The sequence below is a fragment of the Niabella yanshanensis genome, from assembly GCF_034424215.1.
Classification (GTDB): Bacteria; Bacteroidota; Bacteroidia; order Chitinophagales; family Chitinophagaceae; genus Niabella; species Niabella yanshanensis.
Map to the genome: position 1 here is coordinate 1268771 of NZ_CP139960.1, position 115343 is coordinate 1384113.

A 115343-nucleotide genomic window follows, 5' to 3' on the forward strand; every position below is an offset into this window, starting at 1 on the left:
GAAGCTGCATTCTCCAAAGCTACACGGCTAACTTTAGTTGGGTCGATAACACCAGCTTTGAACAGGTTTTCATAAGATTCTGTTCTTGCGTTGAAACCGAAATCACCGGTACCATCTTTAATTTTCTGAACAACTATAGAACCATCGATGCCCGCGTTGTCCGTTAAAGTGCGGATAGGCGCTTCCAAAGCACGTTTTACAATAGCCATACCTGTTTGTTCGTCTTCGATCTGTCCTTTTACTTTCACATCTAAAGATGCTACGGCACGGATGTAAGCAACACCACCACCAGGAACAATACCTTCTTCAACTGCAGCACGCGTTGCATGTAAAGCATCATCTACACGGTCTTTTTTCTCTTTCATTTCAACCTCTGTAGCAGCACCTACATATAATACAGCAACACCACCGCTTAATTTAGCTAAACGCTCCTGTAATTTTTCTTTATCGTAATCAGATGTAGTAGACTCGATCTGAGCTTTAATCTGGTTTACACGACCCACGATATCTGCTTTTTTGCCTTTACCGCCAACAACAATCGTGTTGTCTTTATCGATGGTAATTGAAGCTGCCTGACCCAGAGCTGAAATATCAGCACCTTCTAATTTGTGGCCCATGTCTTCAGAAATAACTGTACCACCTGTTAAGATGGCGATATCCTGTAACATTTCTTTTCTCCTGTCGCCAAAGCCGGGAGCTTTAACAGCAGCTACTTTCAAAGTACCACGTAATTTATTTACCACCAGGGTAGCCAATGCTTCACCTTCTAAATCTTCAGCAATAATTACCAAAGGACGGCCGCTTTGAGCTACTTTCTCGAGGATAGATAAAATATCTTTCATTGCGCTGATCTTTTTATCGTAGATCAGGATGTATGGGCTTTGTAATTCAGCTTCCATTTTTTCGCTGTTGGTAACGAAGTATGGAGAGATATAACCACGGTCGAACTGCATACCTTCTACTACGTCTACGGTAGTATCAGTACCTTTTGCTTCTTCTACAGTGATCACCCCTTCTTTACCTACTTTACCAAAAGCCTGAGCAATCAAATCACCGATCTGATCGTCGTTGTTAGCTGAAATAGAAGCAACCTGTTTGATCTTTTTGCTATCGCTCCCAACAGTCTGGCTTTGCGCTTTCAGGTTCTCTACTACTAAAGAAACCGCTTTATCAATACCACGTTTCAGGTCCATTGGGTTAGCGCCTGCAGCTACCATTTTCAAACCTTCGCTGATGATAGCCTGAGCTAATACAGTAGCAGTAGTAGTACCATCACCTGCAATATCAGCAGTTTTAGAAGCTACTTCTTTTACCATTTGAGCGCCCATGTTCTCAATTGCATCTTCCAGCTCAATTTCTTTTGCTACGGTAACACCGTCTTTAGTTACAGCAGGAGCACCAAATTTTTTCTCAATAACCACGTTACGGCCTTTAGGGCCCAGGGTTACTTTTACAGCGTTTGCTAAAGCATCAACGCCTTTTTTCATTTTATTTCTCGCTTCTATATTGAAGTGTAATTGTTTTGCCATTTCTATTTAGAATTTAAAGTATTGAATATTAAATATTAAATGCAGGATGATACGTAGTTTATATGCGTCATTTTACATTTATTATTTTACATTAAACGATAGCGAGAATATCGCTTTCACGCATAATTAAAAGATCCTGACCTTCGATCTGGATTTCAGTACCCGCGTATTTACCGTACAAAACAGTGTCTCCGGTTTTTACAGTCACCGGTTCGTCTTTTTTGCCAGGACCGGCTGCAACTACAGTACCGCGTTGTGGTTTTTCTTTTGCTGTATCAGGGATGATGATACCGCCTGCTGTTTTTTCTTCAGCTGCTGCTGGTTTTACGATTACCCTGTCATGTAAAGGGGTAACAGTCGATTTTTTAGCCATTGTTTATCTTTTTAAAAAATTTGATTATTTAAGATGATTCTTATGAATCACTTTATGGTTGGCAAATGTACCCTAAATAATATGCCACGGTTAGGAAACATGAAATTTTTTCAGTTTGATGACAGGTTACCGGCCTCCTTTTTATGCAAATGACAAGATGGCAATGTGAGTTGATTAACGAATGAGTTGACTAGTTGATGGGTTGACAGGATGGCAAGGGTTAGTTGGATAGGTAGACTGGGTTGTTGGTTGATAAGATTGCCAGTTGACTAGTTTAAAAGATTACCAAGGTTCGTTGCCATACAGGCCCCGTTTAACCTATCAATTCTCACCCCTCAACTAATCGACCGGTTAACCTTCCCCACCTCCTCAATCCTCCTCAGCTTATCAACCAGTCACCCGCTCAGCAAGCCCTACCAGTTAACCTATCAACTTATCAACCTGTAGACCATCTCCCTGTCAACTAACAACTTTTCAACCTGTCAACTAATAAAAACCTTATCTTCGCCGGTTCAAAATAGTTCTTGATTCAATGATTAGCAGAAGAAACATAAGGGTAAAAGTGATGCAAACCCTTTATTCGTACACCTCCAGTCTGGATACCGACAAACCCCTTGATCCGCAAAAAACGCTTAGACAACATTTCAGCCAAACACGCTCTTTAATGGTATATGTAGTGCACTTCTTAACTGAAATAGCCCGCTATGCCGAAAAAGATGCCTTCCGCAAATCGCATAAATATATACCAAGCGAAAAAGATCTGAATGTAAATACCAAGCTGGCAGGAAGTAATCTGCTTTGGCAGATCCTGGACCTGAACGAGGTTAAAATAGCTTTTAAGAATGAAAAAACCGAACACCTGATCGATGAAGAGCTGGTGAGAAAAATATATACCCAGCTTACTACTTCTCAACAATACCTACATTATATCAATATCCAGCAGCAAAGCCTGCAGGAAGACCGGAAAATATTTGAATATATTTTTAACGACCTGATGTTGGATAATGAAGAATTTGTAGCACATATCGAAGAAATTTTCAGCAATTGGGACGACGATGGCGAAATGATTGTACAAAGTGTTGCCGCATTTATACGGAAACCACAGGCAGCAGGTTTTCAACAAATTATTACTGCCGATAAGGAGCAGTTTGCCGTAAACCTGTTAAAAACGGCGATTGATAAGGAGGACTATCTGCTGACACTGATCACTCCCAAGCTAAAAAACTGGGACCCCGAACGTATTGCCCTTCTGGATATGGTGCTGATGAAACTGGGGGTAGCCGAGTTCTTATACTTCGAAACCATCCCGCCTAAGGTAACCATCAACGAATATATCGACCTGGCAAAGGATTACAGTACCGCTCAAAGTGGTCATTTCGTAAATGGTATTCTCGATAATATTCACAAAGAATTGGTAGAAGAAGGAAAATTAAAGAAAAAGGATTTTAGAAAATCCTGATTTTAAGGCAATATTTTTCGCTGGGTTTGAATATTGATCTACATTCGCACTGCAAAAATTAAATTAAAATCAATCTGGATCACATGAAACGTTTAGTACTGATTATTTCTGCTGCTGCTGCATTAGTTGCCTGCAATAGTAATGGTGAAAACAAAACAGCCACAGATACACCTTTAACTGACTCCCTGAAACAGGAAGCCTTAAAAGACTCATCCAATTTCACTACAATAAGCTGGGTTGACTCCACTTATAAAAACCTGGGCGATGTAAAAAAGGGACAGGTAGTAGAAATTCCTTTCTTGGTTAAGAATACAGGGGACAAACCGTTAATTATTTCGAGTGTTCAGCCAGGTTGCGGATGTACTGTAGCAGAAAAGCCTGAAAAGCCTGTTTTACCCGGAAAAGAAGAAAAAATTGTAGCGAAATTTAACAGCGAAGGTCAAAGCGAGGGTACACATACTAAAACAGTTGTGGTAACTGCTAACACCAAACCTTTCACACAGCACACATTGACGTTCCAGGTGAATGTTACCAAATAATTTTTTTACAGTTAATAAATAATGATGCATTACATTTTACAAGCACAGGGTCAGGGCGGCGGATCTTTCCAATTGATTTTCCTAGTAGGGATGGTTCTCGTATTCTGGCTGTTCTTTATCCGTCCTCAGGCTAAAAAAGCAAAAAATCAGAAAAAGTTCATCGAGGATCTACAGAAAGGTGATAAAATAGTTACCATAGCAGGTATACACGGAAAAATTCAACAGGTAAACGAAGATGGTACCTTGAACATCGAAATCAGCCCGGGTAATTATATTAAAATTGAAAAATCGGCGATCAGCATGGATTGGACAGCACAGATCAACAAGCCTGCTGCTGCTACGCCCGCAAAATAGTTTAAAAGTTTAAAGTTCAACGTTTGAGGTTTTCTAGTTTAAACATTGAACATTAAACCTGCGAACGTTAAACTTACAATATGTTACAAATCGGCCTTACAGGCGGTATTGGCAGTGGTAAAACAACCATTGCCAATATTTTTTCCACCCTGGGCATCGCCATTTACGATGCCGACAGCACTGCTAAAAACCTGATGAACACCAACCAGCAAATAATGCGGCAACTAACTGAACTATTTGGAGCCGATACTTATAAAGACGGCCAACTGAACCGGACCTATCTATCCTCAAAAGTCTTCAATAATGCGCCTTTGCTGGCCCAATTAAATGCCATTACACACCCCGCTACTATAAAGGATTCTATAGACTGGTTTGCCAGGCAACAGGGGCCTTATGCTATAAAAGAAGCCGCATTAATATTTGAAAGCGGGAGCGAAAAATACCTGGATTATACGATAGGTGTATGGGCAGAGAAAGAGCTGCGCATCAAAAGAGTACTTCAACGTGGCGGCGGCCTGGACCGTGCAGCTATTGAAGCACGCATGGAAAAGCAAATGGAGGAATCTGAAAAAATGAAACGTTGCAATTTCGTTATTGACAACAACGGCAGAACATCTGTGATCATGCAGGTGTACGAAATACATCAGACTTTACTAAATTTAGCGAATGGTTGATTACCAAAAGATTTTATCTTCGTAACATAATGCCTCTAACTTCAATAATAACGGTAAACTACAACCAACCAGCCGTTACTATAGATTTTTTAAAATCGGTGAAACGATTTACCAATAGTGACGAAGTTGAAGTGATACTCGTGGATAATGCTCCTGTTGAGAACAGGATGACTGATTTTGCGGCTGCATATCCGGGGCTTATTTATATCCATTCCTCCAAAAATCTGGGATATGCCGGCGGCAATAACCTGGGCATTAAAAATGCCAAAGGCTACTACCTTTTACTACTTAATAACGACACTGAAATAACGGCTGGTTTCCTGGAAGCCCTGGTCAAAGAAATGGAACAAAATCCTTCTATAGGGCTGCTGTCCCCGCTAATTAAATTCTATGAGAACAAGCAGCTCATACAATATGCCGGGTTTACAGCGATGAATTACATTACGGCACGTAATGGCGCTATCGGGGATAAAGAAACCGATACAGGTCAATATAGTAACGACAGCCGGGAGACAGGTTTTTGCCATGGCGCCGCTGTAATGTGCCGTAGAACCGACCTGGACCAGGCGGGGATGATGGATGAACGATATTTCTTATATTATGAAGAGCTGGATTGGTGCGAGAAATTTAAAAAGATCGGGAAAAAAATCTGGTTTACAGGCAAAGCCGTTATTTATCATAAAGAGTCGATCAGCGTAGGTAAAGCCAGTCCTATTAAAGCGTTTTTTATGACGCGCAATCGCATGTTGTATATCAGGAAAAATACCAACCTTACTAACACAGCCTTATTTTCGGCTTATTACATTTTTATAGCCACACCAAAACAGCTTTTGATACATTTGAGAAATGGCAGGACCGATCTGGCGGCCCAAACATTTAAAGGCATTTGGTGGAATTTAACCCATTCTGCAAACAGCAGTTCATTAGGATATTTTATACCATGATTATTCTGTTCTGGATCAGCCTTTTTATTGTTTTTTATGCATTTGCCGGTTATGGCATTTTTTTATACGCGCTAATAAAGCTGAAGCGAATTATCGGCAAGAAGAAGGAGTCCATTATTTTGAATGAACAACGGTTACCAACCGTAACTTTACTTATTGCAGCTTACAACGAAGAGGCCTATATCGACGAAAAAATTAAAAACTGCCTTGGGCTGGATTACCCTGCACATCTCTTCGATATAGTTTTTGTAACAGACGGCTCTAATGACCACACGCCGCAGAAAATACAAAACTATACCCGGGTGAGGCTATATCATAAAGACGAGCGGGGCGGTAAAATGGCAGCTATAAAAAGGGTAATGCCTGAGCTAACCAGCGATATTGTTGTGTTTACAGACGCCAATACTTATTTGAATAAGGACGCTATTAAAGAGTTGGTTAAACACTACCAGGATCCTAAAGTGGGGGCAGTAGCAGGTGAGAAAAAGATAATGGTTGCCGATAGTGCAGATGCCAGCTCGGCAGGTGAAGGATTCTACTGGAAATATGAATCTGCCTTAAAAAAATGGGATTATGAGCTGTACAGCAATGTAGGCGCGGCTGGAGAATTGTTCAGCATCAGGAGATCATTGTACCAGCCGGTTGAGACCGATACGATCATCGATGATCATATGATTGCGATGCGTATTGCCGAAAAAGGATTTGTGATTGCCTATGAACCGAAGGCCTACGCTATGGAAACGGCATCTGCCGATTCTAAAGAAGAGCTGAAAAGAAAGATCAGGATCGCTGCGGGTGGTATCCAGTCTATATTCCGGTTGAAAAAAGCTGCTAACCCCTTTCGTAACCCGATACTTACTTTTCAATATATCAGTCACCGCGTTTTGCGCTGGACGGTTACGCCGTTTTTAATGATACTCGTATTTGTACTTAATATTTTCATTGCTTTACAAACCCAACACCCGCTATACATTGCCTTACTGGTCGGGCAAATTCTCTTTTATGGCTTAAGCGTTGTGGGCTATTTTTTGGAAAAGAGAAACCTCAAAATAAAAGCCTTCTTTATTCCTTACTATTTCTGCCTGATGAATTATGCAGTGATTGCCGGTATTAACCGGTACTTTAAAAAATCGCAAAGTGCAGCCTGGGAAAAATCGAAAAGAAAATAAGCTATTATAATTGCCTTAATAATTCATTGGTTAATTCAATAAACCTGATTGGCTTGTTTTTAAGATAACAAAGACTGGCAAAGTAACGTGCATTATTGTCCTGCATCATAAAACTAAACAGCTCATACTCTTTTCGGGTAAATGTTTTTACAAAATCTGTGTCGATATTTCGACTAACGTCAATGGCTTTAAGACTGTCGATAAGCCCCACTCCAGCTGCCTTTAACAAGGCTTCTTTACGTGTCCAAAAACTATAAAAGGTTGTGATTGGGTCAGAACTGTTTGCAAATGCTGCAAGTTCCTGTTCTGAGAATACTGCATTAACCAGGTCTGCTAACGCTATGCCTGCAACCAACTCCACATCAATTCCCACCCAATCGCTACTCACGGCTACCAATACCTTATTACCCGAATGGCTGATATTAAAAGATGGAAGCCTTATTCCTGTCCTGGTTTGGGCAACCGGTTTCCCTTTTTCACCCTGGCTAATAACAATACTCGCCACATCTAAAGTACTATAATACGCCAGTAGCTTTTTAACTACAACCCTGCCGGTAACAAAACGGTCCGCATCTGCTTTTTGACGAAAGGCTACTGCTTTGGCTAACTCCTCCTGCGTTAATAACGACAAAAAAGGCATTATATCAAGTGCTTCTATATCACAGGCATATACGTGTACCTCATCATTTAACGAGCCCGGGCGATCCGTCCATTTTATTTCTGCGCTATACTCCACAGCTTTGATTAATTAATTATAGCTATTTGCGACCTGCAAAATACCATTTTGATGTGTCAAAGCAAAACCGCAGACAATGATCGCCAGGGGCTAGTGGCATTTTGTACCGGCCAAAGCCTATTTTTGTGTAAATGCTGAGGTTAAATTCCATATCATTATTCCAGTTTAAAAACTACACCAATAAGGTTTTTGAATTCAGTAAAAACGTAATTGGTATTTGCGGCAAGAACGGCGTGGGTAAGACGAATATACTGGATGCGATTCACTATCTCTGCTTTACCAGGAGTTATTTTAGTACCACTGATGCGGTTAATGTGCATCAGGGCTCGAAAGGCTTCAGGCTGGAAGGCCGGTTAACCAAAGATGATATTGAAGAAACCGCAACCTGTATCCTGAGAGAGAACAATAAAAAGGAATTTCTAATTAATGGTGCCGCCTACGAAAAGTTCTCCCAACATATCGGGCGTTACCCCTGTGTAGTCATTGCACCCGATGATGCTGTATTGATTACCGGTGGCAGTGAAGAGAGACGTAGTTTTCTGGATTCCCTGCTATCGCAGCTCAATCCTGAATATTTACAGAAGCTTATTCAGTATAACAGAGTTTTACAGCAACGCAACTCACTGCTTAAATCGGCGGCAGAAACGGGCCGGCTGGATGAAGCATTACTGCAGATACTGACAGAACAACTGATTGTGCCTGGTAATTATATATTTGAGCAGAGAAGTCAGTTCCTGGTATCTTTCTTACCCAAAGTAAAAAGGCTATATACCGAGATCGCTCAAAAAGAAGAGAACTTATCCATTCTTTACGATAGCCGTTTATTAGAGACTTCTTTTGAAGAGCTGTTATCAGCTACCCAAGGCAGGGATCGTATGTTGCAGCGCACCACCGCCGGTATACACCGCGATGATATTATTCTCCAGCTCAATCAGCAGCCGTTTAAGAACATAGCTTCCCAGGGCCAGCGTAAAAGCCTGCTTTTTGCCTTAAAACTAACAGAGCTACAAGTAATTACACAAGAGAAGAAAATTACCCCATTATTGTTGCTGGATGATGTTTTTGAAAAACTAGACGAAGATCGCATCGGCAACCTGCTACAAAAAGTGTGCATGGAAAATAACGGCCAGGTTTTTATTACCGATACCAATCGCGACCGCTTAACAAAACACCTTGAAACTTTAAAAGCCGACTTTGATTTGATATCTTTGTGAGCTGGCTGAGCGGTCGGTTAAAATCTATAGTATGGGAGAGTATTCCTTAGGCGAAGCATTAAAAGAGTTCTTAAATAAAAGTCGCATCCGTGGTGACATACAGGCATTGGAGATCGATGCGGTATGGGAGAATATTATGGGCAAAACAGTAGCGCGTTACACCGACAAACTGCATATCATCGGGGACAAATTGTTTGTTTACACTTCGGTAGCACCTTTAAAGCATGAGCTGGTGTACCAGCGGTCCAAGATCATAGAGCGGGTAAATGAAGCACTGGGAGGGAAAGTGATCAAGGAAGTGATTGTGAAGTAGGTTACGCGGTGCGGGATACTGGTCGCTGGATATTTAAAACCATACTGAGATCGCCTAGAGTAAAAAATATCTTGGTATGATACACCTTCACTAACAACGATGTTTACTTTAGCAGGTACTCTAAGGAAACAACATCCATTCCGCCCTCTCCGATTTAGTTTTGTTCAAACGCTGGTTCCTGAATATTAAACATTGATTACCGAACCTTGAATATCAACAGCTCCCCACTCCCTACTTTCTAAACACCTACTTGCTATCTACTCACCCTCGGATCAAACACCCCGTACAACAAATCGGCTATAATATTCATCAAGACAAAAAAAGTAGCCGATATTAATACCGATCCCATTACAACCGGGTAATCCAGTTTTTCCAAAGCATCTACGGTTACTTTACCTATACCCTGCCAGCCAAATATGTACTCAACAAAAAAGGCCCCGGCCAGTAGCTCAGCAAACCAACCGGTAATTGCGGTGATGACCGGGTTCAATGCATTCTTCAAAGCGTGCCGCCACACTACTATCCATTTGCTCAAACCTTTGGCGTATGCCGTTCTTATATAATCCTGATCCAGCACATCCAGCATGGCACTACGGGTAAGCTGTGTAATAATAGCCAGGGGACGGATGCCCAATGTAATAGCGGGGAGCAATAAATTTTTAAAGCTGAAAATGCGTTCACCGGTCACTTCGTCTATATCAAACCAGTTACCACTGATCTGCAGTCCTGTGTATTGGGTCCATACAAACCCGAAGAGGTAAGCAATCACGATTCCCATAAAAAAAGAGGGCGCAGAAATGCCTACGATGCTTGAAAAGATAGCGCTGGTATCGAGCCAGGTATTTTGTTTAACCGCCGCTACCACCCCCAACGGAATACCGATCACAACGGCAATAGCCATGGCAGCAATGGTGAGCATAATGGTGCCGGGTAAGGCCTGCATCAATATAGCACCCACCTCTCTTTTGCTTTGATAAGATCTTCGGAGGTAAGGAACTTTTATGCCCAGCTTTTGTTCACCGCCTATAAAAATACCTTTGAGCTGTTTGGTGCTGATCTCTTCTCCGGAATGAATGGCCAGCGGTGATACGTCATTTACATACAACAAAAACTGCTTCCATTTGGGTTGATCCAGGTACAGTTCTTTGCGAATATTCTCCTGTGTTTTGGCATCCCCCGTCTGTCCCATCACTAACCTTGCCGGATCTCCGAAACCCTGGAACAAAAAGAACACCAATACTACCACACCGGCTAAAACCAGTATACTGTAAAGGATTTTTTTAATAAGATATTGCGCCATGAATAATGTATGATGTACGATTCAAGATGGATAATGTACAATATACGATGTATGGTGTACGATAATATTTCATCGTCAAATCGCACATCAAATACCTGTCATCGTATTCTTACAAACTTACTTTATCAAAGTTCTTATAGCTCCATTTCCCTTCGATCGTTCCTTTGCTCAACACGTAAATAGTAGGATTGGTGCGCGCTGCCGTGCGGATCATGGTGTTATCACCACTAAGAATTTCTACTGCGCCAAAATTTGTTTTATTGATCGCCGGCTTTAAACGGGTTGCCGCACTGCTTACAATATACACGGGAACATTTTTTTGCTGCGCATCGGCTACAACCCGGGCAAATCCTTCCTGCCATTTTCCCAACGGTGTTTCGGCGCCTTCAACAAATAGCAATACTACTTTTCCGGTATTAAGCAGATCCTGTGTTATATCTTTTCCATCTGGTGCTGTGAGGCCAAAGGCCTTAATGGGCGGTTCGTTATTAACTCCGGGCCTGATCACCTTATCATAACGATCAACAAACTTATAAGTACTGTCATCAAAATCGTCGGGGAATGTTTCGGCTGTAAACTCAACCTTCTTACCGGCCTTTTCATATACAAATGTGATAATGGTGCTATCGGGTATTGCATTGGCAGGCATTTGCATTTGCTGAGGTATATTATTCCCTTTTTTAAAAGGCAAACAATCTGCCACCGGCAAATACTTTAGTGTATACCACTGTGCGGCAAAGCTGAATACCGTAGCCAGCAGCAATAAGATGGTAGTAGCGCCCCTGGCAAATACCGGTTTAATATACTTTGTATTAAAAAAGATCAGCAGTATCAGCACCAATAAAATAATATCCTTGATAAAAGAAGTTTGTGCTGTGATAGGGATACAATCGCCGAAGCAGCCGCAGTTTTTAAACTTGCCAGACAGATATGCATAGCCCGTTAAGAAGGTAAAGAAAACGATCAGCAATAACAACAGCCAGCTGATGGTTTTAATGCGCCAGCCTAACAGCAATGCAGCTCCGGCGATGATCTCAAAAGCGATCATAATAACCGAAAGCGCCAGCGAAATCCCGTCGAGGAAGCCGGTTCCCCAAACCAGGAAAAATTCCTGCATTTTGTAACTAAGCCCAATCGGGTCATTGGCCTTTACCAGTCCTGAGAAAATAAAAAGAATACCCACTATTATACGGGCCATATTTACAACTATCTTCATGGCATTTATTTATCTCCGGCTTCGCTGTCAAGTATTAATGCAAACACCGAATAGTTAATAATATCGTGATAATTGGCATCTATGCCCTCACTGATCAATGTCTTCCCGTCGTTATGAATAATCTGCCTGATACGAAACAGTTTCATCAGTATCAGGTCTGTAAGCCCCTCCTGGCTCATGCTACGCCAGGCTTCTCCATAGTCGTGATTCTTACTTTTCATCAGGTTCTTAGTAGCCTCCACATGTTTTCTATAAGCTTCCTCAACCTGGCTCGCAGGTAAATCCCATGGTGCATCTGCGGGCAACTCCAGCTGTATCAACCCAATAACCGAATAATTGATCATCCCCAGGAATTCGCCGGCTATATCATCGGCAATCAGCTGCTGTTTTTTTTCCTGTATGGTTCTGATCCGTTGCGCCTTAATATAGATCTGGTCAATGATGGAAATCGTGCGCAGCACCCGCCACGCAGTTCCGTAATCTTTATTTTTTTTGAAGAAAACGTTTTGACAGGATGCGATCACCGCATCGTATTGTTCGTTTGTTTTTGTCATGTAATTTGTTTGATGGAACGCAGGTGCCTGGTAAGTAAGTTAAAGCCTGTCGGTTCCGAAAGTGCCCAACCTGTTAACTTTTTCAACCGATAAACTTGTCAACTTTTCAACCAATCCCTACCTTAGCTTCCGGAGAAGCAATTCCGACAAAAATAGCAAAACAAATATTGATGTTCACACTTAATTGTAAAGGCAGGTTACTCAATATCAATCAACCCATTGTTATGGGTATACTGAACATCAACAAAGACTCCTTTTATAGTGGTAATCGCTATACTGCCGATGAAGCGCTCTTACTCAGGGCGCAGCAAATGATCGCTGATGGCGCCGCAATACTGGATATTGGCGGACAAAGTACCCGGCCGGGCAGTGCACTCATTTCTGCAGATGAAGAACTGGCCCGCGTAATACCGGCTGTAGAATCTATCCATAAAACTTTTCCTGAAACGATAATTTCGGTAGACACATTCTATGCAGAAGTGGCGAAGGAGGCGGTGAAAGCAGGCGCATCAATCATCAACGACATCAGTGCCGGCAGCCTTGATGAGGCACTGATTGATACAGTAGCTTCGCTGCAGGTACCTTATGTTTTGATGCACATGCAGGGCACGCCGCAAACCATGCAACACCATCCGCATTACGAAGATGTTTGCAGGGAAGTGCTTGATTTTTTAATCCGGAAAATCGCTTTGCTAAAAACTAAGGGAATTAAAGACATTATTGTTGATCCGGGCTTTGGATTTGGGAAAACCGCCACTCATAATTTCACACTGCTGAAAAACCTGGGGCTCTTCAAAATGACCGATCTGCCGCTCCTGTTGGGTGTGAGCAGGAAAGGATTTATTTATCGTACCCTGGGTACTGATGCAGAGCAGGCGCTAAACGGAACTACCGTTTTAAATACACTCGGGCTGATCAATGGCGCTGATATTTTAAGAGTACATGATGTAAAGCAGGCATCAGAGGCAATTCGACTTACAAGTGCTATAGGTCCTTGTTAACAATTTCTTCTATCGCTGTTTCACCTGTCATTTTACCAAGATCCCAAATGCGGGTGCTGAAGATCTTTTCCCATTTCTCAACCGGTTTAACTTTAGGTTCTTCGAACTCATTTATACCGGTAATCGTTTGTTTTTTACGCGTAGAAAAATTATAGCTGGTAATGGAAGACGCTCCCGATGCTCTATGGAAAGACGATACATCCAGACCAATCAGTTCAAATTTTTTGTTTTGGTAACGGAAAGTATACTCATAATCGGTTACATACCAACTGCCACAGCTTAACCAATAATGTAAACAGATCTTCAATACACCTTTGGATACCTCAATCCCGCCTTCTGAAAAGGGATCTTCCAAACAGGTGCTCTCCTCATCGTTTACAGAAGGAAGAAAAACATCAGAAGCAAGTACCTTTGTATAACCGGTTCCTGTTTTAAAAAGTATGAGCAGCCGGCGCGGGTTGAGATCCAGCTGATCCATACCCAAACCATCATTTTTTTTGAAATTAGCTGCATGGGTATTTCTCAAAACCAATACTACATCGGGTTGCTTATCTTTATTCAGGTCGCCGCTTAGCGCTGTATCCAGCACCCATCCTTTGGGAATATAAGTTTGAAATTCCTTTTTATACGAACTAAGCTGGGCTTCGGATGGTTTAGCCATATAACAGCAAAGCATAAAAAGAAAAAAGTGTTTCATAGCAATAATTAAAACATAGCCCTCTAATGACGATCAGCCGTCAATACCTCCGGCATGAATTTCTTACTTTGCTCAATCGCATCCATTAATTGCTCGGTTATTTCCTGCGCCGAAGCCTCATAATCAATCTGGAGCGGCTCTTTAAAAGTTACCGTAAGCAGGGTTCCTTTTTTGCGAAGAGTAACACCTGTTTTAGTAAACGCTTTAGAAAAGCCATTGATCACCACCGGTATTACGATGGGTTTATGATGTTTTATGATAAGCGCTGTACCTTTTCGCGCCGGCGCATAAGGCGTTGTCGTTCCCTGGGGAAAGGTAATGATCCAATTATTTTTTAAAGACCTTTCAATCTTACGGGTATCGCTGGGATCCAGGCCTGCCCGTTGCTCTTTGCTGTTCTCATTCCAGGTGCGGCGTACGGTAAGCCCGCCTGCCAGTAAAAACAAACGGCTCATCCAGCTGCTTTTCATCGTTTGTTCGGCCGCCACATAGTTGACCCTCGTAAACGGATTCAACACATAAAAAGGTATACCCAGGCGGTCCCTTTTACCCCACTTTATGGCGGAAAAGATATGGAACAGGGTAATCACATCCAGGAAATAAGTTTGGTGATTACAAACAAAGAGCACATTGGTTTTAGGTAAAGCCTTTACTTTGTCTGAACCGTGAATACGTAACTTATTTATAATAGCGATGCCGGGGTAAGTGCATATCCCTACCACCAGGTGTACCAGTTTTTTTACCAGGCTCGTACTTTTTAATCTATCTGTAAACTTTCCCATTAGCGCCGGCAAAATAACGGTTTAAACTAATTAATCATTCATTAACAGCATTTTTTTTATATATGGCTCTATAATAAAAATGAAGTTTTATCGTATTGCTTTCCTAATTTGTGGTTATGAATGATTTGGAGATACTTAATAACCGGCCGTCTAAAAAAAAGATCCTTTACCCGGTTAACAATGAACTGGCCAGCTACCTCGTGCGCCAGGGACGGGAAGTAAGCCTTCCTGTTTCACATACCGATTTACTGAATTTTACCTGGTCAATACCTATAAAGGATGAACAGGGCAACAGCACCTACTGGGAAAAAGCCATATATGACAAAAGGGATTGGGACTACCTGCGGGAGGGCCTGGTAAAGATCTACGCGATCCTGAGAACCGAGGGTGATATGAGCTTTGCCGACCAGCTGGATGTAGCCAGGATTGACTATTGTTCATTTGGCAATTCCCTACCCTTTCGCATCAGGATTGTTAATAAGTTCAACTCCAATTTCGACCACTATTATATCAAGATCACCGACGCTTCCCGGATTTACGGCCTGGAACTGGAGCATTTTTTATCTCCCAACCGGCTTACCTTTTATACCGACAGGGGTACGCTGGTAGAAGAGCATATTCCCGGATTGCCCGGGGACGTTTTCCTGGAGCAATACCTGGATAGAGGTGAAACGAACAAAACGCGTTTGGCAAAAGAGTTTGTAAAATTTAATGAGCGTTGCTTTGTGCGTTTACTAGGAGATATGCGGGCTTATAATTTTGTGGTAGTAGCTACGCCCGACATTGAAAGCTACCAATACCGGATCAGGGCAATCGATTTTGATCAGCAATCTTATGAAGGCCGGAAAAATCTCTATATGCCCCAGTTTTTTAAGGAGAACAATGCATTTGTGACAACGGTACTCAGCCAGCTAAATACCGAGTCCATTGAACAATACAAGGCAGAAGAGTGGTCGGCTATGGCTTACCGTGTGGCCGTAACCAGGTTCAGATTAATGGAATTGCTGAATATAATGTCTCGTGACACCGTTGCTCCGCCCGAAAAGCAGCAATTGCTGATCGACCAGTTAAACGCCCACTTTAAAACACCGGCTTTCAGCAGGTGCAAATCGATGGGGCAGATATTAAAGCTGCATTTAAAGTACATGCTTCGCGGCAACCTGAAGCTGATACAGGAAAAAACCAGGAGCCTGGTAAAGCGCATCAATTAAAGTAATCAAACTGCTATGTTAAAAAAACACATTCTCACACTAACCTTTATCAGTATTGCTGCCTTATCCTCATTTGCACAAAACTCAAACGAACTGGACACCGCAGCCCTGAGGAAAGCCGTTCAGGACACAATTTCCCCGGAAGGTTATAAAACGCTGTTGAGAAAATTTAATGAAGCGCCGCAATACCTGTATGCAAACGAGGGGGCTGTTCTTTACTATGGAAAACTTTTCCAGAAGGGTCCCGATCCGTTTCAACGAATTGCTGCAAAAAAGACATTTAATGAGCTAATGCTACAAAAAAGATTTAACGAAGCCATCATTGAAGGAGAACGACTGGCAAAAGCAGACCCGGTTGATCTGAAGCTATTGGTCATGCTCATGGCAGCCTATATTGAAATCAAAAAGGAGGCGGGCATTAACTTAACCAAAGCTAAATTACAATTATTATCGAATGCTATTCTGTCTAAGGGAAAGGGGGATACAGATTCAACAACCTTGAAAGTTACCAGCGTAGAGGACGAATACACCGTTATGGCTATGCTTAAATTAAATGGTAAATCAAGGAGATCGGAAAGCCGGATTAATTCGAATATCGACCATTGGACTATTATAACAAAAGACGACAGCAAAGGATGGGGGTTTGTGGAAGATAAAAACCGTCAACCAGAAGATAAAGAGAGCAGCTTATATGTAGAAGTGCTGCGGCCCTATTAGATCGTCTTTATTACAACATTATAAACAAGAATTCTACATAAAAACCACTATTATGAAAACGCTGTTACTACCTGCATTATCTTGCCTTATTATAGGATTAACCCTGATAATACAAGGCTATTCCCCATATTATAGCGCCAAAGATCCATCTTATTTAAAGACGTTGGAAAAGCAACAGGTATCTGTTCGCGGCTTCTTCGAGAGTCTCGCCTTTAAACCTGGTACAGCCCCATGTATTATAGCTGAATCAACATTTCCGGATGGATTGATTGTAGCGTCGGATCTTGACTATCTGTTTAGCCAGGTCAACTCCAAACAAAAATGTAAATGTATTGTAAGCTTTTTGTCATCCATTATACCAACAGATAGTGCAGAGCTCGGCGGATATGCCATCGAACTAATCACAGCTTATAGGGAGAAGAAGACCGCCAATTTTGGGCTCTATAAATGTCCTAAACAAGATAGTGCAGTAGCAAACAAACTGCTGAAGTGGCGCGCTGAAAGCAAGCAAAAAAGAATATCTGCATTCAACAAGTATTAAAGTCAGACGTTTGAAAAAGCGAATTGGATCAAAAGGCCTGGCCAGATAGGAATTGGAAACTTAGGGTTACAAAGAACATAACCAACTTTTACCGATACTTACCAATCAAATAATTAGTAACCCATGGATAAGGCAAAACCCGGGTTATTAGCCCCATAATTTATCCCCCTTCGTGTATGTATCACATATTATTATTATCTTAGCGAGCCTGCTTTAAGGCATATATTATTAATAAAAACAATAAGAACAAAATGGCCAAGTACACAGCCGGAGTATTACACGGCAAGGAGCTTGAAGCTCTTTACAACGATGCTAAAGACAATAATTTTGCCCTGCCTGCAGTAAACGTGGTAGGAACGGATAGCGTAAACGCCGTACTGGAAACCGCAGCGAAAGTAAACTCGCCGGTAATGATCCAGTTCAGTAATGGCGGCGCACAATTTTTTGCCGGAAAAGGCATGCCTAATAAAAATCTTGAAGCCAATATTTACGGTGCTGTAAGTGGTGCGCTCCACGTGCATACAGTAGCTAAATACTACGGGGTACCGGTAGTTTTGCATACAGACCATGCTGCTAAAAAATGGTTGCCGTGGATCAGTGCCTTAATTGACGAAGGAGAAAAATTCCATAAAGAGAAAGGACAGCCTCTGTTCAGCTCTCACATGCTGGATCTGAGCGAAGAGCCTATCGAAGAAAATATCGCCACTTCCCTGGAGTTCTTCAAACGTATGGATCCATTAGGTATGAGCATCGAGATTGAATTAGGGGTTACCGGTGGTGAAGAAGATGGTGTTGATAATACGGATGTTGACAACTCTAAATTATATACCCAGCCGGAAGAAGTAGCTTATGCTTACGAACAACTGAGCACCGTAAGCAATATGTTTACGGTAGCAGCAGCTTTTGGTAATGTACATGGTGTTTACAAACCAGGTAATGTACAGTTAACTCCTGTTATTCTGGACAACAGCCAGAAGTACATCGCAGAGAAATTTAAAACAAGCAGCAACAAACCAGTTTACTTTGTATTCCATGGCGGTAGCGGTTCTGAGCAAAGCCAGATTCGCGAAGCAATTGGTTATGGCGCTATCAAAATGAACCTGGATACTGATATGCAGTGGGCATTTGCTGAAGGCGTTTTTGATTATTACAAAAAGAACGAAGCCTACCTGCAAGGCCAGTTAGGTAACCCTGAAGGTGATGACAAGCCTAACAAAAAATATTACGATCCGCGCGTATGGTTACGCAAAGGTGAAGAGACTTTTGTTAAACGTCTTGAAGTTGCTTTTGAAGATTTGAATTGTATCGGTAAAAACGCATAGTAGTATAAAATACGCGAACACATTAACCACTCCTGAATTGGGGTGGTTTTTTTATATCCGACCTACGTCAATTGTAACTTTTAACTAATTTAGCAGCAGAAAATTGAACTTTCAAAACTTAAACCTTATGAAATATATACTGCTGTTCCTTATTCCTGCTTTATGTGCATTACCAGGTAAATCGCAGCCACTGGATTATAGTTGCGGTCCCAAAATTGATAATTATAGCAATATTTATTTCACTTTATTCCAACAGGACTCCAGTAATCTTTACGCTTTCAATTATAACAGATCTGCGTATTTTTTAGACATCTTTCTTAAAAGCGATTTGTCTCAAACAGCGCATATACCCATACCACTTCCCTCCAAAGACAGCATAAAGTTTGATTTCGAAAACCTGTTTGTGCTTAAAGACCGGTTCCTGGTTTTTTACTCGTACTTCAACAAATCGGATCAGGCTATAAAACTGGAAATGCTGGCTTTTGACGCAGCAGGAAAGCGGATGGGAACCATAAAACAACTGGATGAGCTGCCTGGGAAAAATGAGAAAAGAGCCGGTACTTTTATAATTACTAACCGTCCCCTGGAGAACAAGTTTTTATCTTATGGATATAAAAGAAATAAAGGATATTACTATCTTAATTTGGATCACTTCGATTACGAAGGCAATAAATTGGAATCACAGGATTTTGTAATTGACAACTCCCGGTTTCTCGAAGAATCTTTTAATAGCGGCGAAACCATTTGCCGGCTGGAGCGCGACAGGTTTAATGAAAAAACAGCTAGCTGGTTTCTTAGCTTCTACTCATCATCTTCCAGCAAAGTACAGAGCATCGACATCAACCCGGCGGCCGGAAGCAAAATTAATATTGCCGGAAAATTCGGTTCATATATGGAAAACGGTGTTTTGTATTTATTATCACCATACACTACCGGTATGTTCGCTCAAAAAGCCAGGGGTGTGTATCTGGTTACTGCCGATTTAAAAGAGCAGCGTGTGCTGAATAGAGCCGTTATTCCATTTAAAGAAGAAATTTCGGAAGGTGTAGATAGTGAAGATTTTTCCCTGGCTTCCTGCATCATAACCGATATTATTCCCATCAAAACCGGATTACGGGTCTTATTTGAAAGCAGGCTGATGACTTCCGCTTATGGTGTGCCTACCGGTTATAATTTGGGTAATATTGTTGCTCTGGATATCGACAGCAATTTTATGCTGAAAGATATAAACAGGATCTATAAAAAACAGGTAGCCAGGCCGGCAAGTGTCAGGTATATGGGCTTCATCCCACTTTCACATAATGATGCTACCTTTTGTATTTATAATGAGCTACCGCAGAACCTGGGCAGGGCCGACGACAAAATAAAAAATGTAAAGAGCGCGTCTACTGATGCAACAGTAGTCATATCTGCAGCACTAGGCAGTGCGGGTGGTCAAAAAGATATTTTAATCGAAAAAGCCGGAAAGAATGAAATAACGGCCATACTACCTAGAACAGGCCTAAAAGATGCTTTTAGAAAGGGTTGTATATACGCTTTGGTGCAGAAAGGTGGCGATGTGGTACTGACAAAAATATTTGCTCCATAAGAAAGCCCCGCAATGCGGGGCTTTCAATTAATTTCATTAATTCTTATAAAGAATTATTATCATCTTTTTTGCCTTCTAATATTTTAACTTCTACAGGAACCAAACCATTGTTTGCATGAGCAATTTTCTGAAAGGCAGATTTGCTTAAATCCACCCGGCCTTTTACATGTGGGGCCATCCTGTCATTCACTACAACCTGTACACTTTTTCCTGTTTTTTTATTAGTAACTAATAAACGTGTACCCAGTTTGTAGATATTAGAAGCGGCTGTTAAAAGATAGTCTCTGTATATATCACCCGTTGCGGTTTTACGGCCATTGAACTTACTGTGATAATACGATGCTTTTTGCGAAGTACTTTGAGCGAAGCCTTTGGCATAACTGAAAATAAAAGCAAAAAACAGAACTAACCATTTCTTCATGTGAGATATTTTAGTTAAACAATAAACGCTGAAAAACCAATTTTATTTTACTGCGTCTCTATAACGTTATTTTACTAACATGCAAAATACGGGTGCAAAGTTACGTTGAAACGGACTTACAGCTTGTCAATAAAGGTGACAATCTGGCTTAATTATATTCTAAAATATTGAAAATCAATATGACGATCTAACAAAACAGCATTTTTCTTTATTTTACAGATTTTTTTGCTCCAAAGCCTAGGAAACGGACGACACGGAAACCAGTTTCCTGATCAGCACTATTTGCCCCAAATGATAGTAGCTATGCTCTAAAACTCCTTGTATATTTCTTAGGTAGGTATCGTATTTTTCTTCTACAAATACCTCGTCGAACAGTTGATCATCCATTTGGGCCACCGCATCTGTAAATTTTTCTGCATTACCTAAGAGTGAACCAACCAAACTTTCCCAATCAGCCTCCGTTTCTATTGGGGGAAGATCAAAACTATATTGATCACTGATCTCCAGCTTTCCTCCGTTAAATACATTGAGAATTCCTTCCAGATAGTAGTTAATATGAAAGGTCAGAGCCGCAATGGTGTTTAAATCTCCTATTTGTTTAATGGCCAGCTCCAGGTTCACTGATAGCAACTGATCTTTATAATTGGTATTGGCAATCCAGCGACCGTCCAAATAAACTTCTCTGAGCCGGTTGGCGAGAAAAACATTCCTTTCCATGCTATATTATTTTATGCAAAGTACGCAAAGAAAAAAGACGTGATATACACGTCTGTCATTTATTGAATTCAAACTCCCGATTCCCCCTGTTTACTACTCCCTACTTGCCGCTTGCTGCTCCCTACTTGCTCCCCCCTACTTGCCACTTGCTACTCCCTACTTGCTTTAAGGCACCACCACTCCCTCCAGGTCATAATCATAGGCCTTTTCGATCCTTACGTTATAAAACGCACCGATCTTCAGTCTCTGATCACTGGTGATGATCACTTCATTATCTACTTCCACACTATCAAATTCGGTGCGGCCAATATAACGACCTGCTTCTTTTTTATCAATAATAGTTTTGAAAACTTTACCTATTTTTTCCTGGTTCAATTTGTAGGATATCTCCTGCTGATGCTCCATTACTTCCTGTGCCCGGCGCTCTTTTTCTTCCTGCGGTACATCATCTTCTAACTGGTATGCACCTGTATTTTCCTCATGTGAATAAGTAAATACCCCTACCCTGTCAAAACGGTGTTTATCAAGGAATGATTTTAATTCATTAATATCATCCTGTGTTTCACCCGGGAAGCCGGCTATCAAAGTAGTGCGCAAACAAATACCCGGAACTCTCTCTCTTATGGTAGCGATCAATTCGTCCATCTCCGCCTGTTTGATCTGTCTTTTCATTGCATCCAGCATACGGTCAGATGCATGTTGTAACGGGATATCCAGGTATTTACAAATATTATCGCGCTCCCTCATCACATCCAGTATCTCTAAGGGAAATTTGGTTGGATACGCATAGTGCAGCCTGATCCACTCTAATCCTTTCACATCTGCCAGGCGATGTAATAATTCTGACAGCATCCGCTTTTTATAAATATCGAGGCCATAATAAGTCAGCTCCTGCGCAATTAGCATTACTTCTTTCACACCCATACGCACCAGCTTTTCAGCCTCCATCACCAACTCGTCAATCGGCTTGCTGATATGTTTGCCACGCATCAGGGGAATGGCGCAAAATGTGCAGGTGCGGTTGCAGCCTTCAGAAATTTTCAGGTAAGCATAATGTTTGGGAGTAGCTAACAGGCGCTCTCCCACTAGCTCCGTTTTATAATCAGCTTCAAATTGCTTTAAGATAGAAGGTAATTCCATCGTACCGAAAAAAGCATCCACTTCAGGTATTTCCTCCTCCAGGTTATTCTTGTAACGCTCACTCAGGCAGCCGGTTACGTATACCTTATCCAGGCGGCCGCGTTTCTTCAACTCCACCTGCTCCAGAATCGTGTTAATACTCTCTTCCTTTGCTTTATCAATGAAACCGCAGGTATTGACAACCACTATATTATGATCCCGTTTCTTGTTTTCATGCACCACATCAATATCATTAGCCAGTAGCTGACCGCTCAACACTTCGCTATCCACCATGTTTTTGCTACAGCCTAATGTAATGATGTTAACCTTATCTTTTTTTAGCGTTCTTACTTTCAATCTCTGTTTTTTTAAGGACTGCAAAGGTACAGCATTTATCAGACTCCTCTAACAATAGCCTGATTAGCCCGTAGCGATGCCATTTCGCAAATAAACCAGTTACAATTGTATAGTTACAATAAAGTATTGAAATGCTGCTGCTGCGGTCTTTAATTAAATCCTGCGGCAATTACAAAACATTAAATATGGTGGTAAATCAACTACGGATTAACGACCAGGCTTCTCCCTTTCATGGAAACGGGCTGCCGGTTAACGAAGACTTAACAAAGGATCAGATCATTTCCCTGTCATCTATTAGAAATAATAGTATGGGAAACAGACTGTATAAAATATCCACTGAAACCAACCTGAAATATACCTTCGCTGCCGCGAAAGAAACACTACGCAGGAAATTAAACGTTTCAAAATTATGCAACGCCCATTGTGGTTTAAACAGTGAAGGGCATATTACGCTCAGGTACTCCGACAGTTATTTTGATGAAAGGCAATACTGCTCGCAGGGAGAACTGGATCTTGTTTCAGGAAAGATAGAGGCCGCTGTATCCGAATGCGTCATTAATTAGGAGGCTAAGCGGTAATTAATGTAGCCATATAATAGCTTTGTAGAATATCACTCCAAACAACTATCTTCGCAGTCATCTGATGATATGATGAATTAACAATGGAACCCATTTTACGAAAATCGCTGGCACAGGAAGTAGCAGATGCTATTAAGGAGAAGATTCAAAAAGGATTTTTCCCGGTTGACGCAAAGCTGCCGACAGAACCCGAACTGATGAAAAGCTTTTCAGTGGGGCGGTCCACTATTCGTGAGGCGACGCGATATCTGGCACAGTCGGGGTTTGTGCAGGTAAAACAAGGCGTCGGGAGTTTTGTAATCAGTACATCGGGCAACCATGGCCTTGACGATAAAATAGAGAAAGCAGGGTTTGCAGCTATCTTCGAAGTAAGGCAATTAATAGAAATGCAGATTATTGAAAAAGCTGTTAGCAACAGAACGCAACGGCATTTAGCAGCTATGCGTAAACACCTGAAAGAGCGGGCGTTTTTTGCAGCAGCGGGTGACCTGGAAGCCTGTATAAAAGCTGATATTGCTTTTCACACAACAGTAGCTGAAAGTTGTGGCAACTCCATATTAACCGAATTATACAAAACGCTGTCAACCCATGTATCCAGGTCTTTTTCAGAATCCTATGCTGACACCCAACCTTTCGCATACTCTCAGAACGAACATGAAACGCTCCTAAAGCATATAGAAGCGGGCAATAAAATCAAAGCACTTGAATCTGCAAAAAAAATAATCGGACATTTATAATTTTTTTCACCTAAGTCATCAGATGACCTGATGTTTAAAATCATGAAAGCAACAACTTCAACTACAGCAGCATTAACAGCAAGTCAAACAGTTTACCCTATCCTTTTTGCCATTAGCTTATCTCACTTATTGAACGATCTCATTCAATCGGTGATACCGGCCGTTTACCCGCTGCTTAAAACCAACTATGCCTTGAACTTTACACAAATTGGTATTATCACTTTAGTATTCCAGCTTACAGCTTCCATACTACAACCTTTTGTGGGCTCTTATACCGATAAAAAGCCTAATCCGAAATCGCTGGTGATTGGTATGACCTTTTCATTGATCGGATTATTGTTTATAGCTTTTGCCAGCAATTTCTACTATATTCTGGCATCGGTATGCCTTATCGGGATGGGGTCTTCTGTATTTCATCCGGAAGCCTCAAGAGTGGCGCACCTGGCGTCAGGTGGCAAAAAAGGACTGGCTCAATCTATTTTCCAGGTGGGCGGTAACGCAGGAAGTGCAGCAGGCCCCTTGCTAGCAGCGCTGATCGTTATTCCGTTCGGACAAAAATATATCGGATGGTTTGGTATACTGGCGTTGCTGGCAATTGCGGTACTAAGCTTTGTGGGCAAGTGGTACCAGCAAAATATACAACCCAGGGCTGAAAGAAAACCTGTTGTACATGATGCTGTCTCTAACCCGGGGATCACAAAAAAAAGAGTAATTATATCTATTGTTATTCTTCTGGTACTGATCTTTTCAAAATATTTTTACATGGCTTCCATGACGAGCTATTTCACATTCTACCTGATAGATAAGTTTCATGTAAGTGTACAACATTCGCAGATCTATCTCTTTATCTTTCTTGCATCGGTAGCTGCCGGAACTATTTTAGGTGGACCATTGGGAGACCGCTACGGTCGTAAGCTCATCATCTGGATATCCATATTGGGTGCGGCGCCTTTTACGTTGTTACTACCGCATGTAGGTCTTACCGCAACTGTCATTCTTTCTGTACTGATCGGGCTGATCATATCTTCTGCTTTTTCAGCAATACTGGTTTATGCAACAGAGCTGATCCCCGGAAAAGTAGGAATGGTAGCCGGCCTGTTCTTTGGTTTCGCCTTCGGAATGGGGGGTATTGGCTCGGCAGTATTGGGGTCCCTGGCAGACAAAACCAGCATCGAATATGTATTTTCTATTTGTGCTTATTTACCGCTGATCGGAATTATAACCGGCTTCCTGCCCAATATTGAAGGAAAAAAGTCTAAATAAGAAGGTCCATTAGCTTTCTATCATTATCATTTTTTTTTGCTCCTTAAAAAAAAGTGGCTGCCCGGTTTATACGAGGCAGCCACTTTAATATTGTACAGATAATTTATTACTGATCTTTCAGGCTAAATAAGCTATCCACAAATTCGTGTTTGTCAAATACCAGCAAATCCTCGGCTTTTTCACCTACCCCAATAAATTTCACGGGTATTTTAAACTGATCAGCTATGGCCAGTACCACGCCGCCTTTGGCGGTACCATCCAGTTTAGTGATCGCCATGGCAGTAACATCTGTGGCAGCAGTAAAATGTTTGGCCTGCTCTAATGCATTTTGGCCGGTAGATCCGTCTAATACCAGCAATACTTCATGAGGCGCTTCCGGAATAAACTTCTGTATCACTCTTTTGATCTTATTCAACTCATCCATTAAATGCGCTTTATTATGCAAGCGGCCGGCGGTATCGATCAGCACCACATCACTTTGGCGACTAACCGCGCTTTGCGCCGTATCGAAAGCAACAGCTGCCGGATCGCTCCCCATAGCTTGCTTTACAATAGGCACGTCCACCCGCTCGCTCCAGATGGTTAACTGATCTACCGCAGCAGCGCGAAACGTATCTGCTGCACCCAGCAATACCGATTTACCGGCTTTCTTAAAATTATAGGCCAGCTTACCAATAGTAGTGGTTTTCCCTACCCCATTTACACCCACCACTAAAACGATATAGGGCTTGGCAGGCATCGGGCTGTCGAATGTATAACTCTCTGAACCAGGCGCATCCACCAGTATATTTTCGATCTCCTCCTGCAGCATCTTATTCAATTCAGATGTACTCAGGTATTTATCGCGCGCTACTCGTTCTTCAATTTTCTTAATAATACGCACAGTTGTTTCCACTCCTACGTCTGCGCTCACCAGTGCCTCCTCCAGGTTATCCAGCACTTCTTCATCTACAGTACTCTTACCCGCAATAGCTTTGGTGATCTTACTAAAAAAGCCCTCCTTGGTTTTTTGCAAACCCTGGTCCAGCGATTCTTTTTCCTTTTTCCCAAACAGCTTTTTTAAGAAACTCATTCTAAAAGTTTAAATTTTCTATTTAAAGTTCAATATACAAATCCTGTTTGAGATATTAAACCCAATAACCTGCTACCCAAAACAACAAAAGCCATCCGCAGTTACGAATAGCCTTGCTAAATATTATTGTAAGCCAAAATTACTTTTGAGCTAAAAAATCTTTCACTTTCTCTTTGTGAACAATCTGCTCTTTAAAAGTATAAGCACCTGTTTTAGGGCTACGTACCGCACGAATCACTTTCGTCCAGTTCTTACTTTCTGCTGCTGCTTTGGCGTCTTTTACCTTCGAGTTTTTAGAAGCTGCTTTTGCCATGTCTATTTAGTTAAAAATTGATATGTTGATATGTTGAAAAGTTGTAACGTTAACCAGTTAACCTGTTAACTTATCAACTAAATTACTTGATCTCTTTATGAACAGTCACTTTCTTTAAAATCGGATTGAACTTTTTCAATTCCAATCTTTCAGGATTGTTCTTTTTATTTTTTACGGTAATATAACGGCTTGTACCAGGCTGACCGCTGGTTTTGTGCTCGGTGCACTCCAATATTACCTGAACTCTATTGCCTTTCGCTTTCTTTGCCATGGTATGTTGCTTTTAAAAAATTAGATTTTTTCGCCTTTCGCGCGCAGTTGTTTCACTACAGAGTAGAGGCCGTTCTTGTTGATGGTACGGATAGCATCAGTAGACAATTTCAATGTGATCCATTTATCTTCCTCAACCAGGTAAAACTTCTTAGTCTGTAAATTTGGTAAGAATCTACGCTTAGTTTTAATATTAGAGTGAGATACTTTATGACCACTCACTGGCGTCTTACCCGTAACCTGACATACTCTTGCCATAATAAAAAATTTTTGGATTGCAAAGGTAAGGTATTTCAAGGGGAAACAAATCTATTTTTATAGATTTTTTTTAATCATCATTCCTGAAGGGTTCTACAAATATAGCACCAGGCCTTCCAATGAAACGCATTGTATGTAAACTGATCAGCTATTTAACCCCGTATCTTTTTATATTTACCTAAAAAATGCGTCCTCAAAAAGCTGACTACCCCGTTTTTTACGATACTTATATCTGCCTGACAACCGGTGCTGATGTGCAATCTGTACTTTCTCAATCCTTAAACAACTTAGACAGTTTTTTGCACTCCATTCCGGAAAACCGATCTAACTTTGCCTATGCCGAAGGAAAATGGACGGTAAAAGAAGTTGTACAGCATTGCATTGACACTGAACGCATTTTTGCCTACCGGGCCCTATCGCATGCGCGCGGTGAACAACAATCGCTACCGGGCTTTGAGCAAAACGACTACGCTGCGACAGCTGATGTGGCTCAAAGAAGCCTTACAAGCCTGATTGAAGAATTTATATTGGTAAGACGAACTACCGTGCTTTTGTTTGAAGGCCTTTTACAAGCGGACCTCGAACGGATTGGCATCATAAACGGACAACCCATCAAAACCTTTTGCTGGGGATATATCATTGAAGGCCATTGGCTTCACCATCAACGCATTCTCAAAGAAAAATACAGCCTTTAAACAAACAACATGACAAAAAAGATTGCATGCTTTATTGCCAGCCTCCTGGCTTCCCCCCTTTGTATGTTCGCGCAGGATGTGCCCTTGCTGGGTGTATGCGCCAACCTGGATAAGGCTCCGGTTGTAAAAAAGTATAATTACGCTTTTTTACAGCCCACAGTAGGCGATGCTTTGCAACCTTTACAGGCAGATAGTGTTTTCAACAGCGGAGAAAAAATTAAAAAATCAGGTGCCAGGGTATTGGCGGCCAATGTTTTTATTCCCGGTTCTATTAAAACAACCGGGCCCGAGGTAAACGAAAAAAAAATACTGGCTTATGCTACTACCGTTTTCGAAAGAGCCCAAAGCCAGGGAATTCCCATTATCGTTTTCGGCAGCGGCGCCTCCCGTATGATCCCCGGAGGTTTTCCAAGAGATTCTGCATTTAAACAGTTCGTATCTATTGGTAAAAAGCTGGCCCCGCTGGCTGCCCGGTACAATATTGTACTGGCTCTTGAAAGTCAGAATAAAGAAGAATGCAATTTTCTGAATACCGTAAAAGAATGTATTGATGTGGCGAAGGCAGTCAATCACTCTAATTACAAAATATGCGTGGACATTTATCATATGATGCGTGAAAATGAGCCGGTATCTGTAATTACAGAAGGGGGTTCTTTGATTTATCATTGCGATATCGGCGAAAAAGCTACAAGATCAGCACCTGGCATTGCGGGTGATGATTTTACACCTTACTTTAAAGCCTTTCAGCAAATAGGCTATAAAGGAATGATCGCTCTGGAATGCCGCTTTACCGATCTGGACAAGGAGTTACCCATTGCGGCTAAAACGATCAGGGAACAATGGCAAAAAGCATTGAAGCAGATCCCGAAAAACCTCTAAGGTCATCAATAACACTATGCGTATTCATTATAGACCGCTGCCAATAGTCAGCAACCGGGGCGCGTGTCCGCACGCTATATATATACCCTCAATTTTATAAAAGATCTCCGTTTTTACAAATCAAGTACCATTTGAATATTACAACGCTTATACGGTGTAGGAAGTCCTGTTACTTTTTTGAATCCCATTTTATAATACAGGTTGATAGCCGGCTTGAGCATGGTGTTACTTTCCAGGTAAATATTTGAAGCGCCCAATTCACGGGCGGTGCCTATAACAGCCTGCCCCAGCAACCAACCTATATTTTTCCCCTGCGCCTTCGGCGAAACCGCCATTTTAGCCATTTCAAAATCATAATCCGAACCGCTCATTTTGATCAGGGCACATACGCCCACTGGTTCACCCTGGTAAAGCGCTACCAGTATTTGCCCACCTTTATCCAGTATATATTCTTTGGGATTATCCAAAGCCTTGTAATCAGCCGCCTCCATTTCAAAATACTGCGAAATCCACTCTTCGTTCAAATCTCTGAAAACCTTTGTATACTGAGGCACAAAGGGTACAATTTGCACGTCCTTGCTTTCCCTCAGCTTTTTTTGCTCCTGCACCCTTTTTAAAAGCGATTTTTGCATCAGCAGGTCTTCCCACTCCGCAATAGCCTCCCATAAGTTGTGCGTAGCTTCAGCTATAACGTTTTCAATAGCCCTTTCAATATCTTCTCCCTGGATCCTGATCTTTGCGGCCAGCTTTTTACCCTTTTCCGTAAGACCGGCTACATTCCTGCGCTTATCGTCTGACTTCAGGTTATCTTTAACCAGCCCGGCTTCCGCCATTTCCTTAATGATCTTTGTTACTGAAGGCTGGGAGTGACCTATTTCCGCTGCAATTTCTGTAATTGGCTTTGCCCCATCTGCTGCCAGAACAAAAAAAACCGGGAACCACTTCGGCACGAAATCCACCTCATAAAGCTTGTAAATGCCTTCTGCATCCTCGGTAACCTGCGCTGTTAATAATCGCAGGCGGCTTCCCAAAGCCATTTTACCCGTTCTTTCAAAAAAATCCATAATTCTATAATTAATTACATAATTAATTATGCAAATTTAGTTTATTTATTCCACTTCTGAATTTGCCGGCTCTTTTTCATCCTTGTGTCCGGGATAATGAAACAGCGATGTAGTTTACAATTTTCTGATGTTATTTATTGCTAACATTTCAACTCACATCAAGCATGCTTTGCCATTTACAGTAATTCAGCTAAATTCGCAGGGTTTAATACCCGTGGTTCAGCAGGCTCCTTATTCGAAATAAAGCCTCCAGTATCACCAGTTTGAACGGTATCGTTTGAGCGTTCTCAAACAAAAAGAACCGGTTTTAAACTACGGGGAATATAAAAATGTTCTTACTATCAAATTAAATATAAAAATTAATAACACATGGCATACGATGTAGTAGTGTTGGGAAGCGGTCCGGGCGGTTACGTAGCGGCTATCAGGGCGTCTCAACTGGGTTTAAAAACCGCAATTATTGAAAAGGAAAGCCTGGGAGGTATTTGCTTAAACTGGGGTTGTATTCCAACCAAAGCCTTATTAAAAAGCGCGCAGGTGTATAATGATATTAAGCATGCGCAGGAATTTGGTATTGAAGCAACAGGTAAGCCTAATTTCGAAGCTATTGTAAAACGTAGCCGTGGTGTAGCTGATAAAATGAGCAAAGGTGTTCAGTTTTTGATGCGCAAAAATAAAATTGATGTAGTAATGGGTTTTGGAGCTCTTAAAGCCAAAGGCCAGGTAGAGGTGAAAGGCGCTGACGGGAAGACACAGATCGTGGAAGGCAAACATATCATCGTTGCAACTGGTGGTCGCAGCCGTGAGTTGCCTGCTTTAAAACAGGATGGTAAGAAGATCATTGGTTATCGTGAAGCAATGGTATTGCCCCAACAGCCTAAAAGTATTATTGTAGTAGGCAGCGGCGCCATAGGTATTGAGTTTGGTTATTTTTATAACAGCATCGGTTCTAAAGTAACCGTAGTAGAATTTTTGCCGCGTATTGTACCAGTTGAAGATGAAGATATTTCAAAAGAACTGGAGAAAAACCTGAAAAAACAAGGCATTGATATATTAACCAGCAGCGAAGTTACTTCAGTTGACACCAGCGGAAGCGGCGTGAAAGCCAAAGTGAAAACAGCTAATGGTGAAGTGGTGCTGGAAGCAGATGTGGTATTAAGTGCTGTAGGTGTTGCAGCGAATATCGAAGGTATTGGCTTGGAAACCCTGGGTGTTAAAACTGAAAAGGGAAAAATCAACGTAGATAAGTTTTACAAAACAAATGTTGCAGGTGTATATGCTATCGGTGATTGTGTTCCTGGTCAGGCATTAGCACACGTGGCGAGCAAAGAAGCGATCATTTGCGTTGAAGCGATTGCACATGCTGAAGGCAAGTACAAGCATCAGCCCGAAGCTATTGATTATAACAACGTACCAGGTTGTACTTATTGCTACCCTGAAGTAGCCAGTGTTGGTTTTACAGAAGCAAAAGCGAAAGAAGCCGGTTACGAAGTTAAAGTGGGCAAATTCCCGTTAAGCGCCAGCGGTAAAGCAAGCGCTGCAGGTCATGCAGAAGGTTTTGTAAAAGTGATCTTTGATGCCAAATACGGCGAGTGGTTAGGTACACACATGATCGGTTACAATGTTACAGAGATCATTTCTGAAACAGTGGTAGGCCGTAAACTGGAGACTACTTACCATGAAGTGTTAAACGCGATTCACCCCCACCCCACTATCAGTGAGAGCGTGAAAGATGCTATTGAAGTAGCTTATGGTGAAGCAATACACTTATAATAGAATTGGGTTAATCAATAAGCCTCCCTCCGGGGAGGTTTTTTTATGCCCCTGTTCTTATCTTTAAGGAGTTCTGCGAGGTTGCCCGATCGTTCATAAGCCATCAAAAAAGCAATAATGAAAAAAGTATTGATCCTGCTCTTATTATCCGGTGTAGCATTATCTTCAAAAGCTGCCATTGTTGATACGGTTAATATATACAGCAATGCGATGAAGAAAAGCATAGCCTGTGTGGTGATCAAACCCCAAAGCTATGCGCAGACCGGTTATTTCCCTGTTGTATACCTGCTGCATGGAGCCGGAGGAAAATATGCCACATGGATTATGCGTGTGCCTGAATTACAGGCTTATGCAGACCAATACCAGCTGATGATTGTATGCCCGGATGGAAGCCCCGACAGCTGGTATTTTGACAGTAAAGTAAACCCTGCCGTACGATATGAAACCCACATCAGCACTGAGGTTCCGGCTTATATTGATACGCATTATAAAACGCAGCAAAACCGACATGGCAGGGCTATTACAGGTTTAAGCATGGGTGGCCATGGCGGCTTATTCCTGGGCTTTCGTCATGCGGATACTTTTGGAGCCTGTGGCAGCATGAGCGGCGGTGTGGATATAAGGCCGTTTGCTAATAAATGGAATATTCAGCATCTTATCGGCAATCCTGATTCCACGGGCTTTGACTGGAAAGATCACACGGTTGCGGAGGCCGTTGAACGATACCCGAAAGATTCAATTGCCATAATCTTTGATTGTGGTATTGATGATTTTTTTTATGCAACCAATAAAGCCCTACATCAAAAAATGCTGGAGCTAAAAATTCCACACGACTATACGGAACGGCCCGGCGGCCATGCCTGGCCTTATTGGAGAAACTCGATCCAATACCAGCTATTGTTTTTCAGAAACTACTTCGATGAAATGAAGACCCGGAACTAATAGAACAATTAAATCCCGACGACCGGTTGTTTACATCATCCCTGTTGCTTTAATAATCTCGCCCCTCAGAACAACCTATAAATAAACAGGTGGCTATGAAAAGGTTTTATTATATTAGTCTTCTATATATTAAAATCTTATGAGTAAAAAAACACCATTGTGTACTTCAATATTTTTATTGATGAGTTTGCTTTACTATACAAACCTAACCGCACAAGTTTCAAAGGCAGACACTACTATTTTTAAGGCTGACTCCACCATTTATGAGAAGGTAGACCAAAAAGCTGCTTACCGGGGCTCCTGGCTCAACCATGTGCAAAGGAACCTCAACATGCGGATACCCGTAAATAATGGAGCACCTTATGGGAGGTATACTGTGGTAATTGGTTTTGTTATCAATACTGACGGCTCTTTGACTGATTTCTCGAAACTTACTGATATGGGCTATGGTATGGAGGAAGAAACCATTCGGGTTATCAAAAAATCCGGCAGGTGGATCCCAGCTTTGCTTAATGAAAAAGCGGTTAGATCTTATAGAAAGCAATCGCTTACTTTTCTAATTAACCGAATGTAAACTCACTCAATGAGGAGAAAGATTCTCATTTCGGATAGTCGCTAACCATTACGAGAAACTCGATATACCTTATCAGTAATGTTAATTAAGCTGGTTCGCACTTCAATATCATTACTTTCCAATAAATTTGCCGCTAAAAATCTGGCCGATGCCTTTCAATCAATTATTAGTTGTATACCTGATTAGTTTACTGCTTGTTTTACTTCCGTCGTTTGGTTTGTCTAAATTATTCAAGAAAGCCGGTCACGAGTCCTGGAAAGCTTATGTACCTTTTTACAATACCTGGATTATGCAGGAAATTGCACAGCGCCCTAAACACTGGGTATTCTGGCAGTTCATACCTGTTGTGGGCTGGTTTATTACCCCTGGTATCTTTATAGAATTTGCAAAGGTGTTTTGCCGTTTTTCTTTTTTAGATCATGCGGCGGCGTCTTTGCTGGCCCCATTCTATTTTCCCTGGCTGGCCAATCATAAAGATGCGCGGTTTATTGGTGCAGAAGGCGTAAAGAAACATAAAAAGCCGGGCTGGCGAGAGTGGGTGGATGCCGCTATTTTTGCGGTGATCGCCGCTACCCTGATCCGCACATTTATTTTTGAAGCGTATACTATTCCGTCCAGCTCCATGGAGAAAACCCTTCTGGTAAGGGATTTTCTTTTTGTGAGCAAGTTTAGTTATGGACCCCGGATACCTAATACACCTCTATCTGTTCCCTTTGTACACAACTATCTTCCCAGTGTTAATACCAAGTCCTATTCTACCTTGATAGAATTACCTTATATCCGCTGGTTCGCAGCGCCTGTGAAAAGGAACGATTGCGTAGTATTTAATTTCCCTGCCGGTGATACGGTCATACACCGGCCAGAATTTGAGTCAGCCAACCCTTATTATGATATTAAAAGAAGAGCCGCAGCCGGCTCGGAAACAGATCAGTATATCCTGGCCAATCCCGATGAGTTCCCGGTAGTTGGCCACCCTTTAGATAAAACGGACAACTATATTAAACGTTGCGTGGGTATTGCCGGCGACTCGTTAAAGATTGTAGACGGCATTGTTTATATCAATAATAAACCCGGCTACGTATCTCCTACTGCAGCTACCTATTATACTTTCAAAACAAAGAACAACCTGCAGATTGATGAGGATTTTTTAAGAGAAGCAGGTATTGCCCTGAATATGGAAAGCGGCAGTCCTGATTTCAGTGCATGGCAGGATGGTATTTATCATATCAATCTTACGCTTCCTGAGCTGGAAATACTAAAAAAATTACCGGCGGTAGATGCGACCAGCATTATAAAGGAAGTAGCTCGTGGCGACGCGGGTTCTGAAAGTCTTTTCCCTTATTACGATGTTGCCCATGCGTGGACAGTAGACAATTACGGATCGATCTGGATTCCTAAAAAAGGTGGCACGGTCACTCTAAACGCCGAGACCTACCCCATGTATGAGCGCGCGATCCGCACATATGAAGGCAATACCCTCGAAAACAGGAATGGTGCCTACTTCATCAACGGGCAGCAAACCAATACTTACACTTTTAAAATGGACTATTACTGGATGATGGGTGACAACCGCCACAAAAGCCAGGATAGCCGTTTCTGGGGCTTTGTGCCGGAGAGTGCGGTAGTTGGCAAAGCCTGGATGATCTGGTTCAGCTATGATAATGGTCCGAGATGGAAAAGGCTGTTTAATATTATTAAGTAGTTAGTTCATAGTGGATAGATTATAGTTCATAGAGCAAGCCCTATTAGGTCATACTATGAACTATGATCCATGAACTATCTACTATTAACCATTCTCACCCTCCCTACTTTTCAACCATTTAACCAGTCAACTATCCGACTTTTCAACTAAAACAACTACCTTCGCACCGCTTTTAACAAAGCACAGCGTTTCCCGGGGTGCCTATCTGCCAGCAGGCGGAGAAGCTGAGATAATACCCGTAAACCTGATCAGGGTAATGCCTGCGCAGGGAAGGAAGAACTTTCTAATCCTTTCTCATTTCAGCATTTCCCTCTCATTAATTTTTTAACCCGCCTGCCTTGAGGTATGGCAAAAAAGAAAAAACAAATGAAGAGGATTCTCGTGTTCATTGGCTTGTCATGCACAGCCGGTTCATCTCTTTTCGCTCAAAGGGATAGTATCCCATCTGACAGTGTTCAACTCCTGACTCCCGTAGAAGTACGTTCTACCCGCCTCAACGAAAAATCGCCTTTTGCAGTAAGCAACATTGGTAAAAAAGAAATTGCCAAACAGAACCTGGGACAAAATTTTCCTTACCTGCTCAACCAGATTCCTTCTGTAGTAACCAGCTCTGATGATGGCGTGGGCATAGGCTATTCTTCTATGCGGATCAGGGGTTCCGATATTGCGCGTACCAATGTCACCTTCAATGGTATTCCGGTTAACGATCCTGAATCGCAGGGCGCGTTCTTTGTCAACTTTGGCGATATTGCCTCCTCTACCAGTTCGGTTCAGCTGCAACGCGGCGTAGGCTCTTCTACCAACGGGGCCGGAGCGTTTGGAGCCTCATTGAATATTTACAATATCGAACAAAACAAACAGGCTTCTGCCAGCATCAGCAATGCCTATGGCTCCTTTAATACCTGGAAACACACATTACAAGCCGGTACAGGCTTGTTGCGCGGCGGTTTCCAGTTTGATGTGCGTTTATCTAAAATCAACTCAAGCGGGTACATACAGCGCTCTAACAGCTATTTAAAATCATTGCAGTTTTTAGCCGGCTGGACCTCTAAGGATGAAATGACCAATATCAAATTCAACCTCTTATCAGGTAAAGAGAAAACCGGGCAGGCATGGAATGGTATAGGTACCATTTTCTTCGACGGCCAGGGCCCGGATGGTTTAAGCTATAGCGATCAACTGGACCTTGCCGGCCGGCGCACCAATACCCTGGGTAAAATGGCCGATGGAAACTATTACGACGACCAGACCGATAATTACCAGCAGGATTATTACCAGCTATTCCTGAATCATAAATTCAATCCCTACTGGTCAGCAAATCTTAGCTTCTTTTTAACCCGTGGTAAAGGATATTATAACGAATACAGAAAAGGCGATCCGTTCTCCGACTATGGGTTACAAAACCCTGTGATTGGAGATTCGGTAATTACATCTACGAACCTTACCCGCCAGCTTTGGCTGGACAATCATTATTACGGAACCGTATTTTCTGTAAACTATAGCAGGAATAATACGGATATCAATATCGGAGGTGCGTATACCCAATACGATGCCAAGCATTACGGATTTATAAGATGGGCGGATGTTGGCGTACCCGTCAATTACCGTTGGTACAACCTGCCCGCTTCTAAAAATGATTTTAATATTTATGCAAAGCTGCAGCAACAAATTATCACCAATTTGTATGGCTTTGTTGACCTGCAGCTGAGGTCGGTAGATTATGCGATCGAAGGGTTCAGGAAAAACCCAGGCTTACAATCCGGCGGAAAATACACATTCTTTAATCCTAAAGCAGGTGTGAGCTATATCATGAAACATGCTAATACCGCGCAAAGCAAAGTGTACGGATCGGTGGCAGTGGCCAATAAAGAGCCTAACCGGGATGACTTTGAGGCGAACACCACTGAAGCTCCTAAACATGAGCAACTAACCGATTTCGAACTTGGTTACCAATTTAATGCTAAAAAGTTTGAAGCCGGCATTAATGGTTATTATATGAAATATAATAACCAGCTGATCGCTACCGGGAAGATCAACGATGTAGGCGCCACTGCCCGCATTAACGTCGACAACAGTTACCGTGCGGGTATTGAGTTAACGGCCGCCTATCGCCCCACCTACTGGCTGCAAGCCAGTGCCAATGCCACTTTCAGCAGGAACAAATTAAAAAACCTGGTACAATATGATGTTGACTATGATAATGAAGGGCAGATCAGTGAATCCTTCAGCAATACCGACATTTCTTTTTCCCCTAATGCAGTTGCCGGAGCCGTGTTAACATTCGAGCCGTTTACCAAGCCGGAAAGTAAGCAGCATTTTTACTTTGATCTGTTGGAAAAATACGTGGGCAGGCAGTACCTGGATAATTCACAAAACCAACTCAGGAGCATTAATCCTTATGCATTAACCGATGCCAGGGTTCGTTACCAGTTTTCATCCAACGTCTTTAAGGACATCAGCATTATACTGATGGTTAATAATGTTTTCAACAAAAAATATGAAAACAACGGCTACACCTATACTTATTTATATGATGGTGTAATGACCACAGAAAATTATTACTTCACACAAGCCGGTACTAACTGGAATGTGGGATTAACATTTGGTTTCTAAACTACAAAGGCCTGCGGAGCATTCAGCTCCGCAGGCCTTCAATATCATCTTCCGGTAAGAAGAGCTTTACACCTTTTTTACTCTGCCTCAAAAGCATCTCTCCAGGCCAAAACGCCTCCCTCTACATTCACCGTTTTTTTGAACCCTTGCGAATCCAGGTAAAGACAGGCCGCAGCGCTTCTTTTTCCGCTTCGGCAGTGGATAACGATCTCCTCGTCCTGCTTTCCTTCCAGCGGGCCCAGGTCGCCGTTTTGTATATTACCCAGGGGAATCAATGTACCCCCGATATTGTACTCCTCGTACTCAGCCGGCTCCCGGCAGTCGATGAGATTTACTTTTTCACCATTGTCAATTTTTTCTTTCAATTGCTGAACGGTAATGGTTTCCATAATATTTAAAGTTTGCTTTTTTAATTATTCACTATCTGTGCTGTCGGGAACAGAAAGGTCATGATTACTTAAAGAATCAATTACCGGTGCGGTAGTGCTCACCCATACATCCATCACCTGTCCGGCCCTGATACTGATAATATGTCCCTCGTCATCAAAGCGCTCGGGGCTCTGCCTGTATACATAAGCATTTACGGTATCACGCACGCCCGGGTCGGGGATAATGGACGCCAGCTCAATACCTTTTTCCTTTAATAAAGCCCTGGCCTGCCCCAGCGTAAGACCAATCAGATTCGGAATAGCATACGCGGTATTACTCAGTTCCGAACCGATCACCAGGTCTACCTTACTTCCCATACGTATCTGGGCTCCGGGTTGAATCAGCACCCCGTTATATAATTGTTCTAACACAGAGTTCTTGGCAAAATCGGGTCTGAAGGTAGTATCGCCCAGCTTTAACCCTGCGGCCTCCAACTCCCTTAACGCATTCCGAAAACTCCTTCCTACGATGTTGGGCATTTGCGTGTAGGGCGGTTGTGACATATTATAAGTAATATAAACCGTGCGACTTGACTTTACTACTTCCAGTTCGTCGGGCACCTGCCTGATCACCCTCAGCGGTGCAATGGTATCATTATATACGCTATCCTGGATCTCTACTGTAAACCCTGCATCACTCAATATTTTTTGCGCTTCTGCCAGCGATTTACCCGTTACACTTGGAACTGTTTTGGCATCGTCGTGATTGGTAAACCACCCTAATGAGCTGATCAGCGCTACAAACAGGACCACCGCTAAAAGCAATCCAACCAATAGGTTCACCCAAAGCGGCTTACCTGTAATAAATCTAAACATTCGACAAATTTATATGGTAAACGTACATAATTTTTAGTAGACAGGTTTAAATTACCTCTTCCGGCAGAAAAATTTATGCCAGTTACTTCCAGCCAATCGCTTATACGAAACATTCCTCCACCAACAAGCTGTAAAATTCCTTCAGGTTACCACCGGCTGCAGCTACCTGTTGCGGAATCAGGCTAGCGGCGCTCTGACCGGGTATTGTATTCACTTCCAGCATAAAGGGTGCTCCGACAGCTTCACTATAAATAAAATCAATACGTATCACTCCCCTGCAGTTAAATATCGCATATACCTGCCGGGCTGCTGCTCTTATTTTATCGGCGATCAGCTCATCCACCTGCGCTGGTGTTACTTCGGTAGACTTACCTTCATATTTTGCTTCAAAGTCGAAAAAAACCTTGGAATCATCTGCTTTTACTTCTGTCATGGGCAGGGTAATGATTTCCCCCCTTGATTTATAAACGCCAATAGTAAATTCACGGCCCACGATCATTTCCTCCACCAGCACCTGGGTGTCTTCTTTGAAAGCCTTTTCTATCGCAGGTTGCAGCTCTTCCGGCTGTAATACTTTGCTCATACCAATGCTGGATCCGCCGCTATTGGGTTTCACAAACAGCGGCAATTGCAATTTTTGCAAAATGTCTGCGCCATCAACCGGCGAATGGTCAAATAATAAAACCGATTGCGCTACATTAATGCCCGATTTGCCAGCCACCCCGGTTGTATAGCTTTTATTCATAGCAAGGGCCGATGTAGCCGCGTTACAACCTGTGTAAGGTATCTTCAGCATATCAAAATACCCTTGCAATTTCCCGTCTTCGCCAGGCGTACCATGCAAAGCGATCAGTACCGCATCAAACCTGATTATTTGATCTTTATCCTGAACAGTGAAGTCGTTTTTGTCAACAGCCACCGGCTCTCCCTGTTCCGGTTCATAAAACCAACCCTCCCGGGTAATATTGATCCTGTAAACATCATATTGCTGCCGATCAAGATTATTTTGAATGGTAGTAGCGCTTTTATAGGATATTACGGCTTCGCCGGAATATCCCCCCGTAACCAATGCTATATTTTTTTTCATGCGGAATGAACTGTTTAGGATTTACCAATCTTTTTTTTATGAAAAACCTCACAGGATATCGCCCTGTGAGGTTCTAAAGCGTGGCTGATAAAAGGACACGCCACTGATTTTTTAAACGTGTAATTTATCTTTTTTCTCCATCAGCTGATCCACTGTTTCCTGGTACATCTCATCAGGTACACAGCAGTCCACCGGGCAAACGGACGCACATTGGGGTTCTTCATGAAATCCCTGGCATTCAGTACATTTATCGGGAGTGATATAATAGGTATCCACTGCTAAAGGTTCATTTTTAAAATGAGCATCTACTACGTTCCCGTTCATTAAGGTAAATGCTCCGTTTACTGAAGTACCGTCTGAAATAGCCCATTCTACCCCACCCTCATAAATAGCGTTATTCGGGCACTCCGGTTCACATGCTCCACAGTTTATACACTCATCTGTAATTTTTATTGCCATATCCTATTGTTTGTTTTATGAAACTATATTTGTTCGTATAATCTGCAAAATTACTGAATGGACATGAAATGCACGATATGAACCCTCAAACAAAATTCAGGTAAACAATTTAAGACCGTTAAATTCGCCTTTTGAAGAGTTGAGCAACAAAAAATAAACAAATGACTTTACAAAAACGTATTGAAATATTAGTGCAACTGGGACAATATATGCAGGAAAACAGCGAAGATTGGCAAGAGATCAAACAAAAGGCTTTTGTGCATAACGGCTGGTTTTTACCCGATTTTATAGACCTGAGCGTTAATAATATTACCCGGTATTTCCTGCAAACGGAAGTCCTGCAAAACTGGGTCAGCCAATATCCGGACCTGGCGCAGGAACCAGCTTCACCCCGGCTGGTTGGGATTGTTATGGCCGGTAATATACCTCTGGTAGGTTTTCACGACTTTCTTTGCGTATTTATCAGTGGGCACAGATGCCTGATTAAACCATCGTCGAAAGATGAAGTGTTGATTAAACACCTGGTTGCTAAAATAATTGAATGGGCACCGGAGTTGGATGAATTTATTGCTTTTGCGGAGCTGCTTAAAAATTGTGATGCCTATATCGCTACCGGTAGTAATAGCACAGCCGGCCACTTTGAATATTATTTTGGTCGTTTTCCTCATATCATCCGCCGTAACCGCACTTCTGTTGCTGTTATAACCGGCACTGAAACGAAGGAAGAGCTGGAGCAACTTGCTGATGACATTTACCTGTATTTCGGTATGGGCTGCCGCAACATCACTAAAATATATGTGCCGCAACATTACGATTTTGAGTCGCTGATCAATATCTTTAAGAAATATGATTACCTGGCAGATCATCATAAGTATAAAAACAACTATGATTACAACCTGGCGCTCCATATTCTCAATAACAAATTTTATATGAGCAATGCAGCACTTTTATTGGTGGAAGAAAAAAGCCTTTTTTCACCGGTCAGCCAGTTGAATTATGAAGTATATGAAAATATTGAAATGGTTAAAGCTGAACTGAATCAAAGCAATGATGTGCAATGTGTAGTGGGTAACGGATTTATACCTTTTGGCCACGCCCAGCACCCATCGCTGACAGACTATGCCGATGGAGTGGACACGATGCAATGGCTGGCAACCCTTAGGTAGGGTTGTTACTTTAACATATAATTGATGAAGCTGGCGAAATAAAAGCTTATCATTCAACGTCAAACAAAACAATTCACAAAGTACGAAGACTTTAGTAAAACTTTGTTAAACTCAAACCTGTCAAAAAAAAATACATCTGACAATTTGTTATTTTGTGAAAGAATAGGAATAGTTTTTGAATAACTCATTAAAAAAGTGAACAAGAGTATGAAAGTTAAACAGTTAGTACTGGTAGTAGTGGTTAGCGTACTATCAGCTTTTGCAGGAGTTTACATTTACGGAAAATTTTTCAGGAGTAGTTCGGCCGGGTTAGGACTTCCGGTAGATGGAAAGTTGCCTGTTAATTATGCCAGTTTTTTTGACAGTAAAGGAAATGCGGCAGAGCCTACCGATTTCACCAAAGCTTCGCAGTCAGCGGTTCCGGCCGTTGTGCATATCAAAACGAAAATACCGGCTAAGCAAGTGACCAATGATCTGCCCAACAGCCGGGGAGGTGGCCGCGATCCTTTTGAAGATTTCTTTGGAGATTTCTTCGGTGGCGGCATGGGTCCGCAAATCATTCCTGAACAAAGAGCTTCGGGTAGCGGCGTTATTATCAGCCAGGACGGTTATATTGTAACCAATAACCACGTTATTTCTGACAGGGATGGCAAAGGAATTGCCCCTGAGATCAAGGTAACCTTAAACGAAGGAAGAAAAACCTACACGGCCAAAGTGGTAGGTCGCGATCCAAGTACCGACCTGGCAGTTTTGAAAATAGAAGCTACCAGCCTGCCTTACCTGATTTATGGTAACTCAGACCATCTGCAATTAGGTCAGTGGGTGTTAGCTGTGGGTTATCCTTTTAACCTGGAAGCTACCGTGACAGCGGGTATCATTAGTGCAAAAGGAAGAAGCATTGGCATTAACAGCCAGCAAAGCCAGTCGCCTGTGGAGTCATTCATACAAACAGATGCGGCAGTAAACTCTGGTAACAGTGGTGGCGCCCTGATTAATACCAACGGAGAACTGATCGGCATTAATTCTGCGATCCTGGCTCCGGGTGGAACTTACGCCGGTTATTCGTTTGCTATACCTTCTACTATTGTTAGAAAGATAGTAAACGATATTGTTAAGTTTGGAGATGTGAAGCGTGGTTACCTGGGTGTAACTTATTCGCCGCAATCTGCCCAGAACGAAGAATACCTGAAAAGAGCAGGACTCCAGGATGGTGTGTATGTATTAGGCACAGATCCTGACGGAGGAGCCGGCAAAGCAGGTATTAAGAAAGGCGATATCATCACCAAAATCAACGGAAGGGATATTGTTTCAGGTTTGGAAATCAGCGGGGCTATTGCAAGTGCACAACCTGGCGACAAAGTAAAACTCACCTATGTTCGTGCCGGAAAAGAAAATACAGTGGATGTAACCTTGTCAGCGCAATCAAAAATGGTGCAGATCACTTCAGCGGAAGCTATCGGCGATCGTTTAGGTGTGGATCTGAAAAATGTGGAATCACAACGTGCTACCCAGTTAAGAATCAAGGGCGGTGTTGAAGTAACCAATATAAAATCAGATGGTCCGCTGAGAAGAACGCGTATGGAGAAAGGATTTATTATCACTTCTGTAAACGGAAGGGAAATTAAGAACGTAGATGAGTTTGCGCAGATGTTATCGCAGGCCAGGGGAAGTACGATCGAACTGGTGGGTATTTACCCCGGATATAGCGGAAGGTACAGCTACCAGATCAATTTGTCGGGAGATGAAGCAGATGGCGGAGCATTCTAGAAGAAACTTGTAACAACAATAACAAAACAGGCCGTGGTTTAAACCACGGCCTGTTTTATATAATAAATTGAATACACACTAAAGCTTTATTTTAGACACCCGGAAAGGTTTTTTAACGGCTTTATGTGCGGCTGTTTTAGCTATAGTGGCCTGCAAGTCAGAAAGCTTTTGCGGTTTGTAGGTATTCTTGCGAACATCGGTATTAAAAAGCTTTTCATACCAGGTACAGGCAGCAGTAAAACGGCCATAATCCAGGTTCAAATGGTACCCATCTCTTGTATAACGATCGCCAATGCTGGAAGTTCGTCCATTTTGAACAGCAGTGCCGGAAGGAACAATAAATTTAAACCATCCCGATTTACTAAGCCTCTTTGAAACATCTACTATCTGTTCGTACATTATTTTTTGCTGCCGGTTATAATTGGCAAACCCTGTATGTTTGGAGTCCTGCTGGTAAGCCCATGTCTGATGGTACACTAAAGCAGCACCAGGCGCTTTTGACTTTACATAATTGACCAGCAAGGGTAAATGCTTCATTATGACATCATATTTCCCGGAGAGCGGACTGGCCTGCTGTAAACTGATATAATCCCAGTCTTCATCGGCAATAGCTTCCTCGATACTAACGTTTTTCCTGCTTAGTTTTTCGCCATTTAATTGCGTCTTTCTATAATCGTAGGCTTTTTTGTTGCTATCCGCGTTTTTAACATGCAGGTCGATGGGCGCGCCACCTATATACATGTTACCAATAATAATCTTCTTATCATTGGCTTTTGCCAGGTCATATAAATAGTTCTCCAGCGCATCTTCTGAAAAACTGTTACCAATGGCTAAAATTTTTAAAACTTCAGGGTGTTTAGTCTTTTGGGCTGCTACCGCATATACCTGGAAGACGACGAGGGTAATTAAAACAATACATTTTTTCATAGGGATAAAAATATAACTTTTAAACAGTTTGCACGTGTTCATCGGATGCCTGCTTACAAGTGGGTTTATTGACACTGTCATTGCTGGTGCGATACAGCAATAAAAAAACCTGGCTGCACCAGGTTTTAATGCTGTTTAGATTCTTTATTATTTTTTTACATATACCAGGTATTCCCAAGGCTGCATGTCGAAGCTTTTAGACGAACTAAAGTCATTGGATGCCTGGGAAAAAGCGTTTTCAAATGAGCCATTGAGTGCGTTATCGATAATATCAAACCTGGCTATATCTCTGGAAAGGTTCAACACCACCACTACTTCATCGTCACCGTTTTTACGCAGGTAAGCAAATATTTTATCGTCTGCCGTGGTTGTTAATTTCAGCGTCTGTACTGCCGGATCGCCCCCTCTCAGTGCAGCATGAGTTGCATGCAGGTTCAACAGGGTTTTATAAAAATCATGTAATTCATATTTCCCCGTCCACGGAATGGGATCTTTGTCAAAAAATTTCAATCGCTTATCTTTTAATGGCAGCTCCTGGCCGCTGTAAATTAGCGGTACGCCATTCCAGGTGCAGCTAAACACCGCCAGCGCCTTAGCCATATCCCCGTATTTCTCATATTCGGTGCCATTCCAGCTATTCTCATCATGATTAGTGGTAAACCAGGCCCTCATACTGCTATCGCCAATATTGCTGTATTGCTGTAGCAGGTCTAACAATTCATGCAAGGGCTGGTGCTGCTGGTAAAAATCTTTGGTTTTGTGCATCCATTTCCAGGAGTAGCTGGCGTCAAAGACCTTACCATAGTCGGGGGTTTCCAGCTCGTCAAACTCTCCCAGCCAGAACAGGGGCTTTACTGCATCTACCTGCGGCCTGGCTTCCTGCCAGAAATCCACTTCTACCCATGAGGCTAGATCGCATCGGAAGCCATCAATATTACATTCGGTAATCCAAAACTTCATAGCATCGATCATAGCTTTGCGCAGTTCAGGGTTTTGAAAATTCAATTCAATAATATCATCCATACCACTGGCTACATGAAAAGTACCTGTAGCAGAATCATGCAGGTAGTAATCCGGGTTAGATTTTGTCCATACATGATCCCAGCCGGTATGATTTGCTACCCAGTCAATAATCACTTTAAAACCCTGGCTGTGGGCCGTGTCTACCAGTTTCTTAAAATCTTCCAGGGTACCAAATTCAGGGTTGATAGATGTATAATCAGAACAGGCATAATAGCTCCCCAGCGAACCCTTCATTTTCTCCTTAGCAATGGGCGTTATGGGCATGAACCATAAAACCTGTACGCCCATGTCTTTCAACCTGGAAAGCTCTTTTACAAATGCGTTAAAAGTGCCTTCCTGTGTGTATTGCCGCACATTTACCTCGTAAATATTGGTTGCATGCTTCCAGTCTGTGTTTGTTGTTGCCATTGTACCGGTTTTATTTTGTTGGTTATCTTTTTCTTCTTTAGGCATCAGCTTGCAAGAGCTTAACAACATCATACTTACTGCTAAAACTGCCAGTTTGCTCATAAAGAAATCTTTGAAATTGAAGATAGGGAAATATTTGTATTGAGTGGTATTGCTTTTACAACGGTTAGTTTATCGGGTTTTCCTGTTTATCTTTGCAGGTATGAAGCAGTTTGAAGTACCGGTTTTCTACAGGAGTTCTCTCATATCCACCATAAAAAAACTGAGGAAGGAAAAAGACAAATTAAAAAAAGATTTCAGTCCTACCCTATTAAATTTCGGACCGGTACAGATATACCTGGCCCGGCATTTTGGCTTTTGCTATGGTGTTGAGAATGCAATAGAAATTGCTTTTAAAACAGTGGAAGAAAATCCCGGGAAACGGATTTTCTTACTCAGCGAAATGATCCATAACCCGCAGGTAAACGCGGACCTTAGCCGGCACGGCGTTCAGTTTTTACAGGACACTTATGGTAAGGAGCTTATTCCGTTCGATGATCTCACTTCAGATGACATTGTGCTGATACCCGCTTTCGGTACCACCCTTGCCATCGAAAAGAAATTAAATGACATCGGCATTCCAACAGAAAAGTACAACACTACTTGTCCTTTTGTAGAAAAAGTGTGGAATCGCAGCGCGGCTATTGCCAAAAAAGATTATACCATCATTATACATGGCAAACCATCGCACGAGGAAACGAGGGCTACTTTTTCACATGCAGCTGCGGGTGCACCTTCAGTAGTAGTAAAAGACATGAAGGAAACACAGCGACTGGCCTTGTACATTACCGGCGAACTGGATGCAGCCCGTTTTTACGAAGAATTTAAAAACCAGTATAGCGAAGGCTTTGATGTAACCAAAGACTTTGCAAGAATTGGTGTAGTGAACCAAACCACTATGCTGGCCAGCGACACGCAGGCCATTGCCGATTATTTAAAACAGGTTATGGTAGAAAAGTACAACCTGTCAAAGGAAAACCTGGCAGAACGCTTTGCAGATACCAGGGATACCTTATGCTATGCTACCAACGACAATCAAACATCGGTTTCGTCAATGCTTCAAACAGATGCTGACCTCGCTATTGTTGTAGGGGGGTATAACTCCTCTAACACTTCACACCTGGTGGAACTTTGTGAAGAAAAACTCCCTACTTATTATATCAACAGTCCTGATAAGATCATCTCTCAAAAAGAGATCATCCATTTCAATTTTCACACCAGCCAGGAGTTGCTTACTGCAGACTACCTGCCTCAGCAGGAGCCGGTAAAAATATTAATCACCAGTGGCGCCTCCTGTCCGGATATACTGGTTGAGCAAGTGATTGAAAAAATAACGGGCTTTTATCCCAATGCGCTCCCGATGGAAGCTGTAGCGCAGCAATTAGTGTAACTGTTTCAATTAATAAGCTTAATAGGAAGTTTCCAGCAATTGTTCCAGCTGGGTTATTCCTTTCGACAGGATACTTTTGATGATCCGGTAACTCCTCAATGCATTATCAGGCAGCTCGTCTTTGATCGCTTTTTCTTCCAGCAACTCGAAGTGCGGCATCAGCTTTTTGCCGATCGTAACGGCAGTAGATGATTTAAGCTTATGAGCCAGCATCTTTATTTCTTTATAATTTCTTTCGTTAATAGCCTGATCCAGCTCCTCCATTTGCCCTGGCACCTGCGATAAAAACAATTCGATCACTTCTTTTTCGAATTCTTTATTATTATCAGAAAGCTCTCTCAGGTAACTCAGGTCCACCACGCTGTTATCGGTTGAAAAAAGCTTCTGTGACGGGCTGGATGCCACTTTTACAGCAGGTTCTATAGGCACACTGAAATCCCGGGCAACCAGGGCGCTTATTTTCTCAAACAGCTGCCGTGTATTCACCGGCTTGGTCAAATAGTCATTCATACCTGCTTCCAGGCACCTGTCTTTTTCTCCTGCCAGTACGTGGGCTGTCAATGCTATAATAGGCAGCTCCAAATGCAGTTCCTTCCTGATGATTTTGGTAGTATCATACCCGTTCATATCAGGCAGCTCAATATCCATTAAAACAATGTCGTAGAAATTTTCCTTTACTTTTTCTACGGCCTGGAAACCATTTTCTGCTACATCTATTTTCACATTGGTTCCCAGGAAAATGCCATTAATCAGTTTTATATTAAGCGAGTTATCTTCTACCAGCAATATTCTTAAATCATCCAGGAAAGAAAGATCTGTTACCGTTTCGATAGGTGTAGCATTGCTCAGCTCTGCTTCATTAAAATTGGCAAATTCCATGGTAAAGCTGAATATGGAACCCACCCCTAACTCGCTGGTCACCGTAATTTCGCCGCCCTGGCTTTGAACAATATGTTTGGCAATACTCAGGCCCAACCCTGTACCACCATACAACCTCGTTGTTTCCACCCCCGCCTGCTCAAAACGCTTAAATACCCTCGACAGTTTATCTTTTGAAATACCAATACCCGAATCTTTGATCCTGAACTCAATAATCGAAGTCTTTTCGTTAGAGGAAATCATTTTGGCAAAAATCAACACGCTACCCTTGGGTGTAAATTTAATAGCATTTCCTACGATATTGGTAATCACCTGGGTCAGTCTCACCGGATCACCTATCACCACTTCGGGCACATTGTTATCGCACTCATAGCTCAGGGTAATGCCCTTACTTTTGGCTTTGGGCAGGTATAAAACGCATATAGAATTCAGGATACCGTCAATACTTACAGGATGCTCTTCAAAAACCATCATATTCGATTCCAGCTTCGAAAAGTCCAGGATATCATTTAATAATCTCAGGAGGTTCTCTCCTGCGGACCGGATAATCCGGACATACTCATTTTCTTCCGTACCAATATCCCTTTTGCCCAGCAGCTCGGCAAAGCCCAGGATGGCATTGATCGGCGTCCTGATCTCGTGGCTCATGTTGCTAAGGAAGGATTCCTTTAATTTAAGCGATTCTTCCACCAGCTTTTTAGCTTCGATCAACTCATTCTCAAACTGTTTTATATTGCTGATATCATCAAAAACAGAGATCGCATACTCCAGCTGGTTCTTTTCATTGTAAAGCGGGATAGCGCTTACCCTTAAGGGAATCTGATTACCGTTTACGTCTACGGTAGTTTCGTTAAAGCCAATATTTTCCTCTCCATGAATAGCATGGGTAATAAATAGCTTATCCCTGAGATCGTCTTTTAGAGCGCCGCTGAAGGTATAGGTATGATCCAGGGCTTCAAATACTTTGCCATCTGAAAGCAACTGCTGATCCAGTAAGGTAACTGCTTTTTGATTAGCATGATACTCGTTGCTTTTGGTATTTACAATAATAACACCCACGGGTAACTTATCCAGGATACTTTCAAGCCTTATCTGCGATTTCAACAGCAGCTTCTCCGTGTCCACCAATCGCTGGTAAATCTTACGAATGTAAACGAGCGTAAGCATAATGATCAGCACGGCTACCACCACACTGGTGATCACAACGTAGATCACCATATTAAAGCTATCATTTTCCTTCCTAAGCTTATCAGACTGTAAAGCTTTTTCGGTATTAATAAAGTTTAATACATTATACCGGAGCTTGTTAACCAGCCTTGTTTCGTCTCCTCCGTTTAAGAAATTCCATGCCTCCAAAAAAGACACGTACTTGCGTTTAACAATGATGCTATAGGCTACTTCCTTCTGATCGCTGACCAGGCCTGCAATACTATCCAGCAACAAACGCTGCCGGTATATCATAGGCAGGCTTTTTAAAGAATTAATACGGGTATGCAGTATGCGGCTGGAAATACCAAAAGACTTCAGAAAGGAGGAGTCATTGGTGATGATATAACCGCGATAAGCAGATTGTACGTCCTGGATGTCGTTAAGGATATCCTGTGAGCGGGTAATGATAATGCCGGACAAATTAACATCCCTCATAGATTGCTTATACCTGATGGTTCTTGAATTGGCAAAAATTCCCAGCCCTATCAGGATAAGCGCACTAACACTCAGGGCGATAGTAATTTTTACCTTTTCAGATAATGCTATGGGTTTTCCTGAACTCACTTTTATTAAGTTATTCCAATATTCTTCAGGTTTAGCCTTGCTACAACAGCTATAAGCCACGCTAGACTTGGTTAGAAGGTAACTGTAAATGTATGAATTAATTAAAACATCACCAATATTAGTTACAGCGGGTGAAAATTAATCTGTCTATATTTGACGGGAGAAATGCCCATAAAATAAAGTTCACGGTCATGAAAAACCCTTTAACATCGATGCTCGTATTTAGCCGGAAAATTTTGTTACCCGGTAATAAAAAAACAGCCAAAGCACCCCGCAGCCTATTAATAGAAAAAAAATGGTGGATGGGGGAAGATCTTTTTATTGATCAAAAGCCATTTATCAGCAATACTTTCAAAGATAAACGGGTTACCAGTTAGGCGCGGCTCATTATTTTACGCCCTTTAACAATGCATGCAAGCGATATGACGCATACAACAAAAAAGCAGCTACTTTATTGTAACTGCTTGATACTTTATTGTGACCGCGTTAGGATTCAAACCTAAAACCTTCTGATCCGTAGTCAGATGCTCTATTCAATTGAGCTACGCAGCCAATTCCCGTAAGGGAGAGCAAAAGTAAGGAAAATAATCATTCTAACAAAGCAATTTCTCAGAAAAAAGTAAAAATCTTTTGGCAACAGGGCATTAAAAAATGGCCCGCTTTGAGAGCGTTGACCACATCAGTTCTTTAATTCTGACCACGGTTTTAGATTCGGCCTGCCCTAAGTATTTATGTTCTTTCCGGGAGTTCCATGCATTTAAGTAGCCGATAAGCATTAACTTGTAGCATAGAAAGTATTTACCCATGCTGGTGTAGCAATTTCCATGTCTTTATGTTTTGCCGCTGTCTTTGATAATATGGAAGACGCTGTTATAGCGCACGATGCCAATGGAGTGATTTTTTTAGCAAATCCTGCAGTAAAAAACACTTTCGGATATGATCCGGAAACACTTATCGGTAAAGATGTACGGATACTGATACCTGCCAGGCTTCGGCCAGGATATGAGCAGCTGATAAAAGAGGTTTACCAGGGAAGAAAGATAACCGGGAAGACCAGTTCCTGGCTTAATTCTGAAGGTGTGTTAGTTCCGGTTTCTCTAATATTAGCTCCCATCAATGATCAACAAGGCGCCTCTATTGGTGTCTCGGCAATATTCCGCACGATTTACAGGGAAATAGACGCCGAGGTAGAACGTAATCATCTCAGGGCCATAATTGAATGATCGGAGGATGCCATCATTACTAAAACGCTCCATGGCATCATTGCAAGCTGGTACGGAGCGGCGGAAAGAATGTTTGGGTATACTTCGGATGAAGCGGTCGGCAGGCCCATTACAATGCTGATTCCCCGGGAGCGCTTAGCTGAAGAGAGTATGATATTAGACCAGATCCATCGTGGTCTTAAGATAGAACATTTTGAAACTGTACGCAGCAATAAGGATGGCGAGCTCATTCCTGTATCGCTTTCAATTTCCCCCATCAGGAACCACCTGGGAGAAATATCTCCCAGGCGAAGGCTGCGCAGGCAGTACGGCTTCCTGTTGCTTTTTCATCATTGTAAAATTTTTAAAGGAAAATAGGGTACAGAAACAAATCCTTTGATACCGATGAGGAAAGAGCAATTGATCGCTGAATTGGTAACCTAGACCTTATATAAAAAAGCCCTTCCCTCCTATTAAGGAAAAAGCTTTTTGCCTTGAACCGAATGGCAATATTGCCTGCCGTTTTAAACAACCTGTCTCGTTCTTACACTCGTAAGTCATTGTAAACGCAGGAGGCAAAAACATCAAATCAATAACCGCTTATTTTTTATGGGATAGAAGATAGGCTTCTATCTTTTCACGGTGGTTGCCAACCGCCTTAATGGCTGCTAATACCTCTTCTTTCGTAACACCATGTTTTTTTATCATATACTGTACTTCATAATCCTCACCTCCGGCTACCTGGTTACGGTCCCTTGCGTCGTTTTTTGTTTTATCGTCTGCCATAACATAAAAATTTAGATGATTAGTAATACATTTAAATCAAACAAAGACTATGCAAAAACCTCCGCCAATTGTGAAAGTTTTGCAGAAATGCCGCTTTTCAAAACAAAAATGCGTTGCTCCCCACTATCTCAACTGTTTTGGATATTTAGCTAAAGCTGCCTGCAGGTTGATGCCTTTGCCCAGAACGGGTTTAAATAAATCGCCTGTTTCGCGTAAGCGGGCAGGTGCATTCTTAATAGTAAAATCTGACATCTTCAAACCAGGCTTCACTTCATCCCAATGCAGCGGCATCGAAACAGTGGCGCCCGGCTTTGGCCGCAGTGAATAGGGGCAGGCCAATGTTGCGCCGGGCCTGTTTTGTAAAAAATCAAGATACATTTTACCTTTTCTATTTTTCACCAGCCTTTCAACACTTGTGAAAGAGGAATATTGACGCTGAATATCTTCAACAATAAGCCGCCCGAACATTTGCGACTGATCGTAAGTGTATTTAGCCGCAAGAGGTATATAGATATGCATGCCTGTAGACCCTGAGGTTTTACAGTAGCAAGGCACTCCCATTGCATCCAACAGGTCTTTTATTGCGTTGGCAATTTTAATTACCTGGTTAAAGGTATTTTTATCCGGATCAAGATCCAGCACACAATAGTCCGGGTGATCGGGCGACTGGATCCTGCTAAACCAGGGGTTCATTTCTATGCAGCCTAAAGAAGCCATCCACAATAGCGTATCTTCATTATCGCCCACCAGAAACTCCTTTTTTACGCCATCGCTGGTGGTATATGGAAAGGTGCTGACCCAACCGGGAGATTTACCCTTTACGTCTTTCTGATAAAAGCCCGGTTTGGTGATACCGTTAGGAAAGCGGTTGAGCGATTGCGGCCGGTCTTTTAAATAAGGCAATATATACTCCGCCACCTGGTAATAATAATTAAACATATCCCGTTTAGTATACCCTTCCTTAGGCCAATACACTTTGCTTAAGTTGGTAAACTTTAAATCATGTCCCTTTATATTCCGGGTCTGTGTTTCATCTGTTGGGTTTAGCAGTGTTTTCCTTCCCTTATCTTTTGGTGCTTTTGTTAATATTGCGGCAGGCTTATCTTTTTTGTTCACTTCCATCACCACTTTTTTAGTATCCGATTCGGTTTCCCTCACCACCTCGCCTGCCTTCTTATCTTCCCGCATTCCCTCAAAAGACGGGTGGCGAAAAACACCCTCGTCCGTAATCTCAGCATAGGCTACTTCGCATACCAGTTGGGGCTTTAGCCAGGTAGGCTTTGCCCCCATGCGCTTTCTGAACCGCGAAGGCTTGTCAACATCTATTGCTTCAGCAAAAGGAGATTTTTTAACGATGAGCGGTTTAAATAACTCCATCATTTCCTGCTGCCGCTTATCCGAAAATCCCGTACCCACTTTGCCCACGTACTTTAGCTTGCCTTTTTCATGAACGGCTAATAACAGCGCACTAAAGGTTTTGGAACTCCCTTCGTTTTTAGTAAACCCTGCTATTATAACTTCCTGCCGTTTATTAACCTTTATTTTCAGCCACTCCTTGCTACGCAGGTCAGATGTATAAACGCTGTCGGCCCGCTTTGCCATAATACCTTCCAGCCCCATTTTTTCAGCAGCAGTAAACATTTCGGTACCCGGCACATCAAAAACATTGCTGATCCTTATACGGTCATCCTCCTGGGGCAATACCTGTTTCAATATTGCTTGCCGCTCAGTAAGCGGCAGTCCCATTACATTTTTGCCATTGTACCATAAAATATCAAATGCGTAAAATGCCAGTTCTCCATCAGCCTCACTACGCCAATTCTGCAGCTGGTTAAAGTTGGAGTTGCCTTGTTCATCAAGCGCTACAATTTCGCCATCTATCAACATATCGGCCTTCCAGGTGGTCAGCATATCGTGTATCGGGTAAAATTTTTTATCGAATGATTTATTGTTACGGGATAGTAGTTGAACCCTGCCCTTCTTCACAAAACCCAAAGCCCTGTAACCATCCCATTTCACTTCATACACCCAATCGGGGTCATCAAAAGGTTTGTCAACCAATGTTGCCAACATAGGTTTAATATTTTTGGGCATCAATCCCGTTTTTGCCTTCGCTAATAATGCCGGCAAACTATCGTCTAATGTTTTTTGAAGGCTTTTCACTTCGGTATTCGCTACTGCTTTCTTCTTTTTTGTGGGCGCTTGCCTGGCAGGGGTAGCCGTACCGCCAACACTATTATTTTTTTTCCTGGTAGGTGGCATGTCTTTTTATATTTTTTTCAGCACTTGTTAAATAGGTTGCAACAAGCATACCAGTTGATCTACAATATGTATAACTACTTTTTCATTTTTTTTAAATATTAAAGGCCGATAGTGTGGAGCTTTTTGCCCAAAACATATTCATTACTAAATAATTCAGCAATGAATATTCGGGATAACTATGACTGCGATCCTATTATCACCCATTTTAGCTGGCGGGATATCATTTACCCATGGAAGAAATGGGCCGCCTCTTCTAAGTAGTATCCGTACTGGAAAATATGTAAGCCATGACTCCCACGGGTATTTTTGTGAAGCTGTTTGTAAAGCCGGTAAGGCGTATCATTACATTTGAGCTAAAAAATCTTTTCAGGGAGGAAACCGATACCATAGTTACACCCCATCCTGAAAAGGATATTTTTAAGCCCCCGCCTAAGAAATAATTTCTTACGGGGTACTAAGGACCAGGTTGAAAGTTGGAAATATCGAATCAGTCATAATTTTGGGCCATCGAAAAAGAAAGAAGTTAATATCTCTAATTCTTCTTTAAAGAAGCAATCCCTCTTATTTGAATACAATATCTACAATACCTCAAAAGTTTGACTTGCTCCCTAATATTTTTTCAGATTCATTGCAGGTAAGGTTACCTTATTTTTAGTAATGTTAAAAATAGTGGTAGTGTCCCTGTAAGCACTGTTGCCCGCACCATACTTTATACTATAACGCCCCAGTTCCAGCCCCCGTATTTTGAAGTATCCCCTCCCGTCTGGTAAAGCAGTAGCAGTATCCGTATCGTTATACACACTTACTATTAACGAAGCAGCCGCCGGAAAAGCGTAGCCCTCCAGCTCTAAAGACCTGTCTGCCGGCAAAGTCCTCAAATAAGGATTAAGCACATACCCATCCCGCTGCTCATAGATGGAGCGTCCCAGATCAAAATCAAGATAAACAGCAGCACTGCCATCGTTGTTTTTTATGCGGCTTTCTTTTAATACATCAATATAAATATGGTGATTCAATGAATCGTCTGCCAGCTGCAAAGGAAGCTGAATACCATTTTTTACCACATGATTATTACTCCCTAATGCTATACGTATTTTTCTTACAACGCCTGTAATTTGTACCGATCCCAACAACATATCAATGCCGTTTCTTAACTTCAGAATATCATATATACCAGGTGCAAAATCCAGTGATACCCATTTACCAAACTCATTGCCATTGCCAACTGGTATGCCGCCATGCCACAAAGTGCCGCCCGGCGCACCCAGGCTGTCATTACTCCGGTGGTGATCGTGTTGAGCGATTTGCTGTTCATCTCCACCACCACTTTCATCTACCTTCACTTCTACCGAATGGATGTCAATATTCACCTGTTCCAGGTTAGCAGGATTGTCCGTTAAATAAACAGAGAACATTTGAGGAATAGCCCCGGTTTCGTTGTTTTTTTTGCAGCTTATGATTACAAGCAGCAGCATAGCCATTGATGACAGAAATAGTTTTTGCATACAATTACAATTTTGTGTTAATAGAAAATCGTAATGTAGCCGGCATTTGTCCCCTCAAAAAAAAGAAGCGATTATTTTGGTGCCAGCAGACTTTAATACTTCCCTGATCTTAGCCATTGCCAACGAGTATTTGTTTCTTACCGTTTTTTCACTGATCGATAGCAGCCTGGCCGTTTCTCCTACAGAATGGCCCTGGCGCCTAAGCCAGGCTATTCGTTTTACTGCGCCGGGAAGTTCATCAATTACCTTTTGAATGAGGATGTTCATATCCTTTAAGCTGATATCTTCCAGAATATGCGAGTAACCTATTTGCTCTATGGTGTTGCGTTTTTCATTGTCCAGCGAGATTATTTCATGATGCAGCGAGCGATAATAATCCAGTACTCTGAAGTTTAAAAATTTACAAAAAAAACCCTTAGCCATACCTTCCTCATTGGTTAATACAAAAGAAGGATCTTTCCAGATCTTTATCCAAAACTCCTGCAATATATCCTGTGTCACTTCATGTTCTTTTATCTTACCAAACACATGCATATACAGGCTCTGCCAGTACCGGTCGTACAAGGCATTATAGGCCTCCCTGTTTTTGAACCCAATTAATATTATCAGCTCTTTGTCAGTCAATTCAGGATTAATTTCAAGTCGTTATCCGTAAAATTGCAGTATATCAGCCCAAAAATCAAGCAGGTTTCAGTATTTTTCTTTTTTTGTAAAAAACCGGGGACACCTGACCGGTTTGCTGCGATTACTATGTACATATTGATGTTATGAACCGGAAAGAATATTTAGAAAAATACCTCTATGGCACTGCTTCACAAGAGGAAAAAGAACAGGTAACTGTTTGGATTACCGGCCTGATGGAGCGTGTGGCAACCGGACAGGCTAATGAAGAAGAGGAAAAAATTATAACTCATTGGCTCAACCATGAGCGTGAGGTTTCAATTAACGCCGAAGAAGTAGAGAAACGAGGAAAGGCAACCAAAATGATACTGGGCGCACAACAACTGACTGACTTGCGCAAAAATAATCGATTCACTTTTTACCGGTATGCAGCCGCCATCACCGTCCTGTTTGTTATTGGCATTGGCTCCTACTATATTTATCAACCCCATGAAAAAAAGAGGGAAGCCACCTTGTATTTCCCCGCGGCCGGTCGCGTGGAGGCCAATATTATTACCTACAAGGTTCGCCCGGCAGATACTATAAAAAAGGTACAACTACCAGACAGCAGTTTCGTGTACCTGAATACTAACGCCTCCTTGTCAATAGATTCAGGCAGGTTCAATCTGCGCAACCGGGATGTAGTACTCGATCACGGAGAGGCCTTTTTCGAGGTAGCCAAAAATGCAGAAAAGAAATTTACCGTTCAGTTGGGAAATTTGGTACTGGAAGTGGTCGGTACTTCTTTCAATATTGAAAATAATGAGATAAAGGCTGAAAAAAGAGTCTTTGTTAAAACAGGTAAAGTATTAATTAAAGACAAAGAAAAGCTGATCGCCAGCTTAACACCCCATGAAGTGTTTACTTATAATAATATAACAAAAGAATATGCCATCAAAAAAAATGCTACTATCGATCTTTCTGAATGGACCTCGGGAAGATTAGTATTTGAAGGCGCTGATTGGAACGAAATAAAACAAAAGATAAAAAACCGCTTTAATGTTGACCTGGCTATAGAAAACAATGCGCTTCCGGCCCATATAGAACTTAATGCTATTTTTAACAGAGAAGACAACTATTCAGAAATAGCTAAAATAATTGCGGGTATCTATGGTGCCCGGTTTAGAACAGAAGCTCATAAAATTATATTTTTCAAATAACCTGATTGCAATAAAATAAATTTGCTATACCGGATACTGATAGGGCTTATGTTGTTGACGGCAACCTGTGTGCGATTGTCTGCGCAGCCATTGGTGACATATGCCGGCGAGCCGCTACACCAGCGGCTGGAGCGGATTGTAAAAGATTTTAATGTACATATTGCTTACGATCAAATGCAGATCAGGAACATAGTAACTGCCGAAATTAATATGCAGGTAAAGAAACCAGAGGAGGCACTAACGATCTCATTGCAAGGAACAGGATTTACTTATCAAAAACGAAATACTACTCATTTCTACATCTTACCCGTAAAAAGAGGGGTTATCAGCGGACATATTATTGATGCAGACGATGCAACCGCACTACCTGGTGTTTCCGTTAAAATCGGTGATCACTTATTTGCAGCTTCAGCCGATGGAACATTTTACCTGGAACTTCCGGCAGGCTCCTACCCTGTTTTATTGAGCGCAGTAGGCTATCAAACCATGAAGCTTCCTTTTGTTGAATTAGAAGCGGGGCAAAATTTATCTTTAAACCTGGCTCTTCAAAAAAAGCCATTCAATCTTCCCCAGGTAAACATAACCTCATCTATTGCAGAAGAACAGGTACTTGCCTACTATATAAAACGAAGGCAGCAGGTGGTAGTTGCTGATGGGCTTGTAAAGCCACAAATAACAAGTTTGCCGGATGAACAGATTTCAAAGATCATCAAAAGGATCAACGGTGTAAATTACACCGGCACAACGGTGGGTATCAGAGGACTTAGCGAAAGATACAGCCAGGTTTTGCTGGACGGCATTCCCCTGCCGTCTTCCGGCTTCAATAAAAGGGCACTTATGGCGGATATAATTCCCAAAGAACTCTCAGGAGAAATTACGCTTATCAAAACGGCAGCACCAGATGTCAACAGTGATTTCACAGGCGGGCAAATACAAATTCAGTCGCTAGCTATCCCTGACCAAAGCTTTACTTCTTTCTCTTTAGGTACGGGTGGCAACAGCCAGTCCGTTTTTAAGAACGCTGAAAGACTCGGTAATAAAGGGAAACTTGACTGGCTGGGTATAGATGATGGCGGCCGTAAAAAACCAGCCTGGATACGCTCCTGGCAGTGGTACAATAACCTGCCTCAGCCACCGCCTGTTGATCCCACGGGTACACAAAGGCTTATTCCGGGTGAACTCAACCTTTATACTTCGCTCAATGCCATACAACAAAGCAAAGGCATCAGTGCGGAGGGGCTGGTGCCTCAGAACAGCACTATACTGCCCGACTTTCACGTGAGTTTTTCACTGGGACGCGCTTATGCCTTAAAAGGCCAATCCACACTGGGCCTGGTATGGGGAACGTCTGTCTATCAACAGCAGTCTTCAGCATCCTTCTACAACCTGCGCAGATCTTCCCATATTGCCAGGCAGGACTCATTGCGTCCCGATCCGGCAGGCGGGGGCACACAATATGAGCAGCGTTACGGTGCTGCTACAGTGCTCAACCTCGGGCTTAAAAAACCAACATTCCGCCTAACATTAAACAATATACTGAGCACGCAGTTACAGGACAATTTCAGTATAGCGACCCGCAGCTATTTCAATAAGGGACAAACGCGACAGTTTAACGAACTTTTTCAACAGCCCGAACCATCATTTTTTCACCAACACAAACTGGAGTTAGAAAAACAGTTTTCCGCTTCCACATCAGTTAACTACTTTATTGCATTCACTAATGCTTTGCAAAGACTTTCTGACAGAAGGCACCTGCAATATTTTTTAACCGCTTCTGGTCCGGAAGGCATGGTTTATAATACACCCAATATACTTTATAACTGGCGTCAGAATAACGATTCGAATATTGTAGATAATCGCACCTGGATAGATGCCATAGAAAAAAATTACTTGTCCGGATTATCATTTACACAACGATTGTTGAAGCTGGGCCTGTTTTCGGGAAGTATAAAAGCCGGATGGTCAGGATCCGTAAGGCATAAAATCTTCTCTGTAATGCGCCTGCTTCCTTACGCCCACGAAAACGCCGGGATTACCGGTCGGTATCATGAGTTGCTTCACCCTTCGGCTAACAATAACGTTTACTATTGGGCCGAAAACACCAACGGTACTCTATTTACGGGGCGTGCTCAGAACCAGACTCTTTACCTGCTGACAGATCAGTCGTTAGGCGGCCATCTCAGGTTTTGTTACGGGGTAAGAGCTGAATATTACCACATGCAAAACAATCAGCAGGTATTTTTGAAACGGCTGCATAACGGCATTATCCCCCCTCAATATTACCAGGGCATAACCGGCGAAAAAAACTGGAACCTGTTACCATCGGCTCATGCAATCGTAAGCATCCGTAAAAATATCAACATCCGTATTGCCTATTCCCAAACCCTTCTAAGGCCCGATTTCAGGGAGCTTTCCTATTTTGGGTTATATGACTACGAGCTGGATGCGAATATCAATGGGCGGCAGTTATTAAGTACCCAGGTTGGCAACTACGATGCCCGCTGGGAATGGTATCCCACTCCGGCTGAAATTATTTCAATATCATTGTTTCATAAGCAATTGAACAATCCTGTAGAGTTGGCCCAATCCGCGCCGTTTCCCAATGCCTACGGTTATATAAATCAGCATAGTGCTCAAACAACAGGTATTGAAATAGAACTTCGTAAATCAATGGCATTTATATCGCCCGGAGTCTTTTTAAAGAACCTGCATATCCATGCAGCTTACACCGCCAACTGGTCGAAAGTAGCAATTATGAGTTATCCATTGTTGGCTAACGGGGCTTTTACACAAAGAAGAATGTTCAACCAGGACAGGGCACTATTTAACCAGGCGCCATGGACGCTAAATGCAGCTTTACTCTACAACGCTTCTCAAATAGGAATTTCAGTATTCTATAACCAAATCGGACCTAAAACTTATATTACCCATACCAATCCCAATCTGATTGAATATGAAAACAGCGTTGATGAACTGGATATAGGAGGTTATATAAAATGCCGGAAAGGCAGGGGCCGCATTACCCTCAGTGCTTTAAACCTATTGAACCAGTGGCGCATTTATTATAGAAACAATAATGCTTACCGGCAGGTAAATGGCGATCATTGGGAATTAGCAAACGGCACAGTGGCTTATAACCCCTTAGACGGAGACACCATAACTTACAGGATCAGACAGGGAATCAGGGGTACTATTGAACTTATATGGAAATTTTAGAAGATCCGGGGACATTTTCGTTTTTGACTGCGATTTATAATAAACCAGGAACTACATATGACAAAATCATTCATCCAGATCTTTCTCCTGCTGGCTATCACAGCCCGGTTAACCGCCTGCAGCAAACAGGCTGCAGAGGTTGATAAAGAAGAAATAATAGAAACTGAAAACCTGGAGAAGGTATACGGCTGCACACATACAACATCATTGCTATCCTACCGTACCTGGCCGGCAACAGGCATGCCCCGCTTATTTAAGATAACAAGCCAGAAAGATTTTGATCAGATAGTTAAAGGAGCCACCTGCTCGCCTGATATAGACTTTGGCCGGCACACACTGCTGATAGGTGTGGAGACACTCAACACAGGATACAGTGGTATTACCTATCGGCTCAGGAAAATAACAAAAGGCGGGCAGGATAGCCTGGAGCTTACCATAAGCTTTCAGTTAAATGCAGCTACTGTAATGTCTGAACCTACCTGGCATATATTAATACCCAAGCACCTTGAGCATATTCCTGTAAAGATCCATATTGAAAAGGAATAAAGTACCTAAAGCAATATTTTAAATATCACCCCCGTTATTCCTATGCCCTGGTAGTCTGATTTCTCTCAGGCTGCATCTTTTGTATTTTTTACCAACCCGATACCCGAGAAGAAAAAGATAAGCCCTATAATGCCCACAACTATTAATGTTGTATAATTAGCGCTCTTGTTGATGAGTTCGTAGCCCGTATAAATAAGGCCGATGATTCCTAAGATAGTCAATACGGTACCGAAAATGCGTTTTACATTCATAATCCTGGTTTTTAGGATAGCTACGCAATATCTGTGCCTTAATAAGTATATCCTGGTAAGCCTAAGACAAACAGCATTACCGCCATAAGCTATTTAGCAAAAAAAGAATATCTTACAACCGATTGCAACAATACCATCGATTATGATTTGTAAGCTGTTTTATAGTGCCGTTTTTCTGTTGATTACAATTACCGTATGCGCGCAACAACCTACCCCCCTGAAGCCGCGTATACTGATCAGCTCAGATATAGGAGGAACCGACCCCGATGACAACCAATCGCTGATCCATTTACTGATGTATAGCGAAAAATTCAGGCTGGAAGGATTGATTTCTTCCCCGTCCTTTGGCGAAGGCAATAAGGAAGAAATTTTAAAAACCATCGACCTCTACGAAAAAGACAGACCCAAACTGATCGCGCATGAAAAAGGAATGGCCTCACCTGAGTTCCTGAGATCGATCACCAAACAAGGCCGTAAAGGCGCTGCACCATTTAAAGGTTATGATAAAGCAACCGAAGGATCTGACTGGATCATTCAATGTGCTATGAAGCAAGACAAAGAACCCTTATGGGTATTGGTATGGGGCGGACTGGAAGATGTGGCGCAGGCCCTGCATGATGCGCCGGGTATACAGGATAAGATCCGCATTTACTGGATCGGCGGCCCTAATAAAAAATGGAGCGCCAATGCTTACGCTTATATAGTAGCCCACTTCCCCAACCTCTGGTTTATTGAAAACAACTCCAGCTACTATGGCTTCTTTTCTCATAGCGATGAGCCGGATAGTGTAACTACTTCTAATTACTACAATCAATACATACAAGGCAAAAGTTTCCTGGGCAAAGACTTTATCAATTATTACAAGGGCGAGATCAAGATGGGCGATACCCCTTCTTTACTTTATATGATGGATGGCAACCCCAAAGACCCCACCCGGGAGAGCTGGGGAGGCAGCTTTGAAAAGATCAGCTATAGCCCCAGAACAATACTAGAACACACCACCACTGACAAAGACACGGTAGCCTACTGTTCTGTTTTAGAGTTCAGGTTTACCATCCCCGGCACAAAAGCAGTTAAAGATTCTGTTTACTTTTGGATGGAAGTACCTTATGGTAATACCGTGCAAAAATGGCCGGGCTATTATATCGGCAACGGTGTTTTCTCCTTGAGATATATTCCTAAAAAGGCTGAAACACTCCATTACACTTTTACTTCTGACATTAAAGCGCTCGATGGCAAAAAAGGGACAATAGTGGTGGATAATCTCTGGCCCGGAAAGAAGGGGGTTGCCGACTATCAACTCGGTACCAACTGGTACTCCGACAAACCCGACCCTGGTCTTTACTTTGGCAAGCTACAGGGCGGCAAAACCACTGCCAAATGGAAAAGTGCCATATTAATGGATTGGGCCGGGCGATGGAAATGGCTCAACAATTAACAGCTTAAAATATCCGGGGCAATCGTTCTAAAATTTAACCTGTTTTTACAACAGTAATACTTTAGTAACACTATATTTGAAAATTGTGCAAAAAGCAATCCTTTATATCAGAAAATACAAACAACTTATCCTGGTTGGTTTACTGGTGTTTGGATTGGCGCCCTGCACCGTTAAAGAGGCCTGGTTATCCATCGCTGGTTTGGATTATACTAAACCACTCAATGGATCTAAAACCACCACCTCGGGTCAGCAATGCCAGTATAGTTATATAAGTGCGCGAAAGATGGACGTTCAGCAAAAGATACGCGTCAACAAAAAACTCCTTTCCAACTATCTACCGGGCAAAACTTACACGACAACAGCAGCAGAAATCCGCTCCCGGGATTCCTTCTATTTCAGGGCCAATAGCCCCCCTATCTATATTTTATATAAACGTTTAAAGCTGGGTATGGTATTGCATGGGTGCAATACACATCTTCGCTAAAGTCATGCCCGCCCGTGCCGGTACGCCTGCCTGACCGGACGGGCTGGGACGGGGTGGCCTCTCCTAAATAGCAGAGACTTACCCGCGGCGAGCGCATCAGTCATTAATATATCGCTGCCCTGCAGTTTTACCGCATTTATGTCTATTCTTTTACTAATATATCGCAGCTACGCTGCTTTTATTATGGTGATCGTTGCCGCATAGCGGCATCGTATTAATGGAGGCCATAATAATTTGTTAGTTACCGGAGCTGCATAGCAGTGATATATGCTGAGAGGAATTGATACGGTCGCCCCGGAGACAGCCCCACAGGCTCAAAAGAACCTACAAAAGGAAGTATAGCATAAAGCGAGAATCTGAATGACACCCCGTAGTATTTACCAACGGCAATTTATCTCTTTTTACGTTTATTAAAATATCAGTTACATGAATTTGACTTATAAAGCAATGCCGGCTAACCCCGCCGGGCTTTTTACATTGGCCCTGCGCTGGGTGATCGGCTGGACCTATTTCTCAGCATTCTGGAGGCGGCTCATCCTGGAAAACAAACTCGTCCCTAATGAAGCCGGGTATATCGGCGAAAAGTTCAACCATTTTCTTCCTAATGCATTAGGCATCCGATCCCTTATCGAATACCTGGTTTCGCACCCGGAAGCCCTGCAGGGTGCTATGATCGCTTTTACCATTATAGAAGTCATTGTCGGATTACTGCTGATGCTGGGCCTGTTTACCAGGCTCATGAGCATCGGTGTGATGCTGCTTGCTCTTGGCATACTGCTGGGTTCGGGCTGGCTGGGCACTACCTGCCTGGATGAATGGCAAATAGGTGTGCTGGGCATTGCGGGGGGCTTTACTATATTTCTGAGCGGCAGCAGCGCTTTTTCGCTGGACCACTACCTGGCCCAAAAGAAGCACCCTATAAGCCAAAAGAAATGGTTTACCTGGGCCGGCTCAGGTGCATTGCCGGTTGGCCGCCTGCGTCCCCTGGTTTTAATAATATCCCTGCTGATAGCCGCCTTAACACTGTTCACCAATCAATATTTCCATGGCGGCGTTTGGGGAAAGCTCCATAACAAATCTGTTAAACCCAAAGTAGAGATCTCCAACATCCGCTATACTGAGGGGGAGCTGAGCTTGCAGCTTTTCAGAACGGAAGGCGCCGACGTATATGGTTCTTTTTTGATTGGCATAGCCCTGCTCAATGACCGGGGAGATACCATCCGATCACTAGGGCAAAAGGAGTTATCACAGTTTCCACCGAAAAAGATCAGGAATCATTTTGTTGCCAAAATCAAACCGGGAAAGCATAGTTTAATTTTACCCCTGGGCGCCAAAGCAAACCTGTTCATTCCGGCAAAGGGTTTGAATGCTTATCAGAAATATATCATCCGGCTGACCGACATCAGCGGGATAAGCTGGGAAGAAGGTTTTAAGATCGATTGAATATTATTTCAAAAACAGTCCCGTCATTCATCATAAAACAGTCCCCGGGTTAGAAACCCCGGGGCTTATCTACATTGCTTGCCAAAACAGCCACTCCACCTAAAAACCGGCTTATGAATAAAAAAAGATGCTGCTGGTCGCTCGTTGCAATCATCACTACCTCAACATACCTTTTCCTGCAGTGCAATAAAGCGAAGAGCCGGGGCATAACAATCAGTAAACAATAAGTATGCCTAGTCCCATTTGCTTATTCTCGTCCATGTGTCAGTGGCTTCTCCAGGCTTATTGCATTACAATCAGACACAGGCGTTCTTTCTTCAGCATCATCGGTAATAGCTCTCTATAGTTGACCGAAGAAAGCAGCTGGGGAAATCAATGGCACAATATATAAAAGCGGCTTTGCTGATTTTAAATCAACAGCCAGCTTTAACTTTTGTAGCTATCCCGACAAAAAGAAGTGAGATGAGAGATACGCTGTCACAGCTGCAAATCAATCTATAGCATCCTTTGATTCAACACTACAATGACTCTTCAATAACCGGAGTAGTCCTGCTTGCATAAAAGTCAACCCGGTCGCGAATATAATCAATACTAAAAGGCTTATTAATAAACTCGTCGGCCCCGGCGTCCATAGCGGCCCGGGCAATATCTGCCGTCGCTGAAGTTATCAGTACCGGTACCTGGTTGAACTGCGTATGATTTTTAATATACTTACACAATTCTAACCCGTTATAACCCGGTAGCCGGTAGTCAACAATGAACAGATCGGGAATAGCGTTGAGGCCGGTAAGAATGACGTCTCCGTGTTCCAAACTGGTCACCCGATAATTTTCTTTAAAAAGGATATCAAAAATTTCCAGAATGCCAGCATCGTCTTCTACTACAATTATTTGCTTCATAACACAACATTTTAAAGCATTTTCATCATCCCGGTGACCGGTGAAAATGCAGGTGCCAATACACACTAAGAGCATGCATTACCACAGTTAATAAAAAGAAGCTCTGGATTAATAGAAGGTGTGCAAAATCGGTTTGGGCGGGAATCTGGTTCCTAAGAATGAAGAGCGACCCATGTCTTTGATCTTATCGCGATACAAATCCCTATGCATTGCGGTTACATAAAGGTACTCTTATTATATGACAGTGAAGAATAACCTTACACACTGTGATTTGCTTTAGAGCACTTATGATCTGCGACATTAAACCACTGGAAATAAGCAACGTCACAAAGGGCGAATACTCAGTGTATTAGCAAAGCAGCAGCCTGCTTCGTGCCCATCAATGTTGCAAACCCGCCTGCGTATTCATTAGGCCTTGCTAAACTTAAGATAGTATCCAGACCCTGAGCCCCTAACTTTGCCGTATGGATATGAGGCATTTTTTTATTCGCAACCCACTCCTTTAATTTATATATTGATATGAAAATCTTTTTCTGGTCTATTGGAAAAAATCATGACACTTATGTAAAATCGGGTATCGAAGACTTTTCCAAAAGAATTAACAACTATTTCAAGCTGGATTGGGAAATTATTGCTCCGCTAAAAAATGCCGCCAAAATGAGCATAGACGATATCAAAAAAAACGAAGGCGAATTGATCTTATCCAAAGTTCAAAAGGAGGATTTCCTGGTTGCCCTGGATGAAAGAGGCACGCAACTCAGTTCGGAAGGACTGGCTCAGCAAATACAGCTATGTGCTAACAACTCCAGTAAAAGAGTTATCTTTTTAATAGGTGGCGCTTTTGGTATACATGACGCTGTGCTAAACAGAGCCAACTTTAAATGGAGCTTATCAAAACTGGTATTCCCCCACCAGCTGGTAAGGCTGATATTAGCTGAACAAGTATATAGAGCCTGCACCATTTTAAAAAACGAGAAATATCATCATCAATAAGTACCCGTTGAAATACCGCATCATTATTTTATTAAGCTTTTTTGCAGGTAGTTTGATCTCGCTGGCAAGCCTTATCATCATCAGGGAGCAACAGCCCCATCCTCTGCACACCCACCCCGGTAATGATATGGTAGGCTTAGCTTATGGCCTGGCTGTTGGCTTTAATATAGTGCTGGCGCTTTGTTCTTTACCTTCCTTGCTGGCGCCGGCACGGGTAACAAATAAAGCATGGCTACCAGCTTTGTTACTGCTCGGTCTGCCCTTAGCTTTCACCCTATATAGCGCCATTGGACTGGATGCTTATGCGCTACTCTACTGCTTACCTTACCTGCTGGTAAGTTCTGTTTTATTCATCTTTCGTGTCAGAAAAGAGAGGCGCTTATAATCGCCCTTCATCATTACCTTGTGCTTTAAAAAAGAAGCTCCGATATGCGTTATGATACCTATAATACCGACGTAAAGGAGGGAACCATTTATAGCTACCCATTTAATAAATACTACAAAATTATATCACTAAACAGCTTCGCTGAATTTCGCGCAAAATACTCAAATCTCCTACCTATATTTCGCATACCGGTCCGTGACCAAAGCAAATAATGGCTGGCTTCAGGTTTGCTAACTTTTGGAGCAATTGTATTGCGTTGACGATAGGAAGTGAACAATCCCCCAATTTGAATTGATCCCCAAATATTCAACTTGATCCATGTAAATACATAGTGAGGCATCAGGAGGGGTGTCTTTAAGAGTTATAAAGCAAAAGGCTCCGATTACTCAGAGCCTTTTTGCGGACCGGACGGGACTCGAACCCGTCCCGGCTCAGCCGGGACCGTGACAGGCCCTTAGCCTAAAAGATTGGTAGGCTGCGTAACCAGCCATTCGAAATACTCTTTCTTGCATTTCTTTAATTCCTTTTCTCTTATAAGAGCAGATTTTTTGTCCGAATGCAATTCAACATAAATCAACACCCATGGACATTTTGACGATGTAAATGTTGATAGTCCTTCATTGTGCTCGCTAATCCTGCGCTCATAATCCGCTGTATATCCCTTATAATAAGTGCCGTCTTTCAAACTTTTGATAATATAAACATAGTGAGGCATCAGGAGGGGTGTCTTTAAGGGTTATAAAGCAAAAGGCTCCGATTACTCAGAGCCTTTTTGCGGACCGGACGGGACTCGAACCCGCGACCTCCGCCGTGACAGGGCGGCATTCTAACCAACTGAACTACCGATCCTTTCAAATTGGGAGTGCAAATATAGGAGCGTAAAAATTAATAGCCAAACAATTTTAAAAAAATTTTTCTACTTTTTTTTTATTTTGGCGCTATGAACCTGAATATACTATTACAAAGAGGCTACTCAAAAGAACAAGCAGATGAAGTGGTAAACTGGGTAAGCGATAACCAAAAACACTTCGATGAACTGCTAAGCGTCTTTCTTACACATCAGGACTACCGTATTGTTCAAAGAGCTGCGTGGCCTTTAAGTTATGCAGCCATTAATCAACCGCAGTTGATTAAAAAACATTATAAGAAAATTATAAAGCAACTTAATGCTCCGGGGCAACCTGCTGCAGTAAGAAGAAATATACTACGCATATTCGATCAGCTTCCCGAAATACCTGAAGATTATCATGGCGTGCTCATGGATAGTTGTTTCCAATATATAGCCGATCCGGATGAAACCATCGCAGCGCAGGCTTACGCATTAGGTATACTCGAAAAGCTCACTAAACTGTACCCGGAAATATTATTCGAGCTAAAGACAATAGTAGAAGTAAGAATGCCCAATGCCGCACCTGCTTTCCGATCAAGGGCCAAAAAGATTTTAAAGAAAAAATCGTAACACATAAAGAAACTTCAATGAAGTTAAGCCATTCGTCGGCAATTTTACAAGCTCAACCTAATCATTTTCCATCATCTCTTAATGCACATAGCCCGTTTGAACAACTGCTTGACTCGTTTTTCCGGCGCTAATTCAGACTCCGTATGAGGCGCACAAACCCAGTTTCTTTTCTTTGATCCCGGCAGAGGCGCAGGCACATTTCATGGGCGGATTCTTTTCATCGCAACCGGAGCTAATTTCTGCCAGGTAAGGGATTATGGTACTATTGGCTAAGGCACGTCCTACCTATCTCATTAATAATGCATCAGCCGATCGGGGTCAGATGCATATAACTTCTTTGTACATATTCCCACCCATTTACCAAACGCCTCTTTACCACTGTCTTTCTTTACGGCCAGTTTACTAACGAACAAAGATGTTATTTCGTATTCCTTTCGATAATCCAACCGGGGTCTTTTCCTTTTATAGCTTGTTAAAATCGCGAAATATTTATTCAGATAGGAGAATTAAAAAACCGATACAATTACATTTGCAGGCTTAAAAGGAAATATATTGAGAAGATTTATTGTTTTCGTTGGCCTGGCTTTTATATTGATTGCCTGTAAATCAGGCTCTTCCAGCCCTACACTCAGTAAGGAAGATTCTACAGCCCTGGGCATTGCACTCCCAGCTCCCGAAAAATTAAAAGAAGGTGAGCTCGTCCTGTACCAAACAAAACTGAATGAGCTCTTCGACAAGCAGCTGATCAACCGTAATTTCAACGGTGCGATATTGGTTGCCAAAGGTGGGAACATTCTGTATGAAAAATATGTGGGATTTACAGATCCCAAAGCAAAGATCACTCCAATCACCGACAGCTCCTCTTTCCACCTGGCTTCGACCAGCAAACCCTTTACCGGTGTTACTATTTTAAAATTAGTACAACAGGGAAAAGTGCATCTTACTGACGACCTCGCGCAATACTTCCCAGGCTTTCCTTACCCCGGTGTAACAGTAAAAGACCTGCTCAGCCATAGAAGCGGCCTGCCCAATTATTTATATATCATGGAGGACAAGGAGAAGTGGCCTGCTCAAAAAATGGTTACTAATAATGACGTGCTTAATTTCCTGATACAATATAAGCCGGCCCTTAGTTATCGTACCGGCGCCCGTTTTAGCTACTGTAACACCAACTATGTATTGCTGGCTTTGATCATTGAAAAAGTAACCGGTACACCCTACCCACAATACCTCAGCGAAAATATCTTCAGTCCCCTTGGCATGAAACACACTTTCGTTTACACACCCACCGATAGCGGACGGGTGATGATGTCTTATAAACCATCGGGCGTCATATGGGACCAGGATATTTTTGATCATACTTACGGCGACAAAAATATTTATAGTACACCCCGCGATATGATGAAATGGGATGCCGCTTTATACAATGATGCATTCATCAGGCAAAGCCTGCTGGACTCTGCCTACCAACCGCTTAGTAACGAAACGCCGTCTACACACAACTATGGCCTGGGCTGGCGTTTATTAAACCTGCCCAATGGCAAAAAAGTGATTTATCACAATGGTAAATGGCATGGATTCAGCCCGGCTTTTGCCAGGCTAACTGACGAAAAAGCCGTGATCATTATTCTGGGCAACCAGTATAATACTAATATTTATAAAGCAGCCAAACTGGCTTATAATGTATTTGGAGATTACATGCAAAATGATACACAGGCGGAAGAAGAGCCCACTATTACACCTCAGCCGGTAGCCGTGCAAAAGAAAAAGCCTGTATCACCACCGCCGGCTAAAATTGTAAAAGAGGCTCCCCAAAAAAACAACAAGATAAAAGCAGCCACCAGACCTAAAGTTGTAGCAAAGCCAAAAACAACACCCAAAGCAAAAGCGCCCGCTACGAAACCTGCAGCTAAAACTACTAAAGTTGTGAAGCCAGCCACTAAAAAACAAACGACTACCACATTAAAAAAGACCGAACCGGTCAAAAAGAAAAAAAGCTAGTTAAGCAGGATGGTCTCATAAGCATTAGAGCGCTTTATTTATCTTTAATGCTCAACTATAGGCCATGAAATTACTCAATGCATCTCAAATAAGGGAATGGGACCAGTATACTATCCAAGACGAGCCCATCAGCTCCATTGATCTTATGGAAAGAGCCGCAAGGGCTTGCCGGGATTGGATTAGAAGGCAGTTTCCGACACATTCCTTTGACATCTTCTGCTGCACGGGCAATAATGGCGGAGACGGCCTGGCTATTGCGAGACTATTGATGCTGATGCGGATTCCTGTGAAAGTATTTATAGTAAACGCGGCCGGCAAAGCAAGCCGGGATTTTACCACCAATCTTGAAAGACTAAAAGCAATTCCCGGGGCCAATATCATCGAATTGACTTCCGGAACCTTCCCCCCTCCGCCTGATCCGTCAGCGATCATAATCGATGCCTTACTGGGGACGGGCATCAACAGACCCATAGAAGGATTTACGGGAGAGATCGTTAGCTTTATCAATGCTCAGTCTAACAAAGTAATTGCCATTGACATGCCTTCGGGATTGCAAAGCGACACCTATTCAGGCACTACCCCTATTATTCAGGCCAACCACACTTTGACCTTTCAAATCTTTAAGCTGGGCTTGCTGATGCCCTGCAATGCGGGGCATTTCGGACAGGTTCACGTACTCGATATCGGTCTGGCCCCCGCATATCTTACAACAGTAGAGTCCAAGTATGAATTAACAGAAAAGACGCTATTTGCTTCTTTTTATAAAACCAGGGAAAACTATGCGCATAAGGGTAATTTTGGGCACGCTCTTATAATAGCAGGAAGCTACGGTAAAATGGGTGCGGCCGTTTTAAGCACTAAAGCCTGCCTGCGAAGCGGTGCAGGACTGGTAACCGCACATGTTCCGGGCAAAGGCGTCAACATTATCCAAACCAGTGCTCCTGAGGCAATGTGCCAGACAGATCCCGATGGAGAAATGATTACCACGATCCAGTATCCGCTTAAAAGTTATTCAGCCATCGGTATCGGGCCAGGCACAGGCACTCACCCATCCACACAAAAGCTACTACAACACATTTTTAACAGCTATTCCCAGCCCCTGGTACTGGACGCAGATGCGCTGAATATATTGTCTGAGAATAAACCCTGGTTAAACCTCCTCCCCGAGAATAGTATCATCACGCCTCACCCCAAAGAATTCAGCCGCCTTTTTGGCGAGCAATCCAACGACTTTGAAAGAATAGAAACAGCGCTTGAGCAGGCAAGCCACCTGAAGATCATTATTATATTAAAAGGTCATCGCACATTTATTGCAACGCCCGCCGGTAAAGGCTATTTTAATACAACGGGTAATGCAGGTATGGCCACCGGTGGCAGCGGCGATGTATTAACAGGCCTTATTACAGGTTTGCTTGCACAAGGTTATACGGCGGCTGAAGCAGCTATCATGGGCGTTTACCTGCACGGCCTGGCAGGTGATAAAGCTGCTGCAGTTTATGGTATGGAGGCTATGATTGCCGGTGACCTGGTAAAAAAATTAAGGTTTCCAGCTTTTGAATAAACAGCATCATTAATAAATTTATTGCAACTATGTTGCATTTTTTAATTTTATCAGCTATCTTTGCTTAAAGACAGTTATGGAAAATTTTGACGTTATTATAATCGGGGGCAGCTATGCCGGCTTATCTGCAGCTATGACCCTGGGCCGCTCTCTTCGCAATGTTTTAGTAATAGACAGCGGGTTACCCTGCAACCGGCAAACACCGCATTCCCATAATTTTTTAACAAGGGATGGTGAAACGCCGAAAGCAATAGCTACCATAGCCAAAGAGCAGGTACTGCAATATCCTACGGTCCAATTTATAGAGGGTATTGCCACCAACGCCCAACGACTCGAAAACGGTTTTGAAATTACTACGAAAACACAACAATCGTTTACAGCAAAAAAGCTGATTATCGCTTCAGGGATTCATGATATTCATCCGGATATTAAGGGTTTCTCTGAAAGCTGGGGTATTTCTGTTATTCATTGCCCCTATTGCCACGGGTATGAGTTTCGTCATCAGCAAACAGCTATTATGGCTAATGGAGAAAGAGCCGCTCACCTGGCCATGCTGGTGCGCAATCTTACGAACCAATTAACTATTTTAAGCAACGGCCCTGCCGCTTTTGAAACAGACCAGCTAGAGAAATTCGGGAAACATAATATATCCATTATTGAAAATAAGATCACAACCATACAACATGTAAACGGCCAGGTGCAACACCTGGTTTTTGAAGATGGAAGCATACAACCATTTGATGCGGTATATGCCGCCATCCCATTTGTTCAGCATTCTGATATTCCATCGCAGCTGGAATGTGAGCTAACGGAGCAAGGGCATATCAAAACAGATAGCTTTCAAAAAACCAGTGTACCGGATGTTTTTGCCTGCGGCGATAGCGCTTCTCCTATGCGATCTGTTGCTAATGCCGTATATACCGGCAATATGGCCGGGAGTATGATCAATGCGGAGCTTTGCAGGGAGCTGTTTTAAAATCAAATTATTATTAAACCATTTAGGAATTAAGGACATTAAGTGTTCAATGATGAACGTTATACCCAATCTTAACGATCCTTAACTTGTTATTTTTTTTAACTCAAATAAAAAACTGAGAATAGTTTAAAATGTTAGGGCTTCAACTCCTGCATACCCATTGCCAAAAGCTATAATAAATTAAATAAAAATAGATTTTATCTATACCATTATTAATAATTCCAATAGAGATTTTGATGGAAAATGTTTGATGCAACCGGCGATTGAGATACTTTTGCGCCGTCAACGATTTGCCGCCATAGTGAGAAGATCATTATTGATTTTTAATTTATAAAACTTATACAAATGGCATTAACAGGCAAAAAAGCGCCTCACTTTATCTCGGGCGCAGTGATCAATGGCGAAGAGATCGTAGATAACTTTTCACTAGACCAATACCTGGGCAAAAAACACGTCATCCTGTTTTTCTATCCAAAAGATTTTACTTTCGTATGCCCTACCGAAATTCATGCATTCCAGGAAAAACTGGCTGAATTTGAAAAAAGAAATGCAGTGGTAATCGGTTGCTCAACCGACACCGAGGAAACCCACCTGGCCTGGTTAACTACTCCAAAGGAAAACGGTGGCATTGAAGGGGTAACCTACCCTATCATAGCAGATGCCGCTAAAACCATTGCGATGAATTACGGTGTGTTAGCCGGTGAATATTTCTTTAATAATGATACAAGGCAGTGGTCTTTCAACGGTGCTCCCGTAGCCTTCCGTGGTACTTTCCTGATTGACAAAGAAGGCATCGTGCGTCATGAGTCTATTAACGATTTGCCGCTGGGCCGTAATATAGACGAATATCTTCGCCTGCTGGATGCCCAATTACACGTGGAGCAATATGGCGAGGTTTGCCCTGCCAACTGGGAAGAAGGTGAAGCTGCAATGAAAGCGACTAATGAAGGCGTTACTGAATATTTTTCAAGAAACTAAAAGAATATTGATGTTAATAGAACTGGAACAGGATAACCTGGAAGCAATTGTTGCACAGCATCCTAAAGTGGTAGTGCAATACTCGGCCGGCTGGTGCGGTAACTGCCGTTTAATGAAACCGAAATTTAAAAGACTTTCGGGTGAGCATGAATCTACCGTGTTCGTGATTGCCGACGCTGAAAAGTTCCCTTTAAGCCGGAAGCTGGCTGCGGTTAACAACCTGCCTACCTTTGCCGGCTTCAATAACGGTACGTTGGTAAACCAGGTACAAACAAATAAAGAAGACCAATTAAAAAACCTGATCAATGAAGTTACCGGTAATTAGACAGATACAAAGGAACTGCTCTGCAGAGCAAATAGAAAATGCAATAGCAGTGCTGGAAAGCATTAGTGAAGCATCTTCTATTAAAGAAGATGAATTAGATGTGATAGGCGAACTGATCTCTAATTGCTGTGGTGCATTGGAAGTACATGAAATGGTAGCAGCAGGGGAAACAGAGAAGGACGCTTTGAACGGTTTTATGAAAAAAGTGATGGGGTCGATCGACCAATAAATATCCGGGATATTTTTACAGCCTGCACTTTGATGCAGGCTGTTTTGTTTTATACATTTATGCGAGATAAGCTCCCGTAATATGATCACCAGTGGCTTCTACAATAATATGCTCCTGCAAAGTAGTAGCCAGCGATAAGCCCTTATAGTTGGCGCTGATCGGATATTGGGTATGAGAACGCTCTACCAATACAAGGGTCTGTATTTTTTTGGGATGAAACGCTAAAAAAGGTTTAATCGCATATAACAAAGTTCTCCCGCTATTGGTCACATCATCCATAATGATGATTACTTTATCATCAAAACCGCCTTTCGCGCTCAGTTCAATTTCCTCAGGCTTGGATTTGTCCAATTGTATAGTCAGCAATTCAACTTTTACCTCAGCGAATTTCTTTACGATCTTTTGTAATTTTTTTGCCAGCAATACACCTTTCTCCTCTATACCTGCAAACACCAGCTCTTTTTCTTCGATATTATTTTCAATAATCTCCAGTGCCAGGCGGTTTAATTTCTTTTCTATAATATCGCTCTGTAAAATATATCTTTTCTCCTTTGCCATTTTTCTGTTTTAAATATTCAATTAACAGCCCTGCTATTCTATTTCGATATAAAGCGCTCTTAATCTTCGTCAACAAAAATATAAATACTCATCAACATGGCGTAAATTAGCAATAAAGTTGTTTAAACATTCTTATTTCATCAGAAAAAGCTGTTAGTCAGAGCCCGACCAGTTGGTTATATCTGGAAAAGCTACCTACAGTGTTTTTATGCAGGAGGTTGAATGAATCGATAACTAATTGATCTGCCATGGAAATAATACAACAAGTTTTATTCGCGTTACTGTTGGGGGTTGCCTTGTTTCTCTTTTCAAGAAAAGCATTTCAGATACGCCGCAACATCCATATTGGCCTGGACGAAGAAATAACAGATAACCCCGCGCAGCGCTGGAATAATGTATTGCTGCTGGCATTGGGACAAAAAAAGATGTTTCGCAATCCCCTTGTAGGCATATTACATTTTTTTGTATATGCGGGATTTATTATTATCAATATTGAAGTGCTGGAAATTGTACTGGATGGCATACTCGGCACGCACCGGTTGTTTGCCGGCTTCCTGGGTGGTTTGTATACCTTCCTGATCAATGCATTCGAAATATTGGCTTTCTTGGTGATCGTGGCTTGTGCCGTATTCCTGGTTCGGAGAAATATTGTACGGATCAGACGGTTTACCAGTAAAGACCTCGATGGATGGCCCAGGAGCGACGCCAACTATATTTTAATCACAGAGATAGTTTTGATGAGCCTGTTTTTGACCATGAATGCATCAGACACGCTATTACAGGATCGCGGTGTAGAACACTACGCGGCAGCTAATACAGGTAATTTTGTTATTTCGCAGTACCTGCAACCCTGGCTGGACCCCTTAAACAATGCAACATTAGGGTTTATTGAAAGACTCTGTTGGTGGTTGCACATAGCCGGCATTTTAACTTTCTTAAACTATCTGCCTTACTCCAAACACCTGCACATTATCCTTGCCTTCCCTAATGCCTATTACAACCGGTTAGAGCCCATGGGTAAAATGGAAAATATGCCCGCTGTTCAAAACGAAGTATTGTACGCCATGCAACCGGAGCTGGCTCCCGCCGATGCTGCCCCTCCTGCTAAATTTGGTGCAAAAGATGTGATGGACCTGAGCTGGAAAAACCTGCTGGATGCCTATTCATGCACCGAATGCGGCCGGTGCTCGGCAGCCTGCCCTGCTAATATGACGGGTAAGAAATTGTCTCCCCGAAAAATAATGATGGATACCCGCGACCGGGCCGAAGAAGTAGGAAACAATATCAGCATAAACAAAGAGTTTAAGGACGACGGCAAAAGCTTGCTGCACGATTATATAACAACAGAAGAGCTAAGAGCCTGCACTACCTGTAATGCCTGCGTGCAGGAATGCCCCGTAAGTATTAACCCGCTGGATATTATTTTACAATTGCGCCGCCAGCTGGTAATGGAAGAAAGCAATGCACCACAGGAATGGAACGTCATGTTCAGCAATGTTGAAAATAATTTTGCGCCCTGGAAATTCAGTCCCGATGACCGGGATAAGTGGACAGAAGCCGTTTAGCAGCTTTAAGATACATATACAAATCGATATGGAAAACGGCTGCTGATGGCATCTAAACTGTATGACAAAATGGAAAATACTGAACGGGATAGCCTTTATAGTATTGTGGTCAGCAATAGTAACCAGCTACTATGGTTTTCTTTATCCCGCACCCTTCGCCCCGGCTTCCCTCGTACAGCAGGTTGAGTGGAAATCATTTTTGCTCTTGTACTTTGCGTTACTTTTACTAGCTTTTACGTTCAGCCTTATCGGCTCCGGATTATACGCTTTTCAAAAAAGCTTTTTAAAGATATTATTGACTTTACATATTGTTGCTATAATGAGTATAGGCATAGTAGCAGGTATTACACTGTACAATAAAAGAAGCGGCTTAAAGGAGCTTTTATCGGATACAAAACAACAGGCCGCGCGCGATATTCGGGCTGATGCCATCTATTATATTTCGTATGGACTTCCTCATCCTGACAGCAACTACTTCAAAAGGGATAGCATTATGGCCAAATATGGCATACACCATACTTCCACCTGTATCATAGACTAGTTTAATGCCGAAAGAGATGCTTATTATGAACAGTTAACACAGGACTACCTTGATCAGAGAAATGGTAAAAACTGGAAGGCCAAAATGCAAAAGGAATTAGCGCAATACCCCGCTCATTGAAAACAATAACATTCTTAATGATGTGCCGGGTCTTCTCTCTTTTCCTCCTCGTCATGTATCTTTTCGACGACATTTTTCTTTTTGATAAACATCCGCCACATTTGAACCAATGCGGTGACGACGAAAATACCCGCAATTACATAGTTCATTACGGACTGGTTATTCTGAATTTTTGAGGCAATCAGCCGTCCGCCAAAAATAAAGAGGCTATTCCCAATCAGCGTTCCAATACCAATACCTATCGTGTAAAAATTAAAATGATGCTTATTGGGCAGTAATATCTTTTTTGTAAAGAGAACGGTGCTCCAGCCGAACCAGAAAGGGATCTGCATGGGGTTTACTGCGCCCATTGTTATTCCCAACAAGTAAGAAGGTAAGTTATTATTGAGGATGATGTTCTTATTTTCATGAGGGTGTGCCGCTGCTATAAAGCTGGTAACAGCCAGGGCAACGACTATCAACAGGGTTAACCATTCAAGTAGTTTAAAGATCTTTTCCTGCTTTCTTACCCAATCCATCGCAAGCAGTGATATTCTAACGTAAATCATCTCCGCTGTAAGCGCTCCTAACGAAAACAACATGGCACTGCGCACTGACTCTGTTATAGCAATCTGCATAGCTGCTATATTGAGCGTACCTAGCGGTAAAGTGCCCAGGAAGCTCACTAACATTCCGGTAAAAAAGATGCGAACCGTTCCTTTCATCAGCAAGTATTAAGCATTTTTACCTTGTAACATAGGAACAAAAGAGAAATTATCAAAATATTCTACTTCTATTCCCTGTTCCAGTTTGGTAACTCTTCGCATCTGTTGCGCGGCTCCGTTATTTACAGGGATCACCATTTTCCCCCCCACCTTCATCTGCTCGATAAGCCGGGGTGGTATCTCAGGCGCTGCGGCCGTAACAATTACCTTATCAAAGGGACCATAAGTGGGAAGTCCCTGGAATCCATCTCCGTAAAAAAACTTAATGTTAGGGTACTGTTTCAGATAAACAAATAATTTATTTTCATCAAACAGTTTTTTCTGGCGTTCAATGGTAAATACTTTGGCCCCCAACGCAGCCAGTACAACCGCCTGGTAAGCACTACCCGTGCCTATCTCCAGCACTTTGTCATTCTTTTGAATTTGCAGCAATTCGGTTTGATAGGCCACTGTGTAAGGCTGGGAAATCGTCTGGCCTTCGCCTATCGGAAAAGCCTTATCGACATAAGCGACATCTAAAAACGCAGAATCGAGGAAAAAATGCCGGGGCACATTGTTAATGGCTTCGAGTACATTTTCATCCTTTATCCCCTTTTCCCTAACGGTATCTACGAGCTTCTTTCTAAGCCCTTTGTGCCTGTAGCTATCTTCTAAACTGCGCCTCATGCCGCAAATGTAACTGATAGTTGATAAGATTACAAGTTGGAAGATTGAAAAGAAAACGTTACTAATAACATAAAATATTGACAATTAAATCTCCCTGGGTTCTGTTTTTACCCGCCTTTTCGGCTTAACTCATTCAAATACTATATTTGCTACCGATATGGCTAAAGTAATTATTCTGGGTCCGGCACATCCGCTTCGCGGCGGCGGCATGACAACATTCAACCATCGCCTTGCTAAAGAATTTATTGCTATGGGCCATAGCTGCGTTATATATTCCTTTAGCCTGCAATATCCTGATTTCCTTTTTCCGGGGAAATCCCAGTATACCGATGAGCCGGCTCCTGAAAATATAAACATATATAGCGTCGTTAATTCCATTAACCCCCTGAACTGGCTTAAAGTAGGACAGCGTTTGAAAAAAGAACGCGCAGATATTATTGTAGTTCGCTATTGGTTGCCATTAATGGGTCCGGCATTAGGCACCATTCTCAGACAGGTTAAAAAGAATAAATATACAAAGGTCATCTGTATTGCCGACAATGTTATCCCACATGAAAAAAGACCCGGAGATAAACCCTTCACCCGTTACTTTCTCAAAGCCTGTGACGGCTTTATTACCCTGAGTGAAAAAGTACTAAGGGATTTAAGAACTTTTACAACCTCGAAGCAAGCAGTATTAGTGCAGCATCCGTTATATGATAATTTCGGGCCCATTGTTTCCAAACAATCTGCCAGGGAACACCTGGGCATACCGCCAACCGGTAAGATTATCCTGTTTTTTGGATTTATAAGGAAATACAAAGGCCTGGATATTTTGCTGCAGGCAGTGCAGCAACTAAAACCGGCAATACCTGATTTCAAACTACTGGTTGCCGGGGAGTTTTACGAAGATGAAAAGGGGTACCAGGAATTAATTGACCGGCTGGACATCAGGAACCAATTGATCCTGAAAACCAACTTCATTGCGGACAGTGAAGTAAAGTATTATCTCTGCGCGGCCGATGTGCTGGTACAGCCTTATAAAAACGCTACTCAAAGCGGAGTCACCCCCCTGGCCTATCATTTTGAAAGGCCCATGATTGTAACGAATGTGGGTGGTTTGCCGGCGTTGGTGCCGCATGGAAAATCAGGGCTGGTTTGCGAACCTGATCCTGCATCAATAGCACATGCTATAAAAGAATTTTACGAATTAGGAGAAGATCATTTTATTCCACATCTTCGCAGCGAAAAAGTAAAATACAGCTGGAAAAATATTGTGGAAGCGATCTTCACCTTATCTGAACAGTAACCTATTGTTTTTTTAATTTACTATGATTGAAGTTGCAAATAACTATTGGGGTTCACATTTTACAACTGTCTATTCAGCGATAGAAATGCTTTTAACTTATAACAGCAATTTCTGGAACGTAAATTATCGTGCGTTAGTAACCAGCTCGCAGAGAGAAATACGGGAAAGACCTGTTGCAAAATTGTCCCAACACCCGTCTTAATCGCAGGTTACCGGTCAGCAAGTTTCTCCGAGAACTATTTGAACAGAAAAAAATCACCATTAAAAAAAAAATGATACATAGAAGTAAAGCACCGCTTAGAATAGGTTTAGCAGGAGGAGGAACAGACGTAAGCCCCTATTGTGATGAATTTGGGGGAGCGATATTAAATGCGACCATTTCGTTGAATGCTAATGCCACTATAGAGTTACTGGAAAGTGACCAGATCGTTCTGGAGGCTTTTGACCGGAATGAAACAGCTACTTTTAGCTGGGACCCAACCTTGCCGATAGATGGACATCTTGATCTTTTAAAAGGTGTATACAACCGTATACAAAAGGATTACCCTTTTGAAAAAAGAGGCTTTAAACTCAGCACATTCGTAGACGCTCCGGCAGGATCAGGGTTAGGCACTTCATCTACACTGGTAGTTGCTATAGTAGGCGCTTTTACAGAAATGTTGCAACTTCCCTTAGGAGAATATGACATTGCCCACTACGCTTACGAGATAGAAAGAACGGATCTTAAACTGGCAGGTGGCCGTCAGGATCAGTACGCTGCTACTTTTGGGGGGGTTAATTTTATGGAATTTTACAGCGGCGATAAAGTAATCGTTAATCCCCTCCGGATCAGGCAGCGTTACCTCGATGAACTGGAAAATAACCTGCTCTTATACTATACATCTACCAGCAGGGAATCAGCCAAGATCATTGAAGAGCAAAGCAAAAATGTAACAGAAAAAAAGCAGACTTCTATTGAGGCGATGCACCAGTTAAAACAGCAGGCCCAAATGATGAAAGAAGCCTTACTTAAAGGTCAGTTGCATGAAATAGGCCATATACTGGATATTGGATTCGAGCAAAAGCGTAAAATGGCCCAGGGCATTAACAATCAATTGATAGACGATATTTATTACGCCGCAAAAGAAGCAGGCGCTACCGGCGGGAAGATCAGCGGCGCGGGGGGCGGCGGATTTATGATTTTTTACTGCCCTGGTAACACCAAATATAAAGTGCAACAAACCCTTGATCAATTTGGTGGTGTTAACCGCAACTACCAATTTACTAAACACGGATTAAAAACCTGGAGTGTATAAACCATGAGTAATCAAATAAAAGAACTAATACAATCGTCCATTACCACCAAACAACTGGTATTGGAAAATGAAGAACTGATCCAAACAGTTAACCGGGTAACAGATATTATTGTTACTGCCTTCAAAAATGGAAACAGCGTCTATTTCTGCGGCAATGGAGGCAGTGCGGCTGATGCGCAACATCTCGCTGCCGAATTCAGCGGCCGTTTCTATAAAGACCGTAAAGCCTTACCTGCAGAAGCGCTGCACTGCAACACCTCATATCTTACTGCAGTGGCTAATGATTACAGCTTCGATGTGATATATGCACGCCTGATACAGGGCCTGGGCAAACCTGGCGATATCCTGATTGGTCTGAGTACATCCGGGAATTCAAAAAACATTGTACAGGCATTTGAAACGGCACGCGAAAAACAAATGACCACGATAGGCTTTACAGGTTTAAGCGGTGGATCGATGAAAGCATTCAGTGACCACCTGGTTAATATACCTTCTACAGATACCCCGCGTATACAGGAATGCCATATGTTACTGGGTCATATTATTTGCCAACTGGTAGAGGAAAAATACTTTGCTGAATAGCCTCTGAGGCACTCATTCCACCTCACAGTCCCTCATAATTTAACTTCAATACCATAACAACACAAGCCTATATGAAAAAAATTTCTATGCGATTACTCCAGGCAGGATTACTGCTTGGTATTAATGCAGCGGCTTATGCAGCCGATACAACCATTACAATTACTAAAACTTACCTGAACCTGCCTGTATCACAAAAAGCCGATAGAAAACAAATGCGGTTTGAAACAGGCGGCAAACAGGAGCGGTTTTTTAAGATCCGCCTGGCGGATACAGAGCCGGAATATTGGGTCTTTTGCGATGTAACCCATCTCAAAGGGAAAACGATCACGATCAAATATGAGGGTAATTCTGCCGGCATTAAACAGATCTACCAGGATGATAAAATAGCCGGGCAGGATTCTTTATACAAGGAACGGAATCGTCCGCAATTTCATTTTACGACACGCAGAGGCTGGATCAATGATCCGAATGGTCTTATTTACTTCGACGGGGAATATCATTTATTTTATCAACATAATCCGTACGAAAAAGAATGGGAAAACATGCATTGGGCACATGCCGTGAGTACCGACCTGGTACACTGGAAAGAACTGCCGCTGGCATTAAGTCCGGATAGCCTGGGTACTATGTTCTCCGGCTCAACAGTAATGGATTATAAAAACAGTGCAGGATTCAATAAAGGAAGCCAGCCAGCTATGATTGCTGCTTATACTGCTGCGTCGGATCATAAGCAAACGCAATGTATTGCTTACAGCCTTGACAAAGGACGAACCTGGACCAAATACAAGGGCAACCCGGTTATTGACTCCAAAGAGAAATGGAATAGTGTTGACACCCGTGACCCAAGAGTTTCCTGGTATGAACCCGGTAAGCACTGGGTGATGGTTTTAAATGAAAGAGATGGCCATTCCATTTATACTTCTATCAATTTAAAAGATTGGACCTACCAAAGCCATACGACCGGTTTTTGGGAATGCCCTGACCTTTTTGAGCTGCCTGTTGATAATAAGCCCGGCCGAAAGAAATGGGTAATGCTGGGCGCCTCTAATTCTTATATGATTGGCAGCTTTGACGGTAAAAAATTTACGCCTGAATCAGGCAAACACTATTTCTCTACCGGATCTATTTATGCTGCTCAAACCATTACCAATATGCCTGATGCTGATGGCAGACGCATACAGATTGGCTGGGGACGTATCTCTCACCAGGGTATGCCTTTTAACGGCCAGATGCTGATGCCTACCGAACTGACCTTGAAAACCACAAAAAATGGTGTGCGGGTTTTCAGCAATCCTATAAAAGAATATAACCAGCTTTTTACTCCGCAGAATAAATGGACCAATATCAGCGCCCGGCAAGCTAACAATTATTTGAAGACTTATAACGATAAAGATCGTCTTCGCATTAAAACTACCATTCGCTTGTCACATGCTACCAGCGCGGGTCTTAGCCTGTTTGGCCAGCGGATACTGGATTATGACATGAACCACAACCTGGTAAACGGTGTCTTTTATTCCCCGGAAGATATGACCAGCATGGAGATATCTGCAGATATCTATATTGACAGAACCTCCATTGAAGTGTTCATTGACGGCGGTGCCTACTCCTACTCTATGGAACGCAGAAGCACAAAAGATAATAACGAAGGACTTCATTTTTGGGGAACGAATATAGAAGTCAAAAACCTGGAAGTGTTCGGGGTACAATCGATCTGGAATTAACTATTAAAACAATTAGTCGTGTCATCAGATATCAACCGGAATGTGATCGCATCAGGACCCATACAGGAGGCTATTATTTTAGCCGGCGGCCTCGGTACCCGCCTTCGATCTGCGGTTCCTGACCTGCCCAAATGTATGGCTCCGGTTGCAGGTCAGCCTTTCTTGTTCTATGTAGTGAACTACCTCCGCATGCAGGATATCAAAAAAATTATTTTCAGCCTGGGGTATATGCATGAGGTGATACTAAACTGGCTGCAACATGAATTCCCTACGCTCAGTTATGAATACGTAATAGAAGATGAGCCATTGGGAACCGGCGGCGCTATCCAACTGGCACTAGAGAAAGCTGAAACAGATAATGTATTTGTGGCAAATGGCGACACCCTATTTAAGTTTGATGCATCGGCGATGCTGGATCAACATCTTAACAAGAAGGCCGAATGCACGCTGGCCTTAAAACCAATGCAACAATTTGAGCGCTATGGCGTGGTTGAACTGAATGAGCAGGATACGATCATTTCTTTTAAAGAAAAACAGTACTATGAGTCGGGCCTGATTAATGCGGGGCTGTACCTGATCAATAAGCAAAAGTTCTTTGCAAGGAATTTCCCGGTTAAATTTTCTTTTGAAAAAGATTACCTGGAAAAATTTGTCGGAGAACATGTCTTCTCAGGGCTCAGCACGAATGCCTATTTCATTGACATCGGTATCCCGGAAGACTATAACCGGGCTCAATCAGAATTCAGCAAACCTGACCTGGATCTTGCTGCTATTGACAAAAGCTGGACCTTGTTCCTGGACAGAGACGGTGTGATCAATCACGACAACCCCGGAGGATATATTACCACAGCCGATGAGTTTCGCTTTACGGATGGTTCGCCTGAGCTTTTTAAAAAGCTGTCGGGTATATTTGGTCGAATTGTCGTGGTAACTAATCAGCGTGGTGTGGGTCGGGGTATTATTCAATACGATGACCTGATGGCAATGAACACCAAAATGCTGCAGGGAATTCAGGAAGCAGGAGGAACTATTGAAAAAATTTATTTCTGCACTGATACAGACAACCGTTCTTTTGGAAGGAAGCCCAATCCCGGTATGGCTGTACAGGCAATAAAAGATTTCCCGGATATTGACGTCAATAAATCTGTTATTGTTGGGAACAGCCTGAGCGATATGAAGTTTGGATGCTATACAGGAATGTATACAGTCTTTGTAACAACCACTAACAAAGCAGTATCTTTTCCTCACCCTGACATCAACCTGATATTTGAAGATTTAAGTAGCTTTGCCGCATCTTTGAAATAAAACTCAATCATCACTAATGGTAATATTATTGCAGTGTAGCGATCGTGTGGGCCTGGTGGCCGATATATCATCAGTAATGGCAACAGCCGGACTGAACATCATTTCTATGAAGGAGTTTGTAAACGTGGATGAAAACCGCTTTTACATCCGCCTGGAAATACAGGGCGATACTGATACGGCGCAACTACAGCAACAACTCAAAGCCCGCCTTCCTGATGACACCGAGATCAGCATCAGACCCTATGAAAAAAAGAAGATAGCTATTTTGGTAACTAAAGAACATCATTGCCTGGGAGATATACTACTAAGAAATTATTTTAATACCCTGGGTGCAGAAGTGCAGTGCGTTATCGGCAACTACAATAACCTGGAAGCCTTAACGACAAAGTTTGATATCCCTTTTCATTGCATCAGCCACGAAGGAAAGGAAAAACATGCTTTTGAACAGGAGATACAGGAAGCATTGGCTGCCTACGAATTCGACTACATTATACTGGCTAAATTCATGCGCATCCTTTCCCCGGAATTCAATTCAAAATATGCGTCAAGGATTGTAAACATCCATCACTCATTCCTGCCGGCATTTATAGGCGCACATCCTTACAAACAGGCATATGAGCGTGGTGTCAAACTGATCGGTGCCACAGCCCATTTTGTTACTAATGTTTTGGATGACGGCCCTATTATTGCACAACAAACCATATATGTCAATCATACCCATTCTGTAAAAGATATGATACGCCTGGGCAGGGAAATAGAAAAATCTGTGCTGGCGAATGCACTGCAATTGGTATTACAGGATAAAGTGCTGGTATATCATAATAAAACGATCGTATTTGAAAACTAATGAACGGCACCACGTCTCTACCTGTTTAAAAGCGCATACAGGTCCAGGCTGATAAATCGGCCATTTTTCACTTCAGCATCCTGCTGGGTTCCTTCCAGCACGAAGCACAGCTTCTGCATTACCCGCTTACTATTATGATTAGCCGTTTCTACCACGGCTTCGATGCGGTGTATTCCCACTTTAGTGAAGGCATGGTCACAGATAAGCCGGGCAGATGACACCATAATTCCACGTCCCCAATATTCCGGCAACAACCAGAAACCGATCTCGGCTTTACGATGCACTTCTGAATAATTGTTGAACCCGCAGGCGCCATAAAACCCATTGCCGTCTTTAGATACAATGGCCCACCAAACGCCACTGCCCTCTTCCCGGATTTGTTGATACCATTCCATCTGAGCTTTGGTTTCCGAGCGTGTTTTATAGCTGATACCATAGTACCTGATCACATCTGGATGAGAAAGTCCCTGGTAAATTTGATCCAGGTCTGATGATACAATAGGTCTTAGGAGGATATCTTTGGCAGACAATTCAGGGCAGCTGATTTTCATGTTCCTTTCTTTAATCGTGTTTAAAGGTATCACCATTTATTACAATTCTGAAAAAGTTTATCCAAAAGAAATGCCGCATCTTTTTACAGATACGGCATTACTCCATCAAAACCTAACCATCAAAACTTATAAATGCGTGGGTGTAAAACCGTCTTCACTCAACGCTCTGTGTTCATAATTGGCTACCATCAGTTCTTCAATAGATTCCTGTTTTTTATTTTTATTGAATCGCGCGATCAGCTTGTCAAAAATGGCGTACATCACGGGAACTACGATCAGCGTCAGGAACAACGAACTCAATAAACCTCCGATAATAACCCAGGCCAACCCGTTCTTCCATTCCGCACCCGCACCACTGGCCAATGCAATTGGTAACATACCAATCACCATGGCAATCGTGGTCATCAGGATGGGTCTTAACCTGGCATGGTTCGCCTGTATCAGCGCGTTGTAGGTAGTTTCACCTTCTGCTTTTCGCTGATTGGTAAAGTCTACCAGGATAATCGCATTCTTGGCCACCAAACCAATCAACATGATCAAACCCAATATGGTAAATATATTTAAAGAGTTATTGGTGAGCGCCAGCGCCAGCAATGCACCTATAATGGATAAAGGGATAGAGAACAATACCACAAACGGGTATACAAAACTATCATACAAAGCCACCATGATTAAGTACACCAATACAATGGCAATCAACAATGCGATACCCAGGGTACCAAAACCTTCACTTTGATTTTCCATATCGCCACCCCAGATATAGTTGACTCCCGTAGGTTTTTGGATATCTTCTATAGCAACACCCCACTCCGCGGCAATAGTACCGGTAGGACGGCCAACAGATTGCGCCTGCACAGTAACTGAAGTACTTTTATCTCTTCTTTCCAGCATACTCGGTCCTGAACTTTCTCTTACTGTAGCGAATTGAGATAACCGTATCTGCTCTCCCCTTTCATTCATAAACAAAAGGTTGTTAACATCGGTAATGCTCTTACGATTGAAAGCACCATAGCGCATATTAATATCATATTCATATTCACCCGCACGGTACTTTCCATCGGTATTTCCGCTAAAAGCCGTTTGCATAGTAGCACCTACGGTTTGAAGACTCAGGCCTAATGCAGCCATTTTATCCCTATCCACCTGCACATTGATCTCGGGGTTCCCGGTCTCTACCGATAATTTAATTTCAGTAGCACCTTTGATACCGGCCAGTTTATCCTTGGCCGCATTGGCGAAACGCATCACACTATCCAGGTTAGGGCCTGTTACCACGAGGCCTAAAGGCGCGTTTTCCGCAGAGCCCAAAATACTTACGGGTACTGTTTTTACTTTGGCTCCTACCAGTATCTTTTCGAGCTCCCTCTTTGTTTTAGCAGCGTATACATTAGCGTCATCCTCCCTGTCTTTTTTCTCCACCAAACGCACGCTGATCTCCGACTTATAAGCCGTAGCCTGTGATGCCCCCATACCATCACTACTCTGACCAACTGTTGTAATCAGGTTGGTTACTTCAGGTTTGGTTTTCAGAAATGCTTCTGCTCTTTGGGTCATCTGGTTGGTTTGTTCGATTGAAACATCTTTCGGCATTTCTATCTGCACCAGGAACTCGCCCCTGTCACTTTTAGGAAAGAAATCCGTACCCACAAAACCTGCTCCGATCATGGAGAAAGATGTGATCAGCAGTACAAATACTGCAACCAATGTGGTTTTCTTGTATTTCAAACTCCATTTCAAAATACCGGTGATAGCATCGGTGAATTTGTTCAAGCCTCTTTCAAAGCTCAGTATTATTTTACCAAACCAGCTTTTCCCCGTGATGTGCTCCAGCTTACCAAAACGGGAGCTTAACAAGGGTACAATGGTGAAGGAAGATAATAAGGACAGTACTGTAGCCAAAGCTACCGTTACACAAAACTCTCTCAAAATATCCGACACCAATCCTGTACTTATGGCTATAGGAATAAACACCACCACAATTACTAATGTAATGGCAGTAACCGTAAAACCAATTTCTTTGGTGGCGTCAAATGCAGCCCTCACTTTGTTTTTCCCCATCTCCATGTGGCGGTAAATATTCTCTAATACCACAATGGCATCATCAACCAATATACCTACCACTAATGAAAGACCGAGTAATGACATCAGGTTTAAAGAATAGCCCAGCAGGCTCATACCTATAAATGTTGCAATTAAAGAGGCAGGTATGGCCACCATCACAATCAGTGCGTTTCTGATACTATGCAGGAAAAACAACATTACCACGGCTACCAGGATGATCGCCAGGATCAGGTCATGTATTACCGCATCGGCAGATTCTAACGTATAAACAGAAGCATCATTGGCGATGGTTAACTGCAAACCCGAAGAGGCATATTCTGATTGCAGCCGGTTTACAATGGCCTGCACCCCTTCGCTCACACTAACACCATTGGCATCCGATTGCTTCAACACCTGTAACGCGATTGATGATTCATTATTTACCCTCGCCAGCTTTTCTACATCTTTCTGGGCATCCTGAACATCAGCCACATCAGCTAAACGTACCTGTCCGCCGGTAGCAGAAGTTTTTACCACCAGGTTTCTTAATTCATCAATTGTTTTAAATTTACCGGCTAGGCGGATCAGGATATCCTGATCTCTTGTTTGTACGCTACCCGTCGGGAAATCAAGATTAGCTGCCAGTACCGCCTGCTGCACCTGCAATACGGAAAGACCATTAGCTTCCAGTTTTGCGGCATTAAAGCTTACCTGTATCTCCCGCTCCTGCCCACCAATAAGGTTTACCTGAGCTACACCGGGCACACGGGAAATAACCGGCCCGATCCGCTTATCCATCAGGTCGAAGAAACTCGCCTCATCGAGTTTCGCAGTAGCTGATAGAGTAACCACCGGCAGATCATCTAATGAAAACTTGTTCAGAGACGGAGGATCTACATCATCAGGAAGATCTTTTAATATCGCGTTTACTTTTCTTTGCGCATCATTTAAGGCATAGTCCACATCGGTACCACTATTTAAAGTAATAATAACTGTAGACAAACTTTCATAAGACTTTACATCTATCTTTTTAATGTTTTCCATAGAAGATACCGCATCTTCTATTTTTCTCGACACCGTATTCTCCACTTCGCTCGGCGATGCGCCGGGGTAGATCGTAGTAACAGAAACTACCGATGGACTAAACTTGGGCAGTAGTTCGTAATTAAGCGTTGTGTAACTGAGAATACCTCCCAGGGTGAGTATTGTAAACAATACTATGACCAGTGAGGGCCGTTTAATGGATAATTCAGCAATTTTCATTTATAGTATTTTATAGGATTTAATATCCTTTGTTCTTAGTAAATCATTGGACTATAACATCCGGAACCAGCTGTATAGTGAACCATTTATCCTATCGCATAAATAGCCTCTGGCCCCTTATTTGATGATTGATACAGGACTTCCATTCACCAAATTGATTTGGCCTGTAACAATTACCTGCTCATTAACTGCCAGTCCTTCCAGCACTTCTACTTTATCTCCGAAGATCCTGCCCGCTACTACTTTACGTAATACAGCTTTTCCTTCTTTTACTGTAAATATTTCGTTGCTGCTAACACTGCCTACAAATGCAGCTCTCGGTATCAGTATGGCAGGCGCCTGTTGTGCAAATACAAAATGAGCCGATCCATACATACCAGCCTTTAAAGATTGACCTGCATTATTAGCGATCGCAATCTTTACCGGGAAATTCAGGTTGGCATCTGCTTTAGGCGCAATAAATTCTATTTTACCTACAAATTTTTTATCGGGGAATACGCTTGCCGCAATGTCCACCACATCACCAATATGCAGATTAGCTACCTGTTGTTCAGAAACAGCTACGTCCAATGTCAGTTTAGATACATCAACAATTTCAAATAACTGTGTTCCCGGAGACAAAACGGAGCCTGGTTCAATCATACGTTTGTTCACAATACCATTAATAGAGGCCCTGATGTTGGCATCCGTTACTTTTATACGGGCCTGTCTTACTCTTGCTGCTGCGTTCTTTAAAGACAGTTCAGCCTGGTCTACCTGCTGCTGCGTAACCCCACCTGTTTTCAAAGCGCTCTCATAACGTTCTTTATCTTTCAATGCATTCTGATACACTTCATTGGCGTTCTGTACATCTACATCCAGGTTATCCGTTTTAATAACGGCCAGGGTTTGCCCCTTTCTTACATAACTACCTTCATCTACCAGCACGCTGATCACACGACCTGCAGTCTCAGCAGCAAAATTGATCTCCTGACCGGCTGCGAATATGCCGTTGGCATTAAAATCGATATTCAGGTCTGCTGTTTTCACCGTGTCGATCTTTACAGCTATTGCACTGTTCGCTTCCGCTACCACAGCAGTTTTGGCTTCATTTTTCTTTTTATTATTGGTTAATACATAAGCAATCAATGCCAGTATACCCACAACAGCCAGGATGGTAATAATGATTCTTGTACTCTTTTTCATCTGTTCGTTTATTTTATATTTTGTTTGATGGTTAATTCATGAGGGTCTTTAACATCCCTTTCGATTTGATCAGTTGTATCTCAGCTACGCGGTAGTTCAACATAGCCGCTACATGATTATTCTGGGCTTCAGACAAAGCATTTTGAGCGTCCAGCAAATCGGTAAGTGGAGCAAGCCCTAACTGATAATTACTTCTGGTGTTATCAAGCACTTTCTGAGCAAGCTCTACATTTATTTTTTGGTTGTTCAGTATAATGATATTATTCTTTATCTGCGTTTTGGCATTTTCGTAAGACAGGTCAATACTATTTTTTGTCTTAGTCCTGTCCTCCCTTAATCTTTTCAGCTCTACATTAGCCTGGTTGATCCTGGCTTTGGTGGCATGCCCGTTAAAGATGGGTATTTTCAGGTTTAACCCGATGGCCGCCACATCAAACGAATTGCCATTGCGACCCGCGCCTATAGGGAAGCGATTCGATAAGCTCTGATAACTATAGTTACTGGTTAAAGAAAGTGTAGGATAATACTCGGCTACAATAGATTTCTTCTGATACTCCAGGAGCTCTTCCTGCTTGTTCAACACCCTGATCTCTGTGCGATTGTTAGCATTCAAGCTATCGGGCAGGTCCAGTTGAAATACTGCTATATCCAGTTGTTCAGGATCCTCAATCACAACGGGCTGCGTAACCGGCATACCGATATAAAACTTCAACTGGTTTTCGTATTGAGTAACCGCATTGAGCAACTGTTGCCGTTGACTTTGCAGATTCGATAACTGAACGGTTACACGATCTACATCTATCTGTTTACCCAGTCCGCTCTCAAACTGACCTTTTATAATATTATAGGCTTTTTGAGTAGTGCTGATATTGCTGTCGACATTGGCGATCTGCTGGCGCTGCACAAATACCTGGTAATAGCTGGTAGCCACCTGTTCTAATACCTGCTCTTCGGTGAGCTGGTTATTTAAGGTGTAAAATTCCTTGGTAGTTTTAGCAGCCTTCAACCCTGTAAATACCGATTGGTCAAAAAGATTTTGGGTAAGATTCACGCCCACGTTGGCGTTCCATTTTTGCCCAAAAGCGATCAGCATATCCTGTCCCGGGTTGGATGGGTTCAATGCCCCTGGCAACACACTTTGCTGTAGTAACGGGTTATAATTCAATTGCCCTGATCCACTGATCTGGGGCAGCGCCCTTGATCGAACCTCATCTATTTTGTACTGGGCATTCTCCAGATCGAGCCGAGCTTTGCGCGCATCCGTATAATGCTGAACGGCGTAATTTAAAGCCTCTTTAAGAGTTAATGCCTCTCCGGTCTGAGCCATGACGCTGCCTGTAACAATGCTCATAACCAGTGAAAGCCATAACGGTTTTAGATTTTTCTTGAACATATTTGATGATTAAACTTGTACGGTTGTTGAATATTGATTTAAATGTTGGGTGGCCAGGTCTTCTCCCTGGTGCGTGGTTATCCCATACAGCAGGCAGGCCACCAGTTGTTGCTGCACATCTTTACCGGAATGCTGATGCCCCAGCAGCGTAATATCTTTATTATAAGCCATTAACTGGTTTAAAGACAGGTGTGCGATGATATTACTGTTTACATCTTCTTTATACAAACCACAGCCTTTTCCTCTTTCGATATTGTAGGAAAGGATCACCGGCAGAAACTGGGTTCTGAAAAGGCGTAGCTCGCTGTAGACTTCTACATTGTCCTGTTTGAGTTGACGTATTACGGCCGGCGGGAAGAATGCAGAAAACTTTAATATCAACTTCGACACGTTCAAAAATTCTGCTACCGCATCATTTGCCTGGTCTAATACCTGCCGGATCTTTACCTCTACATGATTGATTAAGCGGTGGTATAAAGTCTCGATCAGATCCGCTTTGTTTTCAAAATATTTATACAATGTTTTTTTAGAAACACCGGAAGAAGCAGCCACATCATCCATCGTAGTGGTTCTGGGCCCATACTCCGAAAAAAGAAACAAAGCCTTTTTTAATATTTTATTTCTGCTTGCTGACATATTTGTTTGACTTTTTTGTCAATTACTAAACATAAAAAAATGATTAGGGCTGAAGAACGATCCAAATACTAACATAAATGTTTGACAATATTGTTAATAACGGGTCAAAAAAAATTACTTCAGGAAAAGCGTTTTTAAAATTGCAGCTTCCCGGTCAGCCATGATTGCATCAAATTCCTTTTTGGTAACGGGTAAAGTACGCTCCAGAAGCGGACGCATAATAATAGGGTACGAAATAAGTGAAGCCATATTCAATAAAAAATGTACAGGATTCATGGTTACAATATTGCCTGCTTTCATTTCTTTTTTTATCTCCTTTAAAAAGCCTTCGATCTTTTCATACTCGGGGTTCTTGCCTTCTATTAATGAATCCAGTTCCTTGGGATCGATGATCTGGGATAACAAATAGCTGTCTAAAAAAGGATACTTCAGCCCCTGTTCCATCCAGATATTGATAAGGTGCTTCATTTTCTGTTTAAAAGAAAGCTCGGGGTGATCCATTTCCTCCATTTTTTTATGGAACTCGTTCCTGCCATCTTCCATCACCTTCTTAAAAAGCTGATCTTTTGAGCGAAAATAATAATGCACCAAAGTCCGGTTCACCCCTGCAGCATCTGCGATCTCCTGGGTAGTAGCATTAAACCTTCCTTCTGTAAAAAATATCTTTTTTGCAGTTTCCTTAATCAGATCTTCGGTGGCGCTATCTTTCTTAGACATAATGTTTGACAAAATTGTTAAACAAAGTTACAGCTATTCAATTCAAAAAAACAAGTTAAAAACTAAATTTCTTTTTCCTGAGCCATTTTAGATGCGATAACGCTTACTATAAAGATCTGTATGGCATGAAAAAGCATCAGTGGCAAAAGGATCAGCCCTGCAGGCATCGAAGCCGGAAACAACACTTTGGAGAAAACAGTGCCATGCACCAACGATTTTTTGGTACCACAAAACCGTGCGGTGATGGTATCTTCCCGGTTAAATCCCAACCGGCGTGCCATTAAACCGATGACCCAGTAAATGCCGTAAAAAAGTAATACTACCGCCAGCGCCATCAACAGCAGGTCCAATACATCAACCGAACTGAATATATTTTTCTCGAATGATTCGGCAAAGCTTTTATAAACGATCAGCAACACAATTGTTTTATCAAACAAGGTAAGGTATTTACCGTATCGTACGGTATAAGCATGTCCCAACCTCTGCAGAGCCAAACCCAGTACTACCGGCAATAATATTTCGGTTAATAGCTTCAGGTAAATATGGCCCAGGTCAAAATCAGCTGCGGTCTGCTCTAAGAATAATCCTACCCAAAGCGGCGTGATAGCAATACCTATCAAACCGGAGATACTGGCATTAAAGATAGCGGCCGGTATATTGCCCTTTGCTATGGAAACCATCACTACAGATGAAGAAACCGTGGACGGTAAGGCGGCCAGGAAAAGAAAAGCCAGCCAGACGGAAAAATGAGTTTCCTTGAAAAACGGGTAAGCAATAATAACAATAGCAGGAAATAAAAGATAGGTAGATGCCTGTATCAGCACATGAAGCTTCCAGTTCTTAAGACCCGATTTAATTTTTTCAGGGCTGAGCTTTAAACCATAGAAGAAAAAGATAAGCGATACCCCAATACTGCTGATGGCATCAAGAGGTATCTTACTCTGCCCGCTTCCGGGTTCCCGAAAAAAGTAAGCGATAATTACTACTGCAATTATCGCCAATACAAATTTATCTATTTTAAATTTCACGATACTTATTCATGGCCGCCTCAGCAGGCTATAAAAGAATAACTATATTCCGCTAATCGCCTCTTTTACTTTGCCCAGTACATTGGTGTTCAGCATACGCACAGCTACATCTATCATATTACCAAAGGCGGTGCCGTGCGAAATTCCATGACCGATAATTACCGGCTTCTCCACTCCCAGGACCGGGGTTCCGCCATAAATTTCAAAATTGAAGCGGTTCAAATAAGGATTGTCGATCTGTTGATTCTGGGCAATATCGTAAACAGATTCGGCCAGCTTTAAAATAACGTTACCGGTAAATCCTTCACAAACCATTACATCAGCCTTATCTCCAAACACATCACGTCCTTCTACATTACCAATAAAATGTATGGCTTTATTTTCTTTTAAAAGCGGGTAAGCTGCCTGTGCCAGTATATTACCTTTCCCTTCTTCTTCACCTACGTTGATCAGCCCCACTTTGGGTTGCTCCACACCATATATGTATTGGCTGAAAACGGACCCCATAACCGCGAACTGGTTGAGCTGCTCAGGTTTGCAGTCGGCATTCAACCCAACGTCCACCAACAAACCGGTTCCTCCATCCTGCTTGGGAATAACAGAAGAAATAGTGGGTCTTAATACACCTTCGACTGTTTTAATACTGAACATAGCCCCTACCAGCATAGCGCCCGTATTCCCTGCGCTGATAAAAGCATCAATTTTACCTGTAGCCAGGTATTTAAAACCCACGGAAATGGATGAATTTTGTTTTTCTTTCAAAGCCCTGGTGGGATGCTCATTCATCTCAATGATCTCAGTGGTAGGTATTACCTGGTATTTCTCCTGCGGAACGCCCTGTTCAGCCAGCAAGGCGCTCAGTTGCAACTCATCTCCAAACAGCACCAATGATAATCCGTCAAAATCATGCGCCAGCAAATATTGCTTTACGCCTTTTACTGCTTCCAAAGGTGCAAAATCACCTCCCATCATGTCTAATCCGATATTCATCCGCAGATTTTTTGCTTTTCAATTGGGGAAATCCCCTTTTACTTCAACCCTCAGTATACCAGCATCCTGTGTCGAAAGTACTGCATACACTCCGTATCGGCTAAAATAAAAAAATTCCAGATACATCAGCCAATGAATAGCCGGTATGTACATGGAATTCCGAAAAAAATAATATAGAACTAAAGATACTAAGCCTTTGAAGGTGCTGTTTCAGCTACCACTTTACCTTTGTAAATCAACTTTCCTTCGCTCACGTGCGCACGGTGACGTACATGGATCTCGCCAGTAGTTGCATCTGTAGTTAAAGTTTGTGCAGTAGCTTTATAGTGTGTTCTACGTTTTGCGCTTCTTTGCTGGCTGTGCCTGCGTTTAGGATTTGGCATAACTCTTTATTTATATGCGTTAAAAATTCTGTTTATCTAAAAATCAATCTTTTTTGTTTTTGAACTGGTCCAATCCTTTCCAGATCGGGTTTACGTCCGGTTTTGCAGGTTTGTCTCCCTCTAATTTATCCAACATTTTCAGCGCTTCCTGGTTGCATTGCGGTCCATCGGCATTATCATACCCACATGTTTTATGCATCGGGATGCTCAGGTTAATGAACTCGTATATCCAGTTTTCTACATTAAGGTGACTTTCGCCACGGCCGATGTAGAAAACATCCGGGTCCCCCTCTTCATCATTCATCAACTCCGGTTCTTCTACCATCTTTACGGTGATGTTGAATTCGTCCCAGAGGTCGAGTTTTAAATCATTGTTACAACGGTCGCAGGTTACCATTAAATCGCCACCAATTTCAAACTTCAACTGCATAAAACTGCTTTTTTTGTCCAAAAGCAATTTTACCTGTGCGTGGCAATTGGTAAAATCCTGTTGCTGAAATGTCTCAAAGAACTTGTCCAAGATTTCGTAGTTAAACTCATGAACACCAGGCTTTAACCCCACAAATGCAATATCGTATTCTCTCCTGTTCATCATAAAGACTACTTACCTCGAAATTAGAGCGTGCAAATGTACGAAGATTTTTGTAAAAAAGCAGGTTTCTTTTCAATATTATTTTAGGCTGTCAGCTTCAGTGCCCCTCTGAGCAACAGTTCCGGCTGCTCCAGGCTCCGCTTTGCTCCGGCCCTGCGGGCCATGCCTTTCACATCCGGCAGCTTCTCAACAATTTAACTATTCCAATCTTTTGCAGGCGCGTATAAAAAGACAGTTTTATACATTTCATTTTTTAACGTTTCACCCTGTCATCCTGTCATAAAGCTACTAAAATTCGCCTATCTTTGCACGCTTGAAACTAATAAAAAGAAATTAATGCTTGATTTGGTAGCGAATAAAACGCATGATGAACAACGGCAGGGAGAAAGTTATGCTCCTTTTTCGGTGGACCCTAATGAGTATCAAAAGAAATTCTATATCGAAAGCTATGGCTGCGCAATGAACTTTGCCGACAGTGAAGTAGTGGCATCTATTTTAAACAAAGAAGGTTTTGGCGCTACGCGAAATGTGGAAGAAGCCAACCTTATTTTTATTAATACCTGCTCTATACGCGAAAAAGCAGAGCAAACAGTTCGCAAGCGCCTGACAGAATTCAGGAAGCTGAAGGCCCGTAACCCCGGCACGCTGGTGGGCGTATTGGGTTGCATGGCAGAGCGTTTAAAATCCAAGTTTTTAGAAGAAGAAAAACTGGTAGATATTGTAGTAGGCCCTGATGCTTACCGCAGCCTGCCCAGGCTGGTAGATGAAGCGGCAGACGGGCACAGAAGCATTGACGTATTGCTCAGTCGCGAAGAAACTTATGCCGACATTGCACCTGTTCGTTTAAACACCAATGGGGTATCTGCTTTTGTGAGCATTATGCGCGGTTGTAACAATATGTGCTCTTTTTGTGTTGTGCCCTTTACAAGAGGCCGTGAACGCAGTCGCGATGCGGAAAGCATTATTAATGAGTGTAAGGACCTGTTTGAGAATGGCTACCGCGAGGTAACCCTGCTGGGACAAAATGTTGATAGCTATTATTACAATGCAGAAAGTAATAGCACCGAACATGCCGTAACTTTTGCACAATTATTGGAAAAAGTGGCACTGATCTCTCCTTTGCTCAGGGTTCGTTTTTCTACCTCCCACCCTAAAGATATTACCAGTGATGTGCTGCGTACCATGGCCGCTCACGAAAACATCTGTAAATGTATCCACCTTCCGGTGCAAAGTGGTTCTACACGCGTTTTACAGCTCATGAACCGTACTTATACACGTGAATGGTATATGATGAAGGTGGATGAGATCAGGGCTATTTTGCCTGACTGCAGTCTTACTTCGGACATGATTGCAGGCTTCTGTACGGAAACAGAGGAAGAGCACCAGGAAACCCTTTCTATCATGGATTATACCAGATACGACTATAGCTATATGTTCTTTTACAGCGAACGCCCGGGCACATTGGCACAACGCCGTTATAAAGACGATATTCCGGTGGAAGTGAAGAAGCGCAGGCTGCAGGAGATCATCGAAAAACAAAATGAATTATCACGCATTAATTTTGCGCAGGACCTTGGTAAAACGTTTAAAGTGCTGATTGATGGAGACAGCAAGCGCAGCGCTGATGATTGGGTAGGACGTACCTCGCAAAATAAGGTTGTGATCTTCCCTAAAAACAATATGGACTTGCAAAAAGGTGATTATGTGGAAGTAAAAGTGAACAATTGCACACAAGCTACCCTGTTTGGAGAGATTATATAGCTATTTCATAAAATTCTGAATTTATGATACCAGTTGTAAAAGAAAATATTAACGCGTTACGGGAAGTCTGCAGGAACTTATCGGTTAGTAAGTTATACCTTTTCGGCAGTGCTGCACGTGAAAGCGACTTCAATGAATTGAGTGATATCGATTTTCTTTTCCGATTCGAAAGCGACGCAGAACATATGAAAAGTGAAATAAAACCAGACTATCTAAATTTACTTTTTCAATTGGAAAGCGTGCTGAAAAGGAAAGTTGATCTGGTTTGGATAGATGGTATCACAAATCCATATTTTATTCAATCAGTAAAAAAGGATTTAACACCTATATATGGAGCTTGAAGTACTAAAATATCTACATGACATTTTAGAAAGCATTGAACGATTGCTTACCTACTCATCTCAAATAGACAAAGTAGAGCAGATTCAAAAAAGCGATATGCTAAAGGATGCTATTGAACGAAGATTAAGTGTTATAGGAGAAGCTCTCTATAAAGCTAATAAAATCAATAAAGACATTCCAATAACCAACAAAAATAAAATCATCTCATTACGACATATTATTGTGCATGATTATGACAGTGTGAATCCTGCCGGTTTGTTTATTATTTTAAAAGACCACCTGGCATTACTGCATGAAGAGGTTAAACATATATTAGAACAATTTCCTCCCGAAAAAAACATCAGCCTGGATATTTAAAAGACCTTAAAAATAAATGGATTTACAATCAATAAAAAACCGCTTTGGCATTATTGGCAACTCGCCTGAGCTCAACTATGCGTTGCAGGTGGCAGCACAGGTCTCCAATACCGACCTTACTGTTTTAATTATAGGAGACAGTGGCGTAGGTAAAGAAGCGTTTTCTTCTATCATACACTCCTTATCATCGCGTAAACACAACCCGTTTATTGCCGTTAACTGCGGCGCTATACCCGAGGGCACCATCGACTCTGAATTATTCGGCCACGAAAAAGGTTCTTTCACCGGAGCTGTGGATGCCCGGAAAGGCTATTTTGAAACCGTAAACGGCGGTACCATTTTCCTGGATGAAATTGGTGAAATGCCTTTAGGTACACAGGCCCGTTTATTACGGGTACTGGAAGCCGGAGAGTATATACGCGTAGGATCAAGCAAAGTGCAAAAAACGGATGTGCGGGTTATAGCAGCTACCAATAAAGACCTCCTGCAGCTGGTGCAACAAAATAAGTTCAGGGAAGACCTTTACTACCGTTTAAGCACAGTGCCTATCAGGGTGCCCTCACTTACTCATCGTAAAGAAGATATTGTGCTGCTGTTCAGGAAATTTGCAGCCGACTTTGCAGACAAGTACAAAACACAATCGGTACAGCTGGACGAAGAGGCAAAAAACCTGTTGCTTACTTATCCCTGGCCCGGTAATGTGCGTGAATTAAAGAATATTGCAGAGCAGATCTCCGTATTGTCGCCTGAAAAAAATATCAGCTCGAGGGAACTCAGCCGATACCTGCAGCCTTACTCAAATAACAGGTTGCCAGCCGTTGTGGTAGGCGGACAAAACCAGCAGGAATTTCAAAACGAGAGGGAGATACTCTACAAGCTTTTCTTCGATATGAAGAAGGACGTGAATGAGTTAAAGAAGATGTTCCTGGAAGTATTACAAAACCCTTCTATTGCTGAGCAAAACCCTTCGTTTATCAACGACCTTAAAGACCTGAAGACGGGTCCTGACAATTTCCAGCAATTACCAACGTCTTTGCAGATTGAGCTACCCAATAGTATTCCCGTATCAGCACAACAACCGATGCCCATTCATATTGGTATGGATAATGGCATTCATGATCATGAAGAAGTAGAGGAAAGTCTGAACATTATGGATAAGGAAAAGGAGCTGATCATTAAAGCCTTAAAGAAACATAAAAGCAAGAGAAAAGATGCTGCATTGGACCTGGGCATCAGTGAACGTACACTTTACAGAAAACTAAAAGAATATGACATTGAAGAGTTATAAAGGACTATTTGTTTTCCTTTCCGTTATTGCAGTTTTCTTCCTGGCCTTCACACAAAGCAGTTGCAAAGTGCGTTACGGGTTCCAGGATGCCAAGTCCATCCCGGATTCACTGCAATACGTGAAGATCAACCCCATGACAAACAGCGCTTCCTATGTTAACCCCAGGCTGGCGCCTGAACTTACCGACAGGCTGATACAAAAAGTGATGCGTCAAACCAAATTGCAGTTGACAAGAGGAGATGACGCTCAGTGGGTTATTGATAGCAAAATCACCAGCTACTCTTTTTCTACTTCGGGTGTTTCTAACCAACAGGTCAACTCTAACCGTTTAAATGTGGGTGTCAACATTATAATAAGAGACAACAAGACACAAAAAGTTATTGGTAAATATGATGTAAGCACACCTTTTGATTATGCGGGAACCCTGAGTTTACAACAGGCAGAACAGGGCTTACTGGACCAAATGCTGCGGGATATACCCGACGCCCTTTTTAATAGAATTTTCTCCAACTGGTAAGCAGCGCGTATGAACAGTTTTATTAACACTTTATCAGACACGGTTTTATCCAAAAAACTGGAGTACTGCGATCTTGCAGAGCTTCAAAGACTTTCGGAAACACATCCCTATTCGTCGGCGATTCAATTACTGTATGTTCAAAAGCTGCAGGCTACCGGTAACGCTGATTATCAGAAACAGTTGCAAAAAACTTTATTATACTATAACAACCCTCTTTTCATTAAATATTTAATAGAAACGGAGGAGCAACCTGCGGTTCAGCCGGTTTATATAGCAACTGTTTCAGGAGAGGATACTGCTCCGGCAGAAACGGATAGTGTCGACGGGGATATTCAGACAGAAGCCGCCGTCGAAACGCAACCGGCGGTGTCTGAAGAACCCGTAGCATTGGCAACAACGGCATCGGTACAGGAAGCAGAAGAGCACCTGCCCCTTTCGACACAACAACAGGCGACTACAGGTGGTGATGAGCCGGACCTGCCGGAAGAAGCAAATGCAGAACCCATAGAGCTGGAAGAAGACGCTACGCTCCCGCCCCTGCCGGAATTTAAGTTTGAACCCATTGATCCGGCTAAAGCAGAATTGTCATTCACGCCCTATCATACCATTGATTATTTCGCTGCCCAGGGTATTAAATTAGGAGAGGAACAAAACTCAGCAGACCGGTTTGGCACTCAATTAAAGAGTTTCACGGCCTGGCTCAAGCAAATGAAACGTTTACCGGGCGCCACAGCCAAGGGGAATATCAGCATTACCGAGGAAAAAAGTATTGAGCAAATGGCAGCGCAGTCGCTCCGCGGCGAAAACGCTGATACTGAAGCAATGGCACAGGTTTGGGCCCAACAGGGCAATCCAAAAAAAGCCATCGAGATCTATAAGAAATTAAGTTTGCAAATTCCCGCTAAAAGCGCTTATTTTGCAGCGAAAATAGACCATTTAAAAAAATAGACATGACCATTTTATTTGTAATACTCATTATACTTGTTGCCGTGATCCTGGGATTCTTCGTTTTGATACAGAATCCTAAAGGTGGTGGGTTATCGGGCAATTTTGCAGGTGTGAGCAGCCAGTTTATGGGTGTAAAACAAACCAATGATATTCTGGAAAGAGGCACCTGGATATTTGCCGTTCTGATCGGTGTATTGAGCCTGTTATCTACTTTCTTTATTTCCGGTTCTAATACCGGTACAGATGGCAGATTACAGGATATCGGAAATGCCCCCATTCAGCAACCCGCTACAAAACCAGTTACTCCGCTGAATACAGTGCCGGCAACAACAGCACCTGCTACTACAGCACCTGCTGCAGACTCTGGCAAATAATACAGACCGCCAATTTCTACATAAATAATTTCTAAAACCTGTAAAGATTATGAATCCTTACAGGTTTTTTCATTTTCGCCTCTACCCTTTTTGTGTTATTTTCACCCCGTTAAATCGCTATCCAACTCATACAGCTCTAATATTAATGAATAAACTCTTGAAAATAATCCTCGCGATCCTGCTATTGGCCGGCATCTTCGTTGCGTTTAAACTGTTGGGACCTGCGGCTCACCAACCGGAAGACGGATTTTTATATGTGAAGACGGGTACTACGATGGAACAGCTAAAACAACAGCTTGTTGAGGATGAAATTCTACCTGGTTTGACCTGGTTTAATATTACAGAAAAGTTTTTAAGCTTCGACCAGGTAAAACCCGGTAAATATAAAATCGAGGGCGGTATGAGTGTAGTAAGCCTGCTGCGGATGTTGCGTAACGGGAGTCAAACGCCGGTAAGCTTTGTTGTAACCAAACTACGCACCCGGGAACAACTGGCGGGAAAAATGGGGAAAGCATTTGAGTTCGATTCTACAGACGCCATCCGCTTCCTGAACAATAACGACTCATTGGCACCCTATGGCCTTGATACCAATACAGTAATGGGCGTTGTTCTTCCATTAACCTACGAAAATAGATGGAACACCACACCGGAGGCTGTTTTTAGCAAATTCAACGACGCTTATAAAAACTTCTGGACAGCCGAAAGAAAACAAAAAGCTGCCCAAAAGGGATTGACCATAACCCAGGTAACTACGCTTGCCTCCATTGTGGATGAAGAGACCAACGCATCAAAAGAGAAAGGTACTATAGCAAGTGTATACATGAACCGTATTGCCAAGGGAATGCCCCTACAGGCAGATCCAACGGTAAAGTTCGCACTTAAAGACTTTACTATTAAAAGAGTATTGTTTAAGCACCTGGCTACGCCGTCGCCGTTTAATACGTATCGCAATAAAGGACTTCCTCCCGGGCCGATATGTACCCCGCAGGAAGCCACGCTGGATGCTGTTTTAAACGCACCACAGACGGAATACATCTATTTTGTAGCCAGTCCGGCCTTTGACGGCACGCACGATTTTTCTACGAATTACGAGGACCATATGAAGCTGGCGAAAAAGTACCAGGAGGCATTGAACCAAAGGTTTGGAAAAATTAAGGACTCTACTGAAAAATAATGGGCGTAGGCAAAAAAATAAAAGAGAAAGTGGAAGACTCGGGAGTCTGGCGGCAAATGGTGGCGCGAAGCCGCTCTGAAAACCTGCCGGGCTTCAGAAGCGTGTCTCTTTTCAATACCGTAAAAAAGTTTAAAGAGCATGTGGTTTGGGATGACCTGATTGAGAGGGCGTCGGCTATTTCTTTTAACTCGGCAATGGCATTGCCGCCCCTTTTGCTTTTCCTTTGCACCTTGATACCAATTATTGCACGTTTTACGTTTGTTATACAGCTCGACCTCGATGAGCAGTTATATGATTTGATCAGGGATGTAATTCCCGCAAGTAATAACAACGAACCGATTGTTGCTTTCGTACACGGTATTATCAATGAACCGAGAAACGGGCTTTTGATATTCAGTATTTTTCTTTCTATCTTTTTTTCATCCAATGCGATGATGGGCGTCATGCGCTCTTTCGATAAGGATTACACCGGCTTCACCAAGCGAAAGGGAATCAGGAAAAGATTAACGGCTATACGAATAACGCTGGTGTTAGTTTTTCTTTTTATCCTATGCCTGGCCCTACTCATCGCACAGCAGTCTGTATTGGAATGGCTGGGTATTGAAAACGAGTGGTTAGCCGCTGCTTTAGGGAAAGTACGGTGGGTGCTTATTATCCTCCTGCTGTTTTTCATTATTTCATATATCTACCGACACGCGCCGTCAGTCCATAAGAAATGGAAAATTCTCACGCCAGGGTCTATTATCGCAACCTGCCTTGTGATAGTTTGCTCTTTAGCTTTCTCATGGTATGTAAGCAAATTCGGCACTTATAATAAATTATACGGCTCCATAGGAACGATTATCGTTTTACTGGCCCTGATGTTCTTAAACTCATTGATCCTTTTAATTGGATTTGAAATCAATGCCAGTATTTACGCATTGGCTAAAACCCGTGAAGACAAAGAAGCTCTGAAAGATTAGATCTTCACTTTACCGTTTCGTATATCAACACTCTTTTGTCATACCTCATCCGGCATTCGCCGGAAATTAACTGACATAAGCCAAACCCGCTCCAACCTATCCGGCATCAACCACCTGTCATCCAGCATCCAGCATCTAGCCTCTATCATCTATAATCTACCATCCAGCATCTATCCTCACGTATCCACGAACAGCCACTTATCCTATCCACCATTTGATTAACTTTATGCCAGGGTTTCATCCCGGTTAAACAAACAAACTATGAATTTTGAGATCCAGGCAATTGCTGCCACTGCTTTGGGAATTGCATTGGCCGCCTGCTGTGGCTTCCGGGTTTTTCTCCCCATGCTGGTAGCCGGCTTAGTAAGCAGATTTCAGTTGTTTCATTTTTCAGAGAGCTTTCAATGGCTTGCGACCACTCCCGCGCTGATTTGCCTGGGCGCGGCAACCGTACTTGAAATTTCAGCTTATTATGTTCCGTTTATTGACAACCTTTTAGATACTATTGCAGCCCCGGCAGCGGCTATTGCGGGCACTTTACTGGCAACCTCGGTGATACCTGTCGATAATGAATGGATGAAATGGATTATTGGCATTGTAGCAGGCGGCGGTGGTGCAGGACTGGTTTCTTCCGGTACCGGCCTGCTGAGATTATTAAGCAGTAAAACCACCCTGGGCACAGGTAATGCTGTTGTAGCAACCGGGGAAAATACTGCTGCCTTAGGTGGAGCCTTGCTGAGCTTTCTCATACCAATTGTAATGGCAGTACTCTTTTTGCTGTTTTTTATATGGATCGTTAAGAAAATAGTTAACCGGTTTCGTAAGCCTCCCCTTAAACACAACCCCGACTACTAGGATTTTATGGCCCGCACTATTTCTCTTTTACCCGGCGGGCCGGGTATTTTCTCTACCATAAATCCTGCTGACACCAGAGCCCTGCGTACAACACTTTTAGAGCAATAAGTAACCAGCACACCGCGGGATTCGAGTGCATCAAACATTTTTTTACAGATCGGTTCAGTCCACATTTCTTCCTGATCCTCGGGGGCAAAAGCATCGAAATAAATAATATGCTGCGGTTCTGTAAAAGTATATTGCTCCAGCCCTACCCTGATCTTTTGAAGCTTAAAGAAAGGATTGACGTATATTAGTTGCTCCCATCCTGTTTGCATAACAGCCCTGTACAGTTCAATCTCATCCAGTATTTGAGGATAATTAAGCAGGTTAAAGATATCGCCGCCCAAAGGATAGAGGTCTACCGCTTTATACACCACCTGTTTGTTCTTTTTGCGCGCGGCTTTAGCTGTCAGTAAAGCGTTGAGTCCCGTCCCAAGCCCCACTTCGAATATTTTCACCACTTTTTCCGTGGGATTTTCCCGGGCAAAATAATCAAAGCCACTTTGTATAAAAACATGCAAGGACTCCTGTATAGCCCCTTTTTTCGAATGAAAGGTTATATCGGTATCAACCAGCTTCAGGGTATGACTACCATCTGCTGTTTCAACTATTTCATATTTTCTAATCATTTGCTCTTCTTTGATTATTTGAATATATTGCGTTTCTTTTGAAATAACTCCATTTCAAAAAAAGCACAAATGATTAGATTGTTTTCAAATGAATAATTTAAACCCGATTGTATAATTAAAAACCACTGGGTAAACGAGGCCTTCCGTTTGAAGTAAAAAAGATTGCAGGTCATGCGTACCCGGACTATTAAAAACAAAACTTTATAATGAAAAAGTACTTTATTCTTTTCGCAGCTACTGCCTCAGTTGCTGTTTTTTCATGTAATAGCGAGCCTAAAAATGAGCCCGGTGCAGGAAGCGAAGCTACAGCCGACAGCAGCAAGGTGAAACTTGCTGACAATGATGCATTCAATGACACCCTGAACGGCAAAATGGTGAGCATCTTTTACCTGAGAAACAACGGTATTGAGGCATCGGTTACCAATTATGGCGGACGGGTGGTGAACCTGTTTGTTCCCGATAAGGACAACAATATGGTGGACGTGGTAATAGGCCCGGGTAACTATAAAGATATGTATGAAACCAAGGATTATTTTGGCGCTACTATCGGCCGCTATGGAAATCGCATTGGCAAAGGGAAATTTAAACTGGATGGTGTAGAATATATATTGCCCCAGAATAATGGAGCCAACACATTGCACGGCGGTCCTGATGGCTTTCATAATGTAGTGTTCGATCCAAAACAATTAAGTGACAGCTCGCTTCAGTTAACCTATTTATCAAAAGATGGAGAAATGGGTTTTCCCGGCAACCTGAATGTAAAAGTGGTATATACTTTAACTGCCAATAAAGAAGTGAAAATCGAGTATGAAGCAACAACAGATAAAACAACAGTTTGTAACCTTACCAACCATACTTATTTTAACCTGAACGGCGCCGGAACTATCAACAACCACGTACTGCAGGTAAATGCGGACGAGTATACGCCTGTTGATTCTACTTTGATACCGTTTGGTAAAAATGAAACGGTAAAAGGCACACCTTTCGATTTCACTGCACCTACTGCAATTGGCGCGAGGGTAGATGAAAAGAACACGCAACTGGAATACGGTAAAGGATACGATCATAATTTTGTGATCAAAGGAACCGGCTTTAGAAAAGCGGCTGAGATCAAAGGCGACCAAAGCGGTATTTTAATGGAAGTATGGTCTGAAGAGCCCGGGCTGCAGTTTTATGGCGGTAACTTTATGAAGAGTGAAAAGCCGATGAAAAATGGTACAAAGGATGATTACCGTACCGCATTTTGCCTGGAAACCCAGCACTATCCTGATTCGCCTAATATTCCTTCTTTCCCAACCACCACTTTAAAACCCGGAGCCGTTTACAAAACTTATACAATTTACAGGTTTAGTAAATAACTGAATCATCTAAAAATCTGATCAATCAAAAAAGCCCATGGTTTAATCCATGGGCTTTTTTGATTGGCTTCGCCATTCTATCTTGAGAACAGATTTCGTTTTATCGGTCATTTTAAACCGGTCATCGATCCGGTAGCCCACCACCCATACAATTTTACGGTTCATCTCAAGCACCCATACCTTCTCTTTATCGGCCAGCGACAGCTTTTGATCAACAAAAAATTTCGCCAGCTTCTTTTTCCCCTTCATACCTAACGGATAAAAATAATCTCCGGCCCTCCAAGGTCTCAATAACAATGGATATTGTATCAGCGCTTCGTCAAGCAAGGCCACATGCACTTCCTTTCCGGGTGTCGCCACACTTGTTTTGGTCAGCGTTATTGCGCCCTTTGCAAACTCCCAGGTACCCGTTCCCTTTTCTATAACAACTGCGGTATCGGCAACATTTTCTAATGGAGATATGATCAGGTGTTTCCGGTCTTTTAAAATACGATGCGATGGAGCCAATGTATATCTCCCCGACTCACTACCGAGCAGCTGTATCACTTCGTTTAATTGAGTTGCCTTAAAACCATAGGGCTTGATCAGCTCCAGCAATACCGTTTTCATTGCCGGCGTTTTTTGCAGCAACAATACGGGCAAATGTATCTGTTCGCCCCTGGTTATTAACAGTTTTTTAGAAAGTCGCTTTATCTCCTGCCGATAAAGAATAGCTACGTCGTTAAAGCGGCCAATATTATCCAACAGGTTGTCCTGAACTTCGGGGTAAGTTTTGGCAACCAGGGGCAATACGGTGTTTCTGAAATAATTACGCGTATAATCATCGTGTAAGTTAGACTCATCCTGTACAAATGATAACCCATGCCATTTCAGATAAGACTCCAGCTCATGTCTTTTAGCAAATAATAAGGGTCTGCGTACCTGCTGATGAACCGGCTGGATGCCGGTAAGTCCGTTGATGCCCGTACCCCGGAAAAAGTTCATCAACACCGTTTCAATGTTATCATCGGCATGATGAGCCGTCAGAATAAAATCATATTCGTGCTCAACACACACCTGCTCAAACCATTGATACCTGAGATTGCGGGCGGCTACCTGAGTAGATAGCTTTTGTTCTTCCGAATACTGTTGGGTAGCAAATTTTACTACGTGAAAAGGCACGTTCAATTGTTTACTCCATTCGCGCACAAATGCCTCATCCCGGTTGCTATCTTCCCCTCTCAGCGTAAAATTACAATGAGCAATACCAAAGTCAAAACCGGCTTCTTTACACAAGTGACACAATACCACCGAGTCCACTCCCCCACTAACCGCTACCAATAGCCGGTGTTTTTGGGTAAACAGGTGATGACGGCTAATAAACGCTGTAAACCGATCGTTTAAGTTCCGACTTGCTTTATTTTCTTGCATCAGTAAATAAGGTATTCGTAAGCACTTTTCAATTCACCGTAGGCATGTTGCTCGCCTAACTCTTTGGCAATGTCCATTCCACGCTCATACACCTTGATCGCTTCATCATCCTGGCCCAGCCTTTCAAACAATTTGGCCAGGTGGTAATAGCTGCCCACATAATAAGGATTATCTGCCAGCAATTTTTCAAAAACACTTTTAGCGTCAGGGTCATTCCCGCTTTTTACATACTCCAAAGCCAGGGCATGCTGCAAAAAACTATCGGATGGATTCTCCTTTAATAATTCGGTTATCTGTTCAATTCTGGACATGTTAATTTTTTATACGAATCTTTTTTTTATACCAATATCCTTTTATCTTTGTTTTAGTTGCATAAACAACCTTTTTGCTTTATTTGTCATATGAAACCAGGTCGTTATATTGCGCAGCAACAGGCCATTGAAGCAACCAGGTTCCGATCAATACTATTTATAAACCTAAATATCAACAGATGAAAATACTAGTATGTATCAGTAAAACGCCTGATACCACAGCAAAAATAGCTTTCACAGATAACAACACGAAATTTGATACGGGCAGTGTACAGTGGATCATCAATCCAAACGATGAATATTACGCTTTGGTTCGCGCTATTGAACTGAAAGAAGCAGATGCGTCAACTGTTATTCACCTGGTTACGGTAGGTGCGCCTGATGCCGATGCTATCATACGTAAAGCCCTGGCTTTGGGAGGCGATGAAGCCATACGGGTGAATACCGAAAGCCAGGACAGCTTCACCATTGCCTCGCAAATAGCTGAGGTCGCTAAACAGGGTAGTTATGACCTGGTTTTCCTGGGTAAAGAAACCATAGATTACAATGGAAGTTGTGTAGGCGGCATGGTAGCGGAACTACTCGATCTCCCGTATATTTCCCTGGCAACTAAATTTGAGCTTAACGGAACTACAGCTACGGTTACCCGTGAAATTGAAGGCGGTGAAGAGATTTGCGAAGTAAGCTTACCGGTAGTGGTGAGTTGTAATAAGGGTATGGCGGAGCAGCGTATTCCCAATATGAGAGGTATTATGGCGGCCAGAACCAAACCGTTGAAAGTAGTAGAGCCTGTTGCTACAGAAGCATTAACCAGCATCGCTGAATTTAGTCTTCCCCCGGCAAAAGCGGGTGTCAAGCTGGTAGATGCCGATAATGTGGCAGAACTGGTAAGACTTCTGAGAGAAGAAGCTAAAGTGATTTAAAGTTCAGCATCGCAGTAACTCAATTATCTAACTTCAAATTTTTACTTTATGGTTTTAATATTTATCGATATAGCTGAAGACGGCAACGTAAAAAAATCATCATTGGAAGCGCTTACTTATGGGGCACAGCTGGCAAAACAGCTAGGCGTGGAAGCGCAGGGTGTGGTATTGGCACCGGCCACGGAAGACTTAAGCGCGCTAGGGAAATACGGTGTAAGCAAGATCCACCAGGTAAAGAATGATTCTTTAAAGTACTTCGATGCACAGGTATATGCAAAAGTGCTTGCCCAGGCAGTGGAACAATCCGGTGCAACGGTTGTGGTATTTTCAAACAACACCGACGGTAAAGCAGTAGCGCCTCGTCTTTCAGCCCGCTTAAAAGCGGGGCTCGTTGCGGGAGCTGTCGCACTTCCTGAGACGTCTAACGGCTTTGCAGTTAAAAAAAGTGTATTTTCAGGCAAGGCTTTCGCCAATGTAAATATCACCACTCCTGTTAAGATCATTTCATTAAATCCCAATGCTTTTAAAATAGAAGAAGGAACCGGGACTGCGGAAGTGGTTGAATTAAATGCTACTGTAGATGCTCCCAAAGTGAAAGTAACTGCTGTTAAAAAACAGAGCGGTGAAGTTCCTTTAGCCGAAGCGGAAATTGTGGTGAGTGGTGGCCGCGGTTTAAAAGGCCCTGAGAACTGGGGCATATTAGAAGACCTGGCCAGAGAACTGCATGCCGGACTGGCCTGTAGCCGCCCTGTAGCGGATGCACACTGGCGGCCTCATAATGAGCATGTGGGTCAAACCGGTGGCGCTATTGCTCCCAACCTGTATATAGCAGTAGGTATTTCCGGCGCCATTCAGCACCTGGCGGGCGTTAACCGCAGCAAAGTGATTGTGGTGATCAATAAAGACGCCGAAGCACCTTTCTTTAAAGCTGCGGACTATGGCATTGTTGGTGATCTGTTTGAAGTGCTGCCTAAGTTTACTGAAGCGGTGAAACAATTAAAATAATTTTTGTAATAATTAATAAACGAAGGCCACGATTTAAATCGTGGCCTTCGTTGTCGTTTGATCAGGGCTTATACCACTTGCCAATGCTCCACAAAAAACAATAACCAGATAAAGGTGAGAAACAACCCAATCAGATTTAAAATCAGGATGGAAGGACTCTGCATAAATTGCCGGGCAAAAGAAAATACACTGACAACTGAAAATATACTCACGCAGATGCAAACCAAAAGTACTGCCATGTACTTCCCGCTATTACCGGTACTCAATACCCTGGTCAAAACAGGTATGTAATACACCATGTTAAAAAATACGATGAGCAGTGAACTCATCCAGTTAATATATTTTATCATATTGAGGGCTTTTTAGAGGGTGTGAAAGTTAACGCTGCAGCGCCTTATAAACGGCGCGGGTAACAAGGGCACCTACCAGGTAATAAGAAACAGTCAATAGCTTCCTTTGAGGTGTGGCCGCCACAGGTTCATCATTCAATCCCAAATGCTGTGGAAGTTTTACCGCACCGATGCCTGCCAAAGCGCCGGATATTACGGGGCTTGTTGTGGCAGTTACTCCGTAATAGAGGGCATTGGACACGATGTCAGAAGACAGGGTTGCCCAATAAAGTGACCGAGGATTGTCTACTGTCAGGTTAAAAGGCCGGAGTGATTTCTGAAGCGCTTCCTCTCCTAACTCGTTGATTCTCGGAGCCCCGGCGAAACGGTTCCTGACGGCTTCATGCAAAATATTTAGTACTAATGCGCCTGCGAGACCAGCTACTATTTTTTTATACATAGGATAAGTTTTATTTTTTTATACAAGAATTAAACCAATGGCTGTTTTTAGTTCGCCCGCTTTAACCTCAAATCTTATATTTGCGCGCCAGAAAGACGAATATGGCTATAGCGAATACAAAGACCTACTTACTATTTCAACCTGCATTGTTGTTCTCGAAAAAGAGTGTAATAGCAATAAAGCAGTTGATTAAAACCCCTGACGGTATTACCACGGGCGAACAGCCTTTAACCCGGGCACATATCAAGGCGCTTTTTAAAAGTTTCAGCGACGAGACCATTAAAGCATTAATGGCATTTAATACAGTTGACCTGGAGAAAATATCTATCGCGCTTTATCAGCAAACCAGCTATATAGTTAATAAGGAAGAACAAAAAGCTGCGGTACAGACCGCGTATGTTCGCCATATACAATCCATTACCGGAGCACTGAGAAGGCAACCTGTTCAGGACTGGTACCACCCCGTAATATCCGGTGATAAAAGAGTACAAAACATCAAATGCAGCTTCTATCATTATCCTGTAGAGGTAAGCTTTTATGCCGACAAAAAGAATACACATTATACTATTGATGCTTTTATTGAGATTGGGAAAGAAAGATTTCCGCTCAGTGATTTTCACCGGCATCATTTTTTGCTGGAGCGCGGTCACTGCTACTACCAGGTTTCCCCAAAGAGCTATGAGGCGCTTGAATGGATCTGCGCACAGGATGCTGCCCAATGGATCGTTGAACAAACCGATCAATTTGAAGCCGTGCTGCTGAAACTGGCGCAATGGGACGTGAAAATAGAAAAAGGAGATCTGGCCGAAGCTGAAATGATCGTTACCGAGCCTCAATCGCAGGTAATGGTAAGCGAGTTGAGCAATACTTTTTTAAAATTGGAGCCCCAGTTTGTATATGATGGTTTTACTATCGAGGGGCCGTTTGAACCGGTTACAAAAGTAGATACGCCTAAAAAAACAGTACTTGTACAACGCAATAAAGAAAAAGAAGAAGAACTGGTACACTTCCTCCAATCTCTTCATGAAAAATTTTCCAGCCAGCATAACGGTTTTTTCTACCTGAGTTTTTCGGAAGCACAAAAGAAAGGATGGTTTTTAAAAACTTATCACCTGTTACTGGATAAAAATATAGACCTGTTAGGCATCGATTTATTAAAGCATTTCCGGTATTCGCCTCATAAAGCCGTCACTACCATTCATCAGCAAAGCTGGGAGGGTGATTTTGCGTGTATTGAGATCAGTGTAAAATTCGGTAAAGAAGAAGTTTCCTTAACCACCCTGCAGAAGTCGCTCCTCAATAACCAAAAAGCCATTATGCTTAAGGATGGCAGCCTGGGAGTTTTAGGCGATGAGTGGTTACAACAATACGGGCTTTTATTTCGCCATGGAAAAGTTAGAAAAAATGAACTGGTTGTAGCCCGCTGGTTAACCTTAAGCGAGGGTACTGATAACGAAAATGATGGTGGCCTCATTAATACGGGAATCACTGCCGAGTGGTTTTCCCGCTGGAAACGCTGGGAAAAGCAAGAAGAAGAATTATATACTTTGCCGGCCGGCTTACAGGTGGAGGCGCTCCGTCCCTACCAGCGCACCGGTTATGAGTGGCTCAGGCTACTGTCTGAAATAGGCGCGAGTGGCTGCCTGGCCGACGATATGGGATTGGGTAAAACGCTTCAAACGATTAGCTTTCTGTTGTATAAAATAGAAGTAAATCCGCAAGGCAAACAGCTGGTAATTACTCCGGCGAGCCTGCTCTATAACTGGTTAAAAGAATTAGAAAAGTTTGGTCCGGATGTAAAAGCTGCGGTGCTACATGGCTCTAAAAGAGACAAGGCGGTATTGAACGACGACGAAAACAGGATCATTATTACCAGTTATGGCACAATGCGGCAAGACCTCTCACTACTGGAAAACATTGCATGGGAAACGATTGTTTTGGATGAAAGTCATCATATTAAAAATGCAGCTACACAAACAACGCGGGCCGTATGGCAGCTTACCGCAAAGACCAGGATAGCACTAAGTGGTACACCGATCATGAATAGCACCAGCGATCTGCATAGCCAGGTGCACTTCCTAATGCCAGGTTTGTTAGGCACCGCGGAATTCTTTAAAAAAGAATACGCCATACCTATTGAGCAGCAAGCCAACGAGGAAAAAGCCGCTGCTTTACAAAAGCTGATCCGCCCCTTCATTTTACGGCGAACCAAAGAACAGGTGGCGCAGGATCTTCCTGAAAAAACGGAGTCAATACTCTGGTGTGAAATGGACTCGGAGCAGCGTGCAGCCTATGAAACGATCAAAGAAAATATACGCACCAATATATTCACAGAAATAGAAAGCAATGGCTTAAATAAAGGTAAAATGAGTGTATTGGCGGGGTTAACCAAATTAAGGCAGCTTTGCAATAGTGCCGAACTGGTTACCGGCGAAGACCTGTTTACCTATGATAGTGTAAAGACCAAAGTATTGATTAACGAGCTAAAGTGTATCATTCCCCAGCATCGTGCCCTTGTTTTTAGCCAGTTCACGTCCATGCTGGATTTATTGGAACGCGATTTAAACACAGCAGGCATTTCTACCCTTCGGATAGATGGTCAAACCCAGGCCCAGAAAAGACAGGAACTGGTCAACGAGTTTCAATCAGATAATAGTAAGGCGGAAGTATTCCTGATTAGCTTAAAAGCAGGGAACACCGGCTTAACGCTTACCAAAGCCGATTACGTATTCTTATTCGATCCATGGTGGAATGCGGCTGTAGAAAGCCAGGCTATAGACCGTACGCATCGTATCGGCCAGCAGCAGCATGTATTTGCTTATCGTATGATCTGCAGGGATAGTATTGAGGAGAAAATCATCAAACTGGCGGGTGGCAAAAGAAAGCTTGCCGAAGACCTTATTACTACGGAAGAAAGCCTGATGAAAAGTCTTTCCATTGAAGATATACAATACTTATTTGAATAAAGTAGCGTTTTAGCTCCTGAAAGAAACTATGAAGCTATTTTCTTCGTCCTGGTTACTATAGCTTACCTCGGCATCATTGGCGGCGAGTATTTTTTGCGTCAACACCAGGCCCAGCCCATAACCCGTTTGCCCCCTGCTGTTCTCCCCTCTGAAAAAATGTTGAAATAACATCTTTTGCTCCTCTTCTGTAATAGTTGCGCCTTTATTACTGATGTATATCTTCAAAACGCCCGTTTGTGCTGCATCCATTTCAATACTACCCTTATTTTCAGAACTGTAAATAATGCAGTTGGACAGCAGGTTTTGAAAAGCCTGTTTCACTAAGAGTGGGTTAACGGATACTTCCATTCGTTTTTCATCAAACTCCTGTGGGGTATACTTGATATGGAAATTAAAATCAGGATAAATAATATTGAGCTCATCAATAATATCATAGATCATTTCGTCGATACGGGTAGTATACTTTTTCAGCTCCTGGCCGGCCTCTACTTTCGAGATCTCGAGTAATACAGTGATGATATTGCCCAGCGACTGCGCTTTTACTACCTGGCGATCCAGCTCCTGCTTTATTCCCGTGCGGTCCGCAGCCCTACTGATCCGTTCCAATTCGGACACTAAAACGGCAAGCGGTGTTTTTAACTGGTGTGAAATATGATCGATGGTACGCTTTTGAAAAAGAAACGCTTCATTAGTTCGCCTGACTAATTCATTAAACCGCTCAGTAAGATGCTCGATTTCATAAGTATTGGTCTTTATAGAGAGCGGCTCATTATTGCTGCTGAAATCGTACCGCTGTATATTATCAGCCAATAAAGCTATGGGTTTGGAGATTTTACCGGATATATACAATGACACCAGGAC

General features: G+C 42.5%; 118 protein-coding genes, 2 tRNA genes, 1 pseudogene and 1 riboswitch (2 of these 122 running past the window's edge). Of the genes and pseudogenes, 69 read left to right on the top strand and 52 right to left on the bottom strand.

Translation table 11 applies throughout. From position 1 onward, the window contains the following. Together groL and U0035_RS04840 are read right to left on the bottom strand one after the other, a co-directional pair. On the bottom strand, positions 1 to 1529 hold the 5' portion of the coding sequence (gene groL / locus U0035_RS04835; RefSeq protein ID WP_114788914.1) for a chaperonin GroEL. The gene continues 112 nt to the left of window position 1, outside the view; only the first 1529 of its 1641 coding nucleotides appear in the window; the start codon lies at positions 1527 to 1529; its stop codon lies beyond the left edge, outside the window. Between the two features lie 91 nt (positions 1530 to 1620). Further along, positions 1621 to 1902 (bottom strand): co-chaperone GroES, encoded by a 282-nt coding sequence (locus U0035_RS04840; RefSeq protein WP_114788915.1) that lies wholly within the window; start codon positions 1900 to 1902, stop codon positions 1621 to 1623. A gap of 532 nt (positions 1903 to 2434) precedes the next feature. Between U0035_RS04840 and nusB the strand changes: the two genes are divergently transcribed. From nusB to U0035_RS04870, 6 genes are all read left to right on the top strand, one after another. Next, positions 2435 to 3361: a transcription antitermination factor NusB gene (gene nusB, locus U0035_RS04845; protein WP_114788916.1), complete on the top strand. Its 927-nt coding sequence runs from the start codon at positions 2435 to 2437 to the stop codon at positions 3359 to 3361. Between the two features lie 83 nt (positions 3362 to 3444). After that, the gene (locus U0035_RS04850) at positions 3445 to 3900 is read left to right on the top strand and encodes a DUF1573 domain-containing protein (RefSeq protein WP_114788917.1); all 456 of its coding nucleotides are present in this window, start codon (positions 3445 to 3447) and stop codon (positions 3898 to 3900) included. 21 nt (positions 3901 to 3921) lie between these two features. Next, positions 3922 to 4254, top strand: a complete 333-nt coding sequence (gene yajC, locus U0035_RS04855) for a preprotein translocase subunit YajC (RefSeq protein ID WP_114788918.1) — start codon at positions 3922 to 3924, stop codon at positions 4252 to 4254. An 80-nt stretch (positions 4255 to 4334) separates the two neighbouring features. Then, positions 4335 to 4928 (top strand): dephospho-CoA kinase, encoded by a 594-nt coding sequence (gene coaE, locus U0035_RS04860; RefSeq protein WP_114788919.1) that lies wholly within the window; start codon positions 4335 to 4337, stop codon positions 4926 to 4928. 29 nt (positions 4929 to 4957) lie between these two features. Continuing rightward, a complete protein-coding gene (locus U0035_RS04865; protein WP_114789673.1) occupies positions 4958 to 5872 on the top strand; it encodes a glycosyltransferase family 2 protein in 915 nt (304 codons plus the stop codon). Further along, positions 5869 to 7041: a glycosyltransferase family 2 protein gene (locus tag U0035_RS04870; protein WP_114788920.1), complete on the top strand. Its 1173-nt coding sequence runs from the start codon at positions 5869 to 5871 to the stop codon at positions 7039 to 7041. Before U0035_RS04865 ends, U0035_RS04870 begins: the two co-directional genes overlap by 4 nt. A 4-nt stretch (positions 7042 to 7045) precedes the next feature. Here the strand turns inward: U0035_RS04870 and U0035_RS04875 are convergent, their stop codons facing one another. Beyond that, a complete protein-coding gene (locus U0035_RS04875) occupies positions 7046 to 7777 on the bottom strand; it encodes a 4'-phosphopantetheinyl transferase family protein (protein ID WP_114788921.1) in 732 nt (243 codons plus the stop codon). 131 nt (positions 7778 to 7908) lie between these two features. On the opposite strand from U0035_RS04875, the gene recF reads away from it, so the two are divergent. Together recF and U0035_RS04885 are read left to right on the top strand one after the other, a co-directional pair. Further along, a complete protein-coding gene (gene recF / locus U0035_RS04880; RefSeq protein ID WP_114788922.1) occupies positions 7909 to 8991 on the top strand; it encodes a DNA replication/repair protein RecF in 1083 nt (360 codons plus the stop codon). 31 nt (positions 8992 to 9022) lie between these two features. After that, positions 9023 to 9304, top strand: a complete 282-nt coding sequence (locus tag U0035_RS04885; protein WP_114788923.1) for a DciA family protein — start codon at positions 9023 to 9025, stop codon at positions 9302 to 9304. 253 nt (positions 9305 to 9557) lie between these two features. On the opposite strand, the gene U0035_RS04890 is transcribed toward U0035_RS04885, so the two are convergent. From U0035_RS04890 to U0035_RS04900, 3 genes are all read right to left on the bottom strand, one after another. Further along, the gene (locus tag U0035_RS04890; protein WP_114788924.1) at positions 9558 to 10604 is read right to left on the bottom strand and encodes an ABC transporter permease; all 1047 of its coding nucleotides are present in this window, start codon (positions 10602 to 10604) and stop codon (positions 9558 to 9560) included. Positions 10605 to 10713: 109 nt separating this feature from the next. Next, a complete protein-coding gene (locus tag U0035_RS04895) occupies positions 10714 to 11820 on the bottom strand; it encodes a BT_3928 family protein (protein WP_114788925.1) in 1107 nt (368 codons plus the stop codon). Between the two features lie 5 nt (positions 11821 to 11825). After that, positions 11826 to 12374, bottom strand: coding sequence for a DUF1599 domain-containing protein (locus U0035_RS04900; protein ID WP_114788926.1), 549 nt, complete (start codon positions 12372 to 12374; stop codon positions 11826 to 11828). A 170-nt stretch (positions 12375 to 12544) separates the two neighbouring features. Here U0035_RS04900 and folP point away from each other — a divergent pair, with 170 nt between their 5' ends. Continuing rightward, positions 12545 to 13375: a dihydropteroate synthase gene (gene folP / locus U0035_RS04905; protein ID WP_114788927.1), complete on the top strand. Its 831-nt coding sequence runs from the start codon at positions 12545 to 12547 to the stop codon at positions 13373 to 13375. Here folP and U0035_RS04910 read toward each other — a convergent pair. Both U0035_RS04910 and U0035_RS04915 read right to left on the bottom strand, forming a co-directional pair. Continuing rightward, the gene (locus tag U0035_RS04910; RefSeq protein ID WP_114788928.1) at positions 13359 to 14072 is read right to left on the bottom strand and encodes a hypothetical protein; all 714 of its coding nucleotides are present in this window, start codon (positions 14070 to 14072) and stop codon (positions 13359 to 13361) included. The two genes, folP and U0035_RS04910, sit on opposite strands and share 17 nt — an antisense overlap. A gap of 23 nt (positions 14073 to 14095) precedes the next feature. Then, complete coding sequence (locus U0035_RS04915) at positions 14096 to 14854, bottom strand: lysophospholipid acyltransferase family protein (protein ID WP_114788929.1); 759 nt, start codon at positions 14852 to 14854, stop codon at positions 14096 to 14098. 116 nt (positions 14855 to 14970) lie between these two features. Here U0035_RS04915 and U0035_RS04920 point away from each other — a divergent pair, with 116 nt between their 5' ends. The 5 genes from U0035_RS04920 to U0035_RS04940 all read left to right on the top strand — a co-directional run bounded on the left by U0035_RS04920 (position 14971) and on the right by U0035_RS04940 (position 20233). Then, positions 14971 to 16065, top strand: coding sequence for a hypothetical protein (locus U0035_RS04920; RefSeq protein ID WP_170138291.1), 1095 nt, complete (start codon positions 14971 to 14973; stop codon positions 16063 to 16065). A gap of 15 nt (positions 16066 to 16080) precedes the next feature. Then, positions 16081 to 16782, top strand: coding sequence for a DUF4919 domain-containing protein (locus U0035_RS04925; protein WP_114788931.1), 702 nt, complete (start codon positions 16081 to 16083; stop codon positions 16780 to 16782). A gap of 52 nt (positions 16783 to 16834) precedes the next feature. Further along, a complete protein-coding gene (locus U0035_RS04930; RefSeq protein WP_114788932.1) occupies positions 16835 to 17323 on the top strand; it encodes a hypothetical protein in 489 nt (162 codons plus the stop codon). Between the two features lie 251 nt (positions 17324 to 17574). Then, positions 17575 to 18645, top strand: coding sequence for a class II fructose-bisphosphate aldolase (fbaA, locus tag U0035_RS04935; RefSeq protein WP_114788933.1), 1071 nt, complete (start codon positions 17575 to 17577; stop codon positions 18643 to 18645). A 127-nt stretch (positions 18646 to 18772) separates the two neighbouring features. Beyond that, entirely contained in the window at positions 18773 to 20233 is a 1461-nt protein-coding gene (locus tag U0035_RS04940; RefSeq protein ID WP_114788934.1) for a hypothetical protein, read from the top strand. A 43-nt stretch (positions 20234 to 20276) separates the two neighbouring features. Here U0035_RS04940 and U0035_RS04945 read toward each other — a convergent pair whose 3' ends face one another. The 3 genes from U0035_RS04945 to rimO form a co-directional block, all read right to left on the bottom strand. Beyond that, the gene (locus tag U0035_RS04945; protein ID WP_114788935.1) at positions 20277 to 20654 is read right to left on the bottom strand and encodes a septal ring lytic transglycosylase RlpA family protein; all 378 of its coding nucleotides are present in this window, start codon (positions 20652 to 20654) and stop codon (positions 20277 to 20279) included. Positions 20655 to 20891: 237 nt separating this feature from the next. After that, positions 20892 to 21371, bottom strand: a complete 480-nt coding sequence (locus U0035_RS04950) for a DinB family protein (protein ID WP_114788936.1) — start codon at positions 21369 to 21371, stop codon at positions 20892 to 20894. A 165-nt stretch (positions 21372 to 21536) separates the two neighbouring features. Beyond that, on the bottom strand, positions 21537 to 22847 hold the full coding sequence (gene rimO, locus U0035_RS04955; RefSeq protein WP_114788937.1) for a 30S ribosomal protein S12 methylthiotransferase RimO: 1311 nt from the start codon (positions 22845 to 22847) through the stop codon (positions 21537 to 21539). Between the two features lie 185 nt (positions 22848 to 23032). Here rimO and U0035_RS04960 point away from each other — a divergent pair, with 185 nt between their 5' ends. The 3 genes from U0035_RS04960 (at position 23033) to U0035_RS04970 (ending at position 25425) form a co-directional block, all read left to right on the top strand. Beyond that, complete coding sequence (locus U0035_RS04960) at positions 23033 to 23410, top strand: hypothetical protein (protein WP_162817722.1); 378 nt, start codon at positions 23033 to 23035, stop codon at positions 23408 to 23410. 98 nt (positions 23411 to 23508) lie between these two features. Beyond that, positions 23509 to 24162 (top strand): FadR/GntR family transcriptional regulator, encoded by a 654-nt coding sequence (locus U0035_RS04965; protein ID WP_114788939.1) that lies wholly within the window; start codon positions 23509 to 23511, stop codon positions 24160 to 24162. Positions 24163 to 24204: 42 nt separating this feature from the next. Next, a complete protein-coding gene (locus tag U0035_RS04970) occupies positions 24205 to 25425 on the top strand; it encodes an MFS transporter (protein WP_114788940.1) in 1221 nt (406 codons plus the stop codon). 106 nt (positions 25426 to 25531) lie between these two features. Here the strand turns inward: U0035_RS04970 and ftsY are convergent, their stop codons facing one another. The 4 genes from ftsY to rpmB all read right to left on the bottom strand — a co-directional run bounded on the left by ftsY (position 25532) and on the right by rpmB (position 27338). After that, positions 25532 to 26497, bottom strand: coding sequence for a signal recognition particle-docking protein FtsY (gene ftsY / locus U0035_RS04975; RefSeq protein WP_114788941.1), 966 nt, complete (start codon positions 26495 to 26497; stop codon positions 25532 to 25534). A 139-nt stretch (positions 26498 to 26636) separates the two neighbouring features. Beyond that, complete coding sequence (locus U0035_RS04980) at positions 26637 to 26810, bottom strand: DUF4295 domain-containing protein (protein ID WP_114788942.1); 174 nt, start codon at positions 26808 to 26810, stop codon at positions 26637 to 26639. A gap of 82 nt (positions 26811 to 26892) precedes the next feature. Beyond that, on the bottom strand, positions 26893 to 27081 hold the full coding sequence (gene rpmG, locus U0035_RS04985) for a 50S ribosomal protein L33 (protein ID WP_114788943.1): 189 nt from the start codon (positions 27079 to 27081) through the stop codon (positions 26893 to 26895). 20 nt (positions 27082 to 27101) lie between these two features. Continuing rightward, a complete protein-coding gene (gene rpmB / locus U0035_RS04990) occupies positions 27102 to 27338 on the bottom strand; it encodes a 50S ribosomal protein L28 (protein WP_114789674.1) in 237 nt (78 codons plus the stop codon). 185 nt (positions 27339 to 27523) lie between these two features. On the opposite strand from rpmB, the gene U0035_RS04995 reads away from it, so the two are divergent. Together U0035_RS04995 and U0035_RS05000 are read left to right on the top strand one after the other, a co-directional pair. Next, positions 27524 to 28033, top strand: coding sequence for a DinB family protein (locus tag U0035_RS04995; protein WP_114788944.1), 510 nt, complete (start codon positions 27524 to 27526; stop codon positions 28031 to 28033). Positions 28034 to 28042: 9 nt separating this feature from the next. Further along, positions 28043 to 28912 (top strand): sugar phosphate isomerase/epimerase family protein, encoded by an 870-nt coding sequence (locus U0035_RS05000; RefSeq protein WP_114788945.1) that lies wholly within the window; start codon positions 28043 to 28045, stop codon positions 28910 to 28912. Between the two features lie 113 nt (positions 28913 to 29025). On the opposite strand, the gene U0035_RS05005 is transcribed toward U0035_RS05000, so the two are convergent. Next, entirely contained in the window at positions 29026 to 29976 is a 951-nt protein-coding gene (locus U0035_RS05005; protein WP_114788946.1) for a bifunctional helix-turn-helix transcriptional regulator/GNAT family N-acetyltransferase, read from the bottom strand. Between the two features lie 369 nt (positions 29977 to 30345). Here U0035_RS05005 and lpdA point away from each other — a divergent pair, with 369 nt between their 5' ends. The 5 genes from lpdA to U0035_RS05030 all read left to right on the top strand — a co-directional run bounded on the left by lpdA (position 30346) and on the right by U0035_RS05030 (position 37580). Further along, on the top strand, positions 30346 to 31749 hold the full coding sequence (gene lpdA / locus U0035_RS05010) for a dihydrolipoyl dehydrogenase (RefSeq protein WP_114788947.1): 1404 nt from the start codon (positions 30346 to 30348) through the stop codon (positions 31747 to 31749). A gap of 117 nt (positions 31750 to 31866) precedes the next feature. Further along, positions 31867 to 32691, top strand: a complete 825-nt coding sequence (locus U0035_RS05015) for an alpha/beta hydrolase (protein WP_114788948.1) — start codon at positions 31867 to 31869, stop codon at positions 32689 to 32691. 139 nt (positions 32692 to 32830) lie between these two features. Then, complete coding sequence (locus tag U0035_RS05020; protein WP_114788949.1) at positions 32831 to 33265, top strand: energy transducer TonB; 435 nt, start codon at positions 32831 to 32833, stop codon at positions 33263 to 33265. Positions 33266 to 33413: 148 nt separating this feature from the next. Further along, complete coding sequence (lepB, locus tag U0035_RS05025) at positions 33414 to 34967, top strand: signal peptidase I (RefSeq protein WP_114788950.1); 1554 nt, start codon at positions 33414 to 33416, stop codon at positions 34965 to 34967. Between the two features lie 183 nt (positions 34968 to 35150). Beyond that, a riboswitch (TPP riboswitch) is annotated at positions 35151 to 35256 on the top strand. A gap of 77 nt (positions 35257 to 35333) precedes the next feature. After that, a complete protein-coding gene (locus tag U0035_RS05030; protein WP_114789675.1) occupies positions 35334 to 37580 on the top strand; it encodes a TonB-dependent receptor in 2247 nt (748 codons plus the stop codon). A 77-nt stretch (positions 37581 to 37657) separates the two neighbouring features. Here the strand turns inward: U0035_RS05030 and U0035_RS05035 are convergent, their stop codons facing one another. From U0035_RS05035 to U0035_RS05050, 4 genes are all read right to left on the bottom strand, one after another. After that, a complete protein-coding gene (locus U0035_RS05035; RefSeq protein ID WP_114788951.1) occupies positions 37658 to 37969 on the bottom strand; it encodes a rhodanese-like domain-containing protein in 312 nt (103 codons plus the stop codon). A 24-nt stretch (positions 37970 to 37993) separates the two neighbouring features. Then, positions 37994 to 38824, bottom strand: coding sequence for a PASTA domain-containing protein (locus U0035_RS05040; protein WP_114788952.1), 831 nt, complete (start codon positions 38822 to 38824; stop codon positions 37994 to 37996). Between the two features lie 100 nt (positions 38825 to 38924). Beyond that, a complete protein-coding gene (locus U0035_RS05045; protein WP_114788953.1) occupies positions 38925 to 39911 on the bottom strand; it encodes a D-alanine--D-alanine ligase in 987 nt (328 codons plus the stop codon). Between the two features lie 111 nt (positions 39912 to 40022). After that, complete coding sequence (locus U0035_RS05050; RefSeq protein WP_114788954.1) at positions 40023 to 40370, bottom strand: 4Fe-4S dicluster domain-containing protein; 348 nt, start codon at positions 40368 to 40370, stop codon at positions 40023 to 40025. Between the two features lie 161 nt (positions 40371 to 40531). Here U0035_RS05050 and U0035_RS05055 point away from each other — a divergent pair, with 161 nt between their 5' ends. Both U0035_RS05055 and U0035_RS05060 read left to right on the top strand, forming a co-directional pair. Further along, positions 40532 to 41536, top strand: a complete 1005-nt coding sequence (locus U0035_RS05055) for an acyl-CoA reductase (RefSeq protein ID WP_114788955.1) — start codon at positions 40532 to 40534, stop codon at positions 41534 to 41536. 207 nt (positions 41537 to 41743) lie between these two features. Next, positions 41744 to 43303, top strand: a complete 1560-nt coding sequence (locus tag U0035_RS05060; protein ID WP_114788956.1) for a trypsin-like peptidase domain-containing protein — start codon at positions 41744 to 41746, stop codon at positions 43301 to 43303. Between the two features lie 78 nt (positions 43304 to 43381). Here the strand turns inward: U0035_RS05060 and U0035_RS05065 are convergent, their stop codons facing one another. Both U0035_RS05065 and U0035_RS05070 read right to left on the bottom strand, forming a co-directional pair. Next, a complete protein-coding gene (locus U0035_RS05065; RefSeq protein WP_114788957.1) occupies positions 43382 to 44230 on the bottom strand; it encodes a DUF4886 domain-containing protein in 849 nt (282 codons plus the stop codon). A gap of 147 nt (positions 44231 to 44377) precedes the next feature. Continuing rightward, positions 44378 to 45763, bottom strand: coding sequence for an alpha-amylase family glycosyl hydrolase (locus U0035_RS05070; RefSeq protein ID WP_114788958.1), 1386 nt, complete (start codon positions 45761 to 45763; stop codon positions 44378 to 44380). 100 nt (positions 45764 to 45863) lie between these two features. Here U0035_RS05070 and U0035_RS05075 point away from each other — a divergent pair, with 100 nt between their 5' ends. Continuing rightward, the gene (locus tag U0035_RS05075; RefSeq protein ID WP_114789676.1) at positions 45864 to 47090 is read left to right on the top strand and encodes a 4-hydroxy-3-methylbut-2-enyl diphosphate reductase; all 1227 of its coding nucleotides are present in this window, start codon (positions 45864 to 45866) and stop codon (positions 47088 to 47090) included. An 18-nt stretch (positions 47091 to 47108) separates the two neighbouring features. On the opposite strand, the gene U0035_RS05080 is transcribed toward U0035_RS05075, so the two are convergent. Further along, on the bottom strand, positions 47109 to 49742 hold the full coding sequence (locus U0035_RS05080) for a hybrid sensor histidine kinase/response regulator (RefSeq protein ID WP_114788959.1): 2634 nt from the start codon (positions 49740 to 49742) through the stop codon (positions 47109 to 47111). Between the two features lie 191 nt (positions 49743 to 49933). On the opposite strand from U0035_RS05080, the gene U0035_RS05085 reads away from it, so the two are divergent. Continuing rightward, positions 49934 to 50119, top strand: coding sequence for a hypothetical protein (locus U0035_RS05085; protein ID WP_114788960.1), 186 nt, complete (start codon positions 49934 to 49936; stop codon positions 50117 to 50119). A 101-nt stretch (positions 50120 to 50220) separates the two neighbouring features. On the opposite strand, the gene U0035_RS05090 is transcribed toward U0035_RS05085, so the two are convergent. Then, positions 50221 to 50294, bottom strand: a tRNA-Arg gene (locus U0035_RS05090). 272 nt (positions 50295 to 50566) lie between these two features. Between U0035_RS05090 and U0035_RS05095 the strand changes: the two genes are divergently transcribed. After that, positions 50567 to 50965, top strand: a complete 399-nt coding sequence (locus tag U0035_RS05095; RefSeq protein WP_211316318.1) for a PAS domain-containing protein — start codon at positions 50567 to 50569, stop codon at positions 50963 to 50965. Between the two features lie 12 nt (positions 50966 to 50977). After that, positions 50978 to 51322, top strand: coding sequence for a PAS domain-containing protein (locus U0035_RS05100; protein WP_211316351.1), 345 nt, complete (start codon positions 50978 to 50980; stop codon positions 51320 to 51322). 222 nt (positions 51323 to 51544) lie between these two features. On the opposite strand, the gene U0035_RS05105 is transcribed toward U0035_RS05100, so the two are convergent. Further along, positions 51545 to 51730 (bottom strand): DUF3606 domain-containing protein, encoded by a 186-nt coding sequence (locus U0035_RS05105; protein ID WP_114788961.1) that lies wholly within the window; start codon positions 51728 to 51730, stop codon positions 51545 to 51547. 123 nt (positions 51731 to 51853) lie between these two features. Next, on the bottom strand, positions 51854 to 53992 hold the full coding sequence (gene ligD, locus U0035_RS05110) for a DNA ligase D (RefSeq protein ID WP_245957548.1): 2139 nt from the start codon (positions 53990 to 53992) through the stop codon (positions 51854 to 51856). 287 nt (positions 53993 to 54279) lie between these two features. Between ligD and U0035_RS05115 the strand changes: the two genes are divergently transcribed. Continuing rightward, positions 54280 to 54432, top strand: a complete 153-nt coding sequence (locus tag U0035_RS05115) for a hypothetical protein (RefSeq protein ID WP_162817723.1) — start codon at positions 54280 to 54282, stop codon at positions 54430 to 54432. Positions 54433 to 54600: 168 nt separating this feature from the next. On the opposite strand, the gene U0035_RS05120 is transcribed toward U0035_RS05115, so the two are convergent. After that, a complete protein-coding gene (locus tag U0035_RS05120; protein ID WP_114788962.1) occupies positions 54601 to 55497 on the bottom strand; it encodes a DUF4382 domain-containing protein in 897 nt (298 codons plus the stop codon). 54 nt (positions 55498 to 55551) lie between these two features. Beyond that, a complete protein-coding gene (locus tag U0035_RS05125) occupies positions 55552 to 56121 on the bottom strand; it encodes an RNA polymerase sigma factor (protein WP_114788963.1) in 570 nt (189 codons plus the stop codon). A gap of 143 nt (positions 56122 to 56264) precedes the next feature. On the opposite strand from U0035_RS05125, the gene U0035_RS05130 reads away from it, so the two are divergent. The 3 genes from U0035_RS05130 to U0035_RS05140 are packed head-to-tail and all read left to right on the top strand — an operon-like array spanning position 56265 to position 61079. After that, positions 56265 to 57317, top strand: a complete 1053-nt coding sequence (locus U0035_RS05130) for a FecR family protein (RefSeq protein ID WP_114788964.1) — start codon at positions 56265 to 56267, stop codon at positions 57315 to 57317. Between the two features lie 21 nt (positions 57318 to 57338). Then, positions 57339 to 60533, top strand: coding sequence for a TonB-dependent receptor (locus U0035_RS05135; protein WP_162817724.1), 3195 nt, complete (start codon positions 57339 to 57341; stop codon positions 60531 to 60533). Positions 60534 to 60590: 57 nt separating this feature from the next. Beyond that, positions 60591 to 61079 (top strand): hypothetical protein, encoded by a 489-nt coding sequence (locus U0035_RS05140; protein ID WP_114788966.1) that lies wholly within the window; start codon positions 60591 to 60593, stop codon positions 61077 to 61079. Between the two features lie 65 nt (positions 61080 to 61144). Here the strand turns inward: U0035_RS05140 and U0035_RS05145 are convergent, their stop codons facing one another. After that, the gene (locus U0035_RS05145; protein WP_114788967.1) at positions 61145 to 61330 is read right to left on the bottom strand and encodes a hypothetical protein; all 186 of its coding nucleotides are present in this window, start codon (positions 61328 to 61330) and stop codon (positions 61145 to 61147) included. A 142-nt stretch (positions 61331 to 61472) separates the two neighbouring features. Here U0035_RS05145 and U0035_RS05150 point away from each other — a divergent pair, with 142 nt between their 5' ends. From U0035_RS05150 to U0035_RS05160, 3 genes are all read left to right on the top strand, one after another. Continuing rightward, positions 61473 to 62768: a nucleoside hydrolase-like domain-containing protein gene (locus U0035_RS05150; RefSeq protein ID WP_114788968.1), complete on the top strand. Its 1296-nt coding sequence runs from the start codon at positions 61473 to 61475 to the stop codon at positions 62766 to 62768. An 85-nt stretch (positions 62769 to 62853) separates the two neighbouring features. Next, entirely contained in the window at positions 62854 to 63252 is a 399-nt protein-coding gene (locus U0035_RS05155) for a hypothetical protein (RefSeq protein WP_162817725.1), read from the top strand. Positions 63253 to 63678: 426 nt separating this feature from the next. After that, the gene (locus U0035_RS05160) at positions 63679 to 64695 is read left to right on the top strand and encodes a TQO small subunit DoxD (RefSeq protein ID WP_114788970.1); all 1017 of its coding nucleotides are present in this window, start codon (positions 63679 to 63681) and stop codon (positions 64693 to 64695) included. A 518-nt stretch (positions 64696 to 65213) separates the two neighbouring features. Here U0035_RS05160 and U0035_RS05165 read toward each other — a convergent pair. After that, complete coding sequence (locus tag U0035_RS05165; protein WP_162817726.1) at positions 65214 to 65594, bottom strand: response regulator; 381 nt, start codon at positions 65592 to 65594, stop codon at positions 65214 to 65216. Between the two features lie 519 nt (positions 65595 to 66113). Here U0035_RS05165 and U0035_RS05170 point away from each other — a divergent pair. Together U0035_RS05170 and U0035_RS05175 are read left to right on the top strand one after the other, a co-directional pair. Beyond that, positions 66114 to 66587, top strand: coding sequence for a 23S rRNA (pseudouridine(1915)-N(3))-methyltransferase RlmH (locus U0035_RS05170; RefSeq protein ID WP_114788972.1), 474 nt, complete (start codon positions 66114 to 66116; stop codon positions 66585 to 66587). Between the two features lie 7 nt (positions 66588 to 66594). Beyond that, complete coding sequence (locus tag U0035_RS05175) at positions 66595 to 66972, top strand: hypothetical protein (protein WP_114788973.1); 378 nt, start codon at positions 66595 to 66597, stop codon at positions 66970 to 66972. Between the two features lie 454 nt (positions 66973 to 67426). On the opposite strand, the gene U0035_RS05180 is transcribed toward U0035_RS05175, so the two are convergent. Together U0035_RS05180 and U0035_RS05185 are read right to left on the bottom strand one after the other, a co-directional pair. Next, positions 67427 to 67687: a GIY-YIG nuclease family protein gene (locus tag U0035_RS05180; RefSeq protein ID WP_114788974.1), complete on the bottom strand. Its 261-nt coding sequence runs from the start codon at positions 67685 to 67687 to the stop codon at positions 67427 to 67429. A gap of 60 nt (positions 67688 to 67747) precedes the next feature. Further along, positions 67748 to 67821, bottom strand: a tRNA-Asp gene (locus tag U0035_RS05185). Between the two features lie 91 nt (positions 67822 to 67912). Here U0035_RS05185 and U0035_RS05190 point away from each other — a divergent pair. Then, positions 67913 to 68431, top strand: coding sequence for a HEAT-like fold family protein (locus U0035_RS05190; protein WP_114788975.1), 519 nt, complete (start codon positions 67913 to 67915; stop codon positions 68429 to 68431). Positions 68432 to 68724: 293 nt separating this feature from the next. Here U0035_RS05190 and U0035_RS05195 read toward each other — a convergent pair whose 3' ends face one another. Next, positions 68725 to 68877, bottom strand: a complete 153-nt coding sequence (locus U0035_RS05195; protein WP_327138726.1) for a hypothetical protein — start codon at positions 68875 to 68877, stop codon at positions 68725 to 68727. A 106-nt stretch (positions 68878 to 68983) separates the two neighbouring features. Here U0035_RS05195 and U0035_RS05200 point away from each other — a divergent pair, with 106 nt between their 5' ends. The 6 genes from U0035_RS05200 (at position 68984) to U0035_RS05225 (ending at position 74501) form a co-directional block, all read left to right on the top strand. Continuing rightward, complete coding sequence (locus U0035_RS05200) at positions 68984 to 70432, top strand: serine hydrolase domain-containing protein (protein ID WP_245957550.1); 1449 nt, start codon at positions 68984 to 68986, stop codon at positions 70430 to 70432. Positions 70433 to 70496: 64 nt separating this feature from the next. Continuing rightward, entirely contained in the window at positions 70497 to 71993 is a 1497-nt protein-coding gene (locus U0035_RS05205; protein ID WP_114788976.1) for an NAD(P)H-hydrate dehydratase, read from the top strand. Between the two features lie 76 nt (positions 71994 to 72069). Next, the gene (locus tag U0035_RS05210) at positions 72070 to 72969 is read left to right on the top strand and encodes an NAD(P)/FAD-dependent oxidoreductase (protein WP_114788977.1); all 900 of its coding nucleotides are present in this window, start codon (positions 72070 to 72072) and stop codon (positions 72967 to 72969) included. 345 nt (positions 72970 to 73314) lie between these two features. Further along, positions 73315 to 73947, top strand: coding sequence for a peroxiredoxin (locus U0035_RS05215; protein ID WP_114788978.1), 633 nt, complete (start codon positions 73315 to 73317; stop codon positions 73945 to 73947). A 10-nt stretch (positions 73948 to 73957) separates the two neighbouring features. Beyond that, positions 73958 to 74272, top strand: coding sequence for a thioredoxin family protein (locus U0035_RS05220; protein ID WP_114788979.1), 315 nt, complete (start codon positions 73958 to 73960; stop codon positions 74270 to 74272). Continuing rightward, complete coding sequence (locus tag U0035_RS05225) at positions 74253 to 74501, top strand: DUF6952 family protein (RefSeq protein WP_114788980.1); 249 nt, start codon at positions 74253 to 74255, stop codon at positions 74499 to 74501. The genes U0035_RS05220 and U0035_RS05225 overlap by 20 nt, the downstream gene beginning before the upstream one ends. A gap of 57 nt (positions 74502 to 74558) precedes the next feature. Here the strand turns inward: U0035_RS05225 and U0035_RS05230 are convergent, their stop codons facing one another. Further along, positions 74559 to 75059, bottom strand: a complete 501-nt coding sequence (locus U0035_RS05230; RefSeq protein ID WP_114788981.1) for a phosphoribosyltransferase family protein — start codon at positions 75057 to 75059, stop codon at positions 74559 to 74561. 248 nt (positions 75060 to 75307) lie between these two features. Here U0035_RS05230 and U0035_RS05235 point away from each other — a divergent pair, with 248 nt between their 5' ends. From U0035_RS05235 to U0035_RS23070, 3 genes and pseudogenes are all read left to right on the top strand, one after another. Continuing rightward, positions 75308 to 76624 carry a 4Fe-4S dicluster domain-containing protein gene (locus U0035_RS05235; protein WP_114788982.1) on the top strand — a complete coding sequence of 439 codons (1317 nt, stop codon included), beginning with the start codon at positions 75308 to 75310 and terminating at the stop codon, positions 76622 to 76624. A 61-nt stretch (positions 76625 to 76685) separates the two neighbouring features. Next, a complete protein-coding gene (locus U0035_RS05240; RefSeq protein WP_114788983.1) occupies positions 76686 to 77165 on the top strand; it encodes a hypothetical protein in 480 nt (159 codons plus the stop codon). A gap of 30 nt (positions 77166 to 77195) precedes the next feature. Further along, positions 77196 to 77285: pseudogene (locus tag U0035_RS23070) on the top strand (hypothetical protein); the annotation flags it as partial. 14 nt (positions 77286 to 77299) lie between these two features. On the opposite strand, the gene U0035_RS05245 reads toward U0035_RS23070, so the two are convergent. Both U0035_RS05245 and U0035_RS05250 read right to left on the bottom strand, forming a co-directional pair. Then, positions 77300 to 77989 carry a LysE family translocator gene (locus U0035_RS05245; protein WP_114788984.1) on the bottom strand — a complete coding sequence of 230 codons (690 nt, stop codon included), beginning with the start codon at positions 77987 to 77989 and terminating at the stop codon, positions 77300 to 77302. Positions 77990 to 77998: 9 nt separating this feature from the next. Beyond that, positions 77999 to 78655: a protein-L-isoaspartate(D-aspartate) O-methyltransferase gene (locus U0035_RS05250; protein ID WP_114788985.1), complete on the bottom strand. Its 657-nt coding sequence runs from the start codon at positions 78653 to 78655 to the stop codon at positions 77999 to 78001. 157 nt (positions 78656 to 78812) lie between these two features. On the opposite strand from U0035_RS05250, the gene U0035_RS05255 reads away from it, so the two are divergent. The 6 genes from U0035_RS05255 (at position 78813) to purU (ending at position 85693) form a co-directional block, all read left to right on the top strand. After that, a complete protein-coding gene (locus tag U0035_RS05255) occupies positions 78813 to 79943 on the top strand; it encodes a glycosyltransferase (RefSeq protein ID WP_114788986.1) in 1131 nt (376 codons plus the stop codon). A gap of 272 nt (positions 79944 to 80215) precedes the next feature. Then, positions 80216 to 81238: a GHMP family kinase ATP-binding protein gene (locus U0035_RS05260; RefSeq protein ID WP_114788987.1), complete on the top strand. Its 1023-nt coding sequence runs from the start codon at positions 80216 to 80218 to the stop codon at positions 81236 to 81238. 3 nt (positions 81239 to 81241) lie between these two features. Continuing rightward, the gene (locus U0035_RS05265; RefSeq protein WP_114788988.1) at positions 81242 to 81820 is read left to right on the top strand and encodes a D-sedoheptulose-7-phosphate isomerase; all 579 of its coding nucleotides are present in this window, start codon (positions 81242 to 81244) and stop codon (positions 81818 to 81820) included. 71 nt (positions 81821 to 81891) lie between these two features. Continuing rightward, entirely contained in the window at positions 81892 to 83541 is a 1650-nt protein-coding gene (locus U0035_RS05270; protein ID WP_114788989.1) for a glycoside hydrolase family 32 protein, read from the top strand. An 18-nt stretch (positions 83542 to 83559) separates the two neighbouring features. Continuing rightward, a complete protein-coding gene (locus U0035_RS05275) occupies positions 83560 to 84846 on the top strand; it encodes an HAD-IIIA family hydrolase (protein WP_245957552.1) in 1287 nt (428 codons plus the stop codon). A 16-nt stretch (positions 84847 to 84862) separates the two neighbouring features. Beyond that, a complete protein-coding gene (gene purU / locus U0035_RS05280) occupies positions 84863 to 85693 on the top strand; it encodes a formyltetrahydrofolate deformylase (protein WP_114788990.1) in 831 nt (276 codons plus the stop codon). Between the two features lie 17 nt (positions 85694 to 85710). On the opposite strand, the gene U0035_RS05285 is transcribed toward purU, so the two are convergent. The 10 genes from U0035_RS05285 to U0035_RS05330 form a co-directional block, all read right to left on the bottom strand. After that, positions 85711 to 86244, bottom strand: a complete 534-nt coding sequence (locus U0035_RS05285) for a GNAT family N-acetyltransferase (protein WP_114789680.1) — start codon at positions 86242 to 86244, stop codon at positions 85711 to 85713. 126 nt (positions 86245 to 86370) lie between these two features. After that, a complete protein-coding gene (locus tag U0035_RS05290) occupies positions 86371 to 89547 on the bottom strand; it encodes an efflux RND transporter permease subunit (protein ID WP_114788991.1) in 3177 nt (1058 codons plus the stop codon). A gap of 117 nt (positions 89548 to 89664) precedes the next feature. Further along, positions 89665 to 90732, bottom strand: a complete 1068-nt coding sequence (locus U0035_RS05295; RefSeq protein ID WP_114788992.1) for an efflux RND transporter periplasmic adaptor subunit — start codon at positions 90730 to 90732, stop codon at positions 89665 to 89667. A gap of 31 nt (positions 90733 to 90763) precedes the next feature. Beyond that, positions 90764 to 92125: a TolC family protein gene (locus U0035_RS05300; protein ID WP_114788993.1), complete on the bottom strand. Its 1362-nt coding sequence runs from the start codon at positions 92123 to 92125 to the stop codon at positions 90764 to 90766. Between the two features lie 9 nt (positions 92126 to 92134). Continuing rightward, positions 92135 to 92761, bottom strand: coding sequence for a TetR/AcrR family transcriptional regulator (locus U0035_RS05305; protein WP_114788994.1), 627 nt, complete (start codon positions 92759 to 92761; stop codon positions 92135 to 92137). A 114-nt stretch (positions 92762 to 92875) separates the two neighbouring features. Beyond that, the gene (locus U0035_RS05310; protein WP_114788995.1) at positions 92876 to 93478 is read right to left on the bottom strand and encodes a TetR/AcrR family transcriptional regulator; all 603 of its coding nucleotides are present in this window, start codon (positions 93476 to 93478) and stop codon (positions 92876 to 92878) included. 62 nt (positions 93479 to 93540) lie between these two features. Continuing rightward, complete coding sequence (locus tag U0035_RS05315; protein WP_114788996.1) at positions 93541 to 94506, bottom strand: bile acid:sodium symporter family protein; 966 nt, start codon at positions 94504 to 94506, stop codon at positions 93541 to 93543. 42 nt (positions 94507 to 94548) lie between these two features. After that, positions 94549 to 95496 (bottom strand): phosphate acyltransferase PlsX, encoded by a 948-nt coding sequence (gene plsX, locus U0035_RS05320; RefSeq protein ID WP_114788997.1) that lies wholly within the window; start codon positions 95494 to 95496, stop codon positions 94549 to 94551. Between the two features lie 188 nt (positions 95497 to 95684). Then, positions 95685 to 95879 carry a 50S ribosomal protein L32 gene (gene rpmF / locus U0035_RS05325; RefSeq protein ID WP_114788998.1) on the bottom strand — a complete coding sequence of 65 codons (195 nt, stop codon included), beginning with the start codon at positions 95877 to 95879 and terminating at the stop codon, positions 95685 to 95687. Between the two features lie 43 nt (positions 95880 to 95922). Further along, positions 95923 to 96474 carry a YceD family protein gene (locus tag U0035_RS05330; RefSeq protein WP_114788999.1) on the bottom strand — a complete coding sequence of 184 codons (552 nt, stop codon included), beginning with the start codon at positions 96472 to 96474 and terminating at the stop codon, positions 95923 to 95925. A gap of 333 nt (positions 96475 to 96807) precedes the next feature. Between U0035_RS05330 and miaB the strand changes: the two genes are divergently transcribed. The 10 genes from miaB (at position 96808) to U0035_RS05380 (ending at position 105049) form a co-directional block, all read left to right on the top strand. Continuing rightward, positions 96808 to 98232 carry a tRNA (N6-isopentenyl adenosine(37)-C2)-methylthiotransferase MiaB gene (gene miaB, locus U0035_RS05335; protein WP_114789000.1) on the top strand — a complete coding sequence of 475 codons (1425 nt, stop codon included), beginning with the start codon at positions 96808 to 96810 and terminating at the stop codon, positions 98230 to 98232. A 23-nt stretch (positions 98233 to 98255) separates the two neighbouring features. After that, entirely contained in the window at positions 98256 to 98573 is a 318-nt protein-coding gene (locus U0035_RS05340) for a nucleotidyltransferase family protein (RefSeq protein WP_114789001.1), read from the top strand. Continuing rightward, positions 98563 to 98931, top strand: coding sequence for a HepT-like ribonuclease domain-containing protein (locus U0035_RS05345; RefSeq protein WP_114789002.1), 369 nt, complete (start codon positions 98563 to 98565; stop codon positions 98929 to 98931). The genes U0035_RS05340 and U0035_RS05345 overlap by 11 nt, the downstream gene beginning before the upstream one ends. A 16-nt stretch (positions 98932 to 98947) precedes the next feature. Continuing rightward, entirely contained in the window at positions 98948 to 100219 is a 1272-nt protein-coding gene (locus tag U0035_RS05350) for a sigma-54 interaction domain-containing protein (protein ID WP_114789003.1), read from the top strand. Then, entirely contained in the window at positions 100200 to 100736 is a 537-nt protein-coding gene (gene lptE / locus U0035_RS05355; protein WP_114789004.1) for an LPS assembly lipoprotein LptE, read from the top strand. The genes U0035_RS05350 and lptE overlap by 20 nt, the downstream gene beginning before the upstream one ends. 9 nt (positions 100737 to 100745) lie before the next feature. Next, the gene (locus U0035_RS05360) at positions 100746 to 101684 is read left to right on the top strand and encodes a DUF8458 domain-containing protein (protein ID WP_114789005.1); all 939 of its coding nucleotides are present in this window, start codon (positions 100746 to 100748) and stop codon (positions 101682 to 101684) included. A gap of 2 nt (positions 101685 to 101686) precedes the next feature. Then, positions 101687 to 102058 carry a preprotein translocase subunit SecG gene (gene secG, locus U0035_RS05365; protein ID WP_114789006.1) on the top strand — a complete coding sequence of 124 codons (372 nt, stop codon included), beginning with the start codon at positions 101687 to 101689 and terminating at the stop codon, positions 102056 to 102058. Positions 102059 to 102215: 157 nt separating this feature from the next. Further along, the gene (mltG, locus tag U0035_RS05370; RefSeq protein ID WP_245957554.1) at positions 102216 to 103232 is read left to right on the top strand and encodes an endolytic transglycosylase MltG; all 1017 of its coding nucleotides are present in this window, start codon (positions 102216 to 102218) and stop codon (positions 103230 to 103232) included. Next, the gene (locus U0035_RS05375; protein WP_114789008.1) at positions 103232 to 104194 is read left to right on the top strand and encodes a YihY/virulence factor BrkB family protein; all 963 of its coding nucleotides are present in this window, start codon (positions 103232 to 103234) and stop codon (positions 104192 to 104194) included. Before mltG ends, U0035_RS05375 begins: the two co-directional genes overlap by 1 nt. Positions 104195 to 104455: 261 nt before the next feature. Next, on the top strand, positions 104456 to 105049 hold the full coding sequence (locus U0035_RS05380; RefSeq protein WP_114789009.1) for a DUF4126 domain-containing protein: 594 nt from the start codon (positions 104456 to 104458) through the stop codon (positions 105047 to 105049). Here U0035_RS05380 and mnmC2 read toward each other — a convergent pair. Next, entirely contained in the window at positions 105046 to 105720 is a 675-nt protein-coding gene (gene mnmC2 / locus U0035_RS05385) for a tRNA (5-methylaminomethyl-2-thiouridine)(34)-methyltransferase MnmC2 (protein WP_114789010.1), read from the bottom strand. The two genes, U0035_RS05380 and mnmC2, sit on opposite strands and share 4 nt — an antisense overlap. A gap of 206 nt (positions 105721 to 105926) precedes the next feature. Here mnmC2 and U0035_RS05390 point away from each other — a divergent pair, with 206 nt between their 5' ends. Then, entirely contained in the window at positions 105927 to 107078 is a 1152-nt protein-coding gene (locus tag U0035_RS05390) for an aldose epimerase family protein (protein WP_114789011.1), read from the top strand. 42 nt (positions 107079 to 107120) lie between these two features. On the opposite strand, the gene tilS is transcribed toward U0035_RS05390, so the two are convergent. Continuing rightward, a complete protein-coding gene (gene tilS, locus U0035_RS05395) occupies positions 107121 to 108488 on the bottom strand; it encodes a tRNA lysidine(34) synthetase TilS (protein WP_114789012.1) in 1368 nt (455 codons plus the stop codon). Further along, positions 108488 to 108799, bottom strand: a complete 312-nt coding sequence (locus U0035_RS05400) for a tetratricopeptide repeat protein (RefSeq protein WP_114789013.1) — start codon at positions 108797 to 108799, stop codon at positions 108488 to 108490. Before U0035_RS05400 ends, tilS begins: the two co-directional genes overlap by 1 nt. A 179-nt stretch (positions 108800 to 108978) precedes the next feature. On the opposite strand from U0035_RS05400, the gene U0035_RS05405 reads away from it, so the two are divergent. Continuing rightward, entirely contained in the window at positions 108979 to 109722 is a 744-nt protein-coding gene (locus tag U0035_RS05405; RefSeq protein WP_114789014.1) for an electron transfer flavoprotein subunit beta/FixA family protein, read from the top strand. 48 nt (positions 109723 to 109770) lie between these two features. Then, the gene (locus tag U0035_RS05410) at positions 109771 to 110727 is read left to right on the top strand and encodes an electron transfer flavoprotein subunit alpha/FixB family protein (RefSeq protein WP_114789015.1); all 957 of its coding nucleotides are present in this window, start codon (positions 109771 to 109773) and stop codon (positions 110725 to 110727) included. Positions 110728 to 110795: 68 nt separating this feature from the next. On the opposite strand, the gene U0035_RS05415 is transcribed toward U0035_RS05410, so the two are convergent. Next, on the bottom strand, positions 110796 to 111077 hold the full coding sequence (locus tag U0035_RS05415) for a hypothetical protein (RefSeq protein ID WP_114789016.1): 282 nt from the start codon (positions 111075 to 111077) through the stop codon (positions 110796 to 110798). 28 nt (positions 111078 to 111105) lie between these two features. After that, entirely contained in the window at positions 111106 to 111516 is a 411-nt protein-coding gene (locus U0035_RS05420) for a hypothetical protein (protein ID WP_114789017.1), read from the bottom strand. A gap of 80 nt (positions 111517 to 111596) precedes the next feature. Here U0035_RS05420 and U0035_RS05425 point away from each other — a divergent pair, with 80 nt between their 5' ends. After that, positions 111597 to 114482 carry a DEAD/DEAH box helicase gene (locus tag U0035_RS05425; protein WP_162817727.1) on the top strand — a complete coding sequence of 962 codons (2886 nt, stop codon included), beginning with the start codon at positions 111597 to 111599 and terminating at the stop codon, positions 114480 to 114482. 9 nt (positions 114483 to 114491) lie between these two features. On the opposite strand, the gene U0035_RS05430 is transcribed toward U0035_RS05425, so the two are convergent. Beyond that, positions 114492 to 115343 carry the 3' portion of a sensor histidine kinase gene (locus tag U0035_RS05430; protein ID WP_114789019.1) on the bottom strand. 510 nt of this gene lie beyond the right edge of the window, so only the last 852 of its 1362 coding nucleotides appear in the window; the start codon falls outside the window, past its right edge; the stop codon is at positions 114492 to 114494.

Coding starts and splice junctions, on each gene's coding strand:
- U0035_RS05180 (WP_114788974.1), bottom strand. CDS start 67,687: ATGCCTCACTATGTTTATATTATCAAAAGTTTGAAAGACGGCACTTAT.
- U0035_RS05045 (WP_114788953.1), bottom strand. CDS start 39,911: ATGAAAAAAAATATAGCATTGGTTACGGGGGGATATTCCGGCGAAGCC.
- U0035_RS05035 (WP_114788951.1), bottom strand. CDS start 37,969: ATGGAAACCATTACCGTTCAGCAATTGAAAGAAAAAATTGACAATGGT.
- U0035_RS05310 (WP_114788995.1), bottom strand. CDS start 93,478: ATGTCTAAGAAAGATAGCGCCACCGAAGATCTGATTAAGGAAACTGCA.
- U0035_RS05015 (WP_114788948.1), top strand. CDS start 31,867: ATGAAAAAAGTATTGATCCTGCTCTTATTATCCGGTGTAGCATTATCT.
- U0035_RS04865 (WP_114789673.1), top strand. CDS start 4,958: ATGCCTCTAACTTCAATAATAACGGTAAACTACAACCAACCAGCCGTT.
- U0035_RS05240 (WP_114788983.1), top strand. CDS start 76,686: ATGACAAAATGGAAAATACTGAACGGGATAGCCTTTATAGTATTGTGG.
- U0035_RS04910 (WP_114788928.1), bottom strand. CDS start 14,072: ATGAAACACTTTTTTCTTTTTATGCTTTGCTGTTATATGGCTAAACCA.
- U0035_RS05350 (WP_114789003.1), top strand. CDS start 98,948: ATGGATTTACAATCAATAAAAAACCGCTTTGGCATTATTGGCAACTCG.
- tilS (WP_114789012.1), bottom strand. CDS start 108,488: ATGCAAGAAAATAAAGCAAGTCGGAACTTAAACGATCGGTTTACAGCG.
- U0035_RS04965 (WP_114788939.1), top strand. CDS start 23,509: ATGGAACCCATTTTACGAAAATCGCTGGCACAGGAAGTAGCAGATGCT.
- U0035_RS04840 (WP_114788915.1), bottom strand. CDS start 1,902: ATGGCTAAAAAATCGACTGTTACCCCTTTACATGACAGGGTAATCGTA.
- U0035_RS05070 (WP_114788958.1), bottom strand. CDS start 45,763: ATGAGCAAACTGGCAGTTTTAGCAGTAAGTATGATGTTGTTAAGCTCT.
- U0035_RS05085 (WP_114788960.1), top strand. CDS start 49,934: ATGAAAAACCCTTTAACATCGATGCTCGTATTTAGCCGGAAAATTTTG.
- mnmC2 (WP_114789010.1), bottom strand. CDS start 105,720: ATGATTAGAAAATATGAAATAGTTGAAACAGCAGATGGTAGTCATACC.
- U0035_RS05215 (WP_114788978.1), top strand. CDS start 73,315: ATGGCATTAACAGGCAAAAAAGCGCCTCACTTTATCTCGGGCGCAGTG.
- U0035_RS05145 (WP_114788967.1), bottom strand. CDS start 61,330: ATGAATGTAAAACGCATTTTCGGTACCGTATTGACTATCTTAGGAATC.
- U0035_RS05205 (WP_114788976.1), top strand. CDS start 70,497: ATGAAATTACTCAATGCATCTCAAATAAGGGAATGGGACCAGTATACT.
- U0035_RS04970 (WP_114788940.1), top strand. CDS start 24,205: ATGAAAGCAACAACTTCAACTACAGCAGCATTAACAGCAAGTCAAACA.
- U0035_RS05305 (WP_114788994.1), bottom strand. CDS start 92,761: ATGTCAGCAAGCAGAAATAAAATATTAAAAAAGGCTTTGTTTCTTTTT.
- U0035_RS05225 (WP_114788980.1), top strand. CDS start 74,253: ATGAAGTTACCGGTAATTAGACAGATACAAAGGAACTGCTCTGCAGAG.
- U0035_RS05300 (WP_114788993.1), bottom strand. CDS start 92,125: ATGTTCAAGAAAAATCTAAAACCGTTATGGCTTTCACTGGTTATGAGC.
- ligD (WP_245957548.1), bottom strand. CDS start 53,992: ATGCCACCTACCAGGAAAAAAAATAATAGTGTTGGCGGTACGGCTACC.
- U0035_RS05235 (WP_114788982.1), top strand. CDS start 75,308: ATGGAAATAATACAACAAGTTTTATTCGCGTTACTGTTGGGGGTTGCC.
- U0035_RS04940 (WP_114788934.1), top strand. CDS start 18,773: ATGAAATATATACTGCTGTTCCTTATTCCTGCTTTATGTGCATTACCA.
- U0035_RS05410 (WP_114789015.1), top strand. CDS start 109,771: ATGGTTTTAATATTTATCGATATAGCTGAAGACGGCAACGTAAAAAAA.
- yajC (WP_114788918.1), top strand. CDS start 3,922: ATGATGCATTACATTTTACAAGCACAGGGTCAGGGCGGCGGATCTTTC.
- U0035_RS05340 (WP_114789001.1), top strand. CDS start 98,256: ATGATACCAGTTGTAAAAGAAAATATTAACGCGTTACGGGAAGTCTGC.
- U0035_RS05020 (WP_114788949.1), top strand. CDS start 32,831: ATGAGTAAAAAAACACCATTGTGTACTTCAATATTTTTATTGATGAGT.
- plsX (WP_114788997.1), bottom strand. CDS start 95,496: ATGAATATCGGATTAGACATGATGGGAGGTGATTTTGCACCTTTGGAA.
- U0035_RS05170 (WP_114788972.1), top strand. CDS start 66,114: ATGAAAATCTTTTTCTGGTCTATTGGAAAAAATCATGACACTTATGTA.
- U0035_RS05065 (WP_114788957.1), bottom strand. CDS start 44,230: ATGAAAAAATGTATTGTTTTAATTACCCTCGTCGTCTTCCAGGTATAT.
- coaE (WP_114788919.1), top strand. CDS start 4,335: ATGTTACAAATCGGCCTTACAGGCGGTATTGGCAGTGGTAAAACAACC.
- ftsY (WP_114788941.1), bottom strand. CDS start 26,497: ATGAGTTTCTTAAAAAAGCTGTTTGGGAAAAAGGAAAAAGAATCGCTG.
- U0035_RS05115 (WP_162817723.1), top strand. CDS start 54,280: ATGACTCCCACGGGTATTTTTGTGAAGCTGTTTGTAAAGCCGGTAAGG.
- U0035_RS05415 (WP_114789016.1), bottom strand. CDS start 111,077: ATGATAAAATATATTAACTGGATGAGTTCACTGCTCATCGTATTTTTT.
- U0035_RS05055 (WP_114788955.1), top strand. CDS start 40,532: ATGACTTTACAAAAACGTATTGAAATATTAGTGCAACTGGGACAATAT.
- U0035_RS05345 (WP_114789002.1), top strand. CDS start 98,563: ATGGAGCTTGAAGTACTAAAATATCTACATGACATTTTAGAAAGCATT.
- U0035_RS05130 (WP_114788964.1), top strand. CDS start 56,265: ATGAACCGGAAAGAATATTTAGAAAAATACCTCTATGGCACTGCTTCA.
- rpmF (WP_114788998.1), bottom strand. CDS start 95,879: ATGCCAAATCCTAAACGCAGGCACAGCCAGCAAAGAAGCGCAAAACGT.
- recF (WP_114788922.1), top strand. CDS start 7,909: ATGCTGAGGTTAAATTCCATATCATTATTCCAGTTTAAAAACTACACC.
- U0035_RS05220 (WP_114788979.1), top strand. CDS start 73,958: ATGTTAATAGAACTGGAACAGGATAACCTGGAAGCAATTGTTGCACAG.
- U0035_RS05230 (WP_114788981.1), bottom strand. CDS start 75,059: ATGGCAAAGGAGAAAAGATATATTTTACAGAGCGATATTATAGAAAAG.
- U0035_RS05095 (WP_211316318.1), top strand. CDS start 50,567: ATGTCTTTATGTTTTGCCGCTGTCTTTGATAATATGGAAGACGCTGTT.
- U0035_RS05295 (WP_114788992.1), bottom strand. CDS start 90,732: ATGAAAAAGAGTACAAGAATCATTATTACCATCCTGGCTGTTGTGGGT.
- U0035_RS05265 (WP_114788988.1), top strand. CDS start 81,242: ATGAGTAATCAAATAAAAGAACTAATACAATCGTCCATTACCACCAAA.
- U0035_RS05245 (WP_114788984.1), bottom strand. CDS start 77,989: ATGAAAGGAACGGTTCGCATCTTTTTTACCGGAATGTTAGTGAGCTTC.
- U0035_RS05150 (WP_114788968.1), top strand. CDS start 61,473: ATGATTTGTAAGCTGTTTTATAGTGCCGTTTTTCTGTTGATTACAATT.
- U0035_RS05390 (WP_114789011.1), top strand. CDS start 105,927: ATGAAAAAGTACTTTATTCTTTTCGCAGCTACTGCCTCAGTTGCTGTT.
- U0035_RS05040 (WP_114788952.1), bottom strand. CDS start 38,824: ATGTTTAGATTTATTACAGGTAAGCCGCTTTGGGTGAACCTATTGGTT.
- fbaA (WP_114788933.1), top strand. CDS start 17,575: ATGGCCAAGTACACAGCCGGAGTATTACACGGCAAGGAGCTTGAAGCT.
- miaB (WP_114789000.1), top strand. CDS start 96,808: ATGCTTGATTTGGTAGCGAATAAAACGCATGATGAACAACGGCAGGGA.
- folP (WP_114788927.1), top strand. CDS start 12,545: ATGTTCACACTTAATTGTAAAGGCAGGTTACTCAATATCAATCAACCC.
- nusB (WP_114788916.1), top strand. CDS start 2,435: ATGATTAGCAGAAGAAACATAAGGGTAAAAGTGATGCAAACCCTTTAT.
- U0035_RS05360 (WP_114789005.1), top strand. CDS start 100,746: ATGAACAGTTTTATTAACACTTTATCAGACACGGTTTTATCCAAAAAA.
- U0035_RS05375 (WP_114789008.1), top strand. CDS start 103,232: ATGGGCGTAGGCAAAAAAATAAAAGAGAAAGTGGAAGACTCGGGAGTC.
- lepB (WP_114788950.1), top strand. CDS start 33,414: ATGCCTTTCAATCAATTATTAGTTGTATACCTGATTAGTTTACTGCTT.
- rpmB (WP_114789674.1), bottom strand. CDS start 27,338: ATGGCAAGAGTATGTCAGGTTACGGGTAAGACGCCAGTGAGTGGTCAT.
- U0035_RS05160 (WP_114788970.1), top strand. CDS start 63,679: ATGAATTTGACTTATAAAGCAATGCCGGCTAACCCCGCCGGGCTTTTT.
- rpmG (WP_114788943.1), bottom strand. CDS start 27,081: ATGGCAAAGAAAGCGAAAGGCAATAGAGTTCAGGTAATATTGGAGTGC.
- U0035_RS04950 (WP_114788936.1), bottom strand. CDS start 21,371: ATGGAAAGGAATGTTTTTCTCGCCAACCGGCTCAGAGAAGTTTATTTG.
- U0035_RS05190 (WP_114788975.1), top strand. CDS start 67,913: ATGAACCTGAATATACTATTACAAAGAGGCTACTCAAAAGAACAAGCA.
- U0035_RS05030 (WP_114789675.1), top strand. CDS start 35,334: ATGAAGAGGATTCTCGTGTTCATTGGCTTGTCATGCACAGCCGGTTCA.
- U0035_RS05420 (WP_114789017.1), bottom strand. CDS start 111,516: ATGTATAAAAAAATAGTAGCTGGTCTCGCAGGCGCATTAGTACTAAAT.
- U0035_RS05060 (WP_114788956.1), top strand. CDS start 41,744: ATGAAAGTTAAACAGTTAGTACTGGTAGTAGTGGTTAGCGTACTATCA.
- U0035_RS04900 (WP_114788926.1), bottom strand. CDS start 12,374: ATGACAAAAACAAACGAACAATACGATGCGGTGATCGCATCCTGTCAA.
- U0035_RS05140 (WP_114788966.1), top strand. CDS start 60,591: ATGACAAAATCATTCATCCAGATCTTTCTCCTGCTGGCTATCACAGCC.
- purU (WP_114788990.1), top strand. CDS start 84,863: ATGGTAATATTATTGCAGTGTAGCGATCGTGTGGGCCTGGTGGCCGAT.
- U0035_RS05210 (WP_114788977.1), top strand. CDS start 72,070: ATGGAAAATTTTGACGTTATTATAATCGGGGGCAGCTATGCCGGCTTA.
- U0035_RS05270 (WP_114788989.1), top strand. CDS start 81,892: ATGAAAAAAATTTCTATGCGATTACTCCAGGCAGGATTACTGCTTGGT.
- U0035_RS05260 (WP_114788987.1), top strand. CDS start 80,216: ATGATACATAGAAGTAAAGCACCGCTTAGAATAGGTTTAGCAGGAGGA.
- U0035_RS05290 (WP_114788991.1), bottom strand. CDS start 89,547: ATGAAAATTGCTGAATTATCCATTAAACGGCCCTCACTGGTCATAGTA.
- U0035_RS04890 (WP_114788924.1), bottom strand. CDS start 10,604: ATGGCGCAATATCTTATTAAAAAAATCCTTTACAGTATACTGGTTTTA.
- U0035_RS04920 (WP_170138291.1), top strand. CDS start 14,971: ATGAATGATTTGGAGATACTTAATAACCGGCCGTCTAAAAAAAAGATC.
- lpdA (WP_114788947.1), top strand. CDS start 30,346: ATGGCATACGATGTAGTAGTGTTGGGAAGCGGTCCGGGCGGTTACGTA.
- U0035_RS05380 (WP_114789009.1), top strand. CDS start 104,456: ATGAATTTTGAGATCCAGGCAATTGCTGCCACTGCTTTGGGAATTGCA.
- secG (WP_114789006.1), top strand. CDS start 101,687: ATGACCATTTTATTTGTAATACTCATTATACTTGTTGCCGTGATCCTG.
- U0035_RS04960 (WP_162817722.1), top strand. CDS start 23,033: ATGGTGGTAAATCAACTACGGATTAACGACCAGGCTTCTCCCTTTCAT.
- U0035_RS05330 (WP_114788999.1), bottom strand. CDS start 96,474: ATGATGAACAGGAGAGAATACGATATTGCATTTGTGGGGTTAAAGCCT.
- U0035_RS04915 (WP_114788929.1), bottom strand. CDS start 14,854: ATGGGAAAGTTTACAGATAGATTAAAAAGTACGAGCCTGGTAAAAAAA.
- U0035_RS05405 (WP_114789014.1), top strand. CDS start 108,979: ATGAAAATACTAGTATGTATCAGTAAAACGCCTGATACCACAGCAAAA.
- U0035_RS04895 (WP_114788925.1), bottom strand. CDS start 11,820: ATGAAGATAGTTGTAAATATGGCCCGTATAATAGTGGGTATTCTTTTT.
- U0035_RS05075 (WP_114789676.1), top strand. CDS start 45,864: ATGAAGCAGTTTGAAGTACCGGTTTTCTACAGGAGTTCTCTCATATCC.
- U0035_RS04850 (WP_114788917.1), top strand. CDS start 3,445: ATGAAACGTTTAGTACTGATTATTTCTGCTGCTGCTGCATTAGTTGCC.
- U0035_RS05165 (WP_162817726.1), bottom strand. CDS start 65,594: ATGAAGCAAATAATTGTAGTAGAAGACGATGCTGGCATTCTGGAAATT.
- U0035_RS04870 (WP_114788920.1), top strand. CDS start 5,869: ATGATTATTCTGTTCTGGATCAGCCTTTTTATTGTTTTTTATGCATTT.
- U0035_RS05000 (WP_114788945.1), top strand. CDS start 28,043: ATGACAAAAAAGATTGCATGCTTTATTGCCAGCCTCCTGGCTTCCCCC.
- U0035_RS05005 (WP_114788946.1), bottom strand. CDS start 29,976: ATGGATTTTTTTGAAAGAACGGGTAAAATGGCTTTGGGAAGCCGCCTG.
- U0035_RS04980 (WP_114788942.1), bottom strand. CDS start 26,810: ATGGCAAAAGCAGCTTCTAAAAACTCGAAGGTAAAAGACGCCAAAGCA.
- U0035_RS05050 (WP_114788954.1), bottom strand. CDS start 40,370: ATGGCAATAAAAATTACAGATGAGTGTATAAACTGTGGAGCATGTGAA.
- lptE (WP_114789004.1), top strand. CDS start 100,200: ATGACATTGAAGAGTTATAAAGGACTATTTGTTTTCCTTTCCGTTATT.
- U0035_RS04945 (WP_114788935.1), bottom strand. CDS start 20,654: ATGAAGAAATGGTTAGTTCTGTTTTTTGCTTTTATTTTCAGTTATGCC.
- U0035_RS05400 (WP_114789013.1), bottom strand. CDS start 108,799: ATGTCCAGAATTGAACAGATAACCGAATTATTAAAGGAGAATCCATCC.
- U0035_RS05250 (WP_114788985.1), bottom strand. CDS start 78,655: ATGAGGCGCAGTTTAGAAGATAGCTACAGGCACAAAGGGCTTAGAAAG.
- U0035_RS05105 (WP_114788961.1), bottom strand. CDS start 51,730: ATGGCAGACGATAAAACAAAAAACGACGCAAGGGACCGTAACCAGGTA.
- U0035_RS04925 (WP_114788931.1), top strand. CDS start 16,081: ATGTTAAAAAAACACATTCTCACACTAACCTTTATCAGTATTGCTGCC.
- U0035_RS04885 (WP_114788923.1), top strand. CDS start 9,023: ATGGGAGAGTATTCCTTAGGCGAAGCATTAAAAGAGTTCTTAAATAAA.
- U0035_RS05120 (WP_114788962.1), bottom strand. CDS start 55,497: ATGCAAAAACTATTTCTGTCATCAATGGCTATGCTGCTGCTTGTAATC.
- U0035_RS04995 (WP_114788944.1), top strand. CDS start 27,524: ATGCGTCCTCAAAAAGCTGACTACCCCGTTTTTTACGATACTTATATC.
- U0035_RS05285 (WP_114789680.1), bottom strand. CDS start 86,244: ATGAAAATCAGCTGCCCTGAATTGTCTGCCAAAGATATCCTCCTAAGA.
- U0035_RS05255 (WP_114788986.1), top strand. CDS start 78,813: ATGGCTAAAGTAATTATTCTGGGTCCGGCACATCCGCTTCGCGGCGGC.
- U0035_RS04930 (WP_114788932.1), top strand. CDS start 16,835: ATGAAAACGCTGTTACTACCTGCATTATCTTGCCTTATTATAGGATTA.